The following is a 113862-nucleotide window of genomic DNA, read 5'->3' as shown; positions in this document are numbered from 1 at the left end:
TTGTCGAGAGCATTAATGACGGTGCTGCAAGAGCAAGCCAGCCATGTACGCAGCCTAACGGTGAATGTTCGTGATATGGATATTGATTGCTTCCAGAAAGTGGTGAATAGATAAAAGGACCAACAACCTTTTTTCATTCCTTTTCTTTGCCCTTTATTGTGCTCTTCGTTACTCTATACCCATTCTGGTTTTTGGATAAAAGTCGATGTCAATTAAAGAGTTATTATTTTCGTTTCAAGGGCGTATAGGCCGAAAAACATATTGGGCCTGGAATATTGTTTACTATATTTCGATACTCGGTTTTGGCGTAGGTATCAACAAGCTGTTTCCTGCGTTTTCTTACATCATTCTGCCGGTGTTTCTGCTTATTTTACTTATTCCTGATCTGGCGATTACGACCAAACGCTGGCATGACCGTAATAAGTCAATCTACTGGCTGGCATTAAACATTCCTTTGATTATTGGCCGAATTGCTACGCCAATGACAAACCCAGATGCTCAGGCAGCATCGACACCGCAAATGTTGATTGCTTCTGTCTCATTGATTTGTGGTGTATGGATTTTGGTAGAGTGTGGCTTCTTGAAAGGAACCGCAGGCCAGAACCAATACGGACCAGAGCCGGAGTAAAAGGAAAAGAAAGGCCCTAGGTAAAAAGCAGGTCCTAGGATCCTAGGGCCTAAAATCTTGGGTTACTGATTACGCGCAATCGTGGTTTTTTCTGTATTCTGTAAGCGAAGCGCCCAGTATTCCAACAGCTTTCTCAATAACTCATTGAAACGTATAAACGTCTAGCGCGCTCCAACTAGGGTTTAGGACTTAAAAACCTATGGCCTAAGAACGTTCAATAAAAACCATCTCTATCTTTAAACGTCTTTAAACTCACCACATCTGCTTTTTGCGCCGGTGTCGTTTCCCCTTGCAGCGCTTCTCTAAACTTCGCGACTTGTTTTTGCAGTTCGTTCATTAGCACCACATTAGTATGGTTGGGGTTCTTACAATTATGTATAACTCGGTCGATATGGCTTTGTTGTGCCCATAAGCGTGGTTGCATTTCTTCTGAGGCACTTTCAATCATCTCTTTTGCCATTTCATGGCGGAACTGCTCAAAGGCTTCCGGATCGCGTTTGGCCATTTTGACCATATCATCGAACGAGGGTAAAACTTGTGGCTTGTGAGGGGCAGTCATGTTGTCTCCCAATCCATAGGACGCTGCTTTTACTAATAAAAGCGTAATCCACTGAGAAAGGGAGGATAGGGGGATTTGGTTATAGTCTCATTTGTAAGAAACTTAGATCGGAGTCTTTGGCGCAGAGTTCTCGGCATCGATAGCCATTTGCTAACGATGGCCATTCGGTACAGATAGCCGTAGAGAAATCAGCCTGAGATGGGCTCTTGAATGCGATAAACGCAGCGGCGCTGACCGTTGATAATGTGTTCTGTGCGCTCTATGAGCGTGTCGCTACCTAACAGTGATTGAAACACGTTGAGTTCAGATTGGCACAAGCTAGGGCAACGAGTTGCGGCTTTACAAATTGGGCAGTGGTTCTCGATGAGGATGAAGCCTTGCTCGTCTTGCTCCAACTCCGCCATGTAACCCTCTTTCTCGCGAAGCGTAACCAACGTATTGAGCTTGCTTTCCAGTGAAGCGCATTGTGCAAGATGCCATTGGTAGTGTTTCAGCGTGAGCTTTTCTCGCTCTGATGTGACTTTATCGAGCCCGTCTTTACCGAAAATGTGCTCAACGGCTTCAATAAATTGGATGGTCAATTCGCCATGGCGATCAGCAAACTGCTCATGCCCTTTTTGAGTTAATGACCAATGACGAGTAGGGCGACCCACTTTCACTTTCACATCATGAATCGATAGGATGCCGTCATCTTCTAAACCTTGTAGGTGCTGACGAGCCCCCATGGTTGTCATGTTCAGTTCGGAAGAGAGTTGTTTCGCAGTGACAGAGCCATCACGCTTAACGATTTGCAAAATCCTATCTACGGTCTTCATATACCCACCATCTATACATCAGTACATATTATGCGCGATAGGATTAGTAAAGAGAAGAGTTGACTTAGTTTTGGGGGAAACAAGGTTTAAAAGATAGATCCTAGGGAAAACAGAGAGGTCCTAGGAGAAAGGCAAGTTCCTAGGATCCTAGGCCCTAGGAACTTTGTATCTGTTTAAAGAATAATATCGCGTACTTCAGGGTCTTTACGATCTAGGTAGTGCGTAGACTTGATACGACGGATAGTACGACAGCGGCCACGAATAAGCAGAGTTTCTGTTGTTGCGATGTTACCTTGGCGAGTAATCCCTTCAAGTAGATCGCCCTTAGTAATACCTGTCGCGGAGAAGATAACATTGTCGCTGCGAGCCATGTCTTCCATCTTAAGAACGATGTTCGCTTGCACGCCCATCTCTTCACAGCGTTGAAGTTCTGCCGCGCCGTAAATGCGGTTTTCTTCGGTATCGCCTTTGACTTCGTGACGAGGAAGAAGTCGGCCATGCATATCGCCATCTAGCGCGCGAATAACCGCCGCTGAAACCACACCCTCTGGTGCGCCACCAATGCAGTACATTAAGTCCACTTCGCTGTCAGGCATACAAGTTAGAATAGAAGCCGCTACATCACCATCAGGCACAGCAAATACGCGTACACCCATCGCTTGCATTTCTGCAATCACGTCATCATGACGAGGTTTTGCTAGTGTGATAACAACCAACGTATCAAGTGATTTGTTTAATGCTTTTGCTACGTTTTCTAGGTTTTCTTTGAGCGGTTTATTGAGGTCAATCGCGCCTTTCGCGCCAGGGCCTACCACTAACTTTTCCATGTACATGTCTGGCGCTTTCAAGAAGCTGCCTTTTTCACCGGCCGCCAACACCGCTAATGCGTTTGATTGGCCCATTGCCGTCATGCGAGTACCCTCGATAGGATCTACCGCGATATCGACAGCATCACCACCTGTACCCACTTGCTCACCGATGTAAAGCATAGGAGCATCATCAATTTCACCCTCACCGATAACGATTTCACCGCTAATGTCGGTTTTGTTTAGTAGGGTACGCATCACTTCAACGGCAGCACCGTCAGCTGCGTTTTTGTCACCACGGCCAAGCCATTTGTAGCCAGCCAGAGCGGCACCTTCAGTAACACGGGAAAATGCCATTGCTAAATCGCGTTTCATGATGTCTCCAAGTAACAAGAGGGAAGAAAAATTTGCGCGGCGATTCTACCACATTGCAAGTTAAACGTTTGCCTTTTTGCTGAGCTTTAACTCTAACTATCTTGAATTCGATCAATTATTGGGTGAGTTTTTAATGTGAAGAAGCCAAAAATAGAGCGCAAAAATACAACCATGTTCAGAAAAGTCAGAGTTTAGTGAGATTGCGCTGATTTTTTGACCGAATGATGCAAAATATCGAATATAGTAAGTGTTTCTCGTCGCTACGCTGAGTAGAATGAATCTTATAGGTTAGGTGCCGACGATTTGTCGAGTATCGTCCCCACGGAACAATAAAGGTAGGCCAAGATGTCTTTTGAAGTACTAGAAAAACTAGAAGCAAAAATTCAAACAGCAGTTGATACAATCACTCTTCTTCAGATGGAAGTTGAAGAGCTGAAAGAAGACAAAGTAAAGCTAGAAGCAGAAGCAAACGAGCTTCGCTCTCAGCGTGAAGATCTAGAGCAGAAATCTCAACAAGCTCAACAAGAGCATGCTCAATGGCAAGAGCGCATTCGTGCACTACTTGGCAAAATGGACGAAGTGGAATAATTCACTCCATATCCAGAATTAACAACACCCGCTTCGGCGGGTGTTTGTGTATTTGGGTAAAAGAAAGGTTCTAGGGAAAGACAGTTCCTAGGATCCTAGGCTCTAACACCTAAGATCTATTCTTCTTCACCCAGCTCGAGATCCACATTAAGTGGTTCAGGAGATAGGATAATGCCTGTGCTGTCAGCGTAGACGTAATCTTCCGGCAAGAAGCTAACGCTGCCAAAGTTTACTGGTACATCATGCTCACCAATACCTTGACTTGCTGCGCCTACAGGAATAGAGGCAAGGGCTTGAATGCCTAAGTTCATGTCTTCGAGTACGTCAACTTCGCGAACGCAGCCATAAACAATAATGCCTTCCCATTCATTTTCTTCGGCTAGCGCTGCAATTTCTGCATCAATTAGCGCTTTACGTAAGGAACCGCCACCGTCAATCAGCAGTACACGCCCGATGCCGTCTTGTTCGAGAGTTTCACGGATCAATGCATTGTCTTCAAAGCATTTTATTGTCGTGATCTGGCCTGCAAACGATGCGCGACCACCAAAGTTACTGAACATCGGTTCGACAACATCTACCTGATCGAGGTAAATATCGCAAAGTGCTGAAGTGTTGTATTCCATGGCGTACCTTTCTTAAACAGAAAACGTTGTCTTTGAGTATATCTAGGCATTAAGCCATTGCAACGAGATTCCTTTTTTAACTTATCAGAGTTTGAGCTACCACAATTGTTGCAAACAGAACATTCGTTACCAGTGAGCATTTCACGATGATAGGCATCATTGGTGCGATTTGTGCAGGTGCTTTGGTTTCCCAAACCGCCTTACCATGATGCGCGACGACATAAATGCTGAGCAAAAAGGGCAGGCTGATCCAAACGGGTTTATCTTGGATTAATAAGTAAGCGGCAAACGCAAGCAGTGCGCCCGCAAGCAAAATGAAGTGGTATTGTTTTGCTTTTCGTTGCCCTAGGCGAACCGCCACCGTGCGTTTTCCACATTCCGTGTCGTTTTCGATATCACGCATGTTGTTGATATTAAGAACGGCAACCGCCAGTAAACCACAACCTAGTGCAGGTAAAAACAGCGCCGCATCGACGTGACCGGTATGCAGAAAATAAGTGCCAGAAACACCAAGCAGACCAAAGAATAGGAACACGGAGAGATCGCCCAAGCCGACATAGCCATATGGTTTGCTGCCCATGGTGTAAGCGATGGCTGCTAAGATGGCAAGTACGCCCAAACCGATAAAAGTGATGATACTTTCAAACGAGCTGAGTGAGTAAAAAACTAAGATAAGGCCAGCAATGATCGTCAGCACAACATTAAAGATGATCGCTCTTTTCATTTGCTCAGCGGTTACCGCGCCAGATTGCATCGCACGCTGAGGGCCGAGACGATTTTCGTTGTCAGTGCCTTTGACCGCATCACCATAATCATTGGCAAGATTAGATAGGATTTGCAATAAGGTGGCGGTGACAAATGCCATGATCGCAATGGTCATTGAAAATTGCCCGGTTGAATAGGCGAGCACGCTACCGGTGAGAATAGAGACCAGAGCGAGGGGTAAGGTTTTCGGGCGTGCGGCGTCGAGCCAAATTTGCAATGATTGTTTCATGGATATTTCGTGCTAGTAACCAATGTGCCCAGTATAAGCACAAAGTCACCAATGCGCTATTGACTTAAAGCAACTCACTCTTGAGTCGCTGTGCAAATCGACCATGTAAAACAAAAGCATAACGCAAGCAAAGGGGTTGAGAACTTAGAGGCTTAGCATTGCAAACTAAGATTGCAAAAACTTCCCTAGGACTTAGGACTTAGGAATCTTGGATCGTTGATTTAGACAAAAAAGCCCAGAACGTGTGACATTCTGGGCTTTCCATAGTGTTTGCGTATTGGCGATTAAAGAATAAAGCGACTTAGGTCTTCGTTCTCGATGGTGTCACCAAGACGATCTTTCACGTAAGCGGCATTAATCACGAATTTTTCGCCGGCTTTCTCTGTTGCGTCGTAAGAGATTTCATCCATTAGACGTTCCATCACCGTGTGTAGACGACGTGCACCAATGTTTTCTGTGGTTTCGTTTACTGTCCACGCCGCTTCTGCGATTTGAGTAATACCATCTTCAGTGAATTCGACATCCACGCTCTCTGTCTTCATCAGGGCAATATACTGCTCTGTTAAAGATGCTTTTGGCTCTGTCAGAATACGTTTGAAGTCATTGCTGGTGAGCGCTTCAAGTTCGACACGAATAGGCAGACGACCTTGCAGTTCAGGGATCAAATCGGATGGCTTCGCGACTTGGAATGCGCCCGATGCTACAAACAGGATGTGGTCGGTTTTCACCATGCCGTGCTTAGTAGAGACCGTGCTGCCCTCGATAAGTGGCAGTAGGTCACGCTGAACACCTTCACGAGAAACGTCAGGGCCTGAACTTTCGCCACGCTTACAAATCTTGTCGATTTCATCGATGAAGACGATACCATTGTTTTCTACGTTGAAAATCGCAGATTCTTTTAGCTCTTCATGGTTAACCAGTTTTGCTGCTTCTTCTTCTGCCAACGCTTTCATGGCGTCTTTGATTTTCAGTTTGCGTTTTTTCTTGGTATCTCCCGCAAGGTTTTGGAACATGCCTTGTAGCTGGTTAGTCATCTCTTCCATACCAGGAGGCGCCATGATCTCCACGCCCATTTGCGGTGCAGCCACATCGATTTCGATTTCTTTATCGTCTAGCTGACCTTCACGCAGTTTCTTACGGAAGATTTGACGCGTATTCGATGTGTCTTCTTTTTGCTCTGTTTGACCCCAAGCATCACGCGCTGGTGGCAATAGAGCATCAAGAACACGTTCTTCAGCTTGCTCTTCTGCGCGGAATTTTACTTTTTCCATCGCTTGCTGGTGGGTCATCTTGACGGCTACATCGGTTAGGTCGCGGATGATGGTTTCCACTTCTTTACCGACATAACCGACTTCAGTGAACTTGGTTGCTTCTACTTTGATAAATGGTGCGTTTGCCAGCTTAGCAAGACGACGAGCAATCTCGGTTTTACCTACACCAGTTGGACCAATCATGAGAATGTTTTTTGGTGTTACTTCGACACGTAGGCTTTCTTCAAGCTGCATACGACGCCAGCGGTTACGCAATGCAATCGCAACCGAACGTTTTGCTTTATCTTGACCAATAATGTGGCGGTTCAGTTCATGAACGATTTCGCGAGGAGTCATTTCAGACATATTTTTTCCTTACTTCGTTACGATTACGTTTAAGCCGTTGGCTTAGGAAGTTCTACTGTAGATTCTAGTTCCTCTACAGTGTGATTGTGGTTGGTGAATACACAGATGTCGCCAGCGATGTTCAACGCTTTTTCTGCGATTTCGCGCGCGTCTAGGTCTGTGTTTTCTAATAGTGCGGTTGCAGCTGCTTGTGCGTATGCGCCGCCAGAGCCGATAGCGATTAGATCGTTTTCTGGCTGAACCACGTCACCGTTACCTGTGATGATAAGAGATGCGGTTTCATCGGCTACCGCTAATAATGCTTCTAGCTTGCGAAGTGCGCGATCGCTGCGCCAGTCTTTTGCCAGTTCCACAGCCGCTTTCGTTAGGTGGCCTTGGTGCATTTGCAGTTTGCTTTCAAAGCGCTCGAATAGGGTAAATGCATCCGCAGTACCGCCAGCGAAGCCAGCTAATACTTGATTGTTGTATAGGCGACGTACTTTACGAGCATTACCTTTCATAACGGTATTGCCTAGCGATACTTGGCCATCACCCGCGATGACAACTTTGTTGTTTCGACGTACAGATACAATGGTAGTCACAGTCGACCTCTTAATTATTTCTTTTGGATTTAATTAAGTATATGGGGGAAAGGATTTAGGGATTCAAGGGGGCGAAAACAAAGGTTCTTAGGTCAAAAGAGATAGGCCCTAGGATCCTAGGACCTAGGATCTAGGATCTAGGATCTAGGATCTAGGATCTAGGATCTAGGATCTTGTCTTAAAAATTCTCTTTCCAAATTGCACACGGCTCTATTTTCGCGCGTTGCAATTTATGGCGATCTTTTTCAGCATCTCGTTTGAATTTGTATGGACCAAGTACCACGCGATACCAAGAGCTGCCATCTTTCTTGATGACGTTACTGCTAATACCTTGGAAAGCGATAGCCAGTTTGCGCTCTTCTGCTTGGCTTTGCTTTTTGTAGGCGCCGCACTGCATTACGTATGGGATTTTAGAGACTTCGACTTCTTTCGCGATGACTTCTACTTCACGATTCGGCAGAGACTCGACGTATTCCCACTTTTCTTCCGGAGGGGGAGGCAGATCTTTTTTAGCTTTAGGTTTGCTAGTGGAGGTTTGCTGTTGAACGATTGGTTGCTCTGGCTCAGGATCTGAGTTCAGAAGGTAAAGGCCATAGCCAAAGCTGCCCACGAGCAAAAGAGCAAGTAGACCACTACGCCAAGGTTTCTTTCGAGAGGGTTGTTTCTTCGCGCTTTTCTTCGGAGCGCCGCGTCCTCTTCTTACATAATCTTTATTTGCCACGGTTACTTCAGGTCATCGATGATTCTGCGAAATATGTTAATCCAGAACGCGATGAGAAAACACCCTATTCACATAATCTTGTGAGTTTGAGGGAAAGGTCCTAGGATCTAGGCCCTAATAACCTAGACCCTTTCTCATCCCTATCGTAACGGTGGCGCAGCACTGCCACGTACGACAAGTTTGGTATCAAGTAGACGAGAGCCAGAATGTACGTCGTGGCCTTTAAGGAGCTCTAACATCATTAACATGGCTTGTCGGCCAATTTCATAACGAGGCTGAGAAACAGTTGTTAACGGTGGATCGCAGTATTGAGCAAACTGGATATCATCAAACCCGACGACAGACAGATCTTGAGGTACTCGCCAACCAAGGCGTTTTGCTTCTTGGATCGCGCCAATCGCCATTGTGTCACAATGACAAAATAGGGCTGTTGGTGGTTCGGAAAGTTCGAGTAGTTTACGCACCGCTTGGGCGCCACCCTCGAAAGAGAAGTCGGTAACTACGCTGTATTGTGCATTCTGAGTAATGCCAGCGCGGCGCAGTGCTTGCTGATAACCTTGTTGGCGGAACTGACAAAGCACAGCTGTCTCTGGGCCAGACACTTGTGCGATTCGCTTATGTCCGAGGTGAGTGAGATAGTTGACGGCTTCAAAAGCCGCGGTGAGGTTATCAATGTGCACGGTTGGCAGTTCAAGCTCAGGGGCGAACTCACATGCCATTACCATAGGAGGCAAATTCTTCTGTTCAGGTTTGCTGACATCAAACGGCAGGTCTGTACCTAGCAATAACATGCCATCGGCTTGTTTGGTAAAGACTAAGTTGACGAATGAGCTCTCACGCTTTTTCTGCTGTCCGCTATCGCCAAGTAGAACTAAGTAGCCATGCTCCATCGCGGCATCTTCAATACCGCGAATGATCTCCGAAAAATAAGGATCACAAATGTCCGGCACTATAGTGACAATGGTTTTTGATTCATTTCTACGTAAATTGCGTGCTAATGAATTTGGAGAATAGCCAGCCTCAAGTACGGCATCTTCAACCCGCTGTCTGGTGGAAGATGAGACTTTTTCTGGGTTCATGAGCGCTCGTGAAACTGTCGCTGTCGAAACCCCCGCAAGCTGGGCAACATCCTTCATTGTCGCCATAGTTATACCCTCTCAAAGTTTTGCCAAATTGACGTTAGTCGTTGTTTTAATGTCAGTCCAAGCTATTTCCAGCGTAAGACTTTGCTAATTTGAATAGTCTATTCATTTCTAAAGCGAAAGTTACGGGCTGATTAACAAAAAACACAATCCTATTGTGATTATCATCACATTAAACGGTAATTCATTGCATGGTTAATCGTTTGCTAGCTGAGGTCTTGTGGTTCAATGTCTAAATTCCAGCGAACCTTTTTGGCATTTGGCAACAACTCAATAGCAGGTTTCGCACTGCTCAATAACTTTTGCATCAATGAACGATGTTGAGTTTGTAATAACAATTGCCAACGGTACTTACCCGCACGTTTAGCCAGTGGTGAGGGCGTTGGGCCTAACACCATGCAAGATTCGTCGAACAATGGATGTGACTCTAGCGTAAATCTTACTTGGCGCAGGAAGTCTTCGACGAGCTCACTTTGATTGGCTTCCGCTTTGAATAAGGTTAAAAAGCTATAAGGTGGAAGTTGGGCTAATTTACGCTCTTCTAGCGCCGTCATCGCAAAGTGACGATAGTCTTTTTGCAAAAGAGCTTGAAGCAAACTGTGTTCGGGATGGTGGGTCTGTAAGATAACTTCACCAGGTTTGCTTGCTCGTCCTGCACGCCCAGCCACTTGAATGAATAACTGCGCTAAACGTTCAGATGCACGAAAATCGCTGCTATAGAGTGAACCGTCGACATCGAGTAAGGCAACCAGCGTCACATTAGGGAAGTGATGGCCTTTCGCTAACATCTGCGTACCAATGAGGATTTGATATTCCCCTTTACGAATAGATTCAAGCGCATCTTCCAAGCTGCCTTTACGACGAGTGCTATCTCTATCTATGCGAATAGCTTTGTATTCTGGGAATAGTTGCGTCAGTTGCTGTTCGAGCTGTTCGGTCCCAACACCCACGGTGACTAGGTGAGTTGAACCGCAGCCCTGACACTGATGGATGATAGGTTGTTGTGACCCACAATGATGGCAACGTATCTCATTGCTGTACTGATGAAACGTATAATAGGCATCACAGCGTTTACATTCCGCAATCCAGCCACACTCATGGCACATTAATGCCGGAGAAAAACCACGACGATTAAGGAACAGCATGACCTGATTGCCCGCTTTAAGGTGCTTGCGCATCTCGGCAATTAAGGTTGCGGATAAGCCACTTTCTAAAAATTGACCTTTAACGTCGAGCACTTTATTGGTTGTGGGTACGGCTGAGCCTGCTCGCTTTGTCAGAGTTAAATGGTGATACTTACCTGAAAGTGCATTGTGCAGTGTTTCGAGAGCCGGGGTAGCGGAGCCTAATACGATCGGCACTTGCTCTTTATGGGCACGCATGACGGCGACATCGCGTGCGTGGTAACGCAAACTGTCTTGTTGTTTGTAAGAGGCGTCGTGTTCTTCATCAACAATAATGATGCCGAGATCGGCAAAAGGGGTAAGCAGGGCAGAGCGAGTACCGATGATAATTCCTGCCGCTTTGTCTCGAGCAGAGAGCCATGCATTCAGTCGTTCGGTATCATTCAAGCCAGAGTGAATCACATCAACTGGCACATTAAAGCGACGTTTAAAGCGGTTAATGGTTTGCGGCGTTAGGCCAATCTCTGGCACTAATACGAGTGCTTGTTTGCCTTTTTCTAGTATTGGTTTAATGAGGTTCAAGTAGACTTCAGTTTTCCCTGAGCCCGTTACCCCCTCTAATAAATAGCAGGCAAAACCCGTTTGGCTATTAACGCTCGCAATAGCGAGAGCTTGTTCATGATTTAGCTTAGGTTTTTCAACGTTGCACTCTACTTGCTGGCCCCATTTGATGATCGTTGGTTTTTTTTCAATACTTTCTATCCAGCCTTTTTCTTCTAAAGACTTAAGCACCGTTGACGCAATCTCTTGGTCAACAAACTCTTGATGTGGGATAGCGCCATTGATCAGCATTTGTAAAGCGCGTTGCTGCTTGACTGCACGCCCCAAACCTTGCATGAGCTTATCTTTACCAGAGGCGGTGATTTGCCACTCTTGCAGCGTAGCAAAATCTGCTGGCTTACCTTTACGCAACGCGGCTGGCATTGCATTGTGCAGCGTGTCGCCAAGGGGATATTGATAAAAGTGGCTGCACCAAGTCAGCAAAGAATAGAGCTTTTCTGACCATATTGGCTGAGTGTCTAAAACCGCTTTGATTGGCTTGAGCTGCTCTTTTGGAAAATCTGAGTGATTCACCATTGTCGTGACGATGCCCACTAGGGTTTGCCGACCAAAAGGCACAGATACGCGTCCACCGATAATCGGGAATAGGTGACCCGGAATGATATAGTCAAATTGTTTGTCGAGAGGAACCGGCAGTGCCACTCGGGCGATGGATGGACGCATAGAATATTAACTATATAAAAGAGGGAAGAGGAGCGTATAGTCTATTAAAACCCAACTCGAAATTCGAGCACTGTACGTTTTATAGAGCAAGAACAGAGGCAGTACATTCGTACTGATGAAAAAAGTGGCGAAAAAATTGCCAAATGTGTTGATCCCTGTAGAGTGATTCATTACTATACTGCGCCTTGAGATATGGCTTCGATGACAAGTCGATGCGGTATCCCTGATTATCATTAATTACGTGTGGTGTGCGGCTTAGACTCGTATAGCGACACGGCCTACTATTGAGGTTATCCCATGAAAGCTGGTATCCACCCAGAATACAAAGCAGTATCTGCTACTTGTTCTTGCGGCAACTCTTTTGAGTTCAACTCTACTCTAGGTAAAGACTCTATCCACCTAGACGTATGTGACAAGTGTCACCCATTCTACACTGGTAAGCAACGTATCGTTGATACAGGCGGCCGTGTTGATCGCTTCAACAAGCGTTTCGGTGCACTATCAAGCGGTAAGAAATAATAGCAACTGCTATTACGATTACAGTTTAGAAAAGGACGCTTCGGCGTCCTTTTTGTATTTGGCTTAGCAGAAATCTTTGTATTATTCGGAAATGATAATACTGTTCTGAGCGGTTAAATTTTCTTCGATTATTTTCCGTGCAGGTATTGCATCCTAAAGTGTGATCTGTATAATGCACCGCACTGGTTAAGCCAGTTGTGAACCAATGAGCAGTGAGGAGCGAGTAAATCCTGGTGATTTACGAGGTAATGTATACTCAGCTTATGTTCGCGGTTAATACAATTAGCTATCTTTTCTTCGGAAAAACTATCCCCAAAGGTGACTTTGGTATGTAGGGATAGTTAATCGAAAATTAACTGACAATGCGTCCTAATCTTGGATGCTACGGTTTCACATAAATCAATCGGCATTCTCTCGTCTTAACGAGTTTGAGTGGCGATATTGTTTGTGTAATTTTTAATATTGGAGCTCTGTCTCATGCAGAACCAACGTATCCGTATCCGCCTAAAAGCATTCGATTACAAACTAATCGACGCTTCTACAGCGGAAATCGTTGAAACAGCTAAGCGCACTGGCGCACAGGTTCGTGGTCCAATCCCACTACCTACTCGTAAAGAGCGTTTCACAGTTCTTATCTCTCCACACGTTAACAAGAAAGCACGTGACCAGTACGAAATCCGTACTCACAAGCGTCTAATCGACATCGTTGAGCCAACAGACAAAACTGTTGATGCTCTAATGCGTCTAGACCTTGCTGCGGGCGTTGACGTTCAAATTAGCCTAGGTTAAGGGAGATTAGAAGAATGATTGGTCTAATCGGTCGTAAAGTGGGCATGACCCGCGTATTTACTGAAGAAGGCGTTTCTATCCCAGTAACTGTTGTTGAGGTTGAAGCTAACCGTGTTTCTCAAGTTAAAACTCTTGAGACAGATGGCTACGCAGCAATCCAGGTTACAACTGGTGCTAAGAAAGCTAACCGTGTTACTAAACCAGAAGCTGGTCACTTTGCTAAAGCAGGTGTTGAAGCTGGTCGCGGTCTTTGGGAATTCCGTTTGGAAAACGGTGAAGAGTTCGAAGTTGGTGCTGAACTAACTGTTGAACTATTCAACGAAACTAAGAAAGTAGACGTTACTGGTACATCTAAAGGTAAGGGTTTCCAAGGCGCTGTTAAGCGTTGGAACTTCCGTACTCAAGATATGACTCACGGTAACTCATTGTCTCACCGTGCACCGGGTTCAATTGGCCAATGTCAAACTCCAGGTCGCGTGTTTAAAGGCAAGAAAATGGCAGGTCACATGGGTGCTGAGCGTGTAACGACTCAAAACCTAGAGATCGTACGTGTTGACGCTGAGCGCAACCTGCTTCTTATCAAAGGTGCAGTCCCAGGCGCAACTGGCGGCAACGTGATCGTTAAACCAGCTATTAAAGCATAACGTCTCAGGAGTAAGTAATGGAATTAATGGTTAAAGGTGCTGATGCACTAACTGTTTCCGAAACTACTTTCGGACGTGAGTTTAACGAAGCTCTTGTACACCAAGTAGTTGTTGCATACGCAGCAGGTGCTCGTCAAGGTACACGCGCTCAGAAAACACGTTCAGAAGTATCTGGCGGTGGCGCTAAGCCATGGCGTCAAAAAGGTACTGGCCGCGCGCGCGCTGGTACAATTCGTAGCCCAATCTGGCGTACAGGTGGTGTTACTTTTGCTGCGAAACCACAAGATCACAGCCAAAAAGTAAACAAAAAAATGTACCGTGGTGCTATGAAGAGCATTCTTTCTGAGCTTGTTCGTCAAGAGCGTCTAATCGTTGTTGATAACTTCTCAGTAGAAGCACCAAAAACGAAAGAGCTAGTTGCTAAGCTAAAAGAGCTTGAGCTAACTGACGCGCTTATCGTGACTAGCGAAGTAGATGAGAATCTATTCCTAGCTGCTCGTAACCTATACAAAGTTGATGCACGTGACGTAGCTGGTATTGATCCAGTTTCTCTAATCGCGTTCGACAAAGTTGTAATGACTGCAGCTGCAGTTAAGCAAGTTGAGGAGATGCTAGCATGATCACTGAAGAGCGTATCCTAAAAGTTCTACGTGCACCGCACATCTCTGAAAAAGCAACTATGGCAGCTGAGAAAGCGAACACTATCGTTTTCAAAGTAGCTAAAGATGCAACTAAAAAAGAGATCAAAGCAGCTGTAGAAAAGCTATTTGAAGTTGAAGTTAAGTCTGTAAATACTCTTATCACTAAGGGTAAGACCAAACGTCAAGGTCTACGCCAAGGTCGCCGCAGCGACGTTAAGAAAGCGTACGTTACTTTGAAAGAAGGTCAAGATCTTGACTTCGTTGGCGGCGCGGAATAACAGGAGTAGTTAAGAATGGCTATTGTTAAATGTAAGCCGACTTCCCCTGGTCGTCGTCACGTTGTTAAAGTTGTTAACGCTGACCTACACAAGGGCAAGCCATACGCACCTCTTCTAGAGAAAAACTCTAAGAACGGTGGTCGTAACAACAACGGTCGTATTACAGTACGTCACATCGGCGGTGGTCACAAGCACCACTACCGTGTAATTGACTTCAAACGTACTAAAGATGGCATCCCAGCGAAAGTTGAGCGTCTTGAATACGATCCAAACCGTAGCGCAAACATTGCTCTAGTTCTTTACAAAGACGGTGAGCGTCGCTACATCCTAGCACCGAAAGGTCTAGTAGCGGGTGATGTTGTACAATCTGGTCCAGATGCTGCTATCAAAACTGGTAACACTCTACCAATGCGTAACATCCCTGTAGGTTCAACAGTACATAACGTTGAACTTAAACCTGGTAAAGGTGGTCAGCTAGCTCGTTCGGCTGGTGCATACGCTCAAATCGTTGCTCGCGACGGTGCGTACGTAACTATCCGTCTACGTTCTGGCGAGATGCGCAAAGTACTTTCTGAAGGCCGTGCAACAATCGGTGAAGTTGGTAACTCTGAGCACATGCTACGTGAACTAGGTAAAGCTGGTGCTTCACGCTGGCGCGGCGTACGTCCAACCGTACGTGGTGTAGTAATGAACCCGGTTGACCACCCACACGGTGGTGGTGAAGGTCGTACTTCTGGTGGTCGTCACCCAGTATCTCCTTGGGGTATGCCAACTAAAGGCTTTAAGACCCGTAAGAACAAGCGCACTGACAAGTACATCGTACGTCGTCGTAACAAGTAATCTATATAAAGAGGAATCGCCATGCCACGTTCTCTCAAGAAAGGTCCTTTTATTGACCTACACTTGCTGAAGAAGGTAGAGAAAGCGGTGGAAAGCGGAGACAAAAAGCCACTTAAGACTTGGTCCCGTCGTTCAATGATCATCCCTACGATGATCGGTTTGACCATCGCTGTCCATAATGGTCGTCAGCACGTTCCAGTTTTCGTTACCGAAGAAATGATCGGTCACAAACTGGGTGAATTCGCACCAACTCGCACTTACCGCGGCCACGCTGCGGATAAGAAAGCTAAGAAGCGTTAAGGAGTAAATAATGGAAGCTATTGCTAAACATAACTTTGCTCGCATTTCGCCTCAGAAAGCTCGCTTAGTTGCGGATCTAATCCGTGGTAAATCTGTTGACCAAGCTCTAGAAATCCTAACGTTCAGCAACAAAAAAGCTGCTGTACTAGTTAAGAAAGTTCTTGAGTCTGCTATCGCTAACGCGGAGCACAACGAAGGTGCAGATATTGACGATCTGAATGTCGCAAAAATCTTTGTAGATGAAGGCCCAACCATGAAGCGTATTATGCCTCGTGCTAAAGGTCGTGCGGATCGTATCTTGAAGCGTTCAAGCCACATCACTGTTGTTGTAGCAGATCGCTAGAGACTAGGAGAGTAAGCAATGGGTCAAAAAGTACATCCTAATGGTATTCGTCTAGGCATCGTTAAGCCTTGGAATGCTACATGGTTTGCTAACACCAAAGATTTCGCTGACAACCTAGACGGCGACTTCAAGGTACGTCAGTTCCTAACTAAGGAACTACAAAAAGCATCTCTTTCACGCATCGTTATCGAGCGTCCTGCTAAGAGCATCCGTGTGACTATTCACACTGCTCGCCCAGGCGTTGTAATCGGTAAGAAAGGTGAAGACGTTGAGAAACTACGTGCAGCTGTAGCTAAAATTGCAGGTGTGCCAGCTCAAATTAACATCGCTGAAGTACGCAAGCCTGAGCTTGATGCACAGCTTGTTGGTGACAGCATCGCGTCTCAACTAGAGCGTCGTGTTATGTTCCGTCGTGCTATGAAGCGCGCGGTACAAAACGCAATGCGTCTAGGTGCTAAAGGCATCAAAGTAGAAGTAAGCGGTCGTCTAGGCGGCGCTGAAATCGCACGTTCTGAGTGGTACCGTGAAGGCCGTGTGCCTCTACACACTCTACGTGCAGACATTGATTACGCAACTTCTTCGGCTCACACTCAATACGGTGTGATCGGCATTAAAACTTGGATCTTCAAAGGTGAGATCCTAGGTGGTATGCCAGCAGCTAACGCTGTAGAGCCTAAGGCTGACAAGCCTAAGAAGCAGCGTAAAGGCCGTAAGTAAGGAGTCGACAGATGCTACAACCTAAACGTACTAAGTTCCGTAAGGTTCAGACAGGTCGTAACCGTGGTCTAGCTAAAGGTACTGATGTAAGCTTCGGCGAATTCGGTCTTAAAGCTGTTGGCCGTGGTCGTCTAACTGCTCGTCAAATTGAAGCGGCACGTCGTGCAATGACACGTCACGTTAAGCGTCAAGGTAAAATCTGGATCCGTGTGTTCCCAGACAAACCAATCACAGAAAAACCACTTGAAGTTCGTCAAGGTAAGGGTAAAGGTAACGTTGAGTACTGGGTAGCCCAAATCCAACCTGGTAAGGTTATGTACGAAATGGGTGGTGTACCTGAAGAATTGGCACGTGAAGCGTTCCGTTTAGCGGCTCGTAAACTGCCATTCAAGACTACATTTGTAATTAAGCAGGTGATGTGATGAAAGCACAAGATCTACGCGAAAAGAGCGTTGAAGAGCTTAACGCTGAGCTATTGAATTTGCTACGTGAACAGTTCAACTTGCGCATGCAAGCTGCAACTGGTCAACTACAGCAAACTCATACTCTGAAAGCTGTACGCCGTGATATCGCACGTGTGAAAACTGTTTTGACTGAGAAGGCAGGCGCATAATGAGCGAAGTAAAACGTACTCAACAAGGTCGTGTAGTTAGCGACAAGATGGACAAGTCTATCGTAGTTGCTATCGAACGTTTCGTAAAACACCCAATTTACGGTAAGTTCGTAAAACGCACAACTAAAGTACACGCACACGACGAGAACAACGAATGTGGCCTAGGCGACAAAGTTGAAATCGCTGAGTGCCGTCCACTGTCTAAGACTAAGTCTTGGACTTTGGTAAAAGTTGTAGAAAAGGCGAAGATGTAATCTTCACTATTCTATAGGTAGGAAAGCGGCTCCAAAAATTTTTTTGGGGCCGTTTATTTTTTGACTACCCAATCACAAAAAAGGGTGGTACAATCCGCGTCTCTTTTAAGAGGCAGCCCGACCCGTGATGGGTCTAGTTATTAATATTTAGCGGAGCACTAACATGATCCAAATGCAAAGTATGCTGGACGCAGCTGATAACTCAGGCGCACGCAGCGTAATGTGTATTAAGGTTCTGGGTGGCTCACACCGCCGTTATGCACATATCGGTGACGTCATCAAAGTTACTGTTAAGGAAGCAATTCCTCGCGGTAAAGTTAAAAAAGGTGACGTTCTGAAGGCGGTTGTAGTGCGCACCCGTAAAGGCGTACGTCGTCCTGACGGTTCTGTCATTCGCTTCGACCGAAATGCTTGCGTACTGTTGAACAACACTACTGAGCAACCAATCGGTACACGTATCTTTGGTCCTGTGACACGCGAACTTCGTGGCAATAAGTTCATGAAGATTGTTTCACTGGCTCCAGAAGTTCTGTAAGGAGCACGTAGAAATGGCAGCTAAAATCCGTCGTAACGACGAAGTAATCGTTCTTGCTGGTAAAGACAAAGGCAAGAAAGGTAAAGTAACTAAGGTCCTAGCAACTGGTAAAGTTATCGTTGAAGGTATCAACCTTGTTAAGAAGCACCAAAAGCCGGTTCCGGCTCTAGGTCAACAAGGTGGCATCGTTGAACAAGAAGCAGCTATTGATGCTTCTAACGTTGCAATCTTTAACGCAGCTACTGGTAAAGCTGACCGTATCGGTTTCCGTATTGAAGACGGCAAGAAAGTTCGTTTCTTCAAGTCTAACGGCGAAACCGTTTCTAACTAATAGAAGTAATTTGGAGTTCTACTATGGCGAAACTGCATGATTACTACAAGTCGTCTGTAGTCGCTGAACTGACCAAACAGTTTAGCTACACAAGCGTCATGCAAGTCCCTAGAATCGAGAAAATCACCCTAAACATGGGTGTTGGTGAAGCAATCAACGATAAGAAACTGCTAGAAAACGCAGCTGCTGATATGGCAACGATCTCTGGTCAAAAGCCACTTATCACTAAAGCTCGCAAATCTGTTGCAGGTTTCAAAATCCGTGAAGGCTACCCTATCGGTTGTAAAGTAACCTTGCGTGGCGAACGTATGTGGGATTTTCTTGAGCGTTTGATTAACATCGCTCTTCCACGTGTACGTGACTTCCGTGGTGTTAGCGCTAAGTCTTTTGACGGACGCGGTAACTACAGCATGGGCGTTCGCGAGCAAATCATCTTCCCGGAAATCGACTTTGATAAAGTTGATCGTGTACGCGGTTTAGACATCACTATTACGACGTCTGCTGGTACTGATGAGGAAGGCCGAGCTCTGCTGGCTGCCTTTAACTTCCCATTCCGTAAGTAAGGTGAAGGGTTACTGTTATGGCTAAACAATCAATGAAAGCACGTGAAGCTAAACGTGCAAAGCTAGTAGCTAAGTTCGCTGAAAAGCGTGCAGCGCTAAAAGCTATCATCAGCGATGTAAACGCATCTGAAGAAGATCGTTGGAACGCAGTTCTATCACTGCAGTCTCTTCCACGTGATTCAAGTGCATCACGTCAGCGCAACCGTTGTAACCAAACTGGTCGTCCACACGGTTACCTACGTAAGTTCGGTCTAAGCCGTATTAAGGTTCGTGAAGCTTGCATGAAAGGCGAGATTCCGGGTCTTCGTAAGGCTAGCTGGTAATTGCCACTTAATCATTTGGAGTAAATCATATGAGCATGCAAGATCCGATTTCGGATATGCTGACCCGCGTTCGTAACGGTCAGGCAGCAAACAAAGTTGCTGTAAAAATGCCTTCTTCAAAGCTTAAAGTTGCAATTGCTGCACTACTAAAAGCTGAAGGTTACATCGTTGACTTCGCTGTTGAAGGCGAAGCAAAACCTGAGCTAGAAGTTACACTTAAGTACTTCCAAGCAAAACCAGTAATCGAGCAACTTAAACGTGTTTCTCGTCCAGGTCTACGTGTTTACAAGAAGAAAGATCAACTTCCTTCTGTAATGGGCGGTCTGGGTATTGCTATCGTTTCTACTTCCAAGGGTCTTATGTCAGACCGCGCTGCACGTAAAGCAGGTCTTGGTGGTGAAATCATCGCTTACGTAGCTTAATAAGGAGTAGACTATGTCTCGTGTTGCTAAAGCACCTGTCGCTATTCCAGCTGGCGTAGAGGTGAAACTAAACGGCCAAGAAATCACTGTAAAAGGTGCTAAAGGCGAACTGACTCGCGTACTAAACGACGCTGTAGTTATCGCTCAGGAAGATAACAACCTGACTTTCGGTCCTAAAGAAGGTGTTGTAAACGCATGGGCACAAGCTGGTACAGCTCGCGCTCTAGTTAACAACATGGTTGTTGGTGTTACTGAAGGCTTTACTAAGAAGCTAACTCTTAAAGGTGTAGGTTACCGTGCTGCTATCAAAGGCAACGCTGTAGGTCTAACACTAGGCTTCTCTCACCCAGTTGAGCACGAGTTGCCAGCGGGTATTAAAGCTGAATGTCCAAGCCAAACTGAAATCGTTATCACTGGTTGTGACAAGCAACTAGTTGGTCAAGTTGCGGCTGACATTCGTTCTTACCGTCAACCTGAGCCTTACAAAGGTAAAGGTGTTCGTTACGCAGATGAAAATGTGCGTACTAAAGAAGCTAAGAAGAAGTAAGGTAACACTATGGATAAGAAAGCATCTCGCATCCGTCGTGCTACACGCGCACGTCGTAAGATTGCAGAACTGGGTGCGACTCGCCTAGTTGTACACCGTACTCCTCGTCACGTGTACGCACAGGTTATCGCGGCTAACGGCTCTGAGGTTATCGCAGCAGCTTCTACTGTAGAAAAAGCGATCCGTGAGCAAGTGAAATACACTGGTAACATCGATGCAGCTAAAGCAGTAGGTAAAGCTGTTGCAGAACGCGCTCTTGAAAAAGGCGTAACTGCAGTTGCATTTGATCGTTCTGGTTTCCAATACCACGGTCGAGTAGCGGCGCTAGCAGAATCTGCTCGCGAAGCTGGTCTGAAATTCTAAGGTAGGGTTGGAAGATGGCTAAAGAACAACAAGTTCAAGCGAATGATTTGCAAGAAAAGCTAATCGCAGTTAACCGCGTTTCTAAAACGGTTAAAGGTGGTCGAATCATGAGCTTCACTGCACTAACTGTAGTTGGTGACGGTAACGGTCGTGTAGGTTTCGGTTACGGCAAAGCTCGTGAAGTACCTGCAGCGATTCAAAAAGCAATGGAAAAAGCGCGTCGTAACATGACTACTATCGCGCTAAACGAAGGCACACTTCACCACCCAGTGAAAGGTCGCCATTCGGGCTCTAAAGTTTACATGCAGCCTGCTGCTGAAGGTACTGGTGTTATCGCAGGTGGTGCGATGCGTGCAGTACTAGAAGTTGCTGGTGTACACAACGTACTATCTAAAGCGTACGGTTCTACGAACCCAATCAACATCGTTCGTGCAACGATCGATGCGCTAGGTAGTATGAAGTCACCAGAAATGGTTGCTGCTAAACGTGGTCTAACTGTTGAAGCTATTTCGGAGTAAGAACACCATGGCAACTATTAAAGTAACTCAAACTAAAAGCTCAATTGGTCGCCTACCTAAGCACAAAGCTACTTTGCGCGGTCTAGGTCTTCGTAAAATCAACCACACAGTAGAACTTGAAGATACTCCGTGCGTGCGCGGCATGATCAACAAGGTTTACTACATGGTTAAAGTTGAGGAGTAATCAGAATGCGTTTGAATACTCTTGCACCGGCTGCTGGTTCTAAGCACGCTCCTAAGCGTCTAGGTCGCGGTATCGGTTCGGGCCTAGGTAAAACTGGTGGCCGTGGTCACAAAGGTCAAAAATCACGTTCTGGCGGTAAAGTTCGTCCAGGTTTTGAAGGCGGTCAAATGCCTCTGAAACAACGTCTACCAAAATTCGGTTTCACTTCTCGTAAGAGCCTAGTGTCTGCTGAAGTTCGTCTAGGTGAACTAGCGAAAGTATCTGGTGACGTGGTTGATCTAAACAGCCTTAAAGCTGCTAACATCATCACTAAGAACATCGAATTCGTAAAAGTTGTTCTTTCTGGTGAGATTGATAAAGCAGTGACTGTTAAAGGTCTACGTGTGACTAAAGGCGCTAAAGCTGCAATCGAAGCTGCAGGCGGTAAAATCGAGGCATAATCTCGAGGAACGAGGTACAGATGGCTAAGAAACCAGGACAAGATTTTCGTAGTGCTCAGAGCGGCTTAAGTGAACTAAAGTCGCGCTTATTATTCGTAATTTGTGCACTTTTAGTATTCCGAGCCGGCTCTTTTGTGCCGATCCCTGGTATTGACGCTGCTGTACTTGCCGATTTGTTCGAACAGCAAAAAGGTACCATCGTAGAAATGTTTAACATGTTCTCCGGTGGTGCTCTTGAGCGTGCATCTATATTAGCATTGGGCATCATGCCGTATATTTCGGCATCTATTGTTGTCCAATTGCTAACTGTAGTTCATCCAGCGTTAGCGGAACTCAAAAAAGAGGGTGAAGCAGGCCGTCGTAAGATCAGCCAATATACACGCTACGGCACGCTTGTACTTGCAACATTCCAAGCTATTGGTATTGCAACTGGCTTACCAAGCATGGTCGATAATCTGGTTGTTATCAACCAAACCATGTTTACGCTAATTGCTACCGTAAGTTTAGTAACCGGCACCATGTTCCTAATGTGGTTAGGTGAACAAATTACAGAGCGAGGAATCGGTAATGGTATTTCCATTCTGATTTTTGCAGGTATTGTTGCTGGATTGCCATCTGCAATCGGTCAAACAATCGAGCAAGCGCGTCAAGGTGAATTGCATGTACTTCTTCTACTGTTAATCGCAGTATTGGCTTTTGCAGTAATTTACTTCGTTGTTTTCATGGAACGTGGTCAGCGTCGAATCGTCGTTAACTACGCTAAGCGTCAACAAGGTCGTAAAGTATTTGCTGCGCAAAGCTCACACTTGCCACTTAAAATTAATATGGCTGGTGTTATTCCTGCGATTTTTGCATCAAGTATTATCCTGTTCCCAGGAACATTGGCTCAGTGGTTTGGTCAGAACGGTGAGAGCAGCGCGTTCGGTTGGTTAACTGACGTGTCTTTGGCTCTTAGCCCAGGTCAACCGCTGTATGTAATGCTTTATGCAGCAGCAATTATTTTCTTCTGTTTCTTCTACACGGCGTTGGTTTTCAACCCGCGTGAAACAGCAGATAACTTGAAGAAGTCTGGTGCATTCGTACCCGGCATCCGCCCAGGTGAGCAGACAGCGAAGTACATCGATAAAGTAATGACACGTTTAACCCTAGCGGGCGCACTGTACATTACCTTTATCTGTCTGATTCCCGAGTTCATGATGGTCGCGTGGAACGTACGTTTCTACTTCGGCGGTACATCACTACTTATCGTAGTTGTTGTTATCATGGACTTTATGGCACAGGTACAGACTCATCTGATGTCTCAACAGTATGATTCTGTGTTGAAGAAAGCGAATCTGAAAGGCTACGGTCGTTAATACGGCGGTAGACTCAGTTTCAATTACGGAGTTTAGCAATGAAAGTTCGTGCTTCCGTTAAAAAAATCTGCCGTAACTGTAAAGTAATCAAGCGTAACGGTGTCGTTCGCGTGATTTGTAGCAGTGAGCCAAAGCATAAACAACGCCAAGGCTAATTAGCAGAAGTTTTTACTTGAAAACTAAGGTTAGGTCGAGTATATTCCTCGGCCTACCTTTTGCGTGCAAAAGAAGTAGTACTCCGCAGCGTATCCATCACGGGCTTTGCTGCGGCTAATTCTTTTATAGAAACACTTAGGAGTGAATAATGGCCCGTATAGCAGGCATTAACATTCCTGATCAAAAACACGCTGTAATCGCACTAACTGCGATCTACGGCATCGGTAAAACTCGCTCTCAAGCTATTCTAGCTGAAGTGGGTATTGCTGAAGATGTTAAGATCAGTGAACTAACTGAAGAGCAGATCGATCAACTGCGTGATGGTGTAGCTAAATACACTGTAGAAGGTGATCTACGTCGTGAAGTATCAATGAACATCAAGCGTCTTATGGACCTTGGCTGTTACCGTGGTCTTCGTCATCGTCGCAGTCTACCACTACGTGGACAGCGTACTAAAACCAATGCTCGCACCCGTAAGGGTCCGCGTAAGCCGATCAAGAAATAATCGGGAAGGTAGAGTACAATGGCTAAACAACCAACTCGCACGCGTAAACGCGTTCGCAAACAAGTTGCAGACGGTGTTGCGCACATCCATGCATCTTTCAATAACACAATCGTAACTATTACTGACCGTCAAGGTAACGCTCTAGCATGGGCTACTGCAGGTGGTTCTGGTTTCCGCGGTTCTCGTAAGTCTACTCCGTTCGCTGCACAGGTTGCTGCTGAGCGTTGTGCTGAAATGGCTAAAGAATACGGTCTAAAGAACTTGGAAGTTATGGTTAAGGGTCCTGGTCCAGGTCGTGAATCTACGGTTCGCGCACTGAACGCAGCTGGTTTCCGCATCACAAACATCGTTGATGCTACACCAATCCCTCATAACGGTTGTCGTCCACCTAAAAAAACGTCGCGTATAACGTTTTTTAGATTACTGGAGAAAGATCATGGCAAGATATTTGGGTCCTAAGCTGAAGCTTAGCCGTCGTGAAGGCACTGACTTGTTCCTTAAGTCTGGTGTTCGCGCGATCGATACCAAGTGTAAAATTGATAACGCACCAGGTGTACACGGCGCTCGTCGCGGTCGTCTATCTGAGTATGGCGTTCAGCTTCGTGAGAAGCAAAAAGTTCGTCGTATGTACGGCGTTCTAGAAAAACAATTCCGTAACTACTACAAAGAAGCTGCTCGCCTAAAAGGCAACACTGGTGAAAACCTACTTCAGCTTCTTGAAGGTCGTCTTGATAACGTAGTTTACCGCATGGGCTTTGGTGCAACTCGCGCAGAAGCACGTCAGCTAGTTAGCCACAAAGCTATCCTAGTTAACGGTAAAGTTGTAAACGTTCCTTCTTTCAAAGTAGCGGCTAATGACGTTGTATCTATCCGCGAGAAAGCTAAACAGCAATCTCGTATTAAAGCGGCTCTAGAAGTTGCTGAACAACGTGAAAAACCAACTTGGATTGAAGTAGATGGTGGCAAGATGGAAGGTACATTCAAGCGTATGCCTGAACGTTCAGATCTATCAGCTGACATCAACGAACAATTGATCGTCGAGCTTTACTCTAAGTAAGGTTAAACTAAAGAGAGGACACAATGCAGGGTTCTGTAACAGAATTTCTTAAGCCACGTCTAGTTGACATCGAACAGATCAGCTCGACTCACGCAAAAGTAACTCTTGAGCCATTAGAGCGTGGCTTTGGTCATACTCTAGGTAATGCACTTCGCCGCATTCTTCTATCTTCTATGCCTGGTTGTGCAGTCACAGAAGTAGAGATTGAAGGCGTACTTCATGAGTACAGCACTAAAGAAGGCGTTCAAGAAGATATTCTTGAAATTCTTCTAAACCTTAAAGGTTTGGCTGTCCGCGTTGCCGAAGGCAAAGATGAAGTGTTCATTACACTGAACAAATCAGGCTCGGGCCCTGTGGTTGCAGGTGACATCACCCATGATGGTGATGTAGAGATCGCTAACCCAGAACACGTTATTTGTCACCTAACGGATGACAACGCTGAAATCGCAATGCGAATTAAAGTTGAACGTGGTCGTGGTTATGTTCCAGCTTCTGCGCGTATCCATACTGAAGAAGACGAGCGTCCAATCGGTCGCCTACTAGTAGATGCTACTTACAGCCCAGTAGACAAAATTGCCTACGCTGTAGAAGCAGCTCGTGTAGAACAGCGTACTGATCTAGACAAGCTTGTTATCGATATGGAAACAAACGGTACTCTAGAACCTGAGGAAGCAATCCGTCGTGCAGCTACTATCCTAGCTGAACAATTGGATGCGTTCGTAGATCTTCGTGATGTACGTGTACCTGAGGAGAAGGAAGAGAAGCCAGAATTCGATCCGATCCTACTGCGTCCTGTAGACGATCTTGAACTAACAGTTCGCTCTGCTAACTGTTTGAAAGCAGAAGCGATTCACTACATCGGTGATCTAGTACAACGCACTGAGGTTGAGCTACTTAAAACGCCTAACCTTGGTAAAAAATCTCTTACTGAGATTAAAGATGTACTTGCGTCACGTGGTTTGTCTCTGGGCATGCGCCTAGAAAACTGGCCACCTGCATCAATCGCTGAAGATTAATCGATACTAGTTAGAAGGATTAGGTCATGCGCCATCGTAAGAGTGGTCGTCAACTCAACCGCAACAGCTCACATCGCAAAGCGATGTTCAGCAACATGGCTAGCTCTCTAGTACGTCATGAAGTTATCAAGACTACTTTGCCAAAAGCAAAAGAGCTACGTCGCGTAGTTGAGCCTTTGATTACACTAGCTAAGACTGACAGTGTTGCTAACCGTCGTCTAGCATTTGCACGTACTCGTGACAACGAAGTAGTTGCAAAACTATTTAACGAACTAGGTCCACGTTTTGCTGCTCGTCAGGGCGGTTACACTCGTATCCTAAAAGCTGGCTTCCGTGCTGGTGATAAAGCTCCAATGGCTTACATTGAGCTTGTTGATCGCCCAGCTGCTGAAGAAGCTGCTGAGTAATCAGTTCGTAAGAACGAAAAAGCCGAGCGATAGCTCGGCTTTTTTGTATTTGTTAATTCTATATTTGTATTTTTAATACTATAAAAGCGAACCAAGATTCTTCGTTAATATCTACATACTCCACACGGAACTCAGTGACCCCAGTAAGTTATCACTTGCCCCTTTTTGTTTCAGGTAATCCAAAATTATTGGTGAGAACTGAGCGATTTGAGAAGCATCCATTCCTGATTTACTAAACGCACTCTTTACTTTATCCAGACTGTCAATAGAGCCCATAGTGAGGCTTATGTCAGTGAGATCAGATAATCCCGGAACCAATTTATTAAGTTCAGACAAGTTATCGCCTTTGAGCTGGTTCTCAGCAAGAGCAAGCATGGCACTTGAACCCGATGCGGCCATATCCGTAGAAATAGAAAGTTTTTCCCCAACCATATCAGCAATAGGATTTTGGTGTTCCAGTTCAACTCCTTTCACAAGATCATCGGCACTACTCATCGCTTTCTGCGTATCTGCTTCCGTATCTTTCATTAAATTATCTGAGTCAGCTTCCGCTTTTTTCATCATGTTTTCAGTGCTTTGTTTTACTTTTTCCAACTCTCCTTCTGTTTCTTGGACGACATTATCGGCTAACGTCGGTGTTGAAAGAATAAGGAGGGTAAAAAGTAGAGTCAGTGTTTTCATTTCTTGTCCTTTAGTTTGGAGTGAGTCCGTATAAATTGTAGACAAAAAAAAGCAGCTCGATTGAGCTGCTTTAGGAAATCACTGATTAGTGCTAATTACAGGATGTCTAGTAGTTCTACTTCGAATACAAGTGCTGCGAATGGAGGGATTGCAGCACCCGCACCACGCTCGCCGTATGCAAGATCTTGTGGGATGTACAGTTTCCACTTAGAACCTACAGGCATTAGTTGAAGTGCTTCAACCCAACCTTTGATTACGCCTGTTACTGGGAACTCAGCTGGCTGACCGCGAGAAACTGAGCTGTCAAATACAGTGCCGTCTGTTAGCTCACCGTGGTAGTGAACACGTACTGATTTGTCTGAAGTTGGGATTTCACCTGTACCTTCAGTAATGATTTCGTACTGAAGACCAGATTCAAGAACATTTACTTCTGGACGTAGAGCGTTGTCTTTTAGGAACACTTCACCGTCAGCGGCTGCTGCTTTAGCGGCTTCTTGACGAGCGGCTTCTGCGCGCGTGTGAAGTTCTTGAAGTGCTTTGTTGATTTCATCAATTTCGATTGATGGCATATCACCTGTTAGTGCTGTAGCTATACCCGCAGCAATAGCGTCAACGCTTAGACCTTCTAGACCAGACCCCGCTAGTTGCTGACCCATTTGCAGACCAATACCGTAGCTTGCTTTCTGCTCTGCAGTTTCAAATTTAATTTCAGACATGAATGTCGCTCTTATTAGGAGTGAGAAAGTCCACAGGATATCAGTTTCACGCTAAGGTTTAAATGATTGTGGCTCATTGGCGTCATCAAGCTTTAATGGTGTGACTTATCTCTTACTCCAAGTGAAATTTCTGCCAATTTCTTTGAAATCCCATTTTACTTTGGCGAAAAACATATACTCTCCGCGCTGGTATTTTTATACTGGTGTTAGAAGTTTTAAGGGACTCATTAGAATGAATCGTCGCAGAAAGAAAAAGCAGCAAGTCGACCATGTCGGATTGATGAAGCAAAAGCTTGCTGCCATCGATTGGAAGCAGTCGTTTGACAAAGAAAAGTGGCAGCAAAAATTCTCCCCAATCGTTCAGTTCTGGCAAGGTTTGCCGAAGCTTCATCAGCGTGCACTGATGGTATTGGTTCCTGTGGTACTTTTACTTCTTGTGGTACCAACACCTAAAGAGATGTCATCGACGAATGTGACCCCGGTTGAAACTCAACGTGTCACGATTCAGTTGAATACGCAAAGTTTGAGTGATCAAAACTCCACACAGGTTTCTCAACCACAATCAGAAAGCTGGAAAGAATATCAAATTAAAAATGGGGATACGTTGGCACAAGTGTTCCGTAACAACCAACTCTCAATGGCTGACCTTAATGCGTTGGTTGCGATTGAGGGCGGTGACAAACCTCTCAGTCATATTAAGCAAGGTCAGTTAATTCGTTTTAAGCTTTCTGATGATGGGAAATTAGATATGCTGCAACTCGAGAAAAATGGCAATTCTGTTATGTTTTTCCGTTTGTCGGATGGCTCATTCGGTCGCAATAAGTAGCGCTAGACGCTCAAAAAGCAGTGGTTTAAAAAAGCAGTTGTTCAAAAAAACAGATATTCAGAAAGTTTTTAGGAATAGTTATTTAAGAACGGCTGCTAAATGCATAAAAACCAAACGTTCCATCTTACAGGTTAAAAGAATCATTTCTATTGCCGCTCCTTTATCGCGAGCGGCTCATATCAATGCTTCTTCGCATATCCACATGAGGGATCCCATCCTCAAGGTAACTTTCAGAAATGGCTTCAAATCCATGACTGGCATAGAACGCCACAAGATGCTCTTGCGCGCCGATATCAATCGTTTGGTCAGCCCATAGGCGTTGGCAATGGTGCAGGGCTTGCTCAAGCAATTCATGCCCAAGACCACCACCGCGTGCACTTTGTTTGGTCACCACACGCCCAACACTGACGTTGTCATAAGTCGTACCGGCAGGCAGCAAACGAGCACTGGCAACCAGCTCATCGCCTTGATAACCGAGTAGGTGGTACACGCCCTCTAACACATCCTTGCCATCTAACTCCGGATAGGGACAGGTTTGCTCCACCACAAAGACATCAACACGCAGTTGCAGCATCTCATACAGTTGCTTAGTAGTCAGTTGAGAGAAAGGTAGGGCACTCCAGTTGATCATTTTCAATATCCAATAATGAGCCAATGCTACTGACTTTACTTCGTTTTCTACTATTACTCATTAACAATGGTTAATTTTCACTGGTCTTCGTGATAAATCTGGCGATAATGTGCCCTCTCTTTCATCCCACCTGAGGATATTTCCCCGTGAGCAAACAAACTTTTGACCAAGTAGGGCTTAATCCAGCGCTACTAGAGACGCTTGAATCATTGAACTACACCCATATGACGCCAATTCAAGCGTTGAGCTTACCTGCGATTTTGAATCAGCGTGACGTGATTGGTCAGGGTAAAACTGGCTCAGGTAAAACAGCTGCGTTTGGCTTAGGCGTATTGTCTAACTTGAACGTAAAACGCTTTCGCGTGCAATCTTTAGTGCTTTGCCCAACCCGCGAGTTGGCAGATCAGGTGGCGAAAGAGATCCGCACGCTAGGTCGTGGTATTCACAATATTAAAGTACTGACACTGTGTGGCGGTATGCCAATGGGTCCACAAATCGGTTCATTAGAACATGGCGCTCATATTCTGGTCGGTACACCGGGTCGTATTCTTGATCACCTAGAGAAAGGTCGTATTAATCTAGAAGAGCTTAATACGCTCGTGTTGGATGAAGCAGACCGTATGTTGGAGATGGGCTTTCAAGATGCGTTAGATGCGGTTATTGATGCCGCGCCGAAACAGCGTCAAACTCTGCTATTTAGTGCCACTTTCCCTGAAAAGATTGAACAAATTGCTCAACGTATTATGCAATCACCTGAGATGATCAAAGTGGAATCCACCCACGACACATCCAGTATTGCTCAATACTTTTACAAAGTTGATGGCTCAGAAGCGCGTGACGAAGCGTTAGCAAATCTGTTGTTAACGCATCAGCCTGAATCCGCTGTGGTGTTCTGTAATACGAAGAAAGAAGTTCAAAACGTAGCGGATGAATTACACCATAAAGGGTTCAGCGTGATTGATATTCACGGTGATCTTGAGCAGCGTGAACGCGATCAAGCTTTAGTGCAGTTTGCCAACAAGAGCGTTTCGATCCTAGTGGCAACGGATGTTGCTGCGCGTGGTTTGGACGTGGATAACCTTGATGCAGTATTTAACTTCGAGCTTTCTCGCGATCCTGAAGTGCATGTGCATCGTATTGGTCGTACTGGTCGTGCAGGCAGCAAAGGTTTAGCGTTCAGTTTCTTTGGAGAGAAAGATGGATTACGTGTCGCCCGCATCGAAGAATACTTAGATATGGACGTCATGCCAGCAACCTTACCTGCAAAGTCGAACCAGCAACCTTACCAATCAAAGATGGTGACGATTCAGATCGATGGCGGGAAAAAGCAAAAAGTGCGTCCTGGCGATATTCTTGGCTGTCTAACGGGCAAAGATGGTATTCCTGGTTCTCAAGTTGGCAAGATTCATTTGTTCCCAATGCGAGCTTATGTTGCAGTGGATAAGGCAGTTGCAAAGAAAGCTCTGCAGACTATCAGTAACGGTAAGATGAAAGGCCGTCAATTCAGAGCTCGAATTTTGAAATAATCAGGACTCTCTAAAAACAAAGGCGCTCGATATTGAGCGCCTTTGTTTTTTATTTCATCTAACACTGCATATTGAACTCAATTAACGCTATTCAATCTATTATTTAAGCGCGATTTAATGCGGCTTAAGCTGATGGGAGTAATACCTAAGTAAGCGGCAATTTGATTATCTGTAATACGTTGCTCTAAATCTGGATAGTGTTGGCAAAATAATTGGTAGCGTTCTTCTGGCGAGTAGAGCAGCATAAAGCGTTCTTTATTTTCCTTATGCATCAACTGCGCTTCCAGTAGCTTGATGTAAATTGGGTGTTTTTCTTGACGCCATCGATGCAGTACATGAATGGGTAAGCAGTAAAGATTACAAGGCGTTAGGGTCTCCAATAAATAAGGAGCTGGCCCATTTTTTATGAGACTTTCAAAACCAATTACCCAGTCTTTTTCCCAGTAGAACTCTTTACTGAACTCTTTGCCTTTGTCTGTCAGGTAACTGGCATGGCACACCCCCTCTAATACAAAGTAAATATGTGAACTGAACTCACCTTGATGGTTGAGAATATGGCGCGTTGGCAATTCGAGTTGTTGTCCATGTTCAATAAGTTGTTTCGCTTCGCTTTCAAGGAAGCGTGATTGATTAAATCGGAATAAAGATCGGCGTGCATGTGGTCAACTCAGGTAACGGTTTTCGCTATTGTAACGTGTATCGGCAACAAAAAAACGGCTCATCAGAGCCGCTTAGTACCGTTACAAAATGAACATTACTTGTTCAGTTCTATTTGGTAAATCGCAAAACCGATATCATCGGTAGCGACGCGTTTCATCGGGTATTGACCTTTTTCTTTGATGAACTGCGCGGCTTTGTCACTTGGTGATGTCTCAAAACGAACATCTAGCTTGTTGTCTGACTTGATTGGAGCAAATGACCAGTTGTTATCGGCGCTTGGTGTCACTTCCCCTTTCTCTTCGCTAATACGAGAAATGTACGCGGCCACGACAGAGCGGTTTTCATCTGGAGAATCAAATGCGATGAAGTCTGGGCCAGTGCCTGGGAATGTGTTGCTGTATGCACGGTAGTTGTTGGTCGCAATAATGAAATCTTGCTTTGGATCGATCGGCTTACCATTGAATGTTAAATTCACAATACGCTGTGAGTCTGGGTTGATTACTTTACAATCCGCATCGTATTTTGGTGGTTGAGTAACGTCGATTTGGTAGTTAACACCATCAATCACATCAAAGTTGTAAGTACGGAAACTGTCCCAATTAATCAAAGACTGAGGTTTCGTACTATTGACGTCGATATGGTTGAATTGACCGGCACTGCATTCTAGCCATTCGTGTACTTCTTTACCTTTTACTTTCATCGCAACTAATGTGTTTGGATAGAGGTAAAGATCTGCGGCATTACGGAAAGTAAGTTGACCAGACTCGACTTCAGTGAAGCCCGATGGATCATCTTTTCGACCGCCGACTTTAAATGGGGCTGCTGCACTTAATACCGGAATATCGGCTAGATCTGGGTCGCCTTGAATAAAGCGTTCCACATAATCTTTCTGAGCTAGGTTAACGATTTGAATGGTTGGATCATCTTGTACTAGCGCGAGGAAGCTGTACATCACGTCATTCGCTTGACCAATAGGTTGGTTCACGAATTCACGTGTGCCTTTATGGTCATCTTCTAACGCTTTTACAATGCCTTTGTCCGCTTCTGCAAGTGACTTCTTGTTTACATTATCAAAAATAGGGCGAGCGTCGGCTTGGCCATCGGTCACTTGCCACTTGCCGTCTTTCTCTTCAAGTAATAAATCCATCACACCGACATGACTGCCCCAACGACCTGGCATCACGGCCGTCACGCCATTGATGGTCCCTTTCTCATTGTCAACGCCTTGCAGGTTGTCAAAGCCTTTTCCTGGGAACACAGCATGCGAGTGACCAAATGCAATCGCATCAATCCCCTCGACTTTTGTGAGGTAGTAAACCGAATTCTCTGCCCCCAGTTTGTATGGGTCAGTCGATACGCCAGAGTGAGGGATCGCAACGATAACGTCAGCGCCTTCTTTTTTCATTTGAGGGATCAGCGTTTTTGCCGTTTCCGTAATGTCTTTGGCAAAGACTTTACCCTCTAGGTTATTCTTATCCCACACCATGATTTGTGGTGGAACAAAACCAATGTAACCGACTTTGATTTCGTGGTCTTGGCCATCGGTATCTTTAAATGTATGTGTTTTGATGAGGTAAGGTTTGAAATAGTGTTCGCCTGTTTTTTTGTCGAATACGTTCGCACTGATGTAAGGAAAATTGGCACCATCAATGCTCTTTTTCAAGAAATCTAGCCCATAGTTAAACTCGTGGTTACCAATGTTACCAACATCATAACCAAGTTGATTCATGGCTTTATAAACTGGGTGGGTTTCACCGGCTATAATTCCTTTCGCAGCCATGTAATCACCCATAGGGCTACCTTGGATCAAGTCACCATTATCGACAAGTACGCTGTTTTCTACTTCTTCCCGCGCTTGCTTAACTAAGGTTGCGGCACGGCTTAAGCCAATTTGCTTTGATGGTTGATCTTTGTAGTAGTCGTAGTCCATCACATTTGTGTGAATATCAGTCGTTTCGATAATGCGCAGCTTGATGGTGTCTGCCATGGCAGGACCAGCCAGAGTCAACATACCAGTCAAAACTGCAACGGATACGGGATTAACTGCTATTTTCATTAGATGCTCCAAGTTTGCTAAGAAAGGAATTTGCATAGATTAATTTAGCAAATGTTGCTGTAACTCTATTCTTACCATTCATTAATCTGTGATAACCATCCAATTAGTGCAGGATTTAACAAGGTTTATGCTGCTTGAACTCCTAAACACTGGCGTATGAGTAGAGGAAAAAGAGGGCGAACACCGCTTCCTTAGCAGTTTTTTGAATAAAAAATGAAATTTTAGAATTTCCGGTAATATAAGCACGCCGCCATAATGCTAGCTAAACGATATCAATGGATGATGGACGTGAACATGGCAGTAGATAATTCAGTGACAACTTTACCTCGTCAAAAGCCTCGGCTTGTCGCGAGTAATCAAGCAAGTGATGCTCCCCGTTTTCGTCGTCAATCACTTAAGCCCGGAGAGGTTGCCCTTGTTGGTGCCGGTCCTGGCGATCCAGAGTTGCTTACGATTAAAGCGCTAAATTATCTACAGCAGGCAGACGTTGTGCTTTATGACTACCTTGTTTCAGACGAGATCATGGCCTTGATCCCAAGCGATACCATTTTGGTGTGTGTAGGAAAGCGAGCGGGTCATCACAGCGTGCCGCAAGAAAAAACCAATCAGTTATTGGTCGACTTTGCAAAGCAAGGACATCGGGTTGTTCGCATTAAAGGTGGAGACCCATTTGTGTTTGGGCGAGGAGGAGAAGAACTCGAAGTCTTAGCGGATTCTGGCATTCGTTTTCAAGTGGTGCCAGGCATCACCGCTGCAGCCGGTGCGACGGCTTACGCAGGGATTCCCCTTACTCATCGTGACTACGCGCAATCGGCACTATTTGTTACCGGTCACTTGAAAGAAGACTGTGATGACATGGATTGGTCTACGCTGGCTCGAGGCAACCAAACTCTGGTTATTTATATGGGGCTGATGAAATCCCAATACATTCAGCAGCAGCTTATCCAATATGGACGCGCATCTACTACGCCAATTGCGATCATCGAACGTGGCACGCAAATTCAGCAAAAAGTGTTTAGTGGAACCTTGTCTCAATTGTCTGAATTGTCAAAACAAGCTCAAGCGCCCTCTTTAATTGTGGTCGGAGAGGTAGTGCGTCTATCTCAAAAACTAGACTGGTTTTTGCCTGATACTGAAAGTAAGCAAAGTGCCCTAGTTAATAGTTAATAGTTAATAGTTAATAGTTAATAGCTAACAGTTAATCGCTCATCGTGACTAGCTAAGAGCCAATCGCTAGTCGCCAATGACCAAATAGCCACAACATTCATAACTTCATGGGCAGGTAAGCCCAAAAGGAAAGAAAGACATGGACCAACAACGTTTAACTCATCTTCAGCAGCTCGAGGCGGAAAGTATCCATATTATTCGCGAAGTGGCAGCTGAGTTTGATAACCCAGTTATGATGTATTCAATCGGTAAAGACTCCTCCGTCATGTTGCATCTTGCTCGTAAAGCGTTTTATCCGGGCAAAATCCCATTCCCTCTGTTGCATGTTGATACGGATTGGAAGTTTCGCGAGATGATCGAGTTTCGGGATCGTACCGCAGAAAAATACGGTTTTGAGCTTTTGGTTCATAAGAACCCAGAAGGTCTAGCAATGGGATGTAGCCCTTTCGTTCATGGGTCTTCGAAGCATACGGATATCATGAAAACCCAAGGGTTGAAGCAAGCATTAAACAAGTATGGTTTTGATGCGGCATTTGGCGGCGCTCGTCGAGATGAAGAAAAATCTCGTGCAAAAGAACGCGTGTATTCATTCCGCGATAAAAATCATACATGGGATCCTAAAAATCAACGTCCAGAACTTTGGAAAACCTACAACGGTCAGGTGAACAAAGGAGAAAGCATACGAGTCTTCCCACTTTCAAATTGGACGGAGCTGGATATCTGGCAGTACATCTACTTAGAGAATATCGAAATTGTCCCGCTTTACCTTGCGGACAAGCGTCCGGTCGTTGAGCGCGATGGCATGCTGATTATGGTCGATGATGACCGCATGAAGTTGGAGCCTGGCGAATTGATTGAACAAAAAAGCGTGCGCTTTAGAACGCTTGGCTGTTATCCATTAACGGGTGCGATTGAATCGGAAGCGAATACATTAACGGGCATCATTGAAGAAATGTTGGTAGCGACGTCTAGTGAACGTCAAGGTCGTGCGATCGACCACGATCAGTCAGGATCGATGGAGTTGAAAAAACGTCAAGGCTATTTCTAAAGGATCTAAGGAAAGAGAATGAACAGTGCAGTTGAAGCTCAATTAGCCGAGCTTGGTATCGAAGGCTATTTAACACAACACCAGTACAAGTCTTTGCTTCGATTTTTGACTTGTGGCTCGGTTGATGACGGCAAAAGTACGCTGATTGGACGTTTACTCCATGATTCCAAACAAATTTATGAAGATCAGTTGGCGGCTGTGCATTCGGACAGCCAACGGGTAGGCACCACGGGAGAAAAACCGGATTTAGCTTTGCTCGTTGATGGTTTGCAAGCTGAACGCGAGCAAGGCATCACCATTGATGTGGCTTATCGTTACTTCTCGACGCAGAAACGTAAGTTCATTATTGCCGATACGCCTGGGCATGAGCAGTACACTCGTAATATGGCGACAGGTGCGTCGACGTGTGATTTGGCCGTGATTCTTGTTGATGCGCGTAAAGGGGTATTGGATCAGACACGTCGTCATTCATTTATTTCTAATTTGCTGGGCTTAAAGCACTTTATTGTTGCGATCAACAAAATGGATTTAGTGGATTACTCACAACAACGTTTTGAGGAAATTCGTGATGAGTACTTACAGTTTTCAGAAAATCTAGCGGGCGAGACAGATATTCAAATCATTCCATTGTCCGCATTAGAGGGCGATAACGTGGTGGAAAAAGGCCAAAACCTAAGTTGGTTTGAAGGTCCATCGTTGCTTGATTTACTTGAGACGGTTGACGTGGACCAAGAGAAAGGTCAAGGCGATTTCCGCTTCCCAGTTCAGTACGTGAATCGTCCGAATCTCGATTTCCGTGGTTTCTCTGGAACGGTTTCATCAGGCTCAGTGAAAGTCGGAGATGCGATCAAAGCATTGCCATCCGGAAAAACATCAACCGTCGCACGTATCGTGACATTTGATGGTGATGTGCAGGAAGCGCAAGCAGGTTTAGCGGTGACGCTGACTTTGAATGATGAGATTGACATCAGCCGTGGTGATTTACTTGTATTGGAAAATGCGCAAGTGGAATCCACTAACCATTTATTAGCGGATGTTGTTTGGATGACAGAGCAACCTTTGCAACCTGGTCGTGATTATGACATCAAGATTGCAGGTAAGAAGACGGTTGGTCACGTAGAAGCGATTCGCCACCAATACGACATTAATAATCTTTCTACTCACGGTGCCGCTGAACTGCCTCTAAACGGGATAGGTTTGTGCGAGTGGTCATTAACTGAGTCTGTTGCGTTAGATAACTATCAAGCGTGTGCGGATACCGGTGGTTTTATCATCATTGATCGTCTAACTAATGTCACCGTTGGTGCGGGCATGGTGAAAGAAAGTTTGGCTGCTGTTGAGCGTGGTCTTACAGATATTTCTGCTTTCGAATTAGAACTTAATGCCCTTGTACGTAAGCATTTTCCTCATTGGGAAGCAAAAGATCTTAACCAATTATTGAAGAAATAAGCATGAGATAACGCGTCACTAATTGTGAATGGCTGTGGGATAGTTTCTGAACCCAGAATACTTAGGAAGCCCAAGATACCAAGTATTCTGGTGTTCATTCTCACTCATAGGTTTCTTTACACAAGTGGGCTTTTCACCAATACGATTGGATTTGATTGCTAAGGATAGGCTATGTGGGAACAAGGATTTGTATTAGCGATTTTGCTTGGCATTATTACTTGTTTGCTTGTTACCAAGCTCAAGCCCAGTTATGTGTTTGCAGGGGCTGCGTTTATCGCGTTTATGGCGGGATTAATTGAGCTCAATACGATCGCAACAAATTTTACTAACGCTTCTCTATTGACCTTGGTCTTACTCATCTTAGCGTCCAGCGCGCTAGAAAAGACGTTGCTCATCAGCTGGGTAAGCCGCAGCCTTTCTGAGGGGAATCTTGGCAGTGTTATTGCTAAATTGGGCTTTTCTACCGCGCTGCTGTCTTCATTTACGAATAATACTGCGGTTGTCGTGTCTTTGATTGGGGCAATTAAACGAAATCAGCAACATGCACCATCCAAGCTTCTAATTCCTCTTTCATACGCCGCCATCTTTGGTGGCACTCTGACTCTGATAGGCACGTCGACGAACTTAATCATTAATAGCTTTGTTGAAGATGCTGGCTTGCCAAGTCTGACTTTTTTTACACCTACCATGATCGGACTTGCTGTATTGGTCGGGGGCATACTGATTTTAGTGCCGTTGAGTTACCTGCTGCCAAACTATGATGACCAGAGTCAAGAAGAGCTACCATACTTCTTAGAAGCGAGGGTAGAGCCAGGATCACCGTTGGTTGGACGTACGGTGAGTGAGAATAACCTCCGTGCGCTGCGCAAGTTATTCTTAGCGGAAGTGATTCGAGATGGCGTAACCGAACCATCGGTCGGCCCCGATTTTATATTGAAAGCGAAAGATCGTTTGCTCTTCTGTGGGGATGTAGAAAGTGTGGCGACATTGCAAGAGATCTCCGGTCTGACCTTATTTGGTCATCAGCATCTCAATGGGCAAAACTTCCTTGAGGTCGTCGTCAGCTCTTCTGCGAGCTTTTGTCATCGAACGCTGAAAGAAAGTCGATTTCGAGATCGATTTGATGCCGTTGTTGTTGCTATTCGTCGTGGGCATGAACGCTTGGAGGGAGGGCTTGGAAACATCACCTTAGCGGCGGGAGATACGCTGATTCTCGTTCCAGGAAAGCGATTTGAAGCGGAAAGGCGAATGCATCGGAAAGAGTTCGTCGTGGTTCACGATTTGGACTCAAGTGCTCGTTTAGATGCCAACAAATCGGCACTGGTTTTGGTTGGCTTTGCGTCTGTGATTGGTTGTACATTATTGGATATCTTTCCCCTTATTAAAGGGTTACTCGCGTACATCATCGCTTTGTTGGCATTTGGTATTGTACAGATCTCAGAACTTCGTAGGCGTTTTCCTATTGATATTGTGGTGATTGTTGGTTCAGCGCTGTCTATTGCACAGTTGATGCTTTCTTCTGGGCTATCGTTAAAAATGGGTGATATGTTTATTGAGGCTTTTAACGGTTGGGGGGTCTTTGGTGCACTGATTGCGACTTACATTATGACGTTGGTGCTCACGGAATTGGTGACCAATAATGCTGCCGCCGCTCTCGCTTTTCCAATTGGCTATAGCATGGCTGTGGGCTACGGTGTTGACCCTATGCCTTTTATTATGGCCGTACTGTTTGGGGCGAGTGCGAGCTTTATTTCTCCTTACGGTTATCAGACTAACTTGCTGGTATACAGTGTTGGAAACTACAAACTGACCGACTATGTACGAATAGGAGTCCCTATCTCTATCGTCTATTCAGTATTAGTGTTGACACTGATCCCGGTCTTCTTTCCGTTTTAATAGGTTAATTTACAAGGATACGTTATGACTGCTGAAACACCGGTAAAAGATGAAAACATCGTATGGCATCAGCACTCGGTGGACAAACAGTTTCGTGCTAGGCTTAAGCAACAAAAGCCAGCCGTGTTGTGGTTTACTGGGTTATCTGGTGCGGGTAAATCAACAGTGGCAGGGGCATTAGAAAACCGCTTGGCCGATCTGGGTTATCACACTTATTTATTGGATGGCGACAACGTGCGTCATGGTTTGTGTAGTGATTTAGGTTTTTCTGAACAAGACCGCCGTGAGAACATCCGCCGTATTGGCGAGTTGGCTAAATTGATGGCCGATGCGGGTTTGATCGTTTTGTCGGCGTTTATCTCTCCTCATCGTGAAGAGCGTCAATTGGTGCGCGATCTACTGCCACAAGATGAGTTTATTGAAGTCTATGTCAATGCATCGCTAGAGGTGTGTGAAAAGCGCGATCCTAAAGGTTTGTACAAAAAAGCCCGCGCCGGTGAAATTCCGAATTTCACTGGTATTGATTCAGAATATCAAGCGCCAGTAAATCCAGAAATCGATTTGCCCGCTGGTGAGAAGAACGTCGAAGAGCTGGTGGCGTTGTGCTTAATCGAACTTAAGCAACGTGGTGTGATCCGATAAAAAGCATTTGGATCATGGGTGACCAAAAAGGCAATAAGCAGTTTAAAGAGCGTTTGGATCATAGGTAGCCAAACGCTCTTTTTTCTGTACTAAACGGTATGATTAACTGTGGTTTTGGCTTCGCTGTGGACCATAAACTTTTGATTTAAAATCGCTAATATTTGATCGTAGTATTGGCTATTAGGTTTGTTACCAAGCAGTTTACACAGTTCATTTCCTGTCGGGGTGAAGCGATAATACAACAACCTTACGCCTTTGGTGTTTACCTGTAGAGAGAGATTCTTGCCTTGGTAGGTCAGTATTAATGGTGTCTCTATTCCAATCTCCCCAGACTCCAGCTCTGTGCTATGCAAGAGCCCCAATTCAATCAAGACCAGCAAACTAGAATAAGGAAGCTGGAAGCTACCCATATTTAGATTGCTTGTCATATCTCGCTTTCCAAAGCTAAAAATACCGCCGTGTGCCTTGTATCCAATCAATAATTTCCGACTGTTATCACCACCAAAACTGCACGCGAGGGAAGCCGCGCGTTGTAGTGTTTGAGCCTCTTTAGGTGACATGTCTTTTAAGGCTTTTAGTGCTTTCATGGACGTGGAACCCGGGTTGGTGACTTCACGCTTCATGACTTGTGCCCAGAGCTTTTGCATTGAACTGTTGTGGATGTCCTGCGCCATGTCAAAAAAGCGATAGAGCCAATCTTGATCCGGTTCACCGGCGGTTTCATCACGACATGAACTGTGTGCGAGTTTGAGGATGTGCTCTAAGTTTTTTTGTCTTTGCTCTTGGCGTCTTTCTTCGCGCAGTTGTGCCCGTTCTAATGCTGATTTGGCAGGAGGATCTGATTGCAGTAGCGCATCGAGGCCATGGATCTGCGCGATACTTTGAACTCGACTGGCGCTATCTTTTATATAGCTTGCCTTTTTTTCATGATGCGATTTTTTCTGAGTGTTCGCTTCATGTTCAATGATAACAGGGGGCTTTGTCGCTTCTGCCATTTATATTCCTACCAAGAGATGAGGTCGTGCTTGCTTAAATTTACACGCTAACGGGATAACCGACTAGAGGCATGTGCTCAGATTTTGACACAAAAAAGAACTACACAAAATGATAACAACTTGTTAAAGTTGTTATCGTTTTATGCGGGTTGGCTTCAGGGTGCATTCCTGCTGAGTGTGGAGGTTAGTTGGATATAGAGGAGGGGTGATGAAATATACAGACACAAGTAAACTAAAAAAGCACCTGTCGATCGCGCTTCTTTTGATTGTATACGTAGGTGTGCTGGTTTACCTTTCACGCTATATTACATGAGGTGCATAATACCTAAAATGAAAGATAGCATAATTAGCACACCCTGCTGAGCGCTTGTTTGACAACTTAACAAGATGAGAAAGAAATCAAGGCGCCTAGAAGACGCCTCAATGGATGATGACATTACATGTCGTCATAAGCTTCAATGGCGGTTCCATCGATAAGGTAACCCGTTTCTGCTAGTTCATGGTTCATGGTATCGGTTTTTAATTTACCGATGACGTAAACCACATCCCATAGCTCTTGGATAGGGGCTCCTTTCGGAAATTTCACGTAAATAATTTGGTTTGGTGGTGGTGGTGGTACATGAATACACGCACCGAAATATGGCACCAATAAAAACTCTGTGATGGTATTCGCATCGCCCTCTAGTGGAATGACAAATCCCGGAATTTTTACCGTACTTCCGTTCAGCTCTGGTCGGACACTTCCTACTTTTGATTGTTGCGCAGCGTTGCCACTGTGATCGGTTTCAGGCATCCCCATGCTGTCGAACATGTTGCGTTCGGCTTCAGGGACAAGGTCTATCCAATCCAATGTTAAAGGCTCTTCATTTGCCAATACAGGTGTTGCGAACGATAGAAGCAACAAAACACGACATAATATCTTTTTGAACATTTTTAAATCCTTATCGTCATTCCATCGCTTAGTGATTGTCGGTATGCGCGAAACGCAGGAATGAAACCGATGATAATACCTGCACATTGTACGAAGCCCAGTAACATCCATTCATACGATGACAGCGACGTTAATGAAAGGTGTATACCATAGTGCTGTTGAATGAGAGGTTGCAATAGCGCAAGGATAGCGTATAAACCCGCAACCCCAACCAGAATGCCAGCCAGAGTGAGTAAACTGGCTTCGCTGATCAATAATGAGAACACGTGTCTTGGCCTTGCTCCCATCGCTCTCAAAATCGCCATTTCACGACGGCGCTCTTGCAGGCTAGTTAGTAGGCTACTTAACATACCTAACAGGCCAGCCACGACGACAAATCCAGATACTGCCATTAATGCTTGTTCTGCGACTGACATCATGCCCCATAATTCATGCAGAGCGACACCTGGCATGATGGCGCTGAGCGGCTCTTTCGGGTAGGTGTTGATTTGTCTTTGCAGAGCAAATGTCTGAATGCGTGATTTCAATCCAACCAGCATTGCGGTGATTTGTTTGGGTTGGAAGTCTCGTGCTGCTAAGGTTTTTGCATCGGGTGTTGGGCCTAATCGAGCACCACTTTCCCATCCTACATGAATAGCTTCTATGGCTTCTAACGATACGTGTACCGTTTTGTCGACTGGCGTACCTGTAGGCGCAAGGATCCCCACCACTTTAAATGGCAAGTTATCATGGCGACTGAAGCCCACATCGCTGATGCCGTGAGCGATGATGATCTCGCTATCGATTTCGTAGCCAAGCTGTTTCGCGACATCAGAACCAAGAACTGTTTCAAATAAGCCATTGAATTCTTTGCCTTGTGATAAGGTTAGTGACTGCTTACCTCCGTACTTATAATGCTCGAAATAACGCTGGTTAGTTCCCATGACGCGAAAGCCTTTATGAGAATCACCCAGTGAGATTGGAATTGCCCAATCGACAGCACGGTGATTGGCAAATTCTTGATAGCTTTTCCAATCGATGTTGTTGGTCGCATTGCCGATTCTAAATACCGAGTACAGCAACAGGTTCACTTGTCCTGAGCGTCCTCCGACAATTAAGTCTGTACCAGAAATGGTATTAGCGAAGCTATCTTTGGCTTGGGTTCGAATGCGTTCTACGCCCAAAAGCAGGACAACAGAAATCGCGACCGTCATGATGGTGAGGATCGCGGTTGCTTTGCGGTTCATCAGGCTTTTCCAAGCGAGCTTAACTACAGCACTCATGATGCGGCTCCTAGGGTTTGCGCTTGATTGATCTCAGGCAGGTTGAGCGTTCTGTCGAACAAAGATTCTAATGTTGGATCATGACTGACAAAAACCAACGTGGCATTGGCAAGCTTGGCTTGCTCCATTAATAGCTCAATAAATGCTTTGCGATTGTCGTGATCCAATGCAGACGTAGGTTCATCGGCAATGACCAATTCAGGTTGACCGATAAGCGCACGCGCAGCTGCAACGCGTTGTTGCTGGCCAATACTCAGCTCCGAAACAGGTTTATTGTGCAGTGCTTTTGGTAGATGTAAGCGTTCTAGTAGCGTGGTGGCTTGTTTTTCAAGTGATGCAGCATTGCTTGCAACACGATCACGGCGAACTCTACTGAATTGACATGGAATTAGGACGTTTTCAATCACATTGAGGTATGGCAGTAGATTGAATTGTTGGAAGATATAACCGATGTGGTCGGCACGAAATTTGTCTCTTTGGCTTGCTCGTAGGCTTGCCATATCGGTGTTTAGAACGGATATCGATCCTGACGTTAAGGTATTAATACCAGTCAGTAGAGCGAGTAGTGTCGACTTGCCACAGCCACTAGGGCCTTTGATAAAAACATGTTCACCTTGAGCAATGTGTAGCTGCGGGATATTGATGGTCGCGCTTTCTGAGCCTGGCCAGACAAATTGGGCATTTTTTAGCTCAACAACGTTTGACGTGTTTTCAGTCATGATAAATCACCAAAGCATGAGGGTGTGAGTAATGACTCACACCCAGCATACCCAAGCATCTTGTAGTTACTTGGGTATATAAGTTATTTAATTTCGATCTTCGTATTGTTTTTGTTTAGGCGAGTCGCAGACTGAGTCGTGTCAGTGAATAGATTGGTACTGATAGCCTCTGTTGCAGGGAATTGTTTGAACCATGTGGTATCAATGCTATTGAGCTCCGAAACAGAGTCGCAGTGGTAGCGATATTCTACCGTGAATTCACCATGACCACCGTGTTCGTGGTGCTCATGCTCATCGTGATCATGTTCGTCATGGTCATGGCCTTTGTGGTCATCGTGATCATGCTTGTCATGGTCATGGCCTTTATGCTCATCGTGATCATGTTTGTCATGGTCATGGCCTTTGTGGTTATCGTGATCATGTTCGTCATGATCATGACCTGCGTGCGAATCTTGACCTAGCGTATGAGATACATGCACGTCTTCAATCACACACTTTGCTTGTCGGTTGATAGCGAATAGTTGGTCAGCATCTTTTAATGTTGTGATCGCTTGTTTAAGCGCTTGCTCTTGCTGCGCATTTTCTGGTGCGTGTTCAAACCCAACGATGTCTGCACCTGGAGAAGTGATTTCGATCAGTAGGTCTTTACCGTCTTGAGCGATGTTAAGTTCAACGTGACCGTGCACGTGAGCTTCGTGTTGACGGTATTCTTCTGCGTTAGCGGTTGCTGCGAGTGATAGACCGATAACAAGAGCTAGAGCATGTTTAGTTGGCATGACTGATTTCCTAATTTTTTCTTAAATCATAGATGGTTAAACGTGATACGTGTAATTTGGTGTCGCGAGGGCACACTTAAATTACGGAGAATGATTAAGTCAAAACAGGCGGGGCTCGTGCTAAATATCTAACGCTCATGTGATGAGCGTATTTCTCAAAGGTTGCAACAATTGCGACGGGAATAAACGTGTTAGCCACAACATCCGGAAACACGTGGATGATACCGTGATGCGCAGAAGAGAATAATTGGCAATGGTGCTGGCTGTGATGTTCTGGAGCGAGATCGAACTGGTGAGCAAGCGTGGCAAAGTTCCAAGCGATCAGCAAGGCTACACTGAACACAATAAAAGTGTTGCGCCAATGACGAATGGTTGCTTGCCTGCGATAGGGCATTCTAAATCCAGAAAACATAACGAGTGTTATAATATAACAGCTATTATCATCAAAAGTTCAGTGTTTTGTCAGTTTAGAAGTAAATATGTATGTAAAAATAAGTGCTTAGTCCAACATGATTTTGAGATGTATGATTTTGAGATGTATGGCTCGTGATGAATGGCTTAGCTTTCATTCACTAATCGACGAGGCAATGATTTGATTGTTGGGTGAGGTTTGAGCAAAAAACGCTCCTCACGTTGAAGATGTAAGGAGCGTGCTAAGGTTAGATATTTTGTTTGATCAACCCAAGAACTTGATTGATCTCATCTTGAGAAAGCGGCCCCTCTTTAACAAATAGGATCTTGCCAGTTTTATCCTGCACGACGATTGCAGAACTCTCTTCTTGTAGTGCCCATGAGCTTGCAATTATACCGCTTTCATCTAACACCATAGATGACCAAGGGAATTCTTGTTTACTTTCTTGGGCGGAAGATTTAACGAATGAGCCAGTACCCCAGATTGAGTCGTCTTGGTTAATGATCGTGGTCGTTTGGTAAGCATCTTTTGGAAACTTTGCTTCTGTTAGTGCGGTCATGAGTGGTGCATTCATTGCTTTTGAGCTACTACGTCCAGCAATCGCATGAATGACGCGAACTTTTCCTAACATTTGATCTGTCGCCCAAGGTTGATAAGCAACACCTTCACCTTGAAGTACGATTTCACCATAGGCATCAACTTTTGCGCTAGGCACTGTTTCACCAAGTGTAAGGTTATTAGCAAGAGCGAAACCTGGAGCAACAGCAAGGAAAATAGAGAGGAGAGTCTTAGTTTTCATATTGTTATGTTCCCTATAAGTAGTGAGAGCTAGCAAGTATATACTTAGAGTGAATAAAAATGTAGAACCATAATTAACATTTTTTTAACGTACTAAGTTTAGTAATGTTGCCATACCGATAAAATTTGTTAAACTATACATGTCGCTTAAAGCGCATAAAGACTGCCATGGAATAGAGCAGTCAGTATTTTCTCAAAAGGATATTGAGGTGGTTATGCTTCGTGAGTTTGCAGTTTACCGTCCACGTCAAGTGGCACGTTTCGTTAAGACTTTATTCAAAGGTCAATTTACAATCGCAGGTGTAGGTGAGTTTCGTTTTGATAACGGAAAAGTACTGTTACCTGATGTCAAAAACCCTAAACAACTGTCTGTTTTTAGAGAAGTAAACCAAGCGATTTTGTCGCTTCCAGTATAATGTACATAATTATTTAAAGAGCGACCTTTGGTCGCTCTTTTTGATCGTGCTATTTTTGTGGTTTTATTGGATTTGCTCAGTCTTACAGGTTTGGTGGAAAGCAAACACCCGTGCCACCAATACCACAGTAGCCATTTGGGTTTTTCGCGAGATACTGCTGGTGGTAGGTTTCAGCAAAGTAGTAAGGCCCTGCAGGTTTAATTTCGGTCGTGATGGCCGCTCTTTGGTCTGTTTGCAATGCTTGTTGATAGCGTGCTTTTGATAGTTCGGCGATATCTTGTTGTTTTTGTGAGTAAGTATAAATCGCAGAACGATATTGTGTGCCTAGGTCGTTACCTTGACGCATTCCTTGGGTTGGGTCGTGTTTTTCCCAAAAGGCAGTCAACAGCTGATGTAATGATATGACGCGCTCATCAAACACGACTCGTACAACTTCGGTATGTCCAGTTTTTCCGCTACACACTTCTTCATAGGTTGGGTTTGGAGTATAGCCGCCCGCGTAGCCAACGGAAGTTGATACCACGCCATTCAATTGCCAAAACAGACGTTCTGCTCCCCAGAAACAGCCCATACCAAATAATATTTGGCTTTGATGCGCTTGAGGTTGAGCGCTCAAACTGGTTTGCTTCACAAAGTGCACATCATCAACGTGCATAATGGTTTCTCGTCCTGGCAGAGCATCTTCTATACTGATCATTGTCTGTTTGTTGAGCATGATATTTGTCCCTTACTGCATGTCTTAATTTTGCGAATAAATATACTTAGTTTGAATCTGATGTTGTGATGACATTGACCGTGTCAAAGTGAGTAATATTACAGACTTAGCCTTTAATTAGCGTTATTATTGTTTACGTTTATTTAACCTCATCCAGCCAAGAAAGCATGATAAGAAAAGCTATTCCGATAATTGCTAGCCTAATTGTCTTTTCTCAAAGCGCCTATGCCAATGTATCCTTAAAGGTGAAAGGCATTGATGGTGCATTGGAAGATAATGTCAGCGCTTACCTTTCCTCCATTCCTGAAGAAGACTATTCCACGTCTTTACGTTTTCAGGCTCGATTGGATCAAAGTATCACCGAAGCGCTCAATGCGCTCGGCTATTATCATGCGAAAATTTCATACTCTATTCCCAAAGATAATGATGAGTTGATCGTCAACGTCAATCCGGGGGAGCCAGTCCGTATAAAGGTCATGGATGTGGTGATCTCTGGAGAGGCAAAAGAAGATGAAGAGTTTATTCGCTTACTTGCCAAATCGCCTCTCAAAGTCGGTAGGGTGTTGAACCAAGGTGAATACGACACCCTTAAATCGAGTATTCGAAATCTGGCATTGCAGCGAGGTTATTTTAACGGAGACTATACGTTAAGCCGGCTAGAGGTGATTCCTGAACTCAATCAAGCCAATGTGCGCTTACACTACGAGAGTGGCATTCGCTATCACTTTGGATCGGTAGAAATAACAGGGAGCCAAATTTGGGAAGATCGCGTTGCCTCTTTGCGTCCGTTCAAAATTGGTCAGCCCTATCTTGTTTCAGAAGTGGGTGAATACAACCAAAACTTGTCTAATACGGATTGGTTTTCATCGGTATTTGTTGAGCCGGACTTGACCAAGCTTGATGATGGTCGAGATTTACCTATCAAAGTTTCATTAGCGCCAGCTGCAAAAAATCAGATTGAAACTGGTATTGGTTATTCTACGGATACCGGTGTCGTGGCACATTGAAGTGGAAGAAACCATGGGTAAGTGCTCGTGGTCACAGCTTTGATACCGCGCTTTCACTGTCTAAACCAGAGCAAACCATTACCGCGGGCTACAAAATCCCTCTCGATGACGTCTTGCATGAGTACTATCAATTGCAGTTTGGTTTAAAGCATTTGGATAACCGAGATACAGAAAGTTTGGAGTCGAATCTTGCGGTAGAACGCCATTGGCTCACCGATGGTGGTTGGCACAAGACACTTTATGTTCGACACCTGTATGAAAACTTCTCACAAGGTTTGCAAGATGACGGCGTGCAATTTGTATTGCCTGGCGCATCCTTTTCTCGCACTCGAACGCGTGGCGGGAATATGCCAATGTGGGGAGATAAACAAAGCGTCACGATCGAGTATGGTGATCCGGCCTTGTTGTCAGAAACTCGCGTCTTACGTTTGCTTGGACGAACCTCTTGGATTCGCGGTATTGGTGAAAATCATCGAGGACTGTTCCGTCTTGAGGGGGGGGCGAACATCACCGATGAGCTTGAAAAGCTATCACCATCTTTGCGTTTCTTCGCGGGTGGTGACAACAACATTCGAGGTTACGGTTACGAATCCATTTCCCCAACGGATGCCAGTGGTGCATTGACCGGTGCGAAATACATTCTAACCAGCACCTTAGAATATCAATATCGAGTTTACGGTAACTGGTGGGGAGCGGTATTTTACGATATCGGTGATGCCTTTAATAAAACACCAGAATGGAAATCGGGTACCGGTGTCGGCATTCGCTGGGCCTCCCCAGTTGGTCCTGTCAGTTTTGACTTCGCTTGGGGCTTGGATGCAGAGCCGAAGCCAGAATTTCGTATCCACTTCTCATTGGGGCCTGAACTATGATCAAAATGATGCTTAAGTGGAGCAAATGGTTCTCGCTAGGTCTACTGGGTCTATTGCTGTTAGTAACGATCTTTATTGCAACGGTTTTGTTTACTCACCCAGGCCTAAAATTGGCATTGTGGGGAGCAGAAAAAGCGCTACCTCAACTGAAAGTCGAATCCATTCAAGGTTCATTATTTCCTCGTTTTGAGCTGAAAGGGGTTAGCTTTGTCGATGAGTCTTTAAACATTGATGCCAACGTTAAACGTTTAGAGTTAGCGATTAACTTTCGTTGTTTGACCGATCCTAAAGTGTGTGTGGATGAGCTTGCATTGGAAGGCGTGAATTTCCAAATGCCAGAATTGCCACCATCGGATGCGCCCGTTGAAGAGACGCCGCCATTACGTTCGGTGAGCACGCCAGTACCTATTTTCATCAACAACGTCAGTTTCAACGACATTAAACTGAACATTTTGGGCAATCATATTGATTGGCAAACGTTTTCGACAGCGTTATCGATGCAAGGCGATCGCTTGGTGATTGCGCCTACGGCATTAAAAACGATAAATGTTGCGTTAGCACCGAGTGAAGATACGCCTGAAGCCGATACCGCTTCGAAATCCAAAGCAGAGTCAGAGCCAAAAGACATCGTATTACCTGAAGTCTGGATTCCATTAACCGTCGAGGCCAAACGCTTAGACATTCATGACTTTAAACTTGCGGGTGATACACCAGTCGTTGTTCATCACCTAGGTCTTGAAGCGAAAGCGGGGGGTGACCAGGTAGAGGTAAAAACACTTGAACTTGATATGCCAGAAGTGGAAGGGCAGTTAAGCACTCAAGTGACGCTCTCTGCGGACTATCCAATACAGGCTCAGATCGATGCTTTGATTAAGCAAGCGGACGTAAAAGGTCAAAAACTATCGTTGTCTGCTTCGGGATCGGTTGGGGATTTGTCTATTGAAGCAACGTTGTCGGATCTGGTGAAAGCGAAGATCGATGGCCAAGTTCAGCCGCTTAAAAGTGAGCTGCCATTTGATATCCATCTAAAAGAGGTAGCAGCTCAGTGGCCATTAAGTGGTAAAAGTGATTATCAAGTCGTAGTTCCGAATCTGACAGCCAAAGGCTCGCTCAATGGCTATGCGGTGAACTTAGAAACTAAGGCCTCGGGTAAAGATATGCCTGATGTTGACGTCAGGCTAAATGGTAAAGGCACGCTTGAGCAGATTGATTTAGACCGCTTGGTTGTAAAAACATTGGGTGGTGAGCTTTCAGGTAAGGTGATGGCAAATTGGGCTGCTCCAGTTAACTGGCAAGCGGATTTGAACCTGAAGAACATTCAGCCAGGGTTGCAATGGCAAGAAGCCGAGGGTGACATCAGTGGTAGCTTGTCGACATCGGGATCCCTCACTGAGCAAGGTGGGTGGCAAGTCAACCTGCCTAAACTGGATATTGACGGTATTTTGCGTGGCTACCCTCTGAACATAGAGGGACAGCTAGAGGCGTCGGATAAAAATGGTAAAGGCGAGGATCTCCAGCTTAACACTCAAGGGTTGGCGTTATCTCATGGCCCTAATAAATTGCGTGCGAAAGGAAAAATCGACAAACAGATCATGATGAATGTTGAGGTTAACTTCCCTGATTTTTCGAAAAGTGTGCCAGACCTTAGCGGTAAAATGAATGGTGCAGTGGCATTACGAGGAAGCTTAAAGCAGCCCGATATCAATGTCGATCTTGCGCTGAATCAACTCGATTGGCAGCAACAAGCGAAAGTGGAAAGCATTACCTTAAAAGGGGATGTGATGCCTTTGCCTGCGCCAAAAGCGGATGTCAGTTTGATCGCGACGAATATTGCTTATGATGACGTTGTGATTGATCGTGCCGATCTCGAACTTTCCGGAGATGAGAAGCTACATCAACTCACATTAGATGTGGTATCGGACATTGTTTCGAGCAGCCTTGAAATTGAGGGGACGTTTAAACAAAAACCAGAAATGATATGGGATGGTGCTTTGCGTCGTTTTACCTTAAGTACCCCTCAAGGCCCTTGGACATTGCAAAAATCGACATCCGTTAAAGTGAACATCGATAAGCAAATCGCGGATGTACAAGCGCATTGTTGGCTGCAAGCAAACTCTAAAGTGTGTTTAACCGAAAACATCAGTGTGGGTAAGAGTGGCGAAGCGAAACTCGCCATTACGAACTTTGACTTTGACCAAATACAGCAATTCTTACCTCAAGAAACAAAGCTACAAGGCTCGTTGAATGCTAATGCGTTTGCAAAATGGGCGCCAAACATCAAACCGGAAGTCACGTTAGATGTTGAATTGCCAAAAGGTCATGTAGAGCAAGCATTAGAACAGCCAATTAAGGTTGGTTGGGATAGCGTGAATCTACAAGCTAAACTTGCCGAAGATAAATTGAATGCGAAATGGCTTCTTGATGTGACCGACAACGGCGATCTCTCTGGCCAAGTTAAATTGAATGATGTGTCATCGGACAGCCCAACGATTGACGGTAAAGTGTTGCTATCGACGTTCAATTTAGACTTCCTCGCGCCGTTGATTGGTGAGTACAGCTTATTTAAAGCGAGTATGAATACGGATTTGACACTGTCTGGTGATGTGATGCATCCGAAAGTAAACGGTCAGTTCTTGATTGATCAGATGAAACTGCAAGGGGAAGTCACGCCGATTGATATCAACTCTGGCAAGGTGGCGATTAACTTTACTGGTCATCAAGCGAATTTAGATGCGGGCATTATAACGCCGGACGGTAAGCTTGAAATTAATGGTGATGCCGATTGGCGCGACCTTGAAAATTGGAATACAAAAGCACGCGTGTTTGCGAAAGAGCTTAAAGTGGATATGCCTCCAATGGTTCGTATCAAGGTGGAACCTGACATGACCATTGATGTGACGCCAAAATTGGCGAAAGTCACAGGCAATATCAACTTACCTTGGGGACGTATTTTCATTGATGAGTTGCCACCGAGTGCGGTGGGTGTGTCGCGAGATACGGTGATCTTAAATCAAGACATGCAACCGGTCGATGGCGAACCAGCATTGCCATTTAACGTTGAAACGGACATCAACATAAAGATTGGTGATGAGTTCCAGCTGTCAGCGTTTGGTTTAAAAGGTGAGCTGCAAGGTAACCTTAATGTAACGCAAAAAGACAAGGGACCATTTATTGTTGGTGAGGTGAACATCGTTGATGGCTCTTATCGCTCTTTTGGCCAAGACTTGGTGATTGAAGAGGGTAAGATCATGATGAATGGCCCTGCCGATCAGCCGTACCTGTCGATTAAAGCGATCCGTAACCCTGACAATACGCAAGATGATGTGACGGCAGGTGTACGTGTAACAGGCCCAGCAAGCGACCCAACGGTAGAAATTTTCTCAGATCCTGCCATGCCGCAAGCAAATGCACTATCTTATCTATTACGAGGTCAAGATATCGATGCGGAGTCGGGTGGCAATGCGATGACCACCACCTTGATTGGTTTGAGCCTTGCGAAGAGCGGTAAAGTGGTTGGTGAGATTGGTGAAGCCTTTGGAGTACAAGACTTGCAGTTAGATACTGCAGGCTCTGGTGATGACTCACAAGTAACGGTTAGTGGCTATATTCTTCCAGGCTTACAAGTGAAGTACGGTGTGGGGATCTTTAGCTCTCTGGGGGAATTTACCGTGCGTTATCGTTTAATGAAAGACTTGTATGTTGAAGCGGTGTCCGGCGTTGATAGTGCCGTAGACTTACTATATCAATTTGAGTTTGATTGAGCATTGGGTCAAAAAATAAGGAGTCGTGATGCAGCATTTAGTGTTTGTATATGGAACGTTGCGTAGTGGGGAAAGCAACCATCACTATTTGAGTACCGCTCAATTTCTTGGCCATCACCAAACCGAGCCTCAGTTTGCTTTGTATGATCTGGGGCCTTATCCGGCACTTTCTGTCGGACAAAAGTCAATTCAAGGGGAAGTGTATTTGATTGACGAGGAAACATTGATTGAGCTTGATAAGCTTGAGGATGTGCCTGTTGAATATCATCGTGAAACTATAGTGACGCCATTTGGACAAGCTTGGATTTATCTATACCAGGACGCGGAACAGTTGAGTGATGAGATCGCTTCTGGTGACTGGTGTCAACGAGTTTAAATCGTAACGTATTCATTAAAAAGAGCTGCATAATCGCAGCTCTTTTTGATTGTCTTTCTTGTGCATTTATCTGACTGATTCAATGCGTCAAGACGTGCCTATTTGCTCTGTGCGCGCTCGTAAGATTCAACGATTTCAGCTTTTGCCGCTTCGACATCAGCCCAGCCATCCACTTTCACCCATTTACCTGCTTCAAGCTCTTTGTAACGTTCAAAAAACTGTGTAATTTGGGCTTTGAGTAGCTCAGGGATGTCGTCCACATTTTGGATGTGCTCATACTCTTTTGAGATTTTTGAATGCGGCACAGCGAAGACTTTCGCATCTTCTCCTGATTCATCCGTCATCTTTAATACGCCAACAGGACGGCAACGAATGACAGAGCCAGGCATCAGAGGGTAAGGGGTTGGGACGAGAACATCCACCGGATCGCCATCAAGAGAAAGTGTATCGTTCACATAGCCATAGTTACATGGGTAAAACATGGGAGCAGACATGAAGCGGTCGACAAATACAGCACCAGTGTCTTTATCTACTTCATATTTGATAGGGTCTGCGTTGGCAGGGATCTCGATAACGACATAGATATCTTCAGGTAGTGACTTACCTGCTGGCACGTTGTTTAAGCTCATTTGAATATTCCTTTTCATTGACGATTGAGTGTGGGCTCAATCTGGCTAACATTTCAGCATTTTACTTTAGCCACAAAAACGCAGCAGGTAAACACCTACTGCGTTGGACAAAGGTCACTAATGTCTATTCGTCGCGATGCAGTTCAAGAAATGATTCAACCTTATTGACCATGTTCTTAGAACCAACGAAGAATGGTACGCGTTGGTGCAGTTCTGTTGGTTCTAAGTCCATGATGCGATTGACGCCATCAGACGCTAATCCGCCAGCTTGCTCAATAAGGAATGCCATTGGGTTACATTCATACAATAGACGCAGTTTGCCTTGGGGATGGCTGAGCGTACTTGGGTATAAGTAAATGCCACCTTTTAGTAGATTGCGATGGAAGTCCGCGACTAATGAACCGATATAGCGAGACGTATATGGGCGGCCATCTTCAGGGACATTTTCCTGGCAGTATTTGATGTACTTCTTCACGCCGACAGGGAAGCGAACATAATTCCCCTCGTTAATGGAGTATATTTTCCCGTCTTCTGGAATCAGCATGTTTTCATGAGATAAGCAGAAACTGCCTATGGATGGATCATAAGTAAAGCCATTCACGCCATTACCCGTGGTGTAAACCAACATGGTTGATGAGCCGTAAATCACATATCCAGCTGCAACCTGCTTATTGCCCGGTTGGAGGAAATCTTCTTCTGTTGCAGGGGAGCCGATAGGAGATACTCGGCGATAGATTGAAAAAATGGTTCCGACAGAGACGTTGACGTCGATATTTGAAGAACCATCAAGAGGGTCCATCAATACAACGTACTTAGCGTTTTGGTTTAACTCGCGATTAAAAGCAACGGCTTCATCTTCTTCTTCACTCGCAACACCACACACTTGGTCTCGAGCTTCCAATGCGGCTTTAAACTTTTCATTCGCGTAGACATCGAGCTTTTGCTGCGCTTCACCTTGAATATTCTCTGTACCAACAGCGCCTGTGATATCGCCAAGGCCTGCAGCATTGATTTCGCGGTTAACGATTTTTGCAGCTAAACGAATGGAAGCTAAGAGAGATGAGAGATCACCGCTAGCGTGGGGGAAGTCCGCTTGCTTCTCAACAATGAATTCGCCTAAGGTGCGCATTCCTGACATGGTTAATCCTTACATGTATTTTTAGTGGGGGTATAAGCGCAATGGGCATCTCTTTTTGGATGTTAATCGTTTGCGCATTATGTAAGTTTAATTCGCAGATCTTTTTAATGGTAATGAACTAACTGTCTGACATCTCAATTTATTTGTCTGGATAATGACAGTATTCATTCTAGTCGCGGAGATTGCTTAGTCTGTGTGCAGCCTTGTCAGATTTGTGAAAGAGACGGTAACAACGAGAACAAAGAGGCTCGCTTTTCTGTCTGTTATCACGATAATGAAAGAATTAGATAACGCATTACAAGGTTAAGTTTATGCACATTCATATCTTGGGTATCTGCGGCACGTTTATGGGCGGGGCGGCAATTTTAGCGCGTCAGTTAGGCCATAAAGTGACGGGTTCGGATGCCAATGTTTATCCACCGATGAGCACTTTGCTAGAGTCTCAAGGTATTGAAATTATTGAAGGCTTTGACCCATCTCAGCTTGATCCACAACCCGATCTTGTGGTGATAGGTAATGTGATGAGTCGTGGTAACCCATGTGTTGAACATGTATTGAATACCAACATGCGTTACACCTCCGGCCCACAATGGCTACAAGAATTTTTACTGCATGATCGTTGGGTTCTGGCGGTATCAGGTACGCATGGTAAAACCACCACATCAAGTATGCTTGCTTGGATTTTAGAAGATTGTGGTTATCAACCTGGCTTTTTAGTTGGCGGCGTACTAGGGAACTTTGGTTTGTCGGCTCGACTTGGCGAAAGCATGTTTTTTGTTGTCGAAGCAGACGAATACGACAGTGCTTTTTTTGATAAACGATCTAAGTTTGTTCATTACCATCCACGCACACTGATCATGAATAACCTTGAGTTTGATCATGCAGATATCTTCGACGATCTTGAAGCGATCAAGCGACAATTTCACCATCTCGTACGAACGGTTCCAGGCAATGGTTTGATCCTCGTGCCAAAGCAAGATCAGGCGCTGCAAGATGTGATCGAACGTGGTTGCTGGACGGAAAAGCAATACTCTGGTGAAAATGGTGATTGGCAAGCGCACAAGTTAGTCTTAGATGGCTCAAAATTTGAAGTGTCTTTGCTCGGTGAGAAAGTCGGCGTTGTTGATTGGGACCTTGTGGGCGATCACAATGTGGATAATGCCTTAATGGCGATTGCCGCTGCTCGCCATGTTGGTGTTGCACCGGAACTGGCATGTCAGGCTCTGGGCCGCTTTATCAATACTAAACGTCGTTTGGAGTTGAAAGGCGAGGAGAAAGGGGTAACGGTTTACGATGATTTTGCCCATCATCCAACCGCGATTGAACTGACACTAGGTGGTTTACGTAACAAAGTTGGCAAAAAGCGTATCCTTGCCGTGTTGGAGCCTCGTTCTGCTACGATGAAGCGCGGTGTCCATAAAGATACGCTTGCCGCTTCTCTGCATGATGCCGATGAAGTGTTTTTGTTCCAACCTGACAGTATTGAATGGTCTGTCAATGATATTGCTGAGCAATGCCAGCAACCTGCTTTTGTTGATGCCGACATGGACAGTTTCGTTCAGAAAATTGTCGAGCGAGCGCAACCGGGCGATCAGATCCTTGTCATGAGTAACGGCGGCTTTGGCGGTATCCACGGCAAGCTGTTAGAACAGTTAAAACAACAAGCGTAGTGTGTATTCATGCAGCAAAATCAACAACGAAATAAAGCCATTACACTTGCATTGACGGGCGCTTCTGGTGCCCCTTATGGACTCCGCCTGCTTGAGTGTTTAGTTGCCGCGGATTATCACGTGTATGTATTGATATCATCAGCGGCTCGAGTGGTGATGGCTACAGAGCATGGTTTGAAATTACCGAGTGGCCCAGAAGCGGCTCAAAAGGCGTTAGTCGAGCACCTAAACTGCAACCCTGGTAACGTCACCGTGTGTGGCAAAGATGATTGGTTTTCTCCTGTGGCTTCTGGTTCTGCGGCGCCTAAGCAAATGGTGGTGTGCCCCTGTTCTGCTGGCAGCGTTGCAGCAATAGCACATGGCATGTCTGATAACTTGATTGAGCGAGCAGCGGACGTCGTAATGAAAGAGCGCGGTCAATTATTGCTGGTTGTTCGAGAGACGCCATTTTCGACGCTACACCTTGAGAATATGCATAAGTTATCGCAGATGGGCGTGACGATTATGCCGGCAGCTCCTGGTTTTTATCATCAGCCTAAGAGCATTGAAGACTTAGTTGATTTTATGGTGGCGAGGATTCTTGATCACCTCGGCATAGAGCAAGGTTTAGTGCCTCGTTGGGGGTATGATCAGCGCTCGTGAGCTGATTGTGTAACCACTCAAATACCTTTACAATCCATCCAACTCATCGGGGAGCAAACCCATTAGTATTGAAAAGATCAATACGATTGGGCGCTGAGACCAAATTGTTCCATATTGTTGAACAGCTAGGGACCCGTATCACCTGAACCAGATAATGCTGGCGTAGGAATTGAGTCTGGATATTGGAAGTCCTAAATATCACCTCAAACCTGTGCCGCTCCACTCATGTTTATCCTTGTAAATGGAGAGCGAGCAGTGAAAGCCACTCTTAGCCTGATTACCCTTACCGCGATCACTTCTACGTCAGCGCTGGCCGCTGAAAACACCTTAACCGTCTATACCTACGACTCTTTTGCCGCTGACTGGGGCCCGGGTCCTAAAGTCGAACAAGCGTTCGAAGCGAAATGCGATTGTGACGTAAACTTCGTTGCATTGGATGACGGTGTTTCAATTCTCAACCGTCTTCGTCTTGAGGGAAGCAGAACTAAGGCAGACATCGTATTGGGTTTAGATAACAACCTCGTAGCAGAAGCGAAAAAGACAGGTTTGCTTGTTGAGCACAATGTTGATACCTCAAATACTACGCTGCCTAATGGTTGGAATGACAAAACCTTTGTGCCATATGACTACGGTTATTTTGCGTTTGTATACAACAAAGAGAAATTGACGAATCCGCCTAAAAGTATGAAAGAACTGGTGGAAGAGCGTGATGATATCAAAGTGATATACCAAGACCCTCGCACTTCAACACCAGGGCAAGGTTTGATGTTGTGGATGAAATCGATTTACGGCGATGAGGCCACTCAAGCGTGGAAACAGTTAGCCAGTAAAACGGTGACGGTGACGAAAGGCTGGTCGGAAGCGTATTCAATGTTCCTAAATGGCGAGTCGGATTTAGTGCTGTCCTACACTACGTCGCCAGCCTATCACTTGATTGCGGAAAATGACGCTAAATATGCGAGCGCGAATTTTTCTGAGGGACACTATATGCAGGTGGAAGTGGCGGCTAAGGTAAAGGGAACGAAGAATCCAGAGTTAGCGGATGAATTCATGAGTTTCATTCTGAGTGATGAATTCCAATCGGCAATGCCAACAGGAAACTGGATGTACCCTGTTACGGATGTTGAGTTACCAACAGGCTTTGAGACCTTGAGCGTTCCAAGTAAGCCATTGAGTTTTAGCGCTGACGAAGTGGCAAACCATCGTCGTTCTTGGATTCGTGAATGGCAAAGCGCACTGACGTTCTAATATGAATTCTGTTCCGAAAATCGGTCTTGGGGTCACGATGCTTATCGCGGCCTTTGTTATTTCTGCGCTTGGTGCGCTTATTGTACAAGCGCCATCTCTTAATGTGTCGATGATTTGGGAGGACCCATATTATCAACACGTGACTAAGTTCAGTTTCTATCAAGCATTCCTTTCTACCGTGCTGAGCGTCGGCTTTGCGATTCCCGTCGCGCATTCACTTTCTCGCCGTGAGTTTTATGGCAAGTCAATGCTCTTAAAATTGTTTGCGTCCACTTTGGTTTTGCCGGTTTTGGTCGGTGTATTTGGCCTGCTGGCGATATACGGCAATAGCGGAGTGATCGCGAATTGGCTGCACAGTGTGGATTCTGAATTACCTTTTCCATCTATGGCCTGAACGGTATTTTGCTCGCTCATGTGTTTTTTAATATGCCTTATGCCGCTCGTTTACTTTTGCAGGCCCTAGAGTCGATACCTTCCGAACAGCATAAGTTGTGCGCGCATCTTGGCATGAGTCATTGGGATAAGTTTCGCTGGGTTGAATGGCCTCGTTTACGCCAGCAAATACCACATATTTGCGGTTTGGTGTTTATGCTTTGCTTTACGAGCTTTGCAACAGTGATGGCGTTGGGGGGGGGGCCGAAATCGACCACGATTGAACTTGCTATTTATCAAGCGATTAAATTTGACTTTGATTTGCAGACTGGGGCGCTATTGGCTCTGTGGCAGATGTTACTTTGTGGCTTGTTAGCAATTGGCGTACAAAAGTTGACGAAGCCAGTTTCCATCAGCGTTGGTAGTACATCGGTACAGCAATATTTAACGAGGGATCATGGGTGGTCAAAAGCTTGGGATAGCTTTTGGATCATAGGTGCCTTTTTACTCGTGATACCGCCACTTTTGATGGTGTTCATTAGCGGGGTTAATGAACAAGTATGGCACGTATTAAGGGATGAACATTTTTGGTCTGCGCTGTTTAATTCGCTTAAAGTCGCCGTGTTCGCGAGCTTGCTAGCGGTTGCCGCAGGCGTTTCGATTTTACTCACCAGCCGACGTTGGCGCTTGCAAAACAAAAATACCCGCGCCGATCAGATTGAACTGATTGGCACCATCATTTTGGTGACACCGGGCTTGGTGATTAGCACCGGTTTGTTTTTACTGCTACGTTCTTTTACCGATGTATTCAGCTTAGCCTTTTTGATTGTGATTCTGGTGAATGCACTGATGGCTTTGCCGTATGTCATTAAAACGTTATCCCAACCAATGTTGCATATAGAGCAGCAATATCAATATGTTTGTGCCAGTTTAGGGATGCGTGGTTGGCAACGTTTTAAAGTGGTGGAATGGCAAGCGCTACGCAAGCCTTTTGCACATGCATTTGCGGTGAGCTTTATGTTTGCAATTGGTGACTTGAGTGCGATTGCTTTGTTTGGTGGACAAGAGTTTAGAACATTACCTTTGTACTTATTCCAATTGCTCGGCAGTTACCAAATGGATGCCGCGGCCGTTGTTTCTGTCACCTTGTTATTACTCAGCATGGGCTGTTTTACTGTGATTGAAAAAGTATTGAAAGCTAAGGGGAAAGCGTGATGTTAGTGTTAGATGACGTGCTGTACACCTATCAACGTGAGCAATTTCGTTTTGAACTAGAGATCAAGCGTGGACAAATTGTGTCGCTGATGGGACCAAGCGGTGCGGGTAAGTCGACCTTGTTAGCGCTGGTGGCTGGGTTTATCAAACCCGATCAGGGTAACATTTTGGTGAATGATGAATCCGTTTTAGGTAAGGCGCCGTTCCTACGCCCTTTTTCCATGCTATTTCAAGAACACAATTTGTTTGCGCACCTATCGGTGAGAGAAAACATTGGGCTGGGACTGCATCCAGGGCTAAAGCTTACGATAGACCAAAAGCTTCTCGTTGAGCAAGCCGCAGAGCAGGTAGGCGTTGCAGAATACCTCGACCGTTTACCAGAGCACCTTTCTGGTGGACAACGTCAACGCGTGGCGCTTGCTCGTTGTTTCGTTCAGCCTCATCCCATGTGGTTGTTGGACGAGCCTTTTTCTGCGTTGGATCCTGTTCTTCGAGAAGAGATGTTGGCATTAGTCAAACAACTTGCTGCGGAGCGCAGTATTACTGTGCTAATGGTGACTCATCATCTGAGTGATGCAAGAGCGATAGCGAGCCATTTCGCCTTTGTCGCAGATGGTCAAGTTGAAGCTGTTGGGGACATTGCAGAGTTAACGGAACAACATAGCAGTGAGAGGTTAAGCGCCTTTGTGCGAGCTGCGGGATAATTTCATCGTAGTAAATCACGGACCTACTGTGATTCTATGACTATTATGCTCAAGCATCTTGAGGTGAGTTTGGTATATCAGTCTTTTAAGACTGAAAAACAAAAGGTTGATGCCATGCATCAACCTTTTTTAGTTCAGAGTATGAGTTCGGATGACTCGCCGAATGATTAACTTTGTGGTTTGACAACCATGACATTGATCGGAGAGTGTTCGACCACTTTGCTTGCGACCGAACCTAACATCACTTTGTTGATTTTCGAGCGCTTATGGCTTGGCATAATGATCAGATCTGCCCCTAAACGTTCCGCGTAATCAAGAATGGTGGTGTAAGGCTTTCCCTCAGCAACATGTACTTTATAGATCACCTCATCATCAATGTTGTCATTCGCAAATGCTTTGAGCTGTTGCTTCACATCTTGCTTCATCTTCATAGCCGCATCTTTTGGGAAATAAGTGGCGACCATCGACATATGAATACCAGGCACAACCGTGAGAAGGTGTACTTCTGCATTGGCTTGTTTTGCTTGCCAGACCGCAAGTTTGACCGCGCGATCACAAAAGCCTTGATCGTTAAGATCGACCGGAACAAGAATTTGTTTGTACATTCAATGTCTCTCATTGAGGCCCCAATACATCAGGGCCAAATCAGTTATGCGCTCAGTTGTTCGTTACGAGCACGACGTTTTTGGTTCATGGCAAGCACAAGCAATATCAACAAGCTTGGGACAAATACCCACTCTTTCATTGGTCTCTCGGCATTTTGAATGACGGACTTTATCTCCCAATCAAAATCGATCCCAGAAGACTCCGCAGGGCTACCAAACTCGACCATATCAACGATCATCTTGCCGTCATTTTCGATCAGCATTAAGCCCATTGAGGCGATACGATCCTCTGCTGAGGTTGCGTTGTCTTCAAATGGAAGGCGTACGGTTTTTTCAACGTAATTACCCTCCAAATTTTCACCTGCAACACGTAGCTCAATGGATTCTCCTACATTTAACCCCTCGGTGATTTGAGCTATCTCAACCCCAGGCGAAAGAACTTTCGCTGGATAGAGCATGTCCCACCAATATCCCGGACGTAGGAATGAGAACGTCAATACTAATAATAGAATGGTTTCCCACCATTTGTTTTTCGTAAACCACCAACCTTGTGTTGCTGCAGAGAAGATTAACATGGCAATGATGGACGAAATGACGGTTAAGGCGAGATGCCACCATGAATCAATCCCCATCATTAATAGCTGAGTATTGAACACGAACATAAATGGCAAAATAGCGGTACGAATATCGTAGGTAAAACCTTGAATACCGGTACGAATTGGGTCTGATTTTGCAATGGCGGCGGCGGCAAAAGCAGCTAAGCCAACTGGCGGTGTATCATCGGCAAGGATACCGAAATAAAACACAAATAGATGCACAGCAATCAATGGAATGATTAAGCCATGTGCCGCCCCTAGGGTCACAATCACAGGTGCCATTAGTGTGGATACCACAATATAGTTTGCTGTGGTTGGTAGACCCATGCCCAAAATCAAACTGATCACGGCGGTAAACACCAACATCAAAATTAGGCTACCACCGGAAATGAACTCCACGAAGTCCGTCATTACTAGGCCGATGCCAGTAAGGGTAACCACACCAACCACAGTACCTGCCGCTGCAGTTGCTACACCGATACCGATCATGTTGCGAGCACCAGAGACCAAACTTTCGGCTAAGTCGACAAAGCCGTCTTTAGTTTGCTCAACCAAGTCACCTTGTTTTGATAGCAATGTAATCAATGGGTGCTGAGTCAGCAAAATAAAGATCATAAATACCGTTGCCCAGAATGCAGATAACCCCGGAGAGAAACGCTCGACAGTCAAACACCAAACCAGCACGACGATCGGCAGTAGGTAATGGAGGCCGGATTTAATCGTTGGGCCTGGATCTGGCACTTCTGTCAGCTCGGCATCAATTTCAATCGCGCCATCTTTCACGTGGTTAGCGGATATTTTAACAAGGCCAACATAAGCAATCAGTAACGCGATGGTCACTATTGGCGTTGCGGCTGCACCAAATACATCTTTGGTCCAACCCACCCCGTAATAGACAAGAGCACTAATGACGCACAGACCGAGAATCGTACCAGTAAAAGACAATAAGCTTTGCACCAAGGTAGGATTATGACGACGCGGTAGCCCAGTCATACCTGCTTTACAGGCTTCAAGGTGAACAATGTAAATGAGTGCGATGTAAGAAATAAGCGCAGGAAGTAGGGCAGCTTTGATAACTTCAACATATGAAATGCCTACGTATTCCACCATTAGGAATGCTGCCGCCCCCATGATAGGTGGCGTTAATTGGCCATTGGTTGACGCTGCGACTTCTACCGCGCCCGCTTTGGTTCCAGGGAATCCGACTCGCTTCATCAAAGGAATGGTAAAGGTCCCGGTGGTAACAACGTTGGCGATAGAAGATCCTGATACCAGCCCTGACAAGCCAGAAGCCACAACCGCCGCTTTTGCTGGCCCACCTTTCATATGACCAAGTAGCGAAAACGCAACTTTTATGAAATAAGCGCCAGCGCCTGCTCGCTCTAACATGGCACCAAACAAGACGAATAAGAAGACGAAAGAAGTCGATACACCCAGTGCGACGCCGAATACCCCCTCGGTAGTCAACCATAAATGTGACATAGCTTTATTCAGGCTTGCCCCTTTATGTGCAATGACGTCGGGCATGTGTGGTCCTGCAAAAGTGTAAAGCAGGAAAACAGCAGCAACGACCATTAATGGTGGCCCAAGAGCGCGTCGGGTCGCTTCAAGCAATAAAGCCATCCCCGTAACCGAGATGACGATATCAACGGTGGTTGGTGCGCCTGAGCGGCCAGCGAGTTCAGTGTAAAAAATATAAATGTAGGCAGCAGCAAAACTTCCGGCAAGCGCCAATATCCAATCGATAAGAGGAATATGGTCACGCGGAGAGTTCTTCATTGCTGGATAAGCCGTGAAAGCAAGAAAAGTGGCAAAAGTGAGATGAATCGCTCGTGCTTCCGTGTCGTTCAATACGCCAAAATTGAAAATAAATGGTAGCGGAGAGGCATACCACAATTGAAATAGTGACCAGCAGAGGGGAACAAACCATAAAATTCGGCCTTGTAAGCCTACTGGGCGGCGTGCTCCTGTGTCTGACTGAGCTACCATCTCTTGCACATCTTGTGACGGAGTATTATTCGTCGACATGTACTTTTTCCTTATTATTGATGGTCCTGTCTGTTCTTTGTTTCGAGAACCCGGCTTCGTCTCTATGAGTGTAGTGAATAGAGAGAAGTTTGCTGTCGAGTGTTTCGCTATATGATCCAGCTCATTAGTAACAATGATTGGTGAATAAGCCGTTATTTTTTAGGTGAGTGAGCTCGACTTTGGAAAAGCCGCTCGATTGATACTGAATGATGAACACTCAGTTACCACACTCAGAAAGAAACCATCTTTTCTCACTGAGTGTGGAGGTATACCCAAGTTTTCAATTTAACTTGGGTGTAGTAAGTACTTACTTAAGTAGACCTACTTCTTTGTAGTATTTCTCTGCACCTGGGTGAAGAGGGATAGAAAGACCTGCTTTCACCATGTCTTCTTTTTTCAGGTTGGCAAATGCAGGGTGCAGACGCTTGAACGTATTGAAGTTTTCAAATACAGCTTTCGCAACGTTGTATGCGACTTCATCTGATACATCTGACGTTGTTACCATTGTTGCCGCTACGCCAAAGCTGTTGATGTCGCCATCAGTACCACGGTACATGCCAGCAGGAACCGTACTAAATGCATAGTATGGGTTGTCAGCAACAATCTTATCGATTTCAGGGCCGGTTGCAGACACAAGCTTAGCATCACATGATGTGGTTGCTTCTTTGATTGAACCGTTCGGGTGTCCAACCATGTAGATGAATGCGTCGATCTTGTTGTCACATAGGGCTTGAGAGCGCTCTGAGCCTTTTAGTTCTGAAGCCAGCTTGAAGCTGTCGTTCGTCCAGCCCATTGAATCCATAACAACGCCCATTGTCGCGCGGTCACCAGAACCTGGGTTACCAATGTTTACGCGTTTCCCTTTTAGATCTTGAACGTTTTCAATGCCTGAGTCGGCACGTGCGATGATGTTAAAAGGTTCTGTATGAAGAGAGAACATTGCACGTAGTTTGTTGTACGGGCCTTGTTCAGCAAACTTACTTGTACCGTTGTAGCCGTGGTATTGCCAATCCGATTGCACGATACCAAAGTCTAGCTCGCCAGCACGGATTGTGTTGACGTTGTAAATTGAGCCGCCAGTTGATTCAACAGAACAGCGAACATTGTGGTCTTTACGACCTTTGTTTACTAATTTACAAATAGCACCACCAGTAGGGTAGTAAACACCCGTAACAGAGCCAGTACCGATAGTAATAAACTCTTGAGCGTTAACTGCGCCTGCACCCATAACTGCTGCTGCGATGGCGCCTACTTTAAGAAGTTTGTTAAATGCCATGAATTTCCCTTCCTTATATTCATTATTAACCCGGAAATCGCCATATCCAAGCCGCATGAACTAGCTTGGAAATATAAATTATTTCAGGAGTTTCCTCTTTGGAAACGGCATCTTTTTCAATCCAATCGTTTGAAAAAGCGAAAGAATCATAACAAAAAATTGGCAGAAAATTATCTTTTTGTTAAAAGAATTAGCGAAATAATCTAAACTTTTTACAGTTTGAATGGTGAGAAAAATAGAGGGTTGTGCTTTATTTACAGTAGGTTATGTTAATTTATTCATGATAATCAAAAAAATGCACACTGAGAGGATTATCACGCTTTTTTAGGTAATAGCAGTGTGTAATAAGGCAAAAAATTAACACTATTTACGGGCTACAAATTCGAATGAGTTTTGTAGCCCGAGACATTCACTTAGCCTGCGTACTCAAAAAGCTCGCAAACAGACTGGAATAATTGTTCAGTTGTTACCGTTTTTGTTGGTGTGATGAAGATAGTGTCATCGCCAGCAACGACACCTAAGATCCCTTCTGATTTCCCTAAGGAGTCTAATAGGCGTGCGATAAGTTGGGCTGCGCCAGGACCTGTGTGGATAACAACTAATGCGGCATTATGATCAATGTCCAAAACCAGTTCACGTAGTGAGCTACTTACGGTTGGAACGCCGAGTTCTGCAGGTAAACAGTAAACCATTTCCATTTTTGCATTGCGGGTACGAACAGCACCAAATTTGGTCAGCATACGAGATACTTTAGATTGGTTGATGCTCTCGAAACCTTGTTGTTTCAGTGCATCGACGATTTCACCCTGTGAACCAAAGCTCTCTTCTTTTAATAAGGCTTTAAAAGCGCGGACTAAGTTATCTTGTTTCTCTGAATTGCGCATAGTTGTCATTATTCTCTCATTTGGAATAGCAATTTTGCATATTCTCGCATAGATATTCAACTAGTACCAAGTCTACACAAGATAGTGTTAATCCAGTCACTGTAAATCATAAATAGTATGCCATTTTGGTGGGTGAGATTTCTTGTCTTTTCAATATAATGAGAGAATAATCAGCCCCTTATTTGTAGCACGTCGGTGATGAGTTGCGCGAGGTCGCAAAGCTAGCGTTAATTGATTGTAATCAAGTTGTGATTCCGATAGTTTTGTTTTTACTGGTTACAAAACACCCTACGAATACGTTTATATAAGAGAAATACTCTCAAGGAGAACTACATGAAAGTAGCCGTTATTGGTGCCGCTGGCGGCATTGGTCAAGCCCTTGCCCTTTTGCTCAAGAACCGCCTTCCTGCTGGTTCGGATCTGGCTCTGTATGATATTGCCCCTGTTACGCCAGGTGTGGCAGCAGATCTTAGTCATATCCCTACGCCTGTTTCGATCAAAGGTTATGCTGGTGAAGACCCAACTCCTGCACTTGAAGGAGCGGATGTGGTTTTGATTTCAGCTGGTGTAGCTCGTAAACCTGGTATGGATCGTGCTGATCTGTTCAATGTGAATGCGGGTATTGTTAAATCATTAGCAGAAAAAATTGCCGTTGTGTGCCCAACTGCATGTGTTGGTATTATTACTAACCCGGTTAACACAACAGTACCAATTGCTGCTGAAGTTCTTAAGAAAGCGGGTGTCTATGACAAACGTAAACTATTTGGTGTTACTACTCTAGACGTTATCCGTTCAGAAACGTTTGTTGCTGAGCTAAAAGATAAAGATCCAGGTGATGTTCGTGTTCCTGTTATTGGTGGTCACTCTGGTGTCACTATCCTTCCGCTACTGTCTCAGGTGGAGGGTGTTGAGTTCACGGCAGAAGAAGTGGAAGCTCTGACAAAACGTATCCAGAATGCGGGTACCGAAGTTGTAGAAGCCAAAGCAGGTGGCGGTAGCGCGACTCTATCTATGGGTCAAGCGGCGTGTCGCTTTGGTCTAGCACTTGTACGTGCGCTTCAAGGTGAGGAAGGGGTTGTTGAATGTGCTTACGTTGAAGGTGACGGAGAGCATGCCACATACTTCGCACAGCCTGTGAAGCTAGGCAAAGACGGTGTAGAAGAAGTGCTAAGCTATGGTGCACTAAGTGACTATGAGAAATCAGCGCTTGATGGCATGCTAGAAACGCTAAGTGGCGATATCAATATTGGTGTTGAATTCGCAAAATAAGCACCTCTTTATACAGAGGGAACCATATTGAAGTAGAAAGCCGATCTTTGGATCGGCTTTTTTGATCTTTTCACTTTGTTTAACGTAGTACTTTCTGATCTTACTAACCTCAGCTTGGAACAAGAGAGCCTACATTGCTTCATTTATTAACGGCTCTGTATATCCCGAGTAGGGGGGGAATACGTTGTTTAGGAGGCGATGATGGAAGCAAATCAAATTCGCAAAGGCATGGTGGTTGAGTGTCAGCAAGGGGTGGGGACAATTATCGTGGTTGATCGTGAAGCGGAGACTGTGCTTTTGAGTAAACAGGGCTCAGAAGAACAGTTAGCGGTAAGCTTTGATGAGATAGAAGATAACCCGCAACTGCATGGCAGTTGTGATCGTTATTACTAGGCACTATGCTAGTACAGGCTTACGTGGCAGATCGGTTGTATGATTACAGCGATTAAAAATAAGCAACAAAAAAGGAAGAGTTTCAGTGCTCTTCCTTTTTTAGGGTCTGACGGTTTACTGCTAACTTGTACGCTTCACTGCCATGTGAGCCAAGGTAACTAGCGCTTGCTTATAATCCGATTCAGGAAGAATCGCGAGTTCAGCAATCGCTTTATCTGCTTCATCGAGTGCTCTTTGCGTGGTGTACTCTAAAGAACCTGCGTCTTTCATTACAGTAAGGATTTCTTCAAGTCGGTCCATTCCGTTGGCTTTTTCTATGGCCTCACGAATCATCAGTGCATTCTCTGGAGTGGTATTTCGCATTGCATGAAGTAGGGGAAGCGTTGGTTTGCCTTCAGCCAAATCATCACCAACGTTTTTACCCATATCCTCACCGTCAGACGTGTAATCCATCACGTCGTCGATCAGTTGGAAAGCGGTGCCTAGATATTTACCATAATTTTGTAGTGCGACTTCAACTTCTTCTGGTGCTTCGTTCAAGATGGCACCAATTTGGGTCGCAGATTCAAACAAGCGTGCGGTCTTAGAGTAAATGACCTGCATGTAGCTTTCTTCTGTGGTGTCAGGATCATTGCAGTTCATTAACTGCTGAACCTCACCCTCTGCGATCACATTAACTGCTTCACTCATTAGCTTAAGGATCTTCATTGATCCTAGCTCTGTCATCATTTGAAATGAGCGAGTATAGATAAAATCCCCAACAAGTACGCTAGCGGCGTTGCCAAATGCAGCATTGGCGGTCGCTTTACCACGTCGCATATCTGATTCATCGACGACGTCATCATGCAGCAAAGTTGCTGTATGGATGAACTCGATAAACGCCGCCGCCATGGTATGTCCACTACCTTGGTAGCCAAGTGCACGCGCTGACAATATTGCCAGAAGCGGTCTTAGGCGTTTGCCTCCACCACTCACGATATAAAAACCGAGTTGGTTGATTAAAGAGACATCAGAATTTAGTTGGGCTTGAATTGTTTCATTCACTTTTGCCATGTCATCGGCAGTAAGCGCTTGGATAGTTTTAAAATCCATCGTATATCCGGCTGAAGTTAGACCCTGCAAGGCTTATTCGAATTGTATAATTGTCGAATAATACACTAAAAAACGTTGATTAATACATTACTAAAGGGCATGATTGCCGCACTTTTCTTTGGCGATTAGCTTTTCGCCAATTATTTCAAAATATGGCTTGTCATAGGGGCATCTCTTCTGTAGAATCTGCGCCCTATTGATGATTAGTTTAGCGCACACCCTAGCTCAAGTAATGATTGCAGGCTGTGCGGAAAAAGCGGAGTAAAATATGTACGCTGTTTTCCAATCTGGTGGTAAACAACACCGTGTAAGCGAAGGTCAAACTCTTCGTTTAGAGAAATTAGACGTTGAAACTGGTGCAACTGTAGAATTTGATAAAGTTCTTCTTGTTGCTAACGGCGAAGACATCAAAGTTGGTGCTCCTCTTGTTGAGGGCGGCAAAGTTGTTGCTGAAGTTGTACAACACGGTCGTGGCGATAAAGTTAAAATCGTTAAGTTCCGTCGTCGTAAGCACTCTCGTAAGCAACAGGGTCACCGTCAGTGGTTCACTGAAGTGAAGATCACTGGTATCAACGCTTAATCTATTAGGAGAGTTCAACAATGGCACACAAAAAAGCTGGTGGTTCTACTCGTAACGGCCGCGATTCAGAAAGCAAACGCCTAGGTGTTAAGCGTTTCGGTGGTGAATCTGTTCTTGCAGGTAACATCATTGTTCGTCAACGTGGTACTAAGTTCCACGCTGGTAACAACGTAGGTATCGGTAAAGACCACACTCTATTCGCTCTTACTGAAGGTAAGGTGAAGTTCGAGGTTAAAGGTCCTAAGAACCGTAAGTTTGTAAGCATCGAAGCTGAGTAATTTAACCTTTTGGTTAATTATTTGAGCTTGATAGCTGAATTTAAAAGCCCTGCCTATCCGGCGGGGTTTTTTATTTGTAGCAGTCGACATATCTAAGTTTCTTGCCTCAACGTTTTGGTTTTAGGTCTCTGGGTGCTTAGATCTGTCATCTGCTAGAATTGATTGATGGCAAATGAGATTTAATCCACGCACGAAGTAGTCGGAGTAAAAGATGAAGTTCGTAGATGAAGCGGTAGTAAAAGTTCAGGCTGGTGACGGCGGTAGCGGCGTTGTTAGTTTCTGGCGTGAAAAATTCATCACCAAGGGCGGCCCTGACGGCGGCGACGGTGGTGACGGCGGTGATGTATACATCCAAGCTGATGAAAACCTAAATACCCTGATCGATTACCGTTTCCAACGCTTTTACGAAGCAGAACGCGGTGAAAATGGTCGCGGTGGTAACTGTACGGGTAAACGTGGTAAAGACATCACGATGCGTGTTCCTGTAGGTACGCGTGCAGTTGATATCCATACTAACGAAATTGTTGCAGAAGTTGCTGAACACGGCAAAAAAGTAATGGTTGCGAAAGGCGGCTGGCACGGCCTTGGTAACACACGTTTTAAATCTTCAGTAAACCGCGCCCCTCGTCAGAGAACGCTGGGTACAAAAGGTGAAATTCGTGAAATCCGTCTAGAGCTATTGTTGCTTGCGGATGTGGGTATGCTTGGCCTACCAAATGCGGGTAAATCTACTTTTATCCGCGCAGTATCAGCAGCAAAACCAAAAGTAGCCGATTACCCATTTACAACTCTAATCCCAAGTTTGGGTGTTGTGAGTGTGGTTCCTGAGAAGAGCTTTGTGGTTGCAGACATCCCAGGTCTTATCGAAGGCGCTGCTGACGGTGCAGGTCTAGGTATTCGTTTCTTGAAGCACCTTGAGCGTTGTCGTGTATTGCTGCACATGATTGACATCATGCCGATTGATCAGTCAGATCCAGTTCAAAATGCGTTAACGATCATTGATGAACTTGAGCAATACAGTGAGAAGCTTGCGAATAAACCTCGTTGGTTAGTATTCAATAAAACGGATCTAATGCCAGAAGAAGAGGCTAATGAGCAAATTCAAGCGATCTTGGATGCGTTAGGTTGGGAAGACGAGTACTTCAAGATCTCTGCGATCAACCGCGCAGGTACGAAAGAGCTTTGCTACAAGTTAGCTGAATTTATGGAAAACCTACCTCGTGAAGAGGAAGAAGTTGCTGAAGAAGATAAAGTTAACTTCATGTGGGATGATTACCATAAAGACGCAATGGCTGGTAAAGACGTTATCACTGAAGATGATGAAGACGATTGGGATGATTGGGACGATGAAGAAGACGACGGTCACGTTGTTTACGTCCGCGACTAATCACTAGCACATTCATTAAAGCCGCAATATTTATTGCGGCTTTTTTTGTATCTAAATCATGTTTACAGAGTGTGATTTGCGGCACAATAACACTCCGTTTAGGACTAAAAGGATTGAGATGTCTTTATGACAATGGAAGTTATGTCGTCAGAAGAGCTGGCAACAATAAATCAAAGAACCATTTCACGGCTTGTCGCACAAGCTGGTCAAATGCTGCTCGCGCATGGTGCCGAAAGTACCTTGGTGAGTGATATTATGCGTCGTATTGGTCTTGCTTGTGGGGTCAATGAAGTTGAAGTGGCGTTATCGGCCAACGCATTAGTCGTCACAACCGTGATGGGTGATCATTGTATTACCACGACGCGAAGCTGCGCAGATCGCGGGATCAATATGCGGGTGATAACGCAGATCCAGCGGATCTGTATTATGATGGAACGCGGTCTGCTTGACGTAAAAATGGCGCAGAAAAAGCTTAACACCATTAGCCCGGAACGTTATAACCGTTGGTTAGTGGTATTCATGATAGGTCTTTCTTGTGCGGCATTCAGTCACCTTGCGGGAGGGGATTTAGGCGTGTTTGCCATGACATTCCTTGCTTCTGCTGGTGGGATGATCGTTCGACAAGAAATTGGTCATCGCCACTTTAATCCTTTACTTAATTTCGCGGTTACCGCTTTCGTTACAACGCTTATTTCTGCTCAAGCGGTGATCTTTGATATTGGTAATTTACCGACCGTCGCCATGGCATCATCGGTATTGATGTTGGTTCCCGGCTTTCCACTCATTAACTCAGTTGCTGATATGCTGAAAGGGCACATTAATATGGGGATTGCTCGCTTCACTATGGCCAGCTTGCTAACGCTAGCAACTTGCCTCGGAATTGTCGCTGCGATGGAAGTAACGGGTATTTGGGGGTGGATGAGCTAATGAGTGCCTTTGATTTAGCCTTAGGGCTCTTAAACGATATGTTCTTCGCTGCTATTCCTGCGGTTGGCTTTGCAATGGTATTTAACGTGCCACAAAATGCACTCAAGTATTGCGCGATGGGTGGTGCGATTGGTCACGGTAGCCGGTATTTGATGATGCATTTCGGGTTATCAATTGAATGGGCGACGTTTTTTGCTGCAACGTTAGTCGGCATGATTGGTGTGCTCTGGTCACGCCGTTTCCTCGCTCACCCTAAAGTCTTTACTGTTGCAGCGTTAATTCCTATGGTTCCGGGCGTATTTGCTTATAAAGCGATGATTGCTATGGTGGAGATAAACCACTTAGGTTATTCGCCGGAGCTTATTGCGACGTGCATGGAAAACTTTCTTAAAGCGATGTTTATTATTGCAGGTTTGGCGGTTGGCTTAGCCGTTCCGGGACTGTTATTCTATCGTCGAAGACCCATAGTTTAAGGATCCAACATGATCATCAGTATGATTGCTGCGATGGCAGACAACCGAATCATCGGCAAAGACAACCAGATGCCTTGGCACCTTCCTGCCGATTTTGCATGGTTTAAGCGCTGCACCATGGGCAAACCGGTTGTGATGGGGCGTAAGACTTATGACTCTATCGGGCGTCCTTTACCTGGTCGTTTGAATATCGTAATTAGTCGCGATGCTTCACTTTCAATTGAAGGAGTAACAACCGTAACTTCGATTGAACAAGCGCTTGAGGTTGCAGGTTTGGTAGAAGAAGTGATGATCATTGGCGGTGGTGCTATTTACGCGGCTTGCCTGCCAATGGCAAACAAACTGTATGTGACCCATATAGAAGCTGAAGTTGAGGGAGATACTCAGTTCCCACGATGGAGCAATGACTTCAAAGAAACTTATTCTGAAACGTACCAAGCGGATGAGAAAAACGCTTATAACATGCGTTTTACGATTTTAGAAAAGTAATCGAATTGAATAAGAAAAGCACCGAGTCCTCGGTGCTTTTTTGTATGAATAAGTAGTAAAGGAGTACGATTAACTTAGCGCTTCTTGAGTAAAGACTTGCTTATCTTCCCAACGAATCATAGTTAGTGATCCCCCCCAAACGCAGCCGGTATCAAGGCCAATAATGCTCTCATCAATATGCCCTTGTAGCGCAGCCCAGTGACCAAATAGAACGGTTTTTTCTAGAGGCACTCGTTGTGGTAGTTTAAACCATGGCACAAGTTCATCTTCTGACACTTCTTGCGGTGGTAATTTACAATCCATATCCAAGCGACCATCAGGAAAGCAAAAACGCATACGAGTAAACGCATTGATGATGTAGCGGTAGCGGTCGAGCCCTGAGAGGGAGCCATCCCATAGGTCTGGTTGGTTGCTGTACATGTTTTCTAGCAGCCAAGGTAATTGGTCGCTTTGAATGATGTTTTCTACTTCACGAGCACAGGCTCTGGCTGTCGGTAAGTCCCATTGAGGTGAAATACCTGCGTGGCACATGACAAACTCTTTATGCTCTTCTAAAAGCGGCTGTTGGGCAAGCCAAGCCAGCAGTTCTTCTTTGTCTGGCGCTGAGAAGATAGGCGCGGTTTTGTCCTTATCTTTGACTTTCTTCAATCCTTGCGAAACCGCCATAAGGTGCAGATCATGATTTCCCAGTACGACTTTAGCGCTGTCACCAAGAGACTTTATAAAACGCAATGTTTCTAGTGACTTAGGTCCTCTTGCTACTAGGTCGCCAGCAAGCCAAAGCTGGTCATCTTGTTTTGAGAATTTAACATGTTCTAGTAGCTGCTGTAATTCATCAAAACAGCCTTGGATATCACCAACAATATAGGTAGCCACTGAGTCTCCTGATTAATTTAAGACGTTTGGAACAGCGAGACGGAATGGTTCGATCTCGGTAATAAATTCCTGTCCCTTTTCATCCAGCATGACATAGTGGCCTTGCATGACCCCAACGGGCGTTTCTATTGCAGTACCACTATTGTAGGTGTATTCATCGTTACTTGAGATGAATGGCTGCTGACCGACAACACCATCGCCCTCTACGGTCATTTGTTTGCCATTGGCATCGGTAATCAACCAACGTCGGCTGATCAATTGTACGGTTTGTTGGCTGAGGTTTTTAATGGTAATGACGTAAGCAAAAATGAAACGCTGAAGTTCTGGGTTGGACTGTTCTTCGATGTATTTGGTGTGAACTTGTATTTTAATGCAAGGTTGAATGACGTCCATGTACACTCCTTGATATACGTAATACCAATCGTAGTAAATAACACTTATTTATTGTGATTAGTATAGTAATAAGCCAAACCGGTAAAGGTTTGGCTTACTGTTATCGTTATTAGTGCTGCGGATTGTCCGCTAGCCAGTTCGCCATCGCGACAAACTGTTGCAGCGTTAGGTTTTCTGGACGCATGCTTGGATTAATACCTAGCTCTTCCAGAACCTCAACACTTAATAGTGATTTGTAGCAGTTACGAACGGTTTTGCGGCGTTGGTTAAACCCTTCGCGACAAACACGGTCCAACAAACGAAGATCTTTTGCTGGATGTGGCAGTACTTCGTAAGGCACCAAGCGAACAACCGCAGAGTCTACTTTTGGTGGTGGAACAAACGCTGTTGGTGGCACTTCTAGTACAGGAACAACTTTACAGTAGTACTGCGCCATTACCGTTAAACGGCCATATGCTTTACTACCAGGACCTGCTGCTAAACGGTTAACCACTTCTTTTTGAAGCATAAAGTGCATGTCTTGAACATCTTTATGGAATTCAAACAGGTGGAACATCAGCGGCGTAGAGATGTTGTAAGGCAAGTTACCAAAGATACGTAGTTTGTTGTTTGGCTTCACGAGTTGGTTGAAGTCGAAACGCATCGCATCGCCTTCATGAATCGTCAGTTTGTCTGCCAATTCTGGGTGATTACGTAAACGTTCTGCTAAGTCGCGGTCTAATTCAATAACCGTGAATTTGTCGACTTCACGACCAACAGGCTCGGTGATTGCACCAAGGCCAGGGCCGATCTCAACCAGGTTTTGACCTGGTCTTGGGTTAATTGCTGATACGATGCCATCAATAATGTATGGGTCGTTCAGGAAGTTTTGACCAAAACGTTTACGCGCTTTGTGTCCTAAATGGACATCATTTCTCATTGTTTCTTCTCTACCAATTCTATCGCATGCGTGAGCGCTGTTCGGAAGCTCCCTGTATCCGCTTGACCTGTCCCTGCCAGTTCTAATGCAGTACCGTGATCTACCGAGGTTCTTATAAAAGGTAGACCAAGAGTAATGTTTACTGAACGACCAAAGCCTTTGTATTTTAATACTGGCAACACTTGGTCGTGGTACATACCTAAAACAGCATCAGCATCGTTTAAATACTTTTCATTGAAAATAGTATCTGCCGGCAATGGGCCGATCAGATTGATTCCTTTTTCTTGTCGAATCTTTTCCAATGTTGGAGTGATGGTTTCGATCTCTTCTCGACCTAAACAGCCATCTTCTCCCGCATGTGGATTTAGCCCGCAAACATAGATGTTTGGCTTCGAGATGGCAAATTTTTCTACAAGGTCGTTATTCAGAATATCGATGATTTTTTCTAATCGTTCTTGCGTGACTGCTTTGGACACATACGCTAAAGGAATATGCGTTGTGACTAATGCAACGCGCAGACCTTCGGTGGCCAACATCATTACAACCAGTGGTGTGTTGGATTTCTCGGCGAAGAATTCGGTGTGGCCGCTAAAAGCGACACCAGAGCGATTAATCACCCCCTTATGTACAGGGCCGGTGACAATAGCATCAAATTCATCATTCATACAGCCCAAAGCGGCTCTTTCTAACGTTTTTAGTACGTAGTGGCCATTGGCTTCATTGAGTTGACCTGCAACGACATTTTCTGCCATCTCTATATGGTCAACAATCAACGTGCCAGCTTTTTGCGCTTTTGGCGCTTCTTTAGGATTGTAATCAGTCAGTTGGACATCAATGCCAAGTAAGTTAGCACGTGTCATCAACATATTTTTGTCGGCACAAACCACAATTTGATGTGCCCAGTCTTCTTTCGACAGGGCAAGCACTAAGTCTGGGCCGATCCCCGCAGGTTCCCCTGCGGTTACCACGATTCGGCGAATCGGATTAGTCGTCATCATTGTCATCCACGATTTCAACGAACGCACTCGCGCGTAGCTCTTGCATCCATGCGCCAGCTTCTTCATTAAATTTACGGTTAAATAGAATACGGTATGCTTTGTTTTTCATTGCTGAGTCGGTGCGGTCAACTTGACGGCGATCGAGTACTTCAACAATGTGCCAGCCATGAACCGTCTTGAAAGGTTCGCTGATCGAGCCGACAGGTAACGTTTCTACTTGGTGTTTAAATTCTGGTACGTATAAATCAGGTGTTTGGTAACCTAACTCACCGTCTTGTGCCGCTGAACCTGGGTCTTGGCTGTACTGTGTTGCAAGTTCAGCAAAGGTCGCCTCACCTGCTTTAATGCGACGAATAAATTCATTCAGCTCTTTTTTCGCACCATGTCACTTAAGATGACGGTCGGTTTGATCAGAATGTGACGAGCGTTGACTTCGGTTACCGCGACAGTTTCAAGACCTTTTACATCTTCAATCTTTAGAATATGGAAGCCTACGCCACTACGGAATGGGCCAATGATGCTGCCTTTGTTTTGCATCTTGATTTGGTCAGCAAAGATGGTTGGCATTTCTTCTTTACGCATCCAACCCCAATCACCGCCTTGTAGTGCTTTTGGACCTTTTGAGTAGGTGTAAGCCATTTCAGAGAAATTAGCGCCGTCTTTTAGTTTCTTAACCAATTCATTGGCTTCCGCTTCAACCTCTGATTTGTCTTTATCATCAGTGAAACGCAACTGGATATGACCAACCTTGTATTGGACAGTCGCGTTAGTTTGTTGAGAAAGCTGTTCGGCTAATGAATCCACCTCTGCCGGTAGAATGTTGATACGACGACGAACTAATGCATTGCGAGCTTCAGATGCAGCAAGTTCTTTGCGGATTTGCTCACGAAACTCTGAGTAGCTTAATCCCTCTGCCTGAACAGAAGCGGACAGTTGTTCCACCGTTTGATTGTTGTTACGAGCAATCTCTGCAATCGCTTGGTTTAGTCGGTTGTCATCAATACGTACACCAATGCGCTCGGCTTCTTGGCCTTGAAGCGTGTCAATAATGAGTTTTTCTACAACTTGATCTTTTAGCACGCTTGCAGAGGGAATGTTCTGACCACTTTGACGAGCGTTAGCTTGTAGCGTTTTCATCGCTGTATTGATGTCACTTTGTAGAATTACGCCATCGTTTACGATGACAGCAACCTTATCGAGTTCGACCGGCGCAGCTACAGCACCGCATGAAAGTAGGGTTGTGAAAATGATCGATTTCCAGATTTTCATTTAAAATTCCGTTAGTCATGTCAATTAAGCGTCTTGCTATTGGTTAAGACGCTTAAATCGATTAATTGTTCAGATAGAATGGGCGACCGTATTTGATCGCGTTGTCTGACCCATCTAGTTCTTTCGCTGCTGTTGCCGCTCTTTCTGAGGTTGCAAAGCCTTGAATACCAAAGTTTACACTGATGTTATTTTCGTACTCTGGTGACGCATCTTCGCTGCCAATAACATTGCCATCCCAACCAAGTAATTGATTTGAATAAGTAAAGCCAATATACCAGCAATCTGATTGATAACGCAGGCTCGCAAGCCATTCCAATGTGTTACTCTCATTTAGATCGTAATAGTACTGACCGCTTGCCGACCATCTTGGGTTAAACTCGTACGCCGTGACAATACCAGCCTGAGAGATGCCTTTGCGTGTCACCCTTGACCAGTCTGTTCTCGCGTCATCGTTATTTTGTACGGTGTTGGTAATGTAATCCAAAGTGACATAACGATAGTTACCTTGGATAAAGCCGCCCTCATACTGATATTCCAGTGTGCTGTTGGCAAGCTGCATTTCGCCAAGGTCGACATCGTATTGAATGCCACCGTGATAGAACAAGTAGTCGTTGTAGTTGAAGTCCGCCTCTATGGCCCAAGAGGAGTAATTGGTTGCGCTTGAATCAGACGCATTATCTTGAGACTTCTTGTTAAATTTAGTGTCTTTGTTGATGTAATAAATTTGTCCAAATGAGATGTTTAGACGTTCTTTATAATCTTCATCGAAGAAGCGAGTACTTGCACCGTAGCTCAATTGGTTGGCAGCGGCGATGAAGTCTAGACCACTGTATCGACGGCTACGGAACAAACCGTAATAATCGGTTTGCAGTTGTGTTGTGTCATAGTCGTAGATATTCGACTGATCTTCTTCAGGTATATACAAATACTGAATTTGAGGTTCAAGCGTTTGTGTATAGCCCTCGATAAAAGCGGTATCACGCTCAAGATATAGCTGAGCATGAGAGCGGAACTCTGGAATTACCCGTGATACGTTTTCATCTAACTGACTTTTGAGTTTTGCGTCAGTTAAGTTTGATATGTCTTGCGAGTAGTACGTTGAAAGAACGCGCGCTTCGGTGGTCCATGTCGCCCACGTATTCGACAATGGAATGGTTAATCCAGGCTCGATATGTACACGCGTCGCATTTGGTCTATCGGTGTCTTCAACCTCAAACCGGCTAATTTGGCTTTTTACGTCAAAGTTAACGTAGTTACCCCAAAGTGGTGTGTAGTAATTCAAATCAAACTGAGGAAGTAAGCGATATGGCTTGTTTTCGTCCGGTAATAAGATTTGGAAATCACGAACAGTTAAAGAAGCGTCCCAAAAATCAGAGCGATATTTCACCTGACCTTCTTGGATCAATTGGCCATCTTCACGATTACCAAGATCAGAGCTGAGGTCACGGAAGTAATCGATGTCGCTGACTCTCGAGTAATCTGCTTTTACCACCCAATGCTTGTTGATGATGCCATCGTGCTTAAATTGATAGCCCCAACGCGCTTCATCTTGATACTTTTTATCGCTGTTCATGTACTCAGTTTTGATTTCACCTTGGCCCCAACCATCGGTGAGGTAGCGAAAATCAGCATCGAGTTTTGTACCACGTTGCTGCATATATAACGTGGTCAGTGTCATGTCGTATTCTGGGGCAATATTCCAGTAAAACGGCACTTCAACCTCTAGACCATCACTTGAGCCATAGGACAATGATGGGAAGAGGAAACCAGTCTTACGGGTGTCGCCAATCGGCATGGTAAGATAAGGCACATAGAAAACAGGTACATCAAGTATTTCAAAGCGAGGGTGATGCAGTGTTGCTGTTTCTTCGTCTTGATCGACATCGATACCTGATGCCACTAAGCGCCAAGAGTTATCGCCTTGAGGGCAAGATGTGATAGAGCCATCCTCTAGCTCATAGACAGATTGGCCCGTGCGAGCAATATACGCCGCGGTTCCTCGTCCTTGCTGACATAGGAACTGGTAATCGGTGTTTTCTAGTGAGAACGTGTCTTGATTGATGTCATTCGTTACACGATCAGATCGTGCTTTAACTTGTCCATCATTGAACGTCACGTTACCTTCGGCGACAACGACATTATCTTGCTGATGAAGCGTCACGCTATCAGCGGTAATTTTTTTCGGACCTTGTGTTACTTCAACATTGCCCGAGTACTGTGCTTTGTCACCGTTGATTGCTTGTAGGCTGTCAGCTTGAACAACCACAGGGGCATTGAGTGCGTCCTCCTCACCACTTGCTGTGACCAGACATTGATCTGTGGTGGGCATTTCCTGCACACTATCTTGTATATTCACTTCAGCTTGTGTTGTGGGTACAAGCAAGGCGGTGCTGATAGAGGCCGCTAAAAATGTGCGGGAGAAATGTTGCATTGAATTGAACTTTCCTGTGTCACTAATACTCGATGGCTATAGGGCTAGTTGTTCCCGCGCAGAGATAGCCAAATGAATCAACAATCATTAGTATTTATCCCAGAGCATGGGTACGCTGTGGCATAATATTACTGACGATCGCTGAAAAGATGAGCAGGTAAAAAGACCTGACCAAATTTAAACTAATTCCATTATCATAAAGGAAATCGTTGCATCCGGCACTATAAGACCGCGGTCGTCGATAAAAATTCATTGATAGAGAACACATAATGCAGATTTTTGGCAAAATATTGGGTGCCTTTTTTGGCTTGTTGCTCGGTGGCCCATTTGGTTTGTTGCTTGGTCTATTTATTGGACATCAGTTTGATAAAGCTCGTCGATTGAGCCAAGCGGGCTTTTCTACTGGCGGTTTTGGTAAGGGGCCAAGCCAGGCGCAGCGACAAGAAGAGTTTTTCAAGGCGGCATTCGCGGTAATGGGACACGTGGCAAAAGCAAAAGGCCAAGTGACAAAAGAAGAAATTCAATTGGCCTCTGCCATGATGGAACGCATGAATTTGCACGGCGAGCAACGTCGTGCAGCGCAAGATGCGTTTCGAGAGGGCAAAGAAAGTGACTTCCCACTTGACGATGTATTGATGCGGGTAAAAACTTCATCTTCTGGTCGTTTTGATTTGTTGCAATTTTTCCTTGAGTTACAGATCTCTGCGGCATTTGCCGATGGTGCGGTTCACCCAAGTGAGCGTAATGTATTACACAAGATCGCACGTGGCTTAGGCTTTTCATCTGAACAATTAGAACGACGTTTGCATATGCAAGAAGCGGCTTTTCGCTTTCAAAGCCAAGGCGGTTTCCATGGTCAACAAGGCCAATATCAGTCATCAGATTGGCAGCAAGCTTCTCAGGCGGATAAGTTGTCAGATGCGTATGAAATTCTGGATGTGTCATCAGACGCAGATAGCAAAACCGTTAAGCGAGCTTATCGTAAATTGATGAATGAACATCACCCAGATAAATTGATGGCGAAAGGTTTACCGCCAGAGATGATGAACGTCGCGAAAGAAAAATCTCAAGAAATTCAAAACGCTTATGACCTGATTAAAAAGGTAAAAGGTTTTAAATAGGCCTCGGGCTTTTATCAATCAATGAAGAAAAGGGCACTCAGTGCCCTTTTTTGATGCTGGTGTCTTTTTGCTTTTGGGTTACAGGTGTCCAAATGCTTTTTTTAAGGAGTCAGAGAGTCAGAGAATTAAAGAAAGACTACTGTGCTTGATTTAAGCTCCAGTCATACTCGTATGTCACCTTTCCTGAGAAGTTTTTGTATTGCGGAGCGTACTTGGCAATATGGTTGAACAGTTGTTTTTCACCACCAAAGTCATTGGCAAACCACTCATAAATTGACGACAGTTGCGCGGTGTTACCTTGAACAGATACGCCTTTTTTGCTGTTGATGAATGTTTTTGCGGCGTTATCGAGTAGCGCTTGTGTGTTATCTGCGGTAAATGCCTGAGTTTGAAGATTTGGGCAGCCTAAACTCGCACAGTTCACGGCGTAATGGGTGCGAGGATCATTCCAAATTGGGCGCAAAATTCGGTGTTCGATGTCGTTTAAAGTCAGACTTTTACCGTTAATTACCACCACGTCTTCTCCCCAAGGCCCAAAGCTAAATAGGCCACCAAGTTTAGTAATTGATTCGACGGGGTAGTTGTCTAGGATTAGCTTTACCGTGATGGCGTTGTAAAGGTTCACCCAATACGCGTATTGTTCTGCTTGCTTGTATTGCAAAGGGTCGAGTTTCGCCAGTCGTTGGATGTACTGTTTCAATTTTGCTTTGTCGGCAGAAGACACCTTGTTATAGCGAAATAACGTATTTTCACCTTGTTCAACGAGGTAACTATCGAGCAGATGTTGCCACTCGTGATGAGATATTTGAGTTTGATTCGTTTCATTTGATTGTTTCCAATACGGCCACAAATCCGATTTAGGCGCAGAAAGTACCGAGAACGACACGAGGGCACACAATAGCATTAGCAGACGCTTCATAGGGATTCCTTAGGATTTAACCTTATTGATAGGGTAGACCTGCATTCGGCGGAATTTCTTTCTTGAAACTCTGGGAATAAAGTGAAAAAGGTTGGTACAGACCAACCTTTTTCGTTTGTTTGATTGAGAATCGAATTAGCTTAAGAAACTTGGAATATTCGCTTCGTACTCCGCAATCTTATCTTCGTGTTGTAAGGTTAGGCCAATATTGTCTAAACCGTTTAGCAAACAATGACGACGGAATGAGTCGATTTCAAAACCATACTCCTTGCCGTTGGCACGAACCACACTGGCCTCGAGATCCACTTCCACTTTAGCGCCCTCATGGGCTTCAACAAATTGGAAAATCTCATCTACTTCTTGCTCTGTAAGACGAACGGGTACCATTTGGTTGTTGATTGAGTTGCCGTAAAAAATATCGGCAAAGCTTGGGGCGATCATCGCTTTGATACCGTAATCGGCGAGTGCCCACGGCGCGTGCTCACGAGATGAGCCACAACCGAAGTTTTCACGTGCGAGCAAAATAGACGCGCCTTTATAGCGTGGGGCGTTCATTACGAATTCTGGGTTTGGCTGCTCGCCAGCATCATCTAGGAAACGCCAGTCATGGAACAAGTGCTTCCCAAAACCAAGGCGCGAAACCTTTTGTAGAAACTGTTTAGGAATAATGGCATCGGTATCTACGTTCGCTGCATCTAGAGGAACAACTAAGCCTGTGTGTTGTTTAAAACCTGACATCTGTTCTTTCCTCTAGTCCTGTTTATCAAAAAAAGCCAATTCACGAATATCAACGAAGTGACCCGCAATTGCTGCAGCCGCTGCCATCGCAGGGCTCACTAAGTGGGTACGTCCATCACGACCTTGGCGACCTTCAAAATTCCGGTTTGATGTTGACGCACAACGCTCATGAGGGCCGAGACGGTCGTTATTCATCGCTAAACACATGGAGCAGCCTGGTAAACGCCACTCAAAGCCTGCTTCTTTAAAGATAACGTCCAAACCCTCAGCTTCCGCTTGCGCTTTTACTTGCTCAGAACCAGGAACGATAAGTGCTTGAACGTGAGCGGCCACTTTACGGCCTTTTGCTACGTCTGCTGCTGCACGCATATCTTCAATACGTGAGTTAGTGCAAGAGCCAACGAAGACTTTATCCACGTTGTAATCCGATAATGATTTGCCTGCTTCTAGCCCCATGTAAGCGAGCGCTTTCTCTGCTGATGCTTTTTCTACTGGGTCTGAAAAGCTTTCTGGTGCTGGGATAGGTTGGTCTACCGCAATCACTTGGCCTGGGTTAGTGCCCCAAGTCACCTGTGGTTTTATGTCTGCTGCGTTTAGCGTTACGACGGCATCGAACTGGGCATCATCGTCAGTTTTTAGCGTTTTCCAATACTCAACGGCAGCATCAAAATCCGCCCCTTGAGGAGAAAACTTGCGGTCTTTGATGTATTCGAATGTGGTTTCATCAGGTGCAATCAAACCGGCTTTTGCGCCTAGTTCAATTGCCATGTTACATACGGTCATACGACCTTCCATAGAAAGATCAGTGATGGCTTCGCCACAAAACTCAACAACATAACCGGTGCCGCCAGCAGCAGTGGTTTCACCGATAATGGCTAACACGATATCTTTTGCAGTAATGCCCGATGCAACTTTGCCTTTCACTTCGATTTTCATCGTTTTTGCGCGCGCTTGTTTTAGTGTTTGTGTTGCTAATACGTGCTCAACTTCCGACGTACCGATACCAAAAGCGAGCGAACCAAACGCGCCGTGGGTGGCGGTGTGTGAGTCACCACAAACAATGGTCATGCCCGGAAGAGTAATCCCAAGTTCTGGGCCCATGACGTGCACAATCCCTTGGTATTTGTGGTTAATGTCGTAAAGGGTGACACCGAACTCTTCACAGTTTTTCGATAGCGTTTCCATCTGGATGCGCGCCATCTCACCAGAGGCATTAATGTCTTTGGTGGTGGTGGAAACATTGTGGTCCATGGTGGCAAATGTCTTGCTCACCTGACGCACTTGACGACCTTTCTCACGCAGACCATCAAATGCTTGAGGAGAGGTCACTTCATGAACCAAGTGTCGATCAATATAAAGAATTGGGTTTTCACCCTCAGCGGCAACGGCGACGTGCGCATCGTAAACCTTTTCGTAAAGCGTTTTAGCCATGCTCATTTACTTCCATGTAATTATTATGAATTTAGAATGTACTCAGCGATTTTATCGCCCATCTCTGACGTTGAAAGTGCTGGGTTATCACCCGCAAGATCACCGGTTAACTCTCCGGCAGAAAGCGCTTTAGAGACGGCATTTTCAATATCGAGTGCCGCCGCTTCTTCGCCAAGGCTGTAACGCAGCATCAAGGCTGCTGACAAGATTTGAGCGACAGGGTTTGCGATGTTCTTACCTGCGATGTCTGGTGCACTGCCGCCTGCTGGTTCGTACAGACCGAATTTGCTTTCGTTTAGGCTTGCTGATGGCAGCATACCCATAGAACCCGTGATCATCGCGCACTCATCAGAAATGATGTCGCCGAAGATGTTTGAGCACAGCATCACGTCAAACTGAGCAGGATCTTTGATTAGCTGCATGGTCGCGTTGTCGATATACATGTGGGATAGCTCAACATCAGGGTAATCTTTGGCAACCTGCTCAACAACTTCGCGCCATAGGATTGAACTTTGCAGAACGTTCGCTTTATCGATTGAACAGACTTTCTTACGGCGTAGACGAGCGGATTCAAAAGCAATTTTTGCTATGCGTTCGATCTCGAAACGATGGTAAACCTCGGTATCAAACGCTTTTTCTGTTGGCCCCTCACCTTCACGTCCCTTTGGTTGGCCAAAGTAGATACCACCCGTCAATTCGCGTACTACCACGATGTCGAAACCACGCCCAGAGATGTCTGCTCGCAATGGTGAGAACGCTTCTAGACCCGCATGGATTTGTGCCGGGCGAAGATTACAGAACAGTTGGAAGTGCTTACGTAGCGGCAGCAATGCGCCACGCTCTGGTTGGTCGTTGGCTGGTAAGTGTTCCCATTTCGGTCCACCGACAGAACCAAATAACACGGCATCAGACTCTTCACACGCTTTGACGGTACTCTCTGGAAGTGGGCAACCATGATTATCGATCGCGATACCGCCAACGTCATGCTCATCTCGCTCAAACGCAATGCCGTGTTTCTTTTCGATGGCGTCCAAGACTTTATGGGCTTGCGCCATTACCTCAGGGCCAATACCGTCACCAGGTAAAACGGCAATTTTGTATGATTTGTCTGTCATGTTAATCCTTTAAATTTTTTTAATTTTTGAGCTTATCTAAATGAATTTGGTTGAAGTCTGAGGTGTGGTTCAGACTCCAATGAATCACATTAAACGGTCGCAATTTTCTTTTGTTTCATTTCTTCGATGGTATCGGCACGATGGATGCTATTAATGACGTGTAATAGCGCCTGACCAGAGGCTTCTACGATGTCAGTTGAAATGCCAGTTCCGTGGTACTTTCGGCCTTTGTAATTGGCGATGATGTCAGCCTGACCAAGCCCATCTTCCCCTTCGCCTTTCGCGGTTAGGTCGAACTTGTCTAGCACGATCTCGTAACCTGTCACTCGGTAGATACATTGGTATAGCGCATCAACCGGACCATTACCGACGGCCGCTTCAGATTTTTCCACATCGCCACATTGCATTTTTACACTGGTGGTGGCCATGACACTGCCAGATTGCACGCTTAGGTAGTTCAACTTGTAAAAGTCGTCTTCTTCACGCAAGTTCGAGAAGTGCATTAGGGCTTCTAGATCGTAATCGAACACTTGACCTTTACGGTCGGCCAGCTTCAAGAAGTCCTCGTATAATGCGTCTAGGTTGTACTCTTCGTCTTTGTAACCCATTGCGTCCATGTGGCTCTTCACGGCGGCACGACCACTGCGACTGGTTAGGTTTAGCGCCTGGTTCTTAAGACCAATCGATTCTGGCGTCATGATCTCGTACGTGTTTTTGTTCTTTAACATGCCATCTTGGTGGATGCCTGAAGAGTGGCTGAATGCGTTCGCGCCAACGATCGCTTTGTTGCTTTGGATCGGCATGTTGCATAGTTGGCTAACGAGTTTACTGGTGCGATGAATTTCATCGTGTTTTAGCCCCGTGTGTACGCCCATAAACTCTTGACGCGTTTTAAGGATCATTGCGATCTCTTCAAGAGAGCAGTTGCCTGCACGTTCGCCGATACCGTTGATGGTCCCCTCAACTTGACGCGCACCGGCTTGTACCGCTGCAATTGAGTTGGCGACAGACATACCTAAATCGTCATGACAGTGCACGGATATGATCGCTTTATCGATGTTAGGCACACGGTTAAAGAGTGTTTGAATGATACCGCCAAACTCGCTTGGCACTGTGTAGCCAACCGTGTCAGGGATGTTGATGGTGCTCGCGCCCGCATCAATAGCGGCTTCAACCATACGGCATAGATTGTCGATTGGTGTACGGCCCGCATCTTCACAAGAAAATTCAACGTCATCGGTATAGTTGCGAGCGTGCCTAACGGCTTTAACGGCCATTTCTACGACATCATCATAGCTGCGTCGCAATTTGTCTTGAACGTGAACGGTAGAAGTAGAGATGAAAGTGTGGATTCGAAATGCATCCGCAACTTTTAGTGCTTGTGCTGCCGCATCAATGTCTTTCGCAACGGCACGCGAAAGGGCACAAACTCGGCTATTTTTGATGTGTTTTGCGATGGTTTGTACAGATTCAAAATCACCCGGAGAAGAGACAGGAAATCCCGCTTCGATAACATCAACACCCAGCCTTTCAAGCGCATAGGCAATTTGCAGTTTTTCTTTAACCGTCAAGCTTGCTGACAACGCTTGTTCGCCATCACGCAATGTGGTGTCGAAAATAATGACCTGATCGTTCATGTTTGCATCCTTCATGATTTTTACACTTTCGCGTAAGTGAATCGTTTACTTCCAGTATTTAGATATAAAAAAGCCCGCATTTTCATGCGGGCTTCTTAGAAGATGTGTGGTTATTTTTCTTCCACAGCCTACCCGCGCGAACTGGTCACGATCAGGAGGAGGTTAAGCAGGATAGAAAAATGTGCTGACATAGTTGTTAAGCATTCCACAAAATTAAGTTAACAAATTAGTACCGCACTCTATGGAACACGTCAACCCCAAAGACGATTTTTTGTTCATATCGGATCAGTCGAGTGAAAAAGAGGGACGGCAAAGTGAGGGTGGGAGTAGAGATCGATAATGATAATTTTTGTCTTGTTTTTCTAGTGGCACAGAGCAAAGTAACACGCTTTGCGACTTAGTACACAAAGGGCTCAATTGGGTTACGACAATTGTCTAAGACGATTTATAGTGAAGCTGCGCATCGCAAAATATACGGGCTTTTTGATTAGAGTGAATAGGTTGGAAAGAATGGTTCTCGCAAAACAATTTGGACGTTTCGTGTTGAGTCTCTCTCTGGTTAGCTTACCTGGGTGTCAGCTACTTCAACTCGTGGATACAGATGAAACGCCAACTTCGGTAATGATGAGCGATCATGAGCAAAGCATTCAGGTGATCAACAAACAGATGGCTCAATACTTGAGTGAAGATGGACGTGAATCATTTTTGAATCAGATGCTGGTGGCGTTGGAGTCAGATAATAGAGATCGTTTTAAAGGTAAGGATCCAGAGACTTATTCTTGGTGGAACATTCTCGTTCAGCCAAACCAATGGAAAGAAGCAGAAATAAAGCAAGCTACGGTAAAGGGGGTTGATACCTCTTACCATTTTGAGTTCATGGATGTGCCTTACCGCGCTAAAACTACGCTTCATTTACTTGCTCACCCTGACACAAATAGCCTTAGGGTAGGGGAGTTGAGCAAAGACGAAGATTTCAATGCTATTGCTAAAGTAGAAGGCCAACCTTGGTTGCTCGTTGAGCAAGACGGAATGGTTAAGGGCTATATCCACCAAGAGTACGCGCGCAGTAATGTTTTAGGCCATGATATTTTGTCTACCAAGCCAAACGAATTGCTTGCTCGCAGTGAAAATGCACGCCAGATAACCTCGAAGAGTGAGCTATTTGGTCGTTATACTTGCCGTGACTTGGTGTATGAACTCACTAAGGAGGAACGAGTTACTACTGCGTCCCTAAGAGCGTGTCGTAAGCAGAGAAAAATTTGGTATATCGATGTTCCAGAGACGAATGCCGAGCCCCTTTAAGTGGTGTCTTATTTGTCTCAATGTATAAAACCATGATGCCAAAAATGTTGACGTGTCACTAATTCTCCAACATCTCGTCATGTTGCTGTCATTTCAAACGCCTACTTTGCAGAGAGTGTCAAAGTACAGGAAAGCGACATGCGAACTATTGAGACAATTGCACTGCCTATCGCCACGATTGCGAAATTTGACGTGGCGTTTTCCCACATTTGTTTACGCCATCGTTTTAGCTTACCCGTTGCCAACGTAAGTAAGGGGATTTCACACAGTGGAGACGGGCACCTTTATCTTGTTATTGGAGTATTAGCTTGGTTGCTAGATAAGCAACATGGGCAATGGTTTTTATGGGTTGGCTTGGTTGCTTTTGCAATGGAACTGCCCATTTACTGGGTTCTAAAAAACAGCGTTAAACGCCGTCGACCGAAAGAGTTAAGCGAACACCTTCCTGCATTCATTACACCATCCGATCGCTACAGCTTACCCTCAGGCCATACGGCTGCAGGGTTTGTTATGGCGAGCGTAATTCACCATTTCTATCCAGAGTTAGGGGTGTTTGCCTTTCTATGGGCGAGCCTTATTGGATTGTCGCGTATATTGCTCGGGGTCCATTTCTTTACCGACATTATTGTTGGCGCCGTGCTAGGTAGCCTGTGTGCTTCTCTCGCAATCGACATAGTAGGAGTAAGTTGATGAAAATCCTATATGGAGTTCAAGGCACTGGAAATGGTCATATAGCCCGAGCGCGAGCGATGAGTGAAGCCTTTAAGATGCACAATGTGCAGGTGGACTTTTTGTTTTCTGGTCGTGCGCCCGAGAAGTATTTCTCAATGGAGGCGTTTGGTGATTATCAAACGCGTCGTGGTTTTACATTTGAGACAAAAAAGGGCTCGGTAAGTTATACCAAGACGGCACTTAGCAATAATTTGATGCAGTTTTTCAAAGAGGTAAAACAACTTGATCTCTCTTCTTACGATTTAGTGATCAATGATTTTGAACCCGTATCGGCATGGGCAGCTCGTAAGCAAAAAAAGCCCTGCATTGGCATTAGCCACCAGAACGCTTTTCGCTACTCAGTGCCACTTAAGGGGGCGAATTGGATTGATAAGTCCGTGATCGAATATTTTGCGCCTGCACAACACCATATTGGACTACATTGGTATCACTATGATCAACCCATATTACCACCCATCATCAATACCTCCTCAGAGGTGAGTGATGAGGGGGACTTTGTCTTGGTGTATCTGCCTTTCGAGGCCATTGAGGACATCACGAATCTTCTTTTTCACTTCAATCAGCAGCCATTTATTTGCTATCACCCTGATGTGATGGAAGCTTCGCAAGTCGAAAACATCGAGTTGCAACCCTTGTCCCACCGTCGTTTTCAACATCACTTACATCGCTGTCGTGGCGTGATCGCGAATGGAGGATTTGAGTTGCCCTCTGAAGCGCTCTCTCTAGGTAAGAAACTGCTGCTAAAACCTTTATCAGGACAGTTTGAACAACAAAGCAACGTTGCAACATTAGAGCAATTGGGGCTAGCGACATCCATGGACAGTCTCGATATTTCTTCAGTTCGCCAGTGGCTCAGAGACTCACATGTAGAAAGTGTGACTTATCCTGATGTCGCGAAAGCGATAGCACATTGGGTTGTTGAGGGGGATTGGAACACGCAAGCTAGGCTTGCCGACAAGCTTTGGCAGCAAGTGGACTTTCCTAGTTATGTGTCCCATTTATGAAGCTTATGACTGTATTGTTCGATAGGCTTCTTCCCTGATCTTTGTCTGCATAATTTAGCGTTCATTATCTCGTTGATCAGTGAATCATTCGCACTAATTCTTAAATGTGCAGGGTAATAATAATGTGGCTAAATGTATTATTTGTGTCGCTATATTTTGTATCGATACGATAAATACTTGATATGAAATGGCTAAAAATGCATTTTTATAGTTTTTTATGTTTTAGTTAAATATTTGATTTTATTTAACTAAATACATAATAGACTAAAATTTAGTGATTAAATGTCAATCTAGTTGCGAAAGCCTAATTGATTCGTTGATAGTACGGTTCAGTTCGGAAGTATCCGAAATATAAATATAACAGTAAGTTCGGTTTTCTATTCCACAAGACACGAGCAGAAAAACGTTGCCATGTATTGGTAAAAGTAAGCCCTGTTCGTATAGAACTCGTTGAACCAAATTGATGATTTAAGAGGCGCACTCAATGTTAGAAAAAAAAGATGCGATGAGCGCAATTGCTAGCTACCGTATGGAAAGCACACTTCGTGGTGTTGATTTAAACCTACTGACGGTATTTGATGCTGTCATGCAAGAGCAGAACATTACTCGTGCTGCACACAATCTTGGTATGTCACAGCCTGCAGTAAGTAACGCGGTTGCTCGTTTAAAAGTCATGTTTAATGATGAGCTTTTCATGCGCCAAGGCCGTGGTATTCAACCAACTCAGCGTGCTCGTCAATTGTTTGGACCAGTCCGTCAAGCTTTGCAACTTATCCGCAATGAACTACCAAGCTCTGTTTTCCAACCTGAATCTTCAACTCGTCTGTTCAAACTTGCAATTTGTAGCCCATGCGACATGCGCTTTGCACCACGCATTATGGCAAACATCAATGAACAAGCACCAAGCGTACAGCTTCATCTCGATGCTGAGTTTGATCGCCTTCTTTCGGAGCGTATGCGTTATCAAGAAATTGACTTCGTTATCGACTATGCACGATTCGATGATCAAGGTTTTTCAAGTACAGAAATTTTTAAAGACGAGCTAGTCGTTATTGCTTCAAAAACACATCCACGTATTAAAGGCGGTGTTTCTGCAGAGCAACTGATCAATGAGAAACACGCGAAACTATCTCGTGTACATGGTCAACGTAGCTTCTCTGAGCAAGCATACCGTGAGTTTGATTGCCAAGCGGCGTATGAGGGTTCAAGCCTAAGCAATTTACTTTACGTGGTGAGCCAATCTGAACTTGTCACTATTGCACCACGATGGATGGCTGAAAATGCAGTAAACAGCAGCCAACTTCAAATCTTAGACTTACCATTGAAAACAAAGAAATCAGTGGTTACCTAAGTTGGCATGAGTCTAGTGAAAAAGACAAAGGCCACATTTGGCTACGTGATCAGTTAATGATCACCTGTGGTGAAGTTGTTGCGCTGAAATAGGTTTATTTTCAGCCTGATCAACTGGTCAGACTGGACTTGTAATCATCAATTTTTACAATTCCTTGACCCCGAGAGCATCTTGTTTCTTGGGGTCTTTTTATGTCTGCTAATTAATAGTTGAAACAGCAACTTAACTTGATTAAACCTTCGACAGTTAAATATGTACTAAGCTCTCATTAGTGATAGTGCTCTCTTAATAATGATAAGTTTGATAATGGTCAGTTGCGTTTTTAGGTGCCGAGGTTACACTTGTGCGCTCAAAGAGCTTACGACTGTAAGCCAAAAGGTAATGTAAAGAATGGCCAAGTTAGATTTTCATATCGTTAAACGTATTCGTGAACAAATTGCGAAAGGTAGTACTCGTGTTGCGCTAAAACATAAAGTTGGTGACACATGGCAGGGTATTACATGGGAGCAATTTGGTCAGCAAGTGGATGCTTTGTCGCTTGCACTTTTGGCTCAGGGATTGGGCGTTCAAGATAAGATCGGTATTTTCTCAAACAACATGCCGCAGTGGACCATTGCTGATTTTGCAGCACTGCAATTGCGTGGTGTGACGGTTCCTATCTACCCAACTAATACAGCAGCGCAGTCTGCTTACATCATCGATAACGCAGACGTAAAAGTGCTGTTTGTTGGTGAGCAACCACAGTTTGATGCAGCAGTCAGTATCTTTGACCAATGCCGTCAACTTGAGCTTATTGTTGCGATGTCTGATGAGATCGAGCTTGGTGAGTACAGCTTTGCGATGTCTTGGAAAGACTTTATGGCAAAGGGTGATGAAAGCCGTCACGTTGAGCTGGAGACTCGTTTAGAGCAAGCGCAAGAAGATGATCTGCTGACTCTGATTTACACGTCGGGCACAACAGGTCAGCCGAAAGGTGTGATGTTGGATTATGCAAATATCTCTGCACAACTTGAAGGTCACGATCAACGCTTAAGCCTGACAGAAGACGACGTATCGCTATGTTTCCTACCACTATCACATGTATTTGAGCGCGCGTGGACATTCTACGTACTCTATAAAGGCGGCACTAACTGTTACCTGCAAGACACGATGCAGGTTCGTGACGCATTAAGTGAAATTCGCCCAACGGTAATGAGTGCTGTCCCTCGTTTTTATGAGAAAATTTTCTCTGCGATTCATGAAAAAGTATCTCGTGCACCGTTCCACCGTAAGATCATGTTCACTTGGGCTGTGAATATGGGCGCGAAGATGGCGGCATGCCATCAAGAAAAACGTGAACCATCATTGGCGTTACGTAAATCTTACGCATTGGCCGATAAGATCGTGCTGAGCAAGTTACGAGCGTTGCTAGGTGGACGAATTAACTTTATGCCATGTGGCGGAGCAAAACTAGACGAGACTATCGGTCGCTTTTTCCATGCGATCGGCATTAACGTCAAGCTTGGCTATGGCATGACAGAAACCACGGCGACGGTCTCTTGCTGGGATGATCAATGTTTTGACCCAAGTTCTATCGGTATGGCGATGCCGGGAGCACAAGTTAAGATCGGTGAAAACAATGAGATCTTAGTGCGTGGCCCAATGGTAATGCGCGGTTACTATAAGATGCCAGAAGAAACCGAGAAGACATTTGATGAACATGGCTTCTTAAAAACGGGTGATGCTGGTTACATTGATGAAAATGGCAACCTGTTTATTACCGATCGTATTAAAGAGTTGATGAAGACATCAAACGGTAAGTACATTGCACCACAAGTCGTGGAAGGGGCTATCGGTAAAGATCACTTTATCGAGCAGATTGCCGTTATTGCAGACACACGTAAGTTCGTGTCGGCACTGATCGTTCCTTGTTTTGATTCTCTGGAAGAGTACGCAAAAGAGTTGAACATTGCGTATCACGATCGTGTGGAATTGATCAAACACCATCAAATCGTTGAGATGCTTGAAAAGCGCGTGAATGACTTACAAAAAGAACTGGCTAAGTTTGAGCAAGTTAAGAAATTCAAACTGTTACCAAAAGCGTTCTCGATGGATGATGGCGAGTTGACCCCAACACAAAAACTTCGTCGCAAAGTCATTAATGACAAATACCAAGATGAAATTGAAGAAATGTACAATGAAAAGTCGGATAAAAAGTAATTTAGACGATTTTAAATTGTAGATTGATGAAAAAATCCCCATGTGTGCATTGTGCTGCTCATGGGGATTTTTTATGCCCAGATAAACGGATGCTTATCACCTTATTCAAGCGAGAATAGGACGATGGTCTCTATTTGATGAAATTATCTACTCTATTTTTAATTACTCTCCCTTTCTAGTTCTGAATTTGCCTCTCTAAATAGCGCCTAACCCTACCTTTATTCTTATTTGCAGTATCTTGTTCAAAATTAGACCAATGTCGCGTTAGACCCATTGATAATAAAACGTTACATTTGTTGTGGTAACTTGCGTGTTGTTATGACAAGCGCAAGACATAGCTGAAAACGCGGAAGTATTTCGATTAGGCTACGAATAAGACCTAGACTATGTAAAACCAGACCAATCCGTTGGCCTTACGGTGAGGTACTGGTAAGGAGAGCAATTATGACAGCGATGTTGTCAGGTGCAGAGATGGTAGTTCAGTCTCTGATAGAAGAGAATGTAGAGCAAATTTTTGGTTATCCAGGCGGCTCCGTTTTGGATATTTATGACGCACTGCATGCTAAAACCGATCAAATTAAACATGTATTAGTGCGACATGAGCAAGCGGCAACACACATGGCGGATGGTTATGCCCGCGCAACAGGTAAACCTGGTGTGGTGCTAGTGTGCTCAGGCCCTGGAGCGACAAATACGATTACCGGTATTGCGACAGCCTATATGGACTCGATCCCAATGATCGTGATTTCTGGTAACGTGCCAAATAACCTGATAGGTAATGATGCTTTTCAAGAGTGCGACATCGTTGGTGTCTCTCGCCCTGTGGTGAAACACAGTTTTTTGGTGAAAAAAGCAGAAGATATCCCTGAAACGATCAAAAAAGCGTTTTATATCTCGACGACTGGTCGACCTGGCCCGGTTGTGATTGATTTGCCAAAAGACATTTTAAACCCGCAAATCAAACTTCCTTATGAATACCCAGAAAGCATTTTGATGCGCTCCTACAAACCGACGACTTCGGGTCATAAAGGCCAAATCAAGAAAGCGCTGAAAGCTTTGGTTGAAGCCAAAAAACCTGTGCTATACATCGGTGGTGGCGCTGTCATTTCAGGAGCTCATGAATATATTCAAGTTCTTTCGGATCAATTAAATCTTCCGGTTGTCAGTACTTTGATGGGATTAGGGGCTTTCCCTGGGACTCATAAACACTCACTCGGTATGCTTGGTATGCATGGCACATATGAAGCCAATATGGCGATGCACGAAGCTGACTTGATTTTTGGTATTGGTGTTCGATTTGATGACCGTACGACTAACAATCTTGAGAAGTACTGTCCAAACGCCAAAGTTATGCATATCGACATCGATCCATCTTCGATTTCCAAAAACGTTAAAGTGGATCTGCCTATCGTAGGTTCCGCTGAAAAAGTATTGGAGCACATGGTTGGGTTGCTTAATGATCAAGGCTTAGCGAATGATAGAGCGGCTCTAGATTCTTGGTGGGATGCCATCCAAGTTTGGCGCGATCGTCAGTGTTTAAGTTATGAAACGTCAGAAGAACGGATCAAACCTCAGCAGGTTATTGAAACACTGCATAAGCTGACGAATGGTGATGCGTATGTTGCCTCTGATGTTGGTCAGCATCAAATGTTTGCAGCCTTATATTACCCATTTAATAAACCGCGTCGCTGGATCAACTCGGGTGGTCTAGGCACCATGGGCTTTGGTTTACCAGCCGGTATGGGCGTGAAGTTTGCTATGCCAGAAGAAGAAGTCGTGGTGGTTACTGGTGATGGTAGCATCCAGATGAATATTCAAGAGCTATCGACGGCAATGCAATACGATATTCCGGTGAAGATCATTAACTTGAATAACCGATTTTTGGGTATGGTAAAGCAATGGCAAGACATTATTTATCAAGGCCGTCACTCTAACTCATACATGAGCTCCGTTCCGGATTTTGCCGCAATTGCAGAAGCTTATGGTCACGTCGGTATTCGTATTGAAACGCCTGATCAGCTAGAGGCTGGTTTGCAAAAAGCGTTAGATATGAAAGATCGTCTGGTTTTTGTTGATATCAATGTTGACGAAACTGAACACGTATACCCAATGCAAATAAAAGGCGAGGGTATGGATAAGATGTGGCTAAGCAAAACGGAGAGAACTTAATATGAGACACATTATTTCTTTGTTATTGGAAAACCAACCGGGCGCATTATCTCGAGTTGTGGGGCTATTCTCTCAGCGTGGTTACAACATTGAATCTCTGACGGTTTCCCCTACGGATGATGAAACCTTATCGCGCCTCAACATCACAACGACATCGGATGAAATGCAACTGGAACAAATTCAGAAGCAACTTAATAAGTTAATTGATGTTTTGAAAGTCCAAGAAGTTACTGAGTTTGATCACATCGAACGTGAGCTTATGATGGTAAAAGTCAAGGCGAGTGGGTTTGCTCGAGCCGAGGTTAAACGAACTGCTGATATCTTCCGTGGTCAAATTGTTGATGTTACTTCTGCCCAGTATACTGTGCAGTTGGCAGGCACCAGTGAAAAGCTCGATGCTTTTATCCAAGCCATTTCTGAAGTGACCGATGTGGTTGAAGTGGCGAGAAGTGGTGTTGTGGGGATAGCTCGTGGTGAGCGTGCTCTAAAACCGTAACGAAGATCTCACGGTAGATTTTTCTGATGTGCGGTATTTATCATTATTTTATTGAGGCCATCCTATTAGGGTGGCTTTTTTATAGAGTAATCTTCTTTAATTATGCTCAGCTTTAGGATCTAAATTGCCGTGCTATTATCCGATTAAGTCATTTTTTCTGAAATTGTCCTATTCAACTTTTTGATAATAAACAATGATATGATTATCGTTTAGTGAATTCATACGATAGGCGTACATGTGAAAATTAGAAAACTAATCGGATCATTGCTAGCAACGACACTTGTGCTTAGTGCGCTTATTTCTGTTTATTACTATCAGAAGTATCAAGCTTTGCTCGTTAATAATATCGAGAGCACAGCAAAAGAAGCCCTTCATCAGCTCTCCTATTCGGAACGAGAATACAGCAACATTAAAGATCAAATGGTGTCCATTAGCGATCTTCTTGCTCATAGTCAGAGTCTTTACGATTACGTTCGTGAACCCAGTGACACACATCGCTTGATCTTGCAGAAAGTTTGGCGGTCAGTTGCGGTGAACCAAAAGTGGTACACCCAAATCCGTTTTCTTGATAGTGCAGGTAAAGAGAAGATAAAAATTAAGTATGACTTTTCCTCTGGAATTGCGCTTGCTACCCCGATTTCCAAGTTAGAAGACAAATCATCTCGTGTGTATTTTCAAGATGCGACAGCTCTCGCTAACGGGAAAATAGATTCGTCAGGGATTGAACTTGAGCAAGAAAATGGTGAAATAGTCTACCCGTATCGTCCATCTGTTCGTTTAGTTACGCCCGTTGTAATGGGGGCTCGAAGAGTTGGGTATCTCGTTTTAAATGTTGATATCGAGTATCTTTCTGCACGGCTCAATTACTCCCCTGTACGAGATTTCAATATTGAATTGATTAATCAACAAGGTTTTTATGTGGCAAGTTCACATCAAGACAAACTGTATGGCAATATCATCCCCGCTCGCTCGCGATTTAACTTAGGTCTAATACACCCCAAGGTATGGCAAAAATTTGGCTCAGACAAAATGGGTTATGAATATGATGGCAAGAGATTAGTCGCGTTCAATACGATTAATTTTGTGCCGGGCGAGTCCCTTTACTTGGTTGTTGACCTCGCTGACACTCAACTGAATGAGAGAGCGGATAATGAGATTGAGAGTCTGATTCAAGAAGCCAGTTTGATGCTAAGTTTTGTTTTGGTATTTGCCTTACCCATCACTGCGTTAGTCTGGCACTATCGACGCTATAGTGTGGAATCAAAACTTGCCCGCGCTGCGCTTGATGGCATGACAGCGGTCATGATCTCTGACCCATCGCATCGCATCATCATGGTCAATCAAGAGTTTGAGAACATGATGGGCTATGCCTCTAGTCGAGTGCGAGGTTGGAATGCGCATCAACTGATTTTTCTTCCGGTGGATATTGAAAACATTTTGGCCGTTTGGAACAAATTGAGCGTAGAGCAGGTGTGGGAGGGTGAAGTGCGTTGTCGTACGAAACTCAACCATGTATTTACGGCGATTATGCGTATTCAAGCCATTATGGCGAAGCCTGGAAAAGTGAGTTACTACATCACATCCCTTGTTGATATCTCCGAACGCAAGCAATTAGAAGAGCAATTGCGCAATTTAAGTGAAAAAGACAGCCTGACCGGATTGTGGAATCGCCGAAAGTTTGAAGAGCAGCTACTCTTTCATGCCAATGTGATAGAACGTTATCCTGACATGCAAAGCACCTGCCTTGCGTTGATTGATATTGATCATTTTAAAAAGATCAATGATGAGTTAGGTCATGATGAGGGCGATAAGGTCATTCGACAAGTTGGTGAAACGTTATTAAATGGCGTTCGTAATACCGATATTGTGGCTCGTGTGGGAGGAGAAGAGTTTGCAGTAATTATGCCTCACACGACGATGAATGAAGCTAAAGTTGTATTGAATCGGCTTAGAATCGCGGTGGAATTGAGTAATGAACTACCCGTAACAATCAGTGTTGGCTACAGCGATTTAACCGCAGACCGAACACACAGTTATAAATGTGCCGATATTGCATTATACGATTCGAAAAATACGGGAAGAAACCGTATCTCTGTTTGCCATAGTTTTGATGACACAGCTTAAATCTCAAGCCGTATCATCAAAATAAAAAATCGGGAAAGCCCGATTTTTTTGGATCTTTTGAACGTACTAGGTCGAACGTATTAAGCGATTTCGAGAATGTTTTCGATGCGCTGCATTGTATTGAGGAGGTGCTTGTCTAATAGTTCGCTTGCCTCTTCACTATTTTTGGCAAGTACAAGCTTCATGATCATCTCATGCTCTTGGATATTAAACAGATCATCTTGCGTTGAGTTTAATGTTTGCATTGCATAGAAGCGGTAACGCTTGATTTGGTTAATCAAATCCGTAAAGAACTCAAACATGTTTTGCGAGTCAGCGCCCTCAAGCAGTGAAGCGTGAAATTGATGGTGCTTATCTTCCCATTCTTTCCAGCAAAATGTCTCATTAAAATGCAGACGCGACAGTTTGTGATAAGAAGTGAGTACTTCTAATTCCCAGTTTTCATCACCGGCTAAGATCGCTTTTTTAAGCAGAACTGAAGAAATAACACGCAGGCTTTCATAGAGGTCGTTTAACTCTTTTTTGCATACAGGGGCGACCCAACAACCTTTTTGAGGTTCAAGTATTACGTACTTACTCCAAGACAATAGTGCTAATGCTTCACGAATCGGAGATGCGCCCACGTTGTACTTTTCTTTCAGATCAGCGACGACAAGCTTTTGACCTGGTTGGAGTTCACCTGTCAGGATATCTTGACAGATCATCTTTGATACTTTGTCGGTAAGAGTGGGACTAGACACAAGCTGCCTCATTGAAATTTTATCGTATTGATAAATTAAACGGTACGTAGTTCTGTTGTGAATGATAATATAGCGTACTGATTATGAGGGCAAGATAAAATATATAAAAAAAGAGGGCATAAGCCCTCTTTTTTATTTAACTGATGATTGAATTCTTCAGTCTTATAGAACGTGTACAGAAGCTGTGTTTGTTGTGCCTGAAGCGACTAGAGCACCAGAAACCATCACTACGATGTCGCCTTTGTTGCCTAGACCAGATTCTAGAGCAAGTTCTTTACCCGCTACGTAGAATGCATCAGTGTTCTCGATAGAATCAACAACGACTGGAGTAACACCTTTAGTAAGAACTAGCTGTGCAGCAGTCTTAGTGTTAGTTGTAAGTGCTAGAATGTTTGCAGTTGGGAAGTACTTACGTACTGAACGTGCAGACTTACCACCTTCCGTTGCAACAACGATTAGTGGAGCAGCCAATTTCTCAGCTGTGTCTACCGCACCTTTACATACTGCTTCAGTGATACGTAGACGTGGGCTATCTAGACGTGAACCTAGCTCAGCTTTTAGTACAGAGTCTGTACGTTTAGCGATTTGAGCCATGATTGTTACCGCTTCAACAGGGTACTTACCTTTAGCCGTTTCACCAGAAAGCATTACTGCATCAGTACCATCCATTACTGCGTTAGCAACGTCGCCTGCTTCTGCGCGAGTAGGACGTGGGTTGTTGATCATAGAATCAAGCATTTGAGTTGCAGTGATAACCATCTTACGAGCACGGTTACACTTCTCGATCATCATTTCTGAGCGAAGATTACTTCTTCTGCTGGGATTTCAACACCTAGGTCACCACGAGCAACCATGATGCCGTCAGAAAGCTCTAGGATCTCGTCGAAGTTATCAACACCTTCTTGGTTTTCAATCTTAGAGATGATGTGGATGTTCTCGCCGCCGTTTGCAGCAAGTACTTCACGGATTTCTTGAACGTCAGAAGCTTTACGGATGAAAGAAGCAGCTACGAAGTCAACGCCTTGCTCACAACCGAACTTAAGGTCGTTCTTATCTTTTTCAGATAGAGCAGGTAGGTTTACAGAAACGCCAGGTAGGTTAACACCTTTGTTTTCACCTAGAGCACCGTTGTTAAGAACTTTACACTTAACTTCAGTTTCAGTTGTAGAGATAACTTCCATCTCGATTAGACCGTCGTCTACAAGGATAGTGTTACCAGCGTTTAGGTCGTTAGCAAAACCTGCGTAAGTTACTGCAACTTTGTCTTTGTTACCAACAACTGAGATATCAGTTGTGAAAGTGAATTCTTGACCAGCTACTAGATCAACGTCGTTGCCGCCTTCTAGTTTGATAGTACGGATTTCTGGACCTTTAGTATCTAGAAGGATAGCTAGTTGTTTGCCAGTGTTCTTCATTACTTCACGGAAGTTCGCGATACGAGTGCCGTGCTCTGCGTAGTCACCGTGAGAGAAGTTAAGACGCATAACGTTCATGCCTGCGTTTACTAGTTCAGTTAGCTTCTCTACAGATTCAGTTTTAGGGCCAATCGTACATACGATTTTGGTCTTTTTCATGGAAGATACTCTCCGGTAAGTATAGTTACAATTTGAAAGTCGGTATTTACTCTGAAGTAGGGGCGTTTTTGGTGACATTTAGTGCCTGACACCTACCGATTTTTCGCCACATTATTGGAACTTCAGGTTCTGAAAGTCTTTCACCAAGTTTAGTCATTTTATGACTAAAAGTTCGGCGATTTTAGTTACTATTTTGTGACTAATGCCGCTTTATATGCAGTAAGTTGCAAAAAAATAACCGTCAATTCTGTAATTTTTTTTCTTTTCGGTCGCGAATTCTACCACTGAATGAATCCAATATCACTGTTTAAGAATTGTCTTAGGACAAGGTTTTATCGAGAATTATTAATTTTTTAGATCGAAATAAATAGACTAAAAAGTTTCGGTTTGACTATAATAAGTTTCATGTCGAAACTTAAAAATAAAATTAAAATGTCGAAACGAAACACGCAACTAAGAAGACATGCCATTTCTAACCTAGTAAATGAACTGGGTGAAGTCAGTGTTGATGAACTGGCTCAGAAGTTTGAAACCTCTGAAGTCACAATCAGAAAGGACTTAGCTTCTTTGGAGAAAAATGGCCAGCTCTTACGTCGTTATGGTGGCGCTATCGCCATTCCTACCGAAGTTATTCATGAAGAAATGAGCCCGATTGTTTCGACTCGAAAGTTAAAGCTTGCAAAATCAGCCGCAGCTTTGATCCGAGATCACAACCGAATTGTTATCGACAGCGGCAGTACAACGGCGGCACTTATTCAGCAATTGAACGATAAACGTGGTTTGGTTGTGATGACAAATTCGTTGCACGTCGCCAATGCTTTGAATGAATTAGAAAGTGAACCGACGTTACTTATGACGGGTGGCACGTGGGATACCCATTCAGAGTCCTTTCAAGGCAAAGTCGCCGAATCCGTATTGCGAGCATACGACTTTGACCAGTTATTTATCGGCGCGGATGGGGTCGATCTCGAGCGCGGAACCACAACATTTAACGAATTGGTTGGCTTGAGTAAAGTTATGGCTGAAGTATCACGCGAAGTTATTGTGATGATCGAGTCTGAGAAAGTAGGACGCAAGATCCCTAATTTAGAGTTGGCTTGGCAACAAATTGATGTGCTGATTACTGATGCAGACTTACAGCCTGAGCACAAAAAACAGATTGAAGAACATGGCGTAAAGGTTATTTGCGCTTAAACACCGGATTATCTTTACCTTCCCAAACCAAAGTGGCCTTTGCTTGCTGCCTCTATTGGAATGATACCAAGCAAAGTAAGTGATCAGAGTTAGCGTGCGTTATCACAAGCTAAAATGACCCATTACTTACTACGATTGTTATTAAGCCAGGGAAGAACAAAATTATAAATGGAGAGAAAAACATGTGTGGAATCGTAGGTGCAGTAGCACAACGAGACGTTGCGGAAATTTTGGTAGAAGGCCTGCGCCGCTTAGAATATCGCGGATATGACTCTGCGGGTGTGGCGATTGTCGATGGTGACGCTAACCTAACGCGTATTCGTCGTTTGGGGAAAGTACAAGAGCTTGCTGATGCCGTTGAACAAGCAAAGGTGATTGGTGGTACTGGTATTGCACACACACGCTGGGCAACGCATGGTGAACCATCAGAAGTCAACGCGCATCCACACATGTCTGGTGATATCGCGGTGGTACATAACGGTATCATTGAAAACCATGAATCGTTACGAACGTTACTTCAATCTCGTGGCTACGTTTTTGAATCTCAAACCGATACCGAAGTGATCGCTCACTTAGTTGAGTGGGAGCTGCGTACATCAGAAACACTACTTGAAGCGCTACAGAAAACCGCGAAGCAATTAGAGGGGGCCTACGGCACGGTTGTCATGGATCGTAAAGACCCATCTCGAATTGTCGTTGCTCGTTCTGGTAGCCCAATTGTGATTGGTTTTGGTGTAGGTGAGAACTTCCTTGCATCTGACCAACTTGCTCTTCTTAACGTGACACGTCGTTTCATGTACTTAGAAGAGGGGGATGTTGCAGAAATCACTCGCCGCGAGGTGGCTGTGTTTGATGAAACGGGTGAGCGTGTTGAGCGTGAAATTGCAGAATCAAACGCAGAACATGACGCTGGCGATAAAGGTCAGTACCGTCACTTCATGCAAAAAGAAATCTATGAGCAACCAACGGCGTTGATCAACACAATGGAAGGTCGTATCACGGCAGATTCTGTTGTTACTGAAGCCATCGGTGTCAACGCGGCAGAAATCCTGAGCAAAGTAGAACACGTACAGATCGTCGCATGTGGTACTTCTTACAATGCTGGTATGACCGCACGTTACTGGTTTGAAGATATTGCGGGCGTGAGCTGTGACGTAGAAATTGCGTCTGAATTCCGTTACCGCAAGTTTGTAACGCGTCCTAATAGTCTGCTGATCACGCTTTCTCAATCTGGTGAAACGGCGGATACACTAGCAGCACTTCGCCTTGCGAAAGAGAAAGGTTACATGGCGGCAATGACGATCTGTAACGTAGCAGGTTCTTCTCTCGTTCGTGAGTCCGACTTTGCATTCATGACTCGTGCAGGAGTGGAAATTGGTGTGGCTTCAACCAAAGCGTTCACCACTCAGCTTTCTGCATTACTCATGTTAGTGACGGCGCTTGGTAAACAGCAAAACCGCATTAGCAAAGAAAAAGAAAAAGAGATCGTAGAAGCGTTGCACGCGTTACCGAAGCAAATCAATGCCGCCCTATCTTTTGAGAAAGAGATTGAGGAATTGGCGACGGACTTTGCGGATAAGCACCACACATTGTTCTTAGGCCGTGGCGAGTTCTACCCAATCGCCATGGAAGCGTCTCTTAAACTGAAAGAGATTTCTTATATCCATGCCGAGGCATACGCAGCTGGTGAGCTAAAACATGGTCCTCTCGCACTGATTGATGCTGACATGCCAGTTGTTGTTGTTGCGCCAAGCAACGATCTGTTGGAAAAACTGAAATCGAACGTAGAAGAAGTACGAGCTCGTGGTGGTTTGCTTTACGTATTTGCAGATGAAGACGCAGGCTTCGAAGCGGATGAAACGATGAAGATCATCAAGATGCCACACGTAAGTGAAATCACAGCGGCAATCTACTACACAATCCCAATGCAGCTTTTGTCTTACTACGTAGCGCTGATCAAAGGTACCGACGTAGACCAACCTCGTAACTTAGCAAAAGCGGTAACGGTTGAGTAAGCATTTTTAATCCAAAACTGCTCTCTTTTTACGCCACTCACTTTCTAATGAGTGCGTATTATTTTTGTTCGTATTTAATTACAAGATAGGATCGAGGTCTTGCTTGGTATGTTGACGAGCGTCCACTTCTACTGGCGTGTAATGTTGATAGATAAGGAAACCATCGTCTGATGTTTGATGACTGTTTGAGTCATCAATATATGCAGTACAGGTGTAGCCGATGGAATAGGTGCCAGGCCCAACGAAGCCAAACTCGTAGTCATACGTGGTATTCCCGTCGCCGTCTACAGATGTATTTACGTTGGCCGCTGCCACAGGCGTATTAAATGGCTCAGGAGCCCCCATATCACCCATTGTTGTGCGATCCATTATGCCAGCGTATAGGTAAACAGCATGTACTGGTGGCACGTTATTGATTGCATTCCATGCTGCACTGTCAGCCTCACAGGCTTGATATTGTACCTCGTTCACCTTACCACCAATATGGCCAGATTCAGACGCATTGACTAGGCTAACAGCATTGGAATTCATGTTCATGTAATCTTTGCCAGTAGGATCGGCGAGACCATTACGTAAATCAAATTCCACAACATAGCTGTTGTGACCCACATCAATTCTTACAAACTCGCCTTTACCCGAGAACTTGAGACGACCTTGATCACTGGTATCTGGTTTAAAACCAAAGCAGCTTCCTTTGCTCGGTACCACCAAACCTTTAACCGAACCATCCGTTTTTTCGACATAAGAAAATGAAGTGTCACCAAGTTGTTTCCCATCTTTGGCATAAACGCACATCGCATAGTTGCCCGCAGGGATTTGTTGCTCGCTAATAATAGTTTTTGCGTTACTGCCCTGATACTGCATTAAATCAACTTGATTTAACTCTCCATTATTTCTGGCATCTAGCAAAATGTAGTCGCCAGTCTGTTGACCGCTTTCAGGATCGAAAGGAACCAAAACGACATCTTCAAACGCCAAGACAACTTTGTTTGCGTCATCTACTGGTGCATCAGAAACGCCAAGAGAAAATGTAGCTGAATCTGGATTTTGTGGTGAGGTAGAGTCTTCACTGCCACAACCAACTAAGAGGAGTCCACTCGAGAGCGCGAGAATAGGGTAAGTGTAATTGTTCATAGTTTCCGACTATATTTTAAATATGTATTTAAAATATAGTCTTAGTATTGAGAATAATGTCAGAGACAGGTTTTTAGTACGTAAATTATTAATAGAACTGTAACATTCATTGAGTAATGATCGCCTCTTGTGAGGAGTAAAAACTAATTAGAGTGAATTCAAAGCACGTAAGATCATTTGCAACTATCAAGCTCTTTTTTATAAAACTAAGTTCTTATTGGTTCGATATCAACGTTGATACAAATCAACTCTGGCGGGTTGAGAGAGGCGTAATTTTATGTGACGTTATTGTCTAGATGGAATGACAAAAAATGGCTTATAAACACTATCTTCGAGAATTGCTAGGACTCGTTGTCATCATTTCTGTTGTGTTTGGTGTGTTGGGTATCCTATTGGATATCTTTGCTCTGACGGCGTGGTATGAGCACCAGAATAACATCGCGAATACGTTCTTTCATGAATCGTTTTACTTTGTCGCGTTTTTGATTCCGCCATTCTTTTTGTGGCGAATCATTAATCGACCTACCTTAGTATCGGCAACTCAAGAATATAAAGCCCGAGCTTTAGAGTTAGAGAGGGCGGTCAGCGCGCATTGAGTTCTAACTGACAGGATGTAGTCCATAGGTAGTCCAGAGGACTAAAAACGAAAAAAGCCTGACAGCGAAAACGCTCTCAGGCCTTATGGAATTTGGTGGCCCCTCCCAGACTTGAACTGGGGACCAATCGATTATGAGCGAAGTCCCTAACCCATACGCCGTGGAATCAACATAGCAACGCTCCCATGAACCTCACCTGCAAACTCTCCCTTGCCTTACCTCGCAACCACTTATCGAAATTCAGTGCTGAATCTACCGTCGCCACCGTCGCGGAAAATCAGAAAATGTTTGGATTGAGAGTGTTCAGAAAGACCGGAGTGGGACCGGAAAAGACAGGAAGAATTCTTAGACGTAATAAGTGTTGATATGAACTTATATTATTGAATTGTAAGGTCCCTTACTAGATTCGACTGGTGAGGGGCTTTCCTATTTCTAGCTAAATAAGTTCAAGGAATTACTATGAAAAAGCCAAAAACAAATGAGCAAAATACTCAGGCAGATATCAAAGGCAGCCCCTCAACAGACAATCCATTTTCTAATGTGTTGAAATCAGGTGAGGTTCCCAAGTTGGGCGTTAGAGCCATAGGGACGGTGATTTATGAAATTGCGCAGAACAGTAAAGACCAACAACTCTACTTTCGTATTGCAGGGCAATCCGGTGGGGCAGGGTTGCATTCAAAGCACTGGATTCAACTATCTCAGCTACTAGCACTAATAGAGTCTCAAGGTGATAAGCCGTGGAAAAGCCAGTTGTATAAAGAATTGTATGAAAAAGGCTCAGCGAACAATCAGGGATTTTGTGCTGCCATAGTACGAGGCCTTGGTCTAGCTACGAGAGCCGGAGCTTCTATGTATCAGCATGTCGTATCGGAAAAGTACCAAGAGAACAGAGATGCATTACTGCTCTTAGTGAAAGATCAACAAACCTGACATGAGAGGAATCAGTACAAAACCAGACAATTCACCATCTGGTGCAAACGCTTCAACGTAGAGGATTTTAACAAACTGCGTCCTCATCGGACGCACTATATCTAACCTTGCAAACCCTCGGAATGGGAATGCCCTCGCATCCCCGTAACGCATTAGAATATGTAGGTCGTTGTGCAAAATGCTACTGGTAGACAAATCCTCGCGATATATCAATGGCGTACGATGAGGTCGTGTTCTAATACAAAACATCGACACTCAGACCTGTTGAACGCCAGCAACTAACTCTAGCTGACTATCGGCTAATTTAGCTGACTGCTTTGCGGGAACTATTCTGAGCTTATCCCTGTATTGAACAACAACTGTGCCATTTTTTCCCCATAAAGTGTCTGTCTCGTTCATGTAGTGTCTAGAAATTATATCAGCAATAGTCTAACCTTGCTGTATATTTGTACAGGCTTGTGTGGGGGTACAGGCATGGAGATATGGGTATTGGATTCAGATAACTTGGGACCGTTGAAACTGAAGCAGGCTCCATGTGATGTTACTGTAATTGCGGCATCGAACAATCGACGATTGCTACCTGTGGTCGATGGAGTGACCGTTGGGTGTCTGGTTCCACTCTGGAGACAAGCATCGGACTTAGACTGATTGCTGATACTGCTGTTGAACTATCACAATCAGGCGATTCGCTGTCTCCTGGTAGCGTGTTACGTGTGTACACACGCGATATCGGTTTGGCATACGGGGTGAGACAACTAGCGTCTCAATACAAAATTAAATTCAGATGGCACAAAGGTTACACACAGGGGGGGACATATGGAGATGCAAATGTTAGTTGATGCTAAGGCGAGGCAGCTAGGCGTCAAACCTGAACGTTTACTGGAATTGATTGCGGACAGGGTTGTTTCTGATGATTGCAGTGTTGAACATGATATCTATGCAATTCTGATTGAGCTAACAGAAAAAGGCATCAAAAATAAATGGCTTTGAATAAGGTGATCGTGACAATGTCCAAAAAAACATGCAGTGGAGTAAATGTACAGTAACCATAGTCTACCAATTTCAGGGGGACTTAACAATGAAGGCAAGTTACCACTTGTCGGGTAAAGGCTGCACCAAATGTGCTGGAATTAAAGTTGATATTGGTTCTAATGAGGCAACTTTACCGTATAGCAATGATTTCCGAGCCTTGTTTTCATAAGTAGCCGTTGGTTAGTTTCTAGATAAATTGGTGATCCCATGGTTAGAAAGTTAACGAATGAAGAATTTATTCAGCGAGCTAGGGGGGTTCATGGTGAAAAGTACAAATACGATGCTGTCGCTTATCAACTTACCCACGATCCTGTAACCATAACCTGTCCAGTACACGGGAATTTTGAGCAGACCCCTAATGACCATTTGAATGGAAGAGAAGGCTGTCCCGGTTGTCGAGCCGACAAATGGAAAATTGCTGGTAAGGCGAAATTTATTGAAAGGGCAACCAAAGTGCATCAAGTTAAGTTCGATTACTCTAAAGTGATTTGGAATGGTCATTGTTGCAAGGTAATCATAACCTGCCCAGATCACGGGGACTTTACGCAAACCCCTCGGGACCATATTTCAGGGCGCAACGGCTGTAAGAGCTGTGTAATGGAGGCAAAACAATCTTTGTTTCTGAAGTCCACTGAACAGTTCATTGAAGATGCAATTAAGGTGCATGGCAAGAAGTACGATTACTCGAAGGTTGAGTATAAAGGAGCTTTTGTAAATGTAATCATAACCTGCCCAGAGCACGGGGATTTTGAGCAACACCCAAGTAATCATCTTGCAGGTAAAAGATGCTCTAAATGCGCAGGGATACTGGTAACTGACACTGAGAGCTTTATTGAAAAGGCAAGCAGGGTTCATGAAGGGAAATACAGCTACCCTAGAGCAATTTACACAACTGATAAAGGTAAGGTAACGGTAACCTGTCCAGAGCATGGGGATTTTATACAGGTATCTAGTAACCATCTGCAAGGTTGTGGCTGTCCGGAATGTGGTAAAAATGGTTACTACAACCCTAATATTACGGGGTTCCTCTACATTCTAAAGATTGATAATGACTTAATGAAAGTCGGCATCACAAACAAACCAGAGCAACGTCTCAAAGACAATAAGCGAAACATCAATGGTGTAGTGGAACAAATTTACCTGTTTGAGTTCTCTGACGGACACATTCCTTTGTTGTTAGAGAAGGAAGCTTGTTCGTCAATGGACATTGTTGGTTTTATTCAGAATGATGGAAAAGTATCAAAAGAAATTGGACAATTTGATAGCTACGTAATCTGGAGAGTGTGTATGAGTGCTTTAAGGGAAAATGGGATAATTGTATATGAAAAGCCTAATGATAAGATGACGGATTAATTCAACTTCCTCAATACACACCAACCCAACCTAAAAGCCTAGATCGCTGGGTCGGTCACACTAGACTGACCTAGCTATCATCCCTCAAGCCTTGCTCTACCTGACTTCCAAGACATAGCTTTCCCCGAATCACAGCACCAATTTCTCTCGTCCGGTCTTCCTCCGGTCTTTAACGTAATTTTTAGTGGTTTCCCCGACGGCGTCGACGGTATCCGCAACGGAACTCTATCTGAATTTCTCAGGGTAATTCATCTGATACCAGCCAGCCGACTCAGCACCCTAGTACATAGCAGAATCGCACTACAGTCACCTAGGGCAGAGTTATCCCTGATTCGAGTATGAATATCAGTCTAGTGCTTAGCGGCTGGTTCTGGCCCTGAGAGTGAGTCTGAGGTGGTTCTAGTTGAATGGCTTTACGATAAAACCGACCAATTACCCTGAGATGGTAATTGGTCGTTAGAATGCTGTTTTCCCCTGAACTATCAGCTTCATTAGCTTTTGGATCATGGGTGGTCATTCCCTCTCTTAACTAGGTATCTAAATCATCTATATATTAATAACTGGAGCCTAAGGGAACGGATGTTGGTTATATTTTTGTTGGTTTAGGCGGCGAGTTTTTCTGTGGTCCGGCAGTGGTGTTAAGTGGCATCAATTGGCTCAGGTTACACTCAGACAGATGAATGACGATTCTGTTAGCGAATATCGGCTTGAGATTGGGAATGTGGTTCTGTGGTGACTACGTGGGGAGATTCGGTTAGGTCGATGGACTAGAGCTTACCGGAAGTCATTGCGGACCGGATATGGACCGGACTAGAAAAGATAAAGGCGTATGAATTTCTCCATACGCCTTATCAAGAATTTGGTGGCCCCTCCCAGACTTGAACTGGGGACCAATCGATTATGAGTCGACTGCTCTAACCACTGAGCTAAGGGGCCTTAATAGGTGAACGATTATAGGGGAAGCGTTGCAAGGTGTCTAGACACTAGATAGGGCAATTGCGCTTAGTTTTTATTCACTTAGTATCGTCAATAATAAAAAAGGTGACCTAGGGTCACCTTTTTTGATTTTAATCGCTTGGATTATTCGTCTAAGAAGCTGCGCAGTGTTTCTGAACGGCTTGGGTGACGAAGCTTACGTAGAGCTTTTGCTTCGATCTGACGGATACGTTCACGAGTAACGTCGAACTGCTTACCCACCTCTTCTAGAGTGTGGTCAGTGTTCATGTCGATACCAAAGCGCATACGAAGTACTTTCGCTTCACGTGGCGTTAGGCCGGCAAGGACATCTTTTGTTGCCATTTTTAGGCTTGTCGCTGTTGCAGAATCTAACGGTAGTTCTAGCGTTGTATCTTCGATGAAATCACCTAGATGCGAATCTTCGTCGTCACCGATAGGTGTCTCCATAGAGATAGGCTCTTTAGCGATTTTCAGAACTTTACGAATCTTGTCTTCTGGCATTTGCATACGCTCTGCCAGTTCTTCCGGTAACGGTTCACGACCCATCTCTTGTAGCATTTGACGAGAGATACGGTTTAGCTTGTTGATCGTTTCGATCATGTGTACCGGAATACGAATCGTACGTGCTTGGTCTGCGATAGAACGAGTGATAGCCTGACGGATCCACCACGTTGCGTAAGTCGAGAACTTGTAACCACGACGGTATTCGAACTTATCTACCGCTTTCATCAGACCGATGTTACCTTCTTGGATAAGATCCAAGAACTGTAGACCACGGTTGGTGTATTTCTTAGCGATAGAAATTACTAGACGTAAGTTCGCTTCAACCATCTCTTTCTTCGCACGACGAGCTTTCGCTTCACCGATAGACATGCGACGGCTGATATCTTTAATGCTTTGTACAGTCAGAGATGTCTCTTCTTCAATCATTTTTAGTTTCATGATTGAACGACGAATCTCTTCTTCACTGCGTTTGATCTTTTCTGCGTATGGTTTGTCTGAAGCAAGCACTTCATCTAACCAAGCATCATTTGATTCATTACCAGTGAACAGTGCGATGAATGATTTCTTCGGCATTTTGCCGTATTCAACCGCAGCTTTCATGATTAAACGTTCTTGTGTGCGAACACGATCCATTGCTGTACGCAGTTCATTCACTAGGTGATCGAACTGTTTTGGCGTTAGACGGAACTCTTTGAATACGTCTAGCATTAGCTCGTTAGCAACAGTTGCTTTCGGGCTTTCGTAGCCGTGCTCGTTGATCGCAAGCTGAAGGTTTTGGTAAGTGCTGCGTAGCTGGTTGAATTTCTCAAGCGCTAGCTCAGGATCAATACCTACGTCTTCTTCTGTTTCCGATTCTGAATCGTCATCGCTGTCTTCATCATCATCTTCAACGTCTTCTTCGTCTTCATCTTCAAGATCAGTTTCAGACAATTCAGAACCGATGTGCGTTGCCGTAGGTGCAGCAGTATCTTCTGCATCAGGATCAACGAATCCAGAGATCAGGTCTGTAAGGCGTAGCTCTTCAGCTTGAACTTTGTCGAACTGCTCAAGAATGTAAGGGATAGTGCCTGGGTATTCAGCAACAGACGATTGAACTTGGTTAATACCTTCTTCAATGCGTTTTGCGATGTCGATTTCGCCTTCGCGAGTCAGCAGCTCAACAGTACCCATTTCACGCATGTACATACGTACTGGGTCTGTTGTACGACCAATTTCACTTTCTACGCTAGAAAGTGCTGCTGCTGCAGCTTCAGCTGCATCTTCATCGGTAATGTTTGTGTCATCGTTCAGTGCAAGATCATCAGCATCTGGGGCAGTTTCTACTACCTTGATACCCATGTCGTTGATCATTTGAATGATGTCTTCTACCTGTTCTGAATCTACGATTTCAGCAGGTAGGTGGTCATTTACTTCGGCGTAGGTCAGATAGCCTTGTTCCTTGCCTTTAATAACAAGTGACTTTAGCTGTGACTGCGGATTTTGATCCATAGACGGTATCCAACTTCGTAATCTGGTGAAGGAATCAGTATGCGAAATGCAAACCACTTACTATAACAAATTAAATTGTTGCTGACTAATTAATCAGGGTTACGCTTTCAAGTCTCTCATGATTAAATCTTGAAGCTCCCTTTTTTCTTCGGTTGATAAACCGACACTTCTTGCTTTGGCCTGCAGGTTTTCAATTTGTTTTTCTACGCACTGGGCAATGATTTTGTCCAGTGAGTCAAAAAATACTTCTTCTTGATTGTCTTCATCGAGGGGGATATCCCAGCTCGCAAGACGAGACAGAAGTGTCTCATTTTGGCTGTTGCGCCAATGCTCTAATAATTGGCCTGTGTTGATATGGGGATGCGATTGACATTTATCAAGTACATCAACAAATAAACTTAAACCTGGTATGGATAGCTCTTTTACGCTTGAGAGATCCGGTACCATTTGAGCATAGCTCGGATTTTGGATAAGTAGAGCGATAACCTCACGCATTGGCGTTCGTTTGATCTCTTTATGCGGCTGAGGTCGAGTATCCGTATTTTTTCTACGAGCCTGACGTAAGTTGTTGTCAAACCCCGTACGCTCATCCAAAAGTTTTTCAAGTAACTCCTGAAAGTATGGGTCAGGAATTTTGTCGATCAAGGCACTGGCGTAGGCTCTTAGTGCTGATTTACCCTCATGATTCCCTAAATTAATTTGGTGAAGTTCAATGAGGTTGTCAAACAAGTAACTTGATAGTGGCGTCGCGTGCTCTATTTGCTGCTCAAGTGCCGCTTTACCATATTTACGTACGTAGCTGTCAGGGTCCTCACCATCTGGTAGGAATAAGAACTTTAACGTATTACCCGTTTTTAGGTACTGAAGCGCATTTTCCAATGCACGCCATGCCGCTTCTTTACCAGCACGGTCACCATCGTAACAACACACTACGGTATTGGTCTGACGGAACAACATCTGAATGTGATCGCCAGTGGTGGATGTTCCGAGTGAAGCAACAGAGTAATCTACGCCATACTGGGCTAGCGCGACAACATCCATATAACCTTCAACCACTAAAATTCGTGGCGGTTCACGGTATGCTTGCAATACTTCATACAGGCCGTAAAGCTCTTTACCTTTATGAAATATAGGCGTTTCTGGTGAGTTGAGGTATTTAGGTGTGCCATCGCCAAGTACCCGACCACCAAAGCCAATTACACGCCCACGGCGATCTCTAATAGGGAACATAATACGACCACGGAAGCGGTCGTAGCGGTTACCTTTTTCGTTTTCAATCAACATGCCACCGGTTACCAGCATGTCTTGATTGTCTTTTTGTTGGCCGAAGTTCTTACGAACTAAATCCCACTCATCAGCTACATAGCCAATACCAAACTTTTGAACTATCTCACCGGATAGGCCGCGGTTTTTAAGGTATTCAATCGCGACTTTACTTGCCGGCTGTTTGAGTTGGTTACGATAAAACTGCCCAATATTGCCCATGAGATCGTAAAGGCTGCGCTTTTCGCTGCTGCTTGCTTGTGGGCCAGATTGGGATTGTCCACAACCGCTTCGCTGTTCACGCGGAACATCTAGTCCGAGGTAGGAAGCTAACTCTTCTATGGCTTCGACAAAATCGAGCCGTTCGAACTCCATAACGAAGTCGATGGCATTGCCGTGCACACCACATCCAAAACAGTGATAGAACTGCTTCTCTTGGCTGACGCTGAAAGAAGGGGTCTTTTCATTGTGGAAAGGGCAGCAAGCACCGTAGTTTTTGCCTTTTTTCTTAAGTTTCACGCGTGCGTCGATGATGTCGACAATATCAAGCCGAGCTAGGAGATCATCAATAAAACTGCGAGGGATGTGTCCAGCCATAAAACCTAACAAAAAAAGAAACAAATGAGATAGGTAGATAAGTGAATAAAGCAATCGCACAAGGGGTGCGTATCAAATCAGTTATCCAGATACAAACAAGCCGTGCGTTCCAAAGGATAGCACGGCTTGCTGCAATTGGGTGGGATGTTAAGCCAATTTAGCGCGAACTAAACCGCTCACTTTACCCATATCTGTACGCCCTTGAATTTGTGGCTTCAGAACGCCCATTACTTTGCCCATGTCTTGCATGCCAGCTGCACCAGATTCAACAATTGCTTTCTCGATAAGAGAGGCAACTTCTTCATCTGTCAGTGGTTGAGGCATAAAGTCCTCAAGAACGGTAATTTCTGCTTGTTCCACATCAGCAAGATCTTGACGACCAGCCGCTTCATATTGCGTAACAGAATCGCGACGTTGTTTAACCATTTTAGTCAACACAGCAATAATGTCGTCATCGGACAGAGTGATCTGTTCGTCAACTTCACGTTGTTTAATTGCTGACAGGGCTAAAC

111 protein-coding genes, 1 tRNA gene, 7 pseudogenes and 1 riboswitch (2 of these 120 running past the window's edge) are annotated in these 113862 nt (G+C 44.8%); of the genes and pseudogenes, 71 read left to right on the top strand and 48 right to left on the bottom strand.

Going from position 1 to position 113862, the window contains the following annotated elements; all coding sequences use genetic code 11:
- Positions 1 to 114: the end of a 5-carboxymethyl-2-hydroxymuconate Delta-isomerase gene (locus tag KHN78_RS06510; protein WP_211915517.1), read on the top strand. Its footprint begins 237 nt before the window's first position; the window shows 114 of its 351 coding nt (coding positions 238–351); the start codon falls outside the window, past its left edge; it ends in the stop codon at positions 112 to 114.
- A gap of 91 nt (positions 115 to 205) precedes the next feature.
- On the top strand, positions 206 to 628 hold the full coding sequence (locus KHN78_RS06505; RefSeq protein WP_128811855.1) for a DUF805 domain-containing protein: 423 nt from the start codon (positions 206 to 208) through the stop codon (positions 626 to 628).
- Positions 629 to 842: 214 nt separating this feature from the next.
- Here the strand turns inward: KHN78_RS06505 and KHN78_RS06500 are convergent, their stop codons facing one another.
- The 3 genes from KHN78_RS06500 to glpX all read right to left on the bottom strand — a co-directional run bounded on the left by KHN78_RS06500 (position 843) and on the right by glpX (position 3183).
- Positions 843 to 1187 (bottom strand): DUF3135 domain-containing protein, encoded by a 345-nt coding sequence (locus KHN78_RS06500; RefSeq protein ID WP_211915516.1) that lies wholly within the window; start codon positions 1185 to 1187, stop codon positions 843 to 845.
- A 188-nt stretch (positions 1188 to 1375) separates the two neighbouring features.
- Complete coding sequence (locus KHN78_RS06495) at positions 1376 to 2002, bottom strand: helix-turn-helix transcriptional regulator (protein ID WP_211915515.1); 627 nt, start codon at positions 2000 to 2002, stop codon at positions 1376 to 1378.
- 173 nt (positions 2003 to 2175) lie between these two features.
- Positions 2176 to 3183, bottom strand: a complete 1008-nt coding sequence (gene glpX, locus KHN78_RS06490) for a class II fructose-bisphosphatase (protein WP_211915514.1) — start codon at positions 3181 to 3183, stop codon at positions 2176 to 2178.
- A 345-nt stretch (positions 3184 to 3528) separates the two neighbouring features.
- Here glpX and zapB point away from each other — a divergent pair, with 345 nt between their 5' ends.
- Positions 3529 to 3771 carry a cell division protein ZapB gene (gene zapB / locus KHN78_RS06485; RefSeq protein WP_211915513.1) on the top strand — a complete coding sequence of 81 codons (243 nt, stop codon included), beginning with the start codon at positions 3529 to 3531 and terminating at the stop codon, positions 3769 to 3771.
- Positions 3772 to 3887: 116 nt separating this feature from the next.
- Here zapB and rraA read toward each other — a convergent pair whose 3' ends face one another.
- The 7 genes from rraA to priA form a co-directional block, all read right to left on the bottom strand.
- Positions 3888 to 4394, bottom strand: a complete 507-nt coding sequence (gene rraA / locus KHN78_RS06480) for a ribonuclease E activity regulator RraA (RefSeq protein ID WP_128811845.1) — start codon at positions 4392 to 4394, stop codon at positions 3888 to 3890.
- A gap of 76 nt (positions 4395 to 4470) precedes the next feature.
- The gene (locus KHN78_RS06475) at positions 4471 to 5388 is read right to left on the bottom strand and encodes a 1,4-dihydroxy-2-naphthoate polyprenyltransferase (protein WP_211915512.1); all 918 of its coding nucleotides are present in this window, start codon (positions 5386 to 5388) and stop codon (positions 4471 to 4473) included.
- Between the two features lie 284 nt (positions 5389 to 5672).
- The gene (gene hslU / locus KHN78_RS06470; RefSeq protein WP_211915511.1) at positions 5673 to 7004 is read right to left on the bottom strand and encodes an HslU--HslV peptidase ATPase subunit; all 1332 of its coding nucleotides are present in this window, start codon (positions 7002 to 7004) and stop codon (positions 5673 to 5675) included.
- A 29-nt stretch (positions 7005 to 7033) separates the two neighbouring features.
- Positions 7034 to 7585 (bottom strand): ATP-dependent protease subunit HslV, encoded by a 552-nt coding sequence (gene hslV / locus KHN78_RS06465; RefSeq protein WP_038864894.1) that lies wholly within the window; start codon positions 7583 to 7585, stop codon positions 7034 to 7036.
- A gap of 178 nt (positions 7586 to 7763) precedes the next feature.
- Entirely contained in the window at positions 7764 to 8306 is a 543-nt protein-coding gene (locus KHN78_RS06460) for an SPOR domain-containing protein (protein WP_211915510.1), read from the bottom strand.
- Between the two features lie 140 nt (positions 8307 to 8446).
- Positions 8447 to 9451, bottom strand: a complete 1005-nt coding sequence (gene cytR / locus KHN78_RS06455; RefSeq protein WP_128811839.1) for a DNA-binding transcriptional regulator CytR — start codon at positions 9449 to 9451, stop codon at positions 8447 to 8449.
- A 203-nt stretch (positions 9452 to 9654) separates the two neighbouring features.
- On the bottom strand, positions 9655 to 11856 hold the full coding sequence (gene priA / locus KHN78_RS06450; protein WP_211915509.1) for a primosomal protein N': 2202 nt from the start codon (positions 11854 to 11856) through the stop codon (positions 9655 to 9657).
- Positions 11857 to 12153: 297 nt separating this feature from the next.
- On the opposite strand from priA, the gene rpmE reads away from it, so the two are divergent.
- The 29 genes from rpmE to rplQ all read left to right on the top strand — a co-directional run bounded on the left by rpmE (position 12154) and on the right by rplQ (position 26516).
- Positions 12154 to 12375: a 50S ribosomal protein L31 gene (gene rpmE, locus KHN78_RS06445; RefSeq protein WP_211915508.1), complete on the top strand. Its 222-nt coding sequence runs from the start codon at positions 12154 to 12156 to the stop codon at positions 12373 to 12375.
- A 477-nt stretch (positions 12376 to 12852) separates the two neighbouring features.
- Complete coding sequence (gene rpsJ / locus KHN78_RS06440; RefSeq protein ID WP_004410492.1) at positions 12853 to 13164, top strand: 30S ribosomal protein S10; 312 nt, start codon at positions 12853 to 12855, stop codon at positions 13162 to 13164.
- 14 nt (positions 13165 to 13178) lie between these two features.
- On the top strand, positions 13179 to 13808 hold the full coding sequence (gene rplC, locus KHN78_RS06435) for a 50S ribosomal protein L3 (RefSeq protein WP_211915507.1): 630 nt from the start codon (positions 13179 to 13181) through the stop codon (positions 13806 to 13808).
- A 17-nt stretch (positions 13809 to 13825) separates the two neighbouring features.
- On the top strand, positions 13826 to 14428 hold the full coding sequence (gene rplD / locus KHN78_RS06430; protein WP_211915506.1) for a 50S ribosomal protein L4: 603 nt from the start codon (positions 13826 to 13828) through the stop codon (positions 14426 to 14428).
- Complete coding sequence (rplW, locus tag KHN78_RS06425; protein WP_004398471.1) at positions 14425 to 14727, top strand: 50S ribosomal protein L23; 303 nt, start codon at positions 14425 to 14427, stop codon at positions 14725 to 14727. Before rplD ends, rplW begins: the two co-directional genes overlap by 4 nt.
- 15 nt (positions 14728 to 14742) lie before the next feature.
- The gene (gene rplB / locus KHN78_RS06420) at positions 14743 to 15567 is read left to right on the top strand and encodes a 50S ribosomal protein L2 (protein ID WP_128811830.1); all 825 of its coding nucleotides are present in this window, start codon (positions 14743 to 14745) and stop codon (positions 15565 to 15567) included.
- Between the two features lie 21 nt (positions 15568 to 15588).
- Positions 15589 to 15867, top strand: a complete 279-nt coding sequence (rpsS, locus tag KHN78_RS06415; protein ID WP_011078827.1) for a 30S ribosomal protein S19 — start codon at positions 15589 to 15591, stop codon at positions 15865 to 15867.
- Positions 15868 to 15877: 10 nt separating this feature from the next.
- The gene (rplV, locus tag KHN78_RS06410; RefSeq protein WP_005528535.1) at positions 15878 to 16210 is read left to right on the top strand and encodes a 50S ribosomal protein L22; all 333 of its coding nucleotides are present in this window, start codon (positions 15878 to 15880) and stop codon (positions 16208 to 16210) included.
- An 18-nt stretch (positions 16211 to 16228) separates the two neighbouring features.
- Entirely contained in the window at positions 16229 to 16927 is a 699-nt protein-coding gene (gene rpsC / locus KHN78_RS06405) for a 30S ribosomal protein S3 (RefSeq protein WP_099079985.1), read from the top strand.
- A gap of 11 nt (positions 16928 to 16938) precedes the next feature.
- Positions 16939 to 17349: a 50S ribosomal protein L16 gene (gene rplP / locus KHN78_RS06400; protein ID WP_099079984.1), complete on the top strand. Its 411-nt coding sequence runs from the start codon at positions 16939 to 16941 to the stop codon at positions 17347 to 17349.
- Positions 17349 to 17540 carry a 50S ribosomal protein L29 gene (gene rpmC, locus KHN78_RS06395; protein ID WP_004410456.1) on the top strand — a complete coding sequence of 64 codons (192 nt, stop codon included), beginning with the start codon at positions 17349 to 17351 and terminating at the stop codon, positions 17538 to 17540. The genes rplP and rpmC overlap by 1 nt, the downstream gene beginning before the upstream one ends.
- Positions 17540 to 17794 (top strand): 30S ribosomal protein S17, encoded by a 255-nt coding sequence (gene rpsQ / locus KHN78_RS06390; RefSeq protein WP_211915505.1) that lies wholly within the window; start codon positions 17540 to 17542, stop codon positions 17792 to 17794. Before rpmC ends, rpsQ begins: the two co-directional genes overlap by 1 nt.
- A gap of 163 nt (positions 17795 to 17957) precedes the next feature.
- Positions 17958 to 18329 carry a 50S ribosomal protein L14 gene (gene rplN, locus KHN78_RS06385; RefSeq protein ID WP_128811826.1) on the top strand — a complete coding sequence of 124 codons (372 nt, stop codon included), beginning with the start codon at positions 17958 to 17960 and terminating at the stop codon, positions 18327 to 18329.
- A 13-nt stretch (positions 18330 to 18342) separates the two neighbouring features.
- Positions 18343 to 18660 carry a 50S ribosomal protein L24 gene (gene rplX / locus KHN78_RS06380; protein WP_096994896.1) on the top strand — a complete coding sequence of 106 codons (318 nt, stop codon included), beginning with the start codon at positions 18343 to 18345 and terminating at the stop codon, positions 18658 to 18660.
- A gap of 23 nt (positions 18661 to 18683) precedes the next feature.
- The gene (rplE, locus tag KHN78_RS06375; RefSeq protein ID WP_004745887.1) at positions 18684 to 19223 is read left to right on the top strand and encodes a 50S ribosomal protein L5; all 540 of its coding nucleotides are present in this window, start codon (positions 18684 to 18686) and stop codon (positions 19221 to 19223) included.
- Positions 19224 to 19240: 17 nt separating this feature from the next.
- A complete protein-coding gene (rpsN, locus tag KHN78_RS06370) occupies positions 19241 to 19546 on the top strand; it encodes a 30S ribosomal protein S14 (RefSeq protein WP_211915504.1) in 306 nt (101 codons plus the stop codon).
- 29 nt (positions 19547 to 19575) lie between these two features.
- Positions 19576 to 19968 (top strand): 30S ribosomal protein S8, encoded by a 393-nt coding sequence (gene rpsH, locus KHN78_RS06365; RefSeq protein WP_128811822.1) that lies wholly within the window; start codon positions 19576 to 19578, stop codon positions 19966 to 19968.
- A 13-nt stretch (positions 19969 to 19981) separates the two neighbouring features.
- Complete coding sequence (rplF, locus tag KHN78_RS06360; RefSeq protein WP_211915503.1) at positions 19982 to 20515, top strand: 50S ribosomal protein L6; 534 nt, start codon at positions 19982 to 19984, stop codon at positions 20513 to 20515.
- Between the two features lie 9 nt (positions 20516 to 20524).
- Complete coding sequence (rplR, locus tag KHN78_RS06355) at positions 20525 to 20878, top strand: 50S ribosomal protein L18 (protein WP_021451677.1); 354 nt, start codon at positions 20525 to 20527, stop codon at positions 20876 to 20878.
- A gap of 14 nt (positions 20879 to 20892) precedes the next feature.
- Positions 20893 to 21396 carry a 30S ribosomal protein S5 gene (gene rpsE, locus KHN78_RS06350; RefSeq protein ID WP_005435090.1) on the top strand — a complete coding sequence of 168 codons (504 nt, stop codon included), beginning with the start codon at positions 20893 to 20895 and terminating at the stop codon, positions 21394 to 21396.
- Positions 21397 to 21403: 7 nt separating this feature from the next.
- On the top strand, positions 21404 to 21580 hold the full coding sequence (gene rpmD, locus KHN78_RS06345) for a 50S ribosomal protein L30 (protein ID WP_000201159.1): 177 nt from the start codon (positions 21404 to 21406) through the stop codon (positions 21578 to 21580).
- A 5-nt stretch (positions 21581 to 21585) separates the two neighbouring features.
- A complete protein-coding gene (gene rplO / locus KHN78_RS06340; RefSeq protein ID WP_128811818.1) occupies positions 21586 to 22020 on the top strand; it encodes a 50S ribosomal protein L15 in 435 nt (144 codons plus the stop codon).
- Between the two features lie 20 nt (positions 22021 to 22040).
- Positions 22041 to 23375 (top strand): preprotein translocase subunit SecY, encoded by a 1335-nt coding sequence (gene secY / locus KHN78_RS06335; RefSeq protein WP_211915502.1) that lies wholly within the window; start codon positions 22041 to 22043, stop codon positions 23373 to 23375.
- 38 nt (positions 23376 to 23413) lie between these two features.
- Entirely contained in the window at positions 23414 to 23530 is a 117-nt protein-coding gene (gene rpmJ, locus KHN78_RS06330; protein ID WP_042478686.1) for a 50S ribosomal protein L36, read from the top strand.
- A gap of 149 nt (positions 23531 to 23679) precedes the next feature.
- Positions 23680 to 24036 carry a 30S ribosomal protein S13 gene (gene rpsM, locus KHN78_RS06325; protein WP_005450559.1) on the top strand — a complete coding sequence of 119 codons (357 nt, stop codon included), beginning with the start codon at positions 23680 to 23682 and terminating at the stop codon, positions 24034 to 24036.
- 18 nt (positions 24037 to 24054) lie between these two features.
- Positions 24055 to 24495 (top strand): 30S ribosomal protein S11, encoded by a 441-nt coding sequence (gene rpsK, locus KHN78_RS06320; RefSeq protein ID WP_211915501.1) that lies wholly within the window; start codon positions 24055 to 24057, stop codon positions 24493 to 24495.
- Positions 24473 to 25093, top strand: coding sequence for a 30S ribosomal protein S4 (gene rpsD, locus KHN78_RS06315; protein ID WP_014230671.1), 621 nt, complete (start codon positions 24473 to 24475; stop codon positions 25091 to 25093). The genes rpsK and rpsD overlap by 23 nt, the downstream gene beginning before the upstream one ends.
- A gap of 23 nt (positions 25094 to 25116) precedes the next feature.
- Entirely contained in the window at positions 25117 to 26109 is a 993-nt protein-coding gene (locus KHN78_RS06310; protein WP_010445384.1) for a DNA-directed RNA polymerase subunit alpha, read from the top strand.
- 26 nt (positions 26110 to 26135) lie between these two features.
- Positions 26136 to 26516 (top strand): 50S ribosomal protein L17, encoded by a 381-nt coding sequence (gene rplQ, locus KHN78_RS06305; protein ID WP_005383141.1) that lies wholly within the window; start codon positions 26136 to 26138, stop codon positions 26514 to 26516.
- 111 nt (positions 26517 to 26627) lie between these two features.
- Here rplQ and KHN78_RS06300 read toward each other — a convergent pair whose 3' ends face one another.
- Entirely contained in the window at positions 26628 to 27197 is a 570-nt protein-coding gene (locus KHN78_RS06300; RefSeq protein WP_211915500.1) for a DUF2780 domain-containing protein, read from the bottom strand.
- Positions 27198 to 27292: 95 nt separating this feature from the next.
- The gene (locus KHN78_RS06295) at positions 27293 to 27913 is read right to left on the bottom strand and encodes an FKBP-type peptidyl-prolyl cis-trans isomerase (protein ID WP_211915499.1); all 621 of its coding nucleotides are present in this window, start codon (positions 27911 to 27913) and stop codon (positions 27293 to 27295) included.
- Between the two features lie 232 nt (positions 27914 to 28145).
- Between KHN78_RS06295 and KHN78_RS06290 the strand changes: the two genes are divergently transcribed.
- Positions 28146 to 28739, top strand: coding sequence for a LysM-like peptidoglycan-binding domain-containing protein (locus tag KHN78_RS06290; protein WP_211915498.1), 594 nt, complete (start codon positions 28146 to 28148; stop codon positions 28737 to 28739).
- 160 nt (positions 28740 to 28899) lie between these two features.
- Here the strand turns inward: KHN78_RS06290 and KHN78_RS06285 are convergent, their stop codons facing one another.
- Entirely contained in the window at positions 28900 to 29370 is a 471-nt protein-coding gene (locus KHN78_RS06285; protein ID WP_211915497.1) for a GNAT family N-acetyltransferase, read from the bottom strand.
- A 146-nt stretch (positions 29371 to 29516) separates the two neighbouring features.
- Here KHN78_RS06285 and dbpA point away from each other — a divergent pair, with 146 nt between their 5' ends.
- Complete coding sequence (gene dbpA, locus KHN78_RS06280; protein ID WP_211915496.1) at positions 29517 to 30896, top strand: ATP-dependent RNA helicase DbpA; 1380 nt, start codon at positions 29517 to 29519, stop codon at positions 30894 to 30896.
- A 77-nt stretch (positions 30897 to 30973) separates the two neighbouring features.
- Here dbpA and KHN78_RS06275 read toward each other — a convergent pair.
- Both KHN78_RS06275 and cpdB read right to left on the bottom strand, forming a co-directional pair.
- A pseudogene (locus tag KHN78_RS06275) lies at positions 30974 to 31554 on the bottom strand (Crp/Fnr family transcriptional regulator).
- Positions 31555 to 31650: 96 nt separating this feature from the next.
- Positions 31651 to 33612, bottom strand: a complete 1962-nt coding sequence (cpdB, locus tag KHN78_RS06270) for a 2',3'-cyclic-nucleotide 2'-phosphodiesterase (RefSeq protein WP_211915495.1) — start codon at positions 33610 to 33612, stop codon at positions 31651 to 31653.
- A 294-nt stretch (positions 33613 to 33906) separates the two neighbouring features.
- Here cpdB and cobA point away from each other — a divergent pair, with 294 nt between their 5' ends.
- The 5 genes and pseudogenes from cobA (at position 33907) to cysC (ending at position 39814) form a co-directional block, all read left to right on the top strand.
- The gene (gene cobA, locus KHN78_RS06265) at positions 33907 to 34779 is read left to right on the top strand and encodes a uroporphyrinogen-III C-methyltransferase (protein ID WP_211915494.1); all 873 of its coding nucleotides are present in this window, start codon (positions 33907 to 33909) and stop codon (positions 34777 to 34779) included.
- Positions 34780 to 34906: 127 nt separating this feature from the next.
- A pseudogene (gene cysD, locus KHN78_RS06260) lies at positions 34907 to 35827 on the top strand (sulfate adenylyltransferase subunit CysD); the annotation flags it as partial.
- 18 nt (positions 35828 to 35845) lie between these two features.
- Positions 35846 to 37276: a sulfate adenylyltransferase subunit CysN gene (gene cysN, locus KHN78_RS06255; protein WP_211915492.1), complete on the top strand. Its 1431-nt coding sequence runs from the start codon at positions 35846 to 35848 to the stop codon at positions 37274 to 37276.
- A 171-nt stretch (positions 37277 to 37447) separates the two neighbouring features.
- On the top strand, positions 37448 to 39172 hold the full coding sequence (locus KHN78_RS06250; protein WP_211915491.1) for an SLC13 family permease: 1725 nt from the start codon (positions 37448 to 37450) through the stop codon (positions 39170 to 39172).
- Between the two features lie 24 nt (positions 39173 to 39196).
- A complete protein-coding gene (gene cysC / locus KHN78_RS06245; protein WP_211915490.1) occupies positions 39197 to 39814 on the top strand; it encodes an adenylyl-sulfate kinase in 618 nt (205 codons plus the stop codon).
- An 89-nt stretch (positions 39815 to 39903) separates the two neighbouring features.
- Here cysC and KHN78_RS06240 read toward each other — a convergent pair whose 3' ends face one another.
- The 7 genes from KHN78_RS06240 to KHN78_RS06210 form a co-directional block, all read right to left on the bottom strand.
- A complete protein-coding gene (locus KHN78_RS06240) occupies positions 39904 to 40809 on the bottom strand; it encodes a TIGR03899 family protein (protein ID WP_211915489.1) in 906 nt (301 codons plus the stop codon).
- A 436-nt stretch (positions 40810 to 41245) separates the two neighbouring features.
- Positions 41246 to 41740: a DUF3299 domain-containing protein gene (locus KHN78_RS06235; RefSeq protein ID WP_211915488.1), complete on the bottom strand. Its 495-nt coding sequence runs from the start codon at positions 41738 to 41740 to the stop codon at positions 41246 to 41248.
- A 2-nt stretch (positions 41741 to 41742) separates the two neighbouring features.
- Positions 41743 to 43002, bottom strand: a complete 1260-nt coding sequence (locus tag KHN78_RS06230) for an ABC transporter permease (RefSeq protein ID WP_211915487.1) — start codon at positions 43000 to 43002, stop codon at positions 41743 to 41745.
- Positions 42999 to 43721 carry an ABC transporter ATP-binding protein gene (locus KHN78_RS06225; protein ID WP_211915486.1) on the bottom strand — a complete coding sequence of 241 codons (723 nt, stop codon included), beginning with the start codon at positions 43719 to 43721 and terminating at the stop codon, positions 42999 to 43001. Before KHN78_RS06225 ends, KHN78_RS06230 begins: the two co-directional genes overlap by 4 nt.
- 83 nt (positions 43722 to 43804) lie before the next feature.
- Positions 43805 to 44497: a zinc uptake protein ZrgA gene (zrgA, locus tag KHN78_RS06220; RefSeq protein WP_211915485.1), complete on the bottom strand. Its 693-nt coding sequence runs from the start codon at positions 44495 to 44497 to the stop codon at positions 43805 to 43807.
- Between the two features lie 94 nt (positions 44498 to 44591).
- Positions 44592 to 44891 carry a DUF2607 family protein gene (locus KHN78_RS06215; protein ID WP_211915484.1) on the bottom strand — a complete coding sequence of 100 codons (300 nt, stop codon included), beginning with the start codon at positions 44889 to 44891 and terminating at the stop codon, positions 44592 to 44594.
- A gap of 265 nt (positions 44892 to 45156) precedes the next feature.
- Positions 45157 to 45708, bottom strand: coding sequence for a YtfJ family protein (locus tag KHN78_RS06210; RefSeq protein ID WP_211915483.1), 552 nt, complete (start codon positions 45706 to 45708; stop codon positions 45157 to 45159).
- A gap of 214 nt (positions 45709 to 45922) precedes the next feature.
- Here KHN78_RS06210 and KHN78_RS06205 point away from each other — a divergent pair, with 214 nt between their 5' ends.
- A complete protein-coding gene (locus tag KHN78_RS06205; protein WP_211915482.1) occupies positions 45923 to 46123 on the top strand; it encodes a DUF1107 domain-containing protein in 201 nt (66 codons plus the stop codon).
- Between the two features lie 82 nt (positions 46124 to 46205).
- Here KHN78_RS06205 and msrA read toward each other — a convergent pair whose 3' ends face one another.
- Positions 46206 to 46838: a peptide-methionine (S)-S-oxide reductase MsrA gene (gene msrA / locus KHN78_RS06200; RefSeq protein ID WP_211915481.1), complete on the bottom strand. Its 633-nt coding sequence runs from the start codon at positions 46836 to 46838 to the stop codon at positions 46206 to 46208.
- Positions 46839 to 47005: 167 nt separating this feature from the next.
- Between msrA and KHN78_RS06195 the strand changes: the two are divergent.
- The 3 genes and pseudogenes from KHN78_RS06195 to KHN78_RS06185 all read left to right on the top strand — a co-directional run bounded on the left by KHN78_RS06195 (position 47006) and on the right by KHN78_RS06185 (position 52854).
- Positions 47006 to 48717 (top strand): annotated as a pseudogene (locus KHN78_RS06195) (autotransporter assembly complex protein TamA).
- Positions 48714 to 52478 carry a translocation/assembly module TamB domain-containing protein gene (locus KHN78_RS06190; RefSeq protein WP_211915480.1) on the top strand — a complete coding sequence of 1255 codons (3765 nt, stop codon included), beginning with the start codon at positions 48714 to 48716 and terminating at the stop codon, positions 52476 to 52478. The pseudogene KHN78_RS06195 and the gene KHN78_RS06190 overlap by 4 nt, the downstream one beginning before the upstream one ends.
- 28 nt (positions 52479 to 52506) lie before the next feature.
- Complete coding sequence (locus tag KHN78_RS06185; protein WP_211915479.1) at positions 52507 to 52854, top strand: gamma-glutamylcyclotransferase; 348 nt, start codon at positions 52507 to 52509, stop codon at positions 52852 to 52854.
- A gap of 98 nt (positions 52855 to 52952) precedes the next feature.
- Here KHN78_RS06185 and ppa read toward each other — a convergent pair whose 3' ends face one another.
- Together ppa and fbp are read right to left on the bottom strand one after the other, a co-directional pair.
- Positions 52953 to 53483, bottom strand: a complete 531-nt coding sequence (gene ppa / locus KHN78_RS06180; RefSeq protein ID WP_211915478.1) for an inorganic diphosphatase — start codon at positions 53481 to 53483, stop codon at positions 52953 to 52955.
- A gap of 124 nt (positions 53484 to 53607) precedes the next feature.
- Positions 53608 to 54621 (bottom strand): class 1 fructose-bisphosphatase, encoded by a 1014-nt coding sequence (gene fbp, locus KHN78_RS06175; protein ID WP_128811767.1) that lies wholly within the window; start codon positions 54619 to 54621, stop codon positions 53608 to 53610.
- 311 nt (positions 54622 to 54932) lie between these two features.
- On the opposite strand from fbp, the gene mpl reads away from it, so the two are divergent.
- The 5 genes and pseudogenes from mpl to thiQ all read left to right on the top strand — a co-directional run bounded on the left by mpl (position 54933) and on the right by thiQ (position 60472).
- Positions 54933 to 56291, top strand: a complete 1359-nt coding sequence (mpl, locus tag KHN78_RS06170) for a UDP-N-acetylmuramate:L-alanyl-gamma-D-glutamyl-meso-diaminopimelate ligase (protein ID WP_211915477.1) — start codon at positions 54933 to 54935, stop codon at positions 56289 to 56291.
- Positions 56292 to 56300: 9 nt separating this feature from the next.
- Complete coding sequence (locus tag KHN78_RS06165) at positions 56301 to 56933, top strand: flavin prenyltransferase UbiX (protein WP_211915476.1); 633 nt, start codon at positions 56301 to 56303, stop codon at positions 56931 to 56933.
- Between the two features lie 37 nt (positions 56934 to 56970).
- Positions 56971 to 57119, top strand: a riboswitch (TPP riboswitch).
- A 69-nt stretch (positions 57120 to 57188) separates the two neighbouring features.
- Complete coding sequence (thiB, locus tag KHN78_RS06160) at positions 57189 to 58181, top strand: thiamine ABC transporter substrate binding subunit (protein WP_211915475.1); 993 nt, start codon at positions 57189 to 57191, stop codon at positions 58179 to 58181.
- A gap of 1 nt (position 58182) precedes the next feature.
- A pseudogene (gene thiP / locus KHN78_RS06155) lies at positions 58183 to 59768 on the top strand (thiamine/thiamine pyrophosphate ABC transporter permease ThiP).
- On the top strand, positions 59768 to 60472 hold the full coding sequence (gene thiQ / locus KHN78_RS06150; protein ID WP_211915474.1) for a thiamine ABC transporter ATP-binding protein: 705 nt from the start codon (positions 59768 to 59770) through the stop codon (positions 60470 to 60472). Before thiP ends, thiQ begins: the two are co-directional and overlap by 1 nt.
- Before the next feature lie 167 nt (positions 60473 to 60639).
- On the opposite strand, the gene KHN78_RS06145 is transcribed toward thiQ, so the two are convergent.
- The 4 genes from KHN78_RS06145 to argR form a co-directional block, all read right to left on the bottom strand.
- Positions 60640 to 61077, bottom strand: a complete 438-nt coding sequence (locus tag KHN78_RS06145; protein WP_128811760.1) for a universal stress protein — start codon at positions 61075 to 61077, stop codon at positions 60640 to 60642.
- Between the two features lie 44 nt (positions 61078 to 61121).
- Positions 61122 to 63701: a TRAP transporter permease gene (locus KHN78_RS06140; RefSeq protein ID WP_211915473.1), complete on the bottom strand. Its 2580-nt coding sequence runs from the start codon at positions 63699 to 63701 to the stop codon at positions 61122 to 61124.
- Between the two features lie 307 nt (positions 63702 to 64008).
- Positions 64009 to 64977 carry a TAXI family TRAP transporter solute-binding subunit gene (locus KHN78_RS06135; protein ID WP_128811758.1) on the bottom strand — a complete coding sequence of 323 codons (969 nt, stop codon included), beginning with the start codon at positions 64975 to 64977 and terminating at the stop codon, positions 64009 to 64011.
- Positions 64978 to 65390: 413 nt separating this feature from the next.
- A complete protein-coding gene (gene argR, locus KHN78_RS06130; RefSeq protein ID WP_128812339.1) occupies positions 65391 to 65861 on the bottom strand; it encodes a transcriptional regulator ArgR in 471 nt (156 codons plus the stop codon).
- A gap of 333 nt (positions 65862 to 66194) precedes the next feature.
- Between argR and mdh the strand changes: the two genes are divergently transcribed.
- Entirely contained in the window at positions 66195 to 67130 is a 936-nt protein-coding gene (mdh, locus tag KHN78_RS06125) for a malate dehydrogenase (RefSeq protein ID WP_211915472.1), read from the top strand.
- A 201-nt stretch (positions 67131 to 67331) separates the two neighbouring features.
- Entirely contained in the window at positions 67332 to 67523 is a 192-nt protein-coding gene (locus tag KHN78_RS06120; RefSeq protein WP_211915471.1) for a hypothetical protein, read from the top strand.
- A gap of 120 nt (positions 67524 to 67643) precedes the next feature.
- Here KHN78_RS06120 and ispB read toward each other — a convergent pair whose 3' ends face one another.
- Positions 67644 to 68615, bottom strand: a complete 972-nt coding sequence (gene ispB / locus KHN78_RS06115) for an octaprenyl diphosphate synthase (RefSeq protein WP_211915470.1) — start codon at positions 68613 to 68615, stop codon at positions 67644 to 67646.
- A 268-nt stretch (positions 68616 to 68883) separates the two neighbouring features.
- Between ispB and rplU the strand changes: the two genes are divergently transcribed.
- From rplU to folA, 6 genes are all read left to right on the top strand, one after another.
- Positions 68884 to 69195 (top strand): 50S ribosomal protein L21, encoded by a 312-nt coding sequence (gene rplU, locus KHN78_RS06110; protein WP_000271393.1) that lies wholly within the window; start codon positions 68884 to 68886, stop codon positions 69193 to 69195.
- 20 nt (positions 69196 to 69215) lie between these two features.
- Positions 69216 to 69473, top strand: a complete 258-nt coding sequence (gene rpmA / locus KHN78_RS06105; protein ID WP_005383095.1) for a 50S ribosomal protein L27 — start codon at positions 69216 to 69218, stop codon at positions 69471 to 69473.
- A 211-nt stretch (positions 69474 to 69684) separates the two neighbouring features.
- Complete coding sequence (gene cgtA / locus KHN78_RS06100) at positions 69685 to 70860, top strand: Obg family GTPase CgtA (RefSeq protein ID WP_128811753.1); 1176 nt, start codon at positions 69685 to 69687, stop codon at positions 70858 to 70860.
- 126 nt (positions 70861 to 70986) lie between these two features.
- Positions 70987 to 71787 carry a threonine/serine exporter family protein gene (locus KHN78_RS06095; protein WP_211915469.1) on the top strand — a complete coding sequence of 267 codons (801 nt, stop codon included), beginning with the start codon at positions 70987 to 70989 and terminating at the stop codon, positions 71785 to 71787.
- The gene (locus KHN78_RS06090) at positions 71787 to 72260 is read left to right on the top strand and encodes a threonine/serine exporter family protein (protein ID WP_164837222.1); all 474 of its coding nucleotides are present in this window, start codon (positions 71787 to 71789) and stop codon (positions 72258 to 72260) included. The genes KHN78_RS06095 and KHN78_RS06090 overlap by 1 nt, the downstream gene beginning before the upstream one ends.
- A gap of 9 nt (positions 72261 to 72269) precedes the next feature.
- Positions 72270 to 72749: a type 3 dihydrofolate reductase gene (gene folA, locus KHN78_RS06085; protein WP_211915468.1), complete on the top strand. Its 480-nt coding sequence runs from the start codon at positions 72270 to 72272 to the stop codon at positions 72747 to 72749.
- 69 nt (positions 72750 to 72818) lie between these two features.
- Here folA and apaH read toward each other — a convergent pair whose 3' ends face one another.
- The 6 genes and pseudogenes from apaH to lptD all read right to left on the bottom strand — a co-directional run bounded on the left by apaH (position 72819) and on the right by lptD (position 79635).
- Entirely contained in the window at positions 72819 to 73625 is an 807-nt protein-coding gene (apaH, locus tag KHN78_RS06080; protein WP_211915467.1) for a bis(5'-nucleosyl)-tetraphosphatase (symmetrical) ApaH, read from the bottom strand.
- Positions 73626 to 73637: 12 nt separating this feature from the next.
- On the bottom strand, positions 73638 to 74018 hold the full coding sequence (gene apaG / locus KHN78_RS06075; protein ID WP_128811748.1) for a Co2+/Mg2+ efflux protein ApaG: 381 nt from the start codon (positions 74016 to 74018) through the stop codon (positions 73638 to 73640).
- 109 nt (positions 74019 to 74127) lie between these two features.
- Entirely contained in the window at positions 74128 to 74937 is an 810-nt protein-coding gene (gene rsmA, locus KHN78_RS06070; RefSeq protein ID WP_211915466.1) for a 16S rRNA (adenine(1518)-N(6)/adenine(1519)-N(6))-dimethyltransferase RsmA, read from the bottom strand.
- Positions 74934 to 75932, bottom strand: coding sequence for a 4-hydroxythreonine-4-phosphate dehydrogenase PdxA (gene pdxA, locus KHN78_RS06065; protein WP_211916518.1), 999 nt, complete (start codon positions 75930 to 75932; stop codon positions 74934 to 74936). Before pdxA ends, rsmA begins: the two co-directional genes overlap by 4 nt.
- Positions 75922 to 77204 (bottom strand): annotated as a pseudogene (gene surA / locus KHN78_RS06060) (peptidylprolyl isomerase SurA). Before surA ends, pdxA begins: the two are co-directional and overlap by 11 nt.
- Before the next feature lie 61 nt (positions 77205 to 77265).
- Positions 77266 to 79635: an LPS assembly protein LptD gene (gene lptD, locus KHN78_RS06055; RefSeq protein ID WP_211915465.1), complete on the bottom strand. Its 2370-nt coding sequence runs from the start codon at positions 79633 to 79635 to the stop codon at positions 77266 to 77268.
- A 269-nt stretch (positions 79636 to 79904) separates the two neighbouring features.
- Between lptD and djlA the strand changes: the two genes are divergently transcribed.
- On the top strand, positions 79905 to 80756 hold the full coding sequence (gene djlA / locus KHN78_RS06050; protein ID WP_211915464.1) for a co-chaperone DjlA: 852 nt from the start codon (positions 79905 to 79907) through the stop codon (positions 80754 to 80756).
- A 136-nt stretch (positions 80757 to 80892) separates the two neighbouring features.
- On the opposite strand, the gene KHN78_RS06045 is transcribed toward djlA, so the two are convergent.
- The 5 genes from KHN78_RS06045 to leuA all read right to left on the bottom strand — a co-directional run bounded on the left by KHN78_RS06045 (position 80893) and on the right by leuA (position 86596).
- Positions 80893 to 81675 carry a DUF547 domain-containing protein gene (locus tag KHN78_RS06045; protein WP_211915463.1) on the bottom strand — a complete coding sequence of 261 codons (783 nt, stop codon included), beginning with the start codon at positions 81673 to 81675 and terminating at the stop codon, positions 80893 to 80895.
- Positions 81676 to 81810: 135 nt separating this feature from the next.
- A complete protein-coding gene (gene leuD / locus KHN78_RS06040; RefSeq protein WP_211915462.1) occupies positions 81811 to 82413 on the bottom strand; it encodes a 3-isopropylmalate dehydratase small subunit in 603 nt (200 codons plus the stop codon).
- A gap of 12 nt (positions 82414 to 82425) precedes the next feature.
- On the bottom strand, positions 82426 to 83844 hold the full coding sequence (gene leuC, locus KHN78_RS06035; protein WP_211915461.1) for a 3-isopropylmalate dehydratase large subunit: 1419 nt from the start codon (positions 83842 to 83844) through the stop codon (positions 82426 to 82428).
- Between the two features lie 23 nt (positions 83845 to 83867).
- Positions 83868 to 84959, bottom strand: coding sequence for a 3-isopropylmalate dehydrogenase (gene leuB / locus KHN78_RS06030; RefSeq protein ID WP_211915460.1), 1092 nt, complete (start codon positions 84957 to 84959; stop codon positions 83868 to 83870).
- A gap of 89 nt (positions 84960 to 85048) precedes the next feature.
- Positions 85049 to 86596, bottom strand: a complete 1548-nt coding sequence (gene leuA / locus KHN78_RS06025) for a 2-isopropylmalate synthase (protein ID WP_211915459.1) — start codon at positions 86594 to 86596, stop codon at positions 85049 to 85051.
- A gap of 510 nt (positions 86597 to 87106) precedes the next feature.
- Between leuA and KHN78_RS06020 the strand changes: the two genes are divergently transcribed.
- From KHN78_RS06020 to KHN78_RS05985, 8 genes and pseudogenes are all read left to right on the top strand, one after another.
- Positions 87107 to 87898: an SH3 domain-containing protein gene (locus KHN78_RS06020; protein ID WP_211915458.1), complete on the top strand. Its 792-nt coding sequence runs from the start codon at positions 87107 to 87109 to the stop codon at positions 87896 to 87898.
- Between the two features lie 138 nt (positions 87899 to 88036).
- Positions 88037 to 88588: a phosphatase PAP2 family protein gene (locus KHN78_RS06015; RefSeq protein ID WP_211915457.1), complete on the top strand. Its 552-nt coding sequence runs from the start codon at positions 88037 to 88039 to the stop codon at positions 88586 to 88588.
- Positions 88588 to 89634 (top strand): MJ1255/VC2487 family glycosyltransferase, encoded by a 1047-nt coding sequence (locus KHN78_RS06010; protein ID WP_211915456.1) that lies wholly within the window; start codon positions 88588 to 88590, stop codon positions 89632 to 89634. The genes KHN78_RS06015 and KHN78_RS06010 overlap by 1 nt, the downstream gene beginning before the upstream one ends.
- Positions 89635 to 90118: 484 nt before the next feature.
- Positions 90119 to 91077: pseudogene (gene calR / locus KHN78_RS06005) on the top strand (LysR family transcriptional regulator CalR).
- Positions 91078 to 91375: 298 nt separating this feature from the next.
- Positions 91376 to 93184 (top strand): AMP-dependent synthetase/ligase, encoded by a 1809-nt coding sequence (locus KHN78_RS06000; RefSeq protein ID WP_211915455.1) that lies wholly within the window; start codon positions 91376 to 91378, stop codon positions 93182 to 93184.
- A gap of 444 nt (positions 93185 to 93628) precedes the next feature.
- The gene (locus KHN78_RS05995; protein WP_211915454.1) at positions 93629 to 95353 is read left to right on the top strand and encodes an acetolactate synthase 3 large subunit; all 1725 of its coding nucleotides are present in this window, start codon (positions 93629 to 93631) and stop codon (positions 95351 to 95353) included.
- 1 nt (position 95354) lies between these two features.
- A complete protein-coding gene (gene ilvN / locus KHN78_RS05990) occupies positions 95355 to 95849 on the top strand; it encodes an acetolactate synthase small subunit (RefSeq protein ID WP_128811733.1) in 495 nt (164 codons plus the stop codon).
- 237 nt (positions 95850 to 96086) lie between these two features.
- Positions 96087 to 97973 (top strand): diguanylate cyclase, encoded by a 1887-nt coding sequence (locus KHN78_RS05985; RefSeq protein WP_211915453.1) that lies wholly within the window; start codon positions 96087 to 96089, stop codon positions 97971 to 97973.
- 80 nt (positions 97974 to 98053) lie between these two features.
- Here the strand turns inward: KHN78_RS05985 and KHN78_RS05980 are convergent, their stop codons facing one another.
- Both KHN78_RS05980 and pykF read right to left on the bottom strand, forming a co-directional pair.
- Positions 98054 to 98725, bottom strand: a complete 672-nt coding sequence (locus tag KHN78_RS05980) for a GntR family transcriptional regulator (RefSeq protein WP_211915452.1) — start codon at positions 98723 to 98725, stop codon at positions 98054 to 98056.
- Positions 98726 to 98875: 150 nt separating this feature from the next.
- Positions 98876 to 100287: pseudogene (pykF, locus tag KHN78_RS05975) on the bottom strand (pyruvate kinase PykF).
- 432 nt (positions 100288 to 100719) lie between these two features.
- On the opposite strand from pykF, the gene KHN78_RS05970 reads away from it, so the two are divergent.
- Complete coding sequence (locus KHN78_RS05970; RefSeq protein WP_211915451.1) at positions 100720 to 101481, top strand: DeoR/GlpR family DNA-binding transcription regulator; 762 nt, start codon at positions 100720 to 100722, stop codon at positions 101479 to 101481.
- A gap of 182 nt (positions 101482 to 101663) precedes the next feature.
- Positions 101664 to 103496, top strand: coding sequence for a glutamine--fructose-6-phosphate transaminase (isomerizing) (gene glmS, locus KHN78_RS05965; protein ID WP_211915450.1), 1833 nt, complete (start codon positions 101664 to 101666; stop codon positions 103494 to 103496).
- Positions 103497 to 103574: 78 nt separating this feature from the next.
- Here glmS and KHN78_RS05960 read toward each other — a convergent pair whose 3' ends face one another.
- Positions 103575 to 104630: a DUF4382 domain-containing protein gene (locus KHN78_RS05960; protein ID WP_211915449.1), complete on the bottom strand. Its 1056-nt coding sequence runs from the start codon at positions 104628 to 104630 to the stop codon at positions 103575 to 103577.
- A 311-nt stretch (positions 104631 to 104941) separates the two neighbouring features.
- Here KHN78_RS05960 and KHN78_RS05955 point away from each other — a divergent pair, with 311 nt between their 5' ends.
- The 4 genes from KHN78_RS05955 to KHN78_RS05940 all read left to right on the top strand — a co-directional run bounded on the left by KHN78_RS05955 (position 104942) and on the right by KHN78_RS05940 (position 108541).
- Positions 104942 to 105226, top strand: coding sequence for a D-fructose-6-phosphate amidotransferase (locus KHN78_RS05955; protein ID WP_128811714.1), 285 nt, complete (start codon positions 104942 to 104944; stop codon positions 105224 to 105226).
- A 459-nt stretch (positions 105227 to 105685) separates the two neighbouring features.
- The gene (locus KHN78_RS05950) at positions 105686 to 106156 is read left to right on the top strand and encodes a hypothetical protein (RefSeq protein ID WP_211915448.1); all 471 of its coding nucleotides are present in this window, start codon (positions 105686 to 105688) and stop codon (positions 106154 to 106156) included.
- 828 nt (positions 106157 to 106984) lie between these two features.
- Positions 106985 to 107146, top strand: a complete 162-nt coding sequence (locus KHN78_RS05945; RefSeq protein WP_211915447.1) for a hypothetical protein — start codon at positions 106985 to 106987, stop codon at positions 107144 to 107146.
- Between the two features lie 249 nt (positions 107147 to 107395).
- Complete coding sequence (locus KHN78_RS05940) at positions 107396 to 108541, top strand: DUF723 domain-containing protein (protein ID WP_211915446.1); 1146 nt, start codon at positions 107396 to 107398, stop codon at positions 108539 to 108541.
- Between the two features lie 860 nt (positions 108542 to 109401).
- On the opposite strand, the gene KHN78_RS05935 is transcribed toward KHN78_RS05940, so the two are convergent.
- The 4 genes from KHN78_RS05935 to KHN78_RS05920 form a co-directional block, all read right to left on the bottom strand.
- A tRNA-Ile gene (locus KHN78_RS05935) sits at positions 109402 to 109477 on the bottom strand.
- Positions 109478 to 109621: 144 nt separating this feature from the next.
- Positions 109622 to 111490: an RNA polymerase sigma factor RpoD gene (gene rpoD, locus KHN78_RS05930; protein ID WP_211915445.1), complete on the bottom strand. Its 1869-nt coding sequence runs from the start codon at positions 111488 to 111490 to the stop codon at positions 109622 to 109624.
- A 99-nt stretch (positions 111491 to 111589) separates the two neighbouring features.
- Complete coding sequence (gene dnaG / locus KHN78_RS05925) at positions 111590 to 113350, bottom strand: DNA primase (RefSeq protein WP_211915444.1); 1761 nt, start codon at positions 113348 to 113350, stop codon at positions 111590 to 111592.
- Positions 113351 to 113497: 147 nt separating this feature from the next.
- Positions 113498 to 113862: the 3' portion of a GatB/YqeY domain-containing protein gene (locus KHN78_RS05920; RefSeq protein ID WP_211915443.1), read on the bottom strand. 79 nt of this gene lie beyond the right edge of the window; the window shows 365 of its 444 coding nt (coding positions 80–444); the start codon falls outside the window, past its right edge — the gene reads right to left on this strand; its stop codon occupies positions 113498 to 113500.

It is taken from the genome of Vibrio sp. B1REV9 (assembly GCF_905175395.2).
In the GTDB taxonomy this organism is placed as follows: domain Bacteria; phylum Pseudomonadota; class Gammaproteobacteria; order Enterobacterales; family Vibrionaceae; genus Vibrio; species Vibrio alfacsensis.
Note: the sequence above shows the minus strand (reverse complement) of the source record. Positions and strands in the feature narration are given on the sequence as shown.

Excerpts from the sequence above, each read along its gene's own strand:
- KHN78_RS06505 (WP_128811855.1), top strand. The coding sequence starts at position 206 with ATGTCAATTAAAGAGTTATTATTTTCGTTTCAAGGGCGTATAGGCCGA.
- KHN78_RS06500 (WP_211915516.1), bottom strand. The coding sequence starts at position 1,187 with ATGACTGCCCCTCACAAGCCACAAGTTTTACCCTCGTTCGATGATATG.
- KHN78_RS06495 (WP_211915515.1), bottom strand. The coding sequence starts at position 2,002 with ATGAAGACCGTAGATAGGATTTTGCAAATCGTTAAGCGTGATGGCTCT.
- glpX (WP_211915514.1), bottom strand. The coding sequence starts at position 3,183 with ATGAAACGCGATTTAGCAATGGCATTTTCCCGTGTTACTGAAGGTGCC.
- zapB (WP_211915513.1), top strand. The coding sequence starts at position 3,529 with ATGTCTTTTGAAGTACTAGAAAAACTAGAAGCAAAAATTCAAACAGCA.
- rraA (WP_128811845.1), bottom strand. The coding sequence starts at position 4,394 with ATGGAATACAACACTTCAGCACTTTGCGATATTTACCTCGATCAGGTA.
- KHN78_RS06475 (WP_211915512.1), bottom strand. The coding sequence starts at position 5,388 with ATGAAACAATCATTGCAAATTTGGCTCGACGCCGCACGCCCGAAAACC.
- hslU (WP_211915511.1), bottom strand. The coding sequence starts at position 7,004 with ATGTCTGAAATGACTCCTCGCGAAATCGTTCATGAACTGAACCGCCAC.
- cytR (WP_128811839.1), bottom strand. The coding sequence starts at position 9,451 with ATGGCGACAATGAAGGATGTTGCCCAGCTTGCGGGGGTTTCGACAGCG.
- priA (WP_211915509.1), bottom strand. The coding sequence starts at position 11,856 with ATGCGTCCATCCATCGCCCGAGTGGCACTGCCGGTTCCTCTCGACAAA.
- rpmE (WP_211915508.1), top strand. The coding sequence starts at position 12,154 with ATGAAAGCTGGTATCCACCCAGAATACAAAGCAGTATCTGCTACTTGT.
- rpsJ (WP_004410492.1), top strand. The coding sequence starts at position 12,853 with ATGCAGAACCAACGTATCCGTATCCGCCTAAAAGCATTCGATTACAAA.
- rplC (WP_211915507.1), top strand. The coding sequence starts at position 13,179 with ATGATTGGTCTAATCGGTCGTAAAGTGGGCATGACCCGCGTATTTACT.
- rplD (WP_211915506.1), top strand. The coding sequence starts at position 13,826 with ATGGAATTAATGGTTAAAGGTGCTGATGCACTAACTGTTTCCGAAACT.
- rplW (WP_004398471.1), top strand. The coding sequence starts at position 14,425 with ATGATCACTGAAGAGCGTATCCTAAAAGTTCTACGTGCACCGCACATC.
- rplB (WP_128811830.1), top strand. The coding sequence starts at position 14,743 with ATGGCTATTGTTAAATGTAAGCCGACTTCCCCTGGTCGTCGTCACGTT.
- rpsS (WP_011078827.1), top strand. The coding sequence starts at position 15,589 with ATGCCACGTTCTCTCAAGAAAGGTCCTTTTATTGACCTACACTTGCTG.
- rplV (WP_005528535.1), top strand. The coding sequence starts at position 15,878 with ATGGAAGCTATTGCTAAACATAACTTTGCTCGCATTTCGCCTCAGAAA.
- rpsC (WP_099079985.1), top strand. The coding sequence starts at position 16,229 with ATGGGTCAAAAAGTACATCCTAATGGTATTCGTCTAGGCATCGTTAAG.
- rplP (WP_099079984.1), top strand. The coding sequence starts at position 16,939 with ATGCTACAACCTAAACGTACTAAGTTCCGTAAGGTTCAGACAGGTCGT.
- rpmC (WP_004410456.1), top strand. The coding sequence starts at position 17,349 with ATGAAAGCACAAGATCTACGCGAAAAGAGCGTTGAAGAGCTTAACGCT.
- rpsQ (WP_211915505.1), top strand. The coding sequence starts at position 17,540 with ATGAGCGAAGTAAAACGTACTCAACAAGGTCGTGTAGTTAGCGACAAG.
- rplN (WP_128811826.1), top strand. The coding sequence starts at position 17,958 with ATGATCCAAATGCAAAGTATGCTGGACGCAGCTGATAACTCAGGCGCA.
- rplX (WP_096994896.1), top strand. The coding sequence starts at position 18,343 with ATGGCAGCTAAAATCCGTCGTAACGACGAAGTAATCGTTCTTGCTGGT.
- rplE (WP_004745887.1), top strand. The coding sequence starts at position 18,684 with ATGGCGAAACTGCATGATTACTACAAGTCGTCTGTAGTCGCTGAACTG.
- rpsN (WP_211915504.1), top strand. The coding sequence starts at position 19,241 with ATGGCTAAACAATCAATGAAAGCACGTGAAGCTAAACGTGCAAAGCTA.
- rpsH (WP_128811822.1), top strand. The coding sequence starts at position 19,576 with ATGAGCATGCAAGATCCGATTTCGGATATGCTGACCCGCGTTCGTAAC.
- rplF (WP_211915503.1), top strand. The coding sequence starts at position 19,982 with ATGTCTCGTGTTGCTAAAGCACCTGTCGCTATTCCAGCTGGCGTAGAG.
- rplR (WP_021451677.1), top strand. The coding sequence starts at position 20,525 with ATGGATAAGAAAGCATCTCGCATCCGTCGTGCTACACGCGCACGTCGT.
- rpsE (WP_005435090.1), top strand. The coding sequence starts at position 20,893 with ATGGCTAAAGAACAACAAGTTCAAGCGAATGATTTGCAAGAAAAGCTA.
- rpmD (WP_000201159.1), top strand. The coding sequence starts at position 21,404 with ATGGCAACTATTAAAGTAACTCAAACTAAAAGCTCAATTGGTCGCCTA.
- rplO (WP_128811818.1), top strand. The coding sequence starts at position 21,586 with ATGCGTTTGAATACTCTTGCACCGGCTGCTGGTTCTAAGCACGCTCCT.
- secY (WP_211915502.1), top strand. The coding sequence starts at position 22,041 with ATGGCTAAGAAACCAGGACAAGATTTTCGTAGTGCTCAGAGCGGCTTA.
- rpmJ (WP_042478686.1), top strand. The coding sequence starts at position 23,414 with ATGAAAGTTCGTGCTTCCGTTAAAAAAATCTGCCGTAACTGTAAAGTA.
- rpsM (WP_005450559.1), top strand. The coding sequence starts at position 23,680 with ATGGCCCGTATAGCAGGCATTAACATTCCTGATCAAAAACACGCTGTA.
- rpsK (WP_211915501.1), top strand. The coding sequence starts at position 24,055 with ATGGCTAAACAACCAACTCGCACGCGTAAACGCGTTCGCAAACAAGTT.
- rpsD (WP_014230671.1), top strand. The coding sequence starts at position 24,473 with ATGGCAAGATATTTGGGTCCTAAGCTGAAGCTTAGCCGTCGTGAAGGC.
- KHN78_RS06310 (WP_010445384.1), top strand. The coding sequence starts at position 25,117 with ATGCAGGGTTCTGTAACAGAATTTCTTAAGCCACGTCTAGTTGACATC.
- rplQ (WP_005383141.1), top strand. The coding sequence starts at position 26,136 with ATGCGCCATCGTAAGAGTGGTCGTCAACTCAACCGCAACAGCTCACAT.
- KHN78_RS06300 (WP_211915500.1), bottom strand. The coding sequence starts at position 27,197 with ATGAAAACACTGACTCTACTTTTTACCCTCCTTATTCTTTCAACACCG.
- KHN78_RS06295 (WP_211915499.1), bottom strand. The coding sequence starts at position 27,913 with ATGTCTGAAATTAAATTTGAAACTGCAGAGCAGAAAGCAAGCTACGGT.
- KHN78_RS06290 (WP_211915498.1), top strand. The coding sequence starts at position 28,146 with ATGAATCGTCGCAGAAAGAAAAAGCAGCAAGTCGACCATGTCGGATTG.
- KHN78_RS06285 (WP_211915497.1), bottom strand. The coding sequence starts at position 29,370 with ATGATCAACTGGAGTGCCCTACCTTTCTCTCAACTGACTACTAAGCAA.
- cpdB (WP_211915495.1), bottom strand. The coding sequence starts at position 33,612 with ATGAAAATAGCAGTTAATCCCGTATCCGTTGCAGTTTTGACTGGTATG.
- cobA (WP_211915494.1), top strand. The coding sequence starts at position 33,907 with ATGGCAGTAGATAATTCAGTGACAACTTTACCTCGTCAAAAGCCTCGG.
- cysN (WP_211915492.1), top strand. The coding sequence starts at position 35,846 with ATGAACAGTGCAGTTGAAGCTCAATTAGCCGAGCTTGGTATCGAAGGC.
- KHN78_RS06250 (WP_211915491.1), top strand. The coding sequence starts at position 37,448 with ATGTGGGAACAAGGATTTGTATTAGCGATTTTGCTTGGCATTATTACT.
- cysC (WP_211915490.1), top strand. The coding sequence starts at position 39,197 with ATGACTGCTGAAACACCGGTAAAAGATGAAAACATCGTATGGCATCAG.
- KHN78_RS06240 (WP_211915489.1), bottom strand. The coding sequence starts at position 40,809 with ATGGCAGAAGCGACAAAGCCCCCTGTTATCATTGAACATGAAGCGAAC.
- KHN78_RS06235 (WP_211915488.1), bottom strand. The coding sequence starts at position 41,740 with ATGTTCAAAAAGATATTATGTCGTGTTTTGTTGCTTCTATCGTTCGCA.
- KHN78_RS06230 (WP_211915487.1), bottom strand. The coding sequence starts at position 43,002 with ATGAGTGCTGTAGTTAAGCTCGCTTGGAAAAGCCTGATGAACCGCAAA.
- KHN78_RS06225 (WP_211915486.1), bottom strand. The coding sequence starts at position 43,721 with ATGACTGAAAACACGTCAAACGTTGTTGAGCTAAAAAATGCCCAATTT.
- zrgA (WP_211915485.1), bottom strand. The coding sequence starts at position 44,497 with ATGCCAACTAAACATGCTCTAGCTCTTGTTATCGGTCTATCACTCGCA.
- KHN78_RS06215 (WP_211915484.1), bottom strand. The coding sequence starts at position 44,891 with ATGCCCTATCGCAGGCAAGCAACCATTCGTCATTGGCGCAACACTTTT.
- KHN78_RS06210 (WP_211915483.1), bottom strand. The coding sequence starts at position 45,708 with ATGAAAACTAAGACTCTCCTCTCTATTTTCCTTGCTGTTGCTCCAGGT.
- KHN78_RS06205 (WP_211915482.1), top strand. The coding sequence starts at position 45,923 with ATGCTTCGTGAGTTTGCAGTTTACCGTCCACGTCAAGTGGCACGTTTC.
- msrA (WP_211915481.1), bottom strand. The coding sequence starts at position 46,838 with ATGCTCAACAAACAGACAATGATCAGTATAGAAGATGCTCTGCCAGGA.
- KHN78_RS06190 (WP_211915480.1), top strand. The coding sequence starts at position 48,714 with ATGATCAAAATGATGCTTAAGTGGAGCAAATGGTTCTCGCTAGGTCTA.
- KHN78_RS06185 (WP_211915479.1), top strand. The coding sequence starts at position 52,507 with ATGCAGCATTTAGTGTTTGTATATGGAACGTTGCGTAGTGGGGAAAGC.
- ppa (WP_211915478.1), bottom strand. The coding sequence starts at position 53,483 with ATGAGCTTAAACAACGTGCCAGCAGGTAAGTCACTACCTGAAGATATC.
- fbp (WP_128811767.1), bottom strand. The coding sequence starts at position 54,621 with ATGTCAGGAATGCGCACCTTAGGCGAATTCATTGTTGAGAAGCAAGCG.
- mpl (WP_211915477.1), top strand. The coding sequence starts at position 54,933 with ATGCACATTCATATCTTGGGTATCTGCGGCACGTTTATGGGCGGGGCG.
- KHN78_RS06165 (WP_211915476.1), top strand. The coding sequence starts at position 56,301 with ATGCAGCAAAATCAACAACGAAATAAAGCCATTACACTTGCATTGACG.
- thiQ (WP_211915474.1), top strand. The coding sequence starts at position 59,768 with ATGTTAGTGTTAGATGACGTGCTGTACACCTATCAACGTGAGCAATTT.
- KHN78_RS06145 (WP_128811760.1), bottom strand. The coding sequence starts at position 61,077 with ATGTACAAACAAATTCTTGTTCCGGTCGATCTTAACGATCAAGGCTTT.
- KHN78_RS06140 (WP_211915473.1), bottom strand. The coding sequence starts at position 63,701 with ATGTCGACGAATAATACTCCGTCACAAGATGTGCAAGAGATGGTAGCT.
- KHN78_RS06135 (WP_128811758.1), bottom strand. The coding sequence starts at position 64,977 with ATGGCATTTAACAAACTTCTTAAAGTAGGCGCCATCGCAGCAGCAGTT.
- argR (WP_128812339.1), bottom strand. The coding sequence starts at position 65,861 with ATGCGCAATTCAGAGAAACAAGATAACTTAGTCCGCGCTTTTAAAGCC.
- mdh (WP_211915472.1), top strand. The coding sequence starts at position 66,195 with ATGAAAGTAGCCGTTATTGGTGCCGCTGGCGGCATTGGTCAAGCCCTT.
- KHN78_RS06120 (WP_211915471.1), top strand. The coding sequence starts at position 67,332 with ATGGAAGCAAATCAAATTCGCAAAGGCATGGTGGTTGAGTGTCAGCAA.
- ispB (WP_211915470.1), bottom strand. The coding sequence starts at position 68,615 with ATGGATTTTAAAACTATCCAAGCGCTTACTGCCGATGACATGGCAAAA.
- rplU (WP_000271393.1), top strand. The coding sequence starts at position 68,884 with ATGTACGCTGTTTTCCAATCTGGTGGTAAACAACACCGTGTAAGCGAA.
- rpmA (WP_005383095.1), top strand. The coding sequence starts at position 69,216 with ATGGCACACAAAAAAGCTGGTGGTTCTACTCGTAACGGCCGCGATTCA.
- cgtA (WP_128811753.1), top strand. The coding sequence starts at position 69,685 with ATGAAGTTCGTAGATGAAGCGGTAGTAAAAGTTCAGGCTGGTGACGGC.
- KHN78_RS06095 (WP_211915469.1), top strand. The coding sequence starts at position 70,987 with ATGACAATGGAAGTTATGTCGTCAGAAGAGCTGGCAACAATAAATCAA.
- KHN78_RS06090 (WP_164837222.1), top strand. The coding sequence starts at position 71,787 with ATGAGTGCCTTTGATTTAGCCTTAGGGCTCTTAAACGATATGTTCTTC.
- folA (WP_211915468.1), top strand. The coding sequence starts at position 72,270 with ATGATCATCAGTATGATTGCTGCGATGGCAGACAACCGAATCATCGGC.
- apaG (WP_128811748.1), bottom strand. The coding sequence starts at position 74,018 with ATGGACGTCATTCAACCTTGCATTAAAATACAAGTTCACACCAAATAC.
- rsmA (WP_211915466.1), bottom strand. The coding sequence starts at position 74,937 with ATGAGAAATGATGTCCATTTAGGACACAAAGCGCGTAAACGTTTTGGT.
- pdxA (WP_211916518.1), bottom strand. The coding sequence starts at position 75,932 with ATGACGACTAATCCGATTCGCCGAATCGTGGTAACCGCAGGGGAACCT.
- lptD (WP_211915465.1), bottom strand. The coding sequence starts at position 79,635 with ATGCAACATTTCTCCCGCACATTTTTAGCGGCCTCTATCAGCACCGCC.
- djlA (WP_211915464.1), top strand. The coding sequence starts at position 79,905 with ATGCAGATTTTTGGCAAAATATTGGGTGCCTTTTTTGGCTTGTTGCTC.
- KHN78_RS06045 (WP_211915463.1), bottom strand. The coding sequence starts at position 81,675 with ATGAAGCGTCTGCTAATGCTATTGTGTGCCCTCGTGTCGTTCTCGGTA.
- leuD (WP_211915462.1), bottom strand. The coding sequence starts at position 82,413 with ATGTCAGGTTTTAAACAACACACAGGCTTAGTTGTTCCTCTAGATGCA.
- leuC (WP_211915461.1), bottom strand. The coding sequence starts at position 83,844 with ATGGCTAAAACGCTTTACGAAAAGGTTTACGATGCGCACGTCGCCGTT.
- leuB (WP_211915460.1), bottom strand. The coding sequence starts at position 84,959 with ATGACAGACAAATCATACAAAATTGCCGTTTTACCTGGTGACGGTATT.
- leuA (WP_211915459.1), bottom strand. The coding sequence starts at position 86,596 with ATGAACGATCAGGTCATTATTTTCGACACCACATTGCGTGATGGCGAA.
- KHN78_RS06020 (WP_211915458.1), top strand. The coding sequence starts at position 87,107 with ATGGTTCTCGCAAAACAATTTGGACGTTTCGTGTTGAGTCTCTCTCTG.
- KHN78_RS06015 (WP_211915457.1), top strand. The coding sequence starts at position 88,037 with ATGCGAACTATTGAGACAATTGCACTGCCTATCGCCACGATTGCGAAA.
- KHN78_RS06010 (WP_211915456.1), top strand. The coding sequence starts at position 88,588 with ATGAAAATCCTATATGGAGTTCAAGGCACTGGAAATGGTCATATAGCC.
- KHN78_RS06000 (WP_211915455.1), top strand. The coding sequence starts at position 91,376 with ATGGCCAAGTTAGATTTTCATATCGTTAAACGTATTCGTGAACAAATT.
- KHN78_RS05995 (WP_211915454.1), top strand. The coding sequence starts at position 93,629 with ATGACAGCGATGTTGTCAGGTGCAGAGATGGTAGTTCAGTCTCTGATA.
- ilvN (WP_128811733.1), top strand. The coding sequence starts at position 95,355 with ATGAGACACATTATTTCTTTGTTATTGGAAAACCAACCGGGCGCATTA.
- KHN78_RS05980 (WP_211915452.1), bottom strand. The coding sequence starts at position 98,725 with ATGAGGCAGCTTGTGTCTAGTCCCACTCTTACCGACAAAGTATCAAAG.
- KHN78_RS05970 (WP_211915451.1), top strand. The coding sequence starts at position 100,720 with ATGTCGAAACGAAACACGCAACTAAGAAGACATGCCATTTCTAACCTA.
- glmS (WP_211915450.1), top strand. The coding sequence starts at position 101,664 with ATGTGTGGAATCGTAGGTGCAGTAGCACAACGAGACGTTGCGGAAATT.
- KHN78_RS05960 (WP_211915449.1), bottom strand. The coding sequence starts at position 104,630 with ATGAACAATTACACTTACCCTATTCTCGCGCTCTCGAGTGGACTCCTC.
- KHN78_RS05955 (WP_128811714.1), top strand. The coding sequence starts at position 104,942 with ATGGCTTATAAACACTATCTTCGAGAATTGCTAGGACTCGTTGTCATC.
- KHN78_RS05950 (WP_211915448.1), top strand. The coding sequence starts at position 105,686 with ATGAAAAAGCCAAAAACAAATGAGCAAAATACTCAGGCAGATATCAAA.
- KHN78_RS05945 (WP_211915447.1), top strand. The coding sequence starts at position 106,985 with ATGTTAGTTGATGCTAAGGCGAGGCAGCTAGGCGTCAAACCTGAACGT.
- KHN78_RS05940 (WP_211915446.1), top strand. The coding sequence starts at position 107,396 with ATGGTTAGAAAGTTAACGAATGAAGAATTTATTCAGCGAGCTAGGGGG.
- rpoD (WP_211915445.1), bottom strand. The coding sequence starts at position 111,490 with ATGGATCAAAATCCGCAGTCACAGCTAAAGTCACTTGTTATTAAAGGC.
- dnaG (WP_211915444.1), bottom strand. The coding sequence starts at position 113,350 with ATGGCTGGACACATCCCTCGCAGTTTTATTGATGATCTCCTAGCTCGG.